The sequence below is a fragment of the Acrocarpospora sp. B8E8 genome (genome assembly GCF_039871605.1).
GTDB classification, from domain to species: domain Bacteria; phylum Actinomycetota; class Actinomycetes; order Streptosporangiales; family Streptosporangiaceae; genus Acrocarpospora; species Acrocarpospora macrocephala.
This window is the reverse complement of record NZ_JBDPLV010000023.1, coordinates 1-115,343: the sequence shown is the minus strand read 5'-3', so window position 1 is coordinate 115,343 and position 115,343 is coordinate 1. Positions and strand designations below refer to the sequence as shown.

18 protein-coding genes (1 of these 18 running past the window's edge) are annotated in these 115,343 nt (G+C 70.6%); 13 read left to right on the top strand and 5 right to left on the bottom strand.

Annotation, left to right across the window (positions count from 1 at the left end; genetic code table 11):
- The 5 genes in view from ABGB08_RS22900 to ABGB08_RS22880 are tightly spaced (at most 40 nt apart) and all read left to right on the top strand, a layout consistent with a single transcriptional unit that may run on beyond the window.
- Positions 1-21,822, top strand: partial view of an SDR family NAD(P)-dependent oxidoreductase gene (locus ABGB08_RS22900; protein WP_347593462.1) — the 3' end only. The gene continues 27,381 nt to the left of window position 1, outside the view; 21,822 of the gene's 49,203 nt are visible here — the last part of the coding sequence; its start codon lies off the left edge, out of view; the stop codon is at positions 21,820-21,822.
- A 40-nt stretch (positions 21,823-21,862) separates the two neighbouring features.
- Entirely contained in the window at positions 21,863-44,893 is a 23,031-nt protein-coding gene (locus ABGB08_RS22895; protein ID WP_347593460.1) for an SDR family NAD(P)-dependent oxidoreductase, read from the top strand.
- 29 nt (positions 44,894-44,922) lie between these two features.
- On the top strand, positions 44,923-55,635 hold the full coding sequence (locus ABGB08_RS22890; RefSeq protein WP_347593458.1) for an SDR family NAD(P)-dependent oxidoreductase: 10,713 nt from the start codon (positions 44,923-44,925) through the stop codon (positions 55,633-55,635).
- A gap of 36 nt (positions 55,636-55,671) precedes the next feature.
- Positions 55,672-64,161 carry a type I polyketide synthase gene (locus ABGB08_RS22885; RefSeq protein WP_347593456.1) on the top strand — a complete coding sequence of 2,830 codons (8,490 nt, stop codon included), beginning with the start codon at positions 55,672-55,674 and terminating at the stop codon, positions 64,159-64,161.
- A gap of 16 nt (positions 64,162-64,177) precedes the next feature.
- On the top strand, positions 64,178-65,206 hold the full coding sequence (locus ABGB08_RS22880; protein WP_347593454.1) for an enoyl-CoA hydratase/isomerase family protein: 1,029 nt from the start codon (positions 64,178-64,180) through the stop codon (positions 65,204-65,206).
- Positions 65,207-65,272: 66 nt separating this feature from the next.
- On the opposite strand, the gene ABGB08_RS22875 is transcribed toward ABGB08_RS22880, so the two are convergent.
- The gene (locus tag ABGB08_RS22875; protein ID WP_347593452.1) at positions 65,273-66,040 is read right to left on the bottom strand and encodes an ABC transporter permease; all 768 of its coding nucleotides are present in this window, start codon (positions 66,038-66,040) and stop codon (positions 65,273-65,275) included.
- A gap of 3 nt (positions 66,041-66,043) precedes the next feature.
- Positions 66,044-67,024, bottom strand: coding sequence for an ATP-binding cassette domain-containing protein (locus ABGB08_RS22870; protein WP_347593450.1), 981 nt, complete (start codon positions 67,022-67,024; stop codon positions 66,044-66,046).
- Between the two features lie 161 nt (positions 67,025-67,185).
- Here ABGB08_RS22870 and ABGB08_RS22865 point away from each other — a divergent pair, with 161 nt between their 5' ends.
- Positions 67,186-67,938: an alpha/beta fold hydrolase gene (locus tag ABGB08_RS22865; RefSeq protein ID WP_347593448.1), complete on the top strand. Its 753-nt coding sequence runs from the start codon at positions 67,186-67,188 to the stop codon at positions 67,936-67,938.
- 137 nt (positions 67,939-68,075) lie between these two features.
- On the opposite strand, the gene ABGB08_RS22860 is transcribed toward ABGB08_RS22865, so the two are convergent.
- On the bottom strand, positions 68,076-69,305 hold the full coding sequence (locus ABGB08_RS22860) for a class I SAM-dependent methyltransferase (RefSeq protein WP_347593446.1): 1,230 nt from the start codon (positions 69,303-69,305) through the stop codon (positions 68,076-68,078).
- A 257-nt stretch (positions 69,306-69,562) separates the two neighbouring features.
- Here ABGB08_RS22860 and rfbB point away from each other — a divergent pair, with 257 nt between their 5' ends.
- On the top strand, positions 69,563-70,543 hold the full coding sequence (gene rfbB, locus ABGB08_RS22855) for a dTDP-glucose 4,6-dehydratase (RefSeq protein WP_347593444.1): 981 nt from the start codon (positions 69,563-69,565) through the stop codon (positions 70,541-70,543).
- Positions 70,544-70,586: 43 nt separating this feature from the next.
- On the opposite strand, the gene ABGB08_RS22850 is transcribed toward rfbB, so the two are convergent.
- Together ABGB08_RS22850 and ABGB08_RS22845 are read right to left on the bottom strand one after the other, a co-directional pair.
- Positions 70,587-71,822, bottom strand: a complete 1,236-nt coding sequence (locus ABGB08_RS22850; protein ID WP_347593442.1) for a glycosyltransferase — start codon at positions 71,820-71,822, stop codon at positions 70,587-70,589.
- A 247-nt stretch (positions 71,823-72,069) separates the two neighbouring features.
- The gene (locus ABGB08_RS22845) at positions 72,070-73,122 is read right to left on the bottom strand and encodes a DegT/DnrJ/EryC1/StrS family aminotransferase (RefSeq protein WP_347593440.1); all 1,053 of its coding nucleotides are present in this window, start codon (positions 73,120-73,122) and stop codon (positions 72,070-72,072) included.
- Between the two features lie 360 nt (positions 73,123-73,482).
- Here ABGB08_RS22845 and ABGB08_RS22840 point away from each other — a divergent pair, with 360 nt between their 5' ends.
- From ABGB08_RS22840 to ABGB08_RS22815, 6 genes are all read left to right on the top strand, one after another.
- Positions 73,483-82,821, top strand: a complete 9,339-nt coding sequence (locus ABGB08_RS22840; protein ID WP_347593438.1) for a type I polyketide synthase — start codon at positions 73,483-73,485, stop codon at positions 82,819-82,821.
- Positions 82,818-110,729, top strand: a complete 27,912-nt coding sequence (locus ABGB08_RS22835; protein WP_347593436.1) for an SDR family NAD(P)-dependent oxidoreductase — start codon at positions 82,818-82,820, stop codon at positions 110,727-110,729. The genes ABGB08_RS22840 and ABGB08_RS22835 overlap by 4 nt, the downstream gene beginning before the upstream one ends.
- 43 nt (positions 110,730-110,772) lie before the next feature.
- Entirely contained in the window at positions 110,773-111,618 is an 846-nt protein-coding gene (locus ABGB08_RS22830; RefSeq protein ID WP_347593434.1) for a metallophosphoesterase, read from the top strand.
- A complete protein-coding gene (locus ABGB08_RS22825; RefSeq protein WP_347593432.1) occupies positions 111,615-112,343 on the top strand; it encodes a 4'-phosphopantetheinyl transferase superfamily protein in 729 nt (242 codons plus the stop codon). Before ABGB08_RS22830 ends, ABGB08_RS22825 begins: the two co-directional genes overlap by 4 nt.
- A gap of 67 nt (positions 112,344-112,410) precedes the next feature.
- Positions 112,411-114,252 carry an asparagine synthase (glutamine-hydrolyzing) gene (gene asnB / locus ABGB08_RS22820; protein ID WP_347593466.1) on the top strand — a complete coding sequence of 614 codons (1,842 nt, stop codon included), beginning with the start codon at positions 112,411-112,413 and terminating at the stop codon, positions 114,250-114,252.
- Positions 114,253-114,417: 165 nt separating this feature from the next.
- On the top strand, positions 114,418-115,179 hold the full coding sequence (locus ABGB08_RS22815) for a DeoR/GlpR family DNA-binding transcription regulator (RefSeq protein ID WP_347593430.1): 762 nt from the start codon (positions 114,418-114,420) through the stop codon (positions 115,177-115,179).
- Positions 115,180-115,343 lie beyond the last annotated feature (164 nt).

Genomic DNA, 115,343 nt, shown 5'->3' with positions numbered 1-115,343 from the left:
GCCGGCATCTTCTACCACGACTACGGGATGAACGCCCAGTTCCCGCCGGAGGTGATGGGCTTCGTCGGCACCGGTACCGCCGCGAGTGTCGCGACTGGCCGTATCTCGTACACGCTGGGTCTTGAGGGCCCGGCGGTGACGGTGGACACCGCGTGCTCGTCGTCGCTGGTGGCGATGCACATGGCGGCGCAGGCGCTGCGCTCGGGCGAATGCGATCTGGCACTGGCCGGTGGCGCGACCGTCATGGCCACCCCGCTGGCGTTCATCGACTTCAGCACCCAAGGAGGCCTGTCGCCCGATGGCCGGAGCAAGTCTTTCGCTGACGCGGCGGACGGCACCAGCTATTCCGAGGGCGTGGGCATGGTGGTGCTGGAGCGGTTGTCGGACGCTCAGCGCAACGGGCATCAGGTGCTGGCGATCGTGCGTGGTTCGGCGGTGAACCAGGACGGTGCGTCCAACGGGTTGACCGCTCCGAACGGTCCGTCGCAGCAGCGGGTGATCCGGCAGGCACTGGCCGGTGCCGGGCTGTCTCCCGCTGGAGTGGACGCGGTGGAGGCGCACGGTACCGGTACGACGCTGGGTGACCCGATCGAGGCGCAGGCGCTGCTGGCGACCTACGGTCAGGACCGGCCGGAGGGCCGGCCGTTGCTGCTGGGTTCGATCAAGTCGAACCTCGGTCACACGCAGGCGGCCGCGGGTGTGGCGGGTGTGATCAAGATGGTCATGGCCATGCGGCACGGTGTCCTGCCCAAGACGCTGCACGTGGACGCGCCGTCCTCGCATGTGGACTGGGCCTCGGGTGCGGTGGAGCTGCTGACCGAGCCGGTGGAGTGGCAGCGGAACGGTCACCCGCGCCGGGCCGGTGTGTCCTCGTTCGGGATCAGCGGCACCAACGCCCACGTGATCTTGGAGCAAGGACCGGAAGGTGTCACGCGGCCGGAGGTGGAAGAGCCTGCCGGTTCGGCCGGTGGTGTGGTGCCGTGGGTGGTGTCCGCGAAGACCGAGGAGTCGTTGCGTGGTCAGGCGCGTCGTCTGGCGGCGCAGGTGGAGGCCGATGACCTGGACCCGGTCGATACGGCGTTCTCGCTGGCGACGACACGGTCGGCGTTCGAGCACCGTGCGGTGGTGGTCGGGCGTGATCGTGGCGCCCTGCTGTCGGGCCTGTCGGCGGTCGGTGCCGGTGAGTCGGCGACGGATGTGGTCCGAGGCGTGGCCGACGTCGTCGGGAAGTCGGTGTGGGTGTTCCCGGGTCAGGGAGCCCAGTGGATAGGTATGGGTGCTGCCCTGCTTGAGGAGTCGCCGGTCTTCGCGGGCCGGATGGCGGAGTGCGCGGCGGCGCTGGAGCCGTTCGTGGCCTGGTCGCTGCTGGACGTGATCCGCCAGGCCGAGGACGCTCCCTCGCTGGATCGGGTGGATGTGGTCCAGCCGGTGTCCTTCGCGGTGATGGTGTCGCTGGCCGCGGTGTGGGAATCGCTCGGCCTGCGCCCGGACGCCGTGGTCGGCCACTCTCAGGGCGAGATCGCGGCTGCGGTGGTCGCGGGTGTCCTGTCGTTGCAGGACGGCGCCCGGGTGGTGGCCCTGCGCAGCCGTCTGATCGCCGACCAGCTGGCCGGGCTCGGCGCGATGGCGTCGGTGGCGTTGCCGGCCGAGCAGGTGCGTGAGCGGCTGTCGTCCTTGGGTGGGCGGGTCTCGGTGGCGGCCATCAACGGCCCTCGCTCCGTGGTGGTGGCCGGTGAACTGCACGCCGTCGATGGGCTGGTGGAGCACCTGACCGAGGACGGGGTGCGGGTCCGGCGTATCGCGGTGGATTATGCGTCGCATTCGGCTCAGGTCGATCTGATCGGTGCGGAACTGGCCCAGGTCCTGGCGGAGGTGGCTCCGCGTCCGGTGCGGGTGCCGATGTTGTCGACGGTGACCGGCCAGTGGCTGGAAGGGCCGGAACTCGACGCGGGGTACTGGTGTGACAACCTGCGCAACACGGTGGCCTTCGCCCCGGCGATCGGGGAACTGCTGGAGCAGCGGTACCGGGCGTTCGTGGAAGTGAGCCCGCATCCGGTGCTGACGATCGGCATCGGCGAATGCGTGGACGAGGCCGCAGCGGATGCGGTGATCACCGGGACGCTGCGCCGCGACGAGGGCGGGCTGGACCGGGTCTTGGTCTCGGCCGCTGAGCTGTTCGTCCGCGGCATCGCGGTGGACTGGAAGAGCGTGCTGCCAGGCGGTCGCCAGGTCGAGCTGCCCACCTACGCCTTCCAGCACCAGCGGTTCTGGCCGAACGCCAAGCAGAGCGGTGATGCCCGTGTGCTGGGCCTGTCCGCGACAAGGCACCCGCTGCTGGGGGCGGCCGTGGGCCTGGCCGATACCGATGGGATGGTGCTGACCGGCCGGTTGTCGGTGAGTACGCAGCCGTGGCTGGCCGATCACGTGGTGGCGGGCTCGGTCGTGGTGCCGGGCAGCGTGTTCGTGGAACTGGCGGTCCGGGCGGGTGACCAGGTCGGCTGCGATGTGGTCGAGGAGCTGACGCTGAATGCGCCGCTGGCTCTCGCCGAGCACGACGCGGTAGTGGTGCAGGTGTCGGTGGGTGCACCACAGGAGGGCCGCCGGAGCCTGAGCGTGCACACGCGCCTGGCGGACGGCGACGACGACGGGCAGTGGGTGCTCCATGCCACGGGCGCTCTCACCACGGGCCTCGCACCTGCCGAGTCGTTCGATGCGGCGGTGTGGCCGCCGGCCGGCGCGACCGCGATCGAGCTGGGCGGGCTGTACGAGGAACTGGCGGAGGAGGGCGTCGCCTACGGTCCGGCGTTCCAGGGTCTGCGGGCGGCCTGGCGGGGTTCCGACGGCGAGGTGTTCGCCGAGCTGAGCCTGCCGGAGCAGGTCAGCGGCGCAGGGGAGTTCGGGTTGCACCCGGCGCTGCTGGACGCGGCGTTGCACGCGGTGCCTTTCGCCGGGCTGGACACGGCGGGAAGCGGCTGGTCGCCGCTCTCCTGGGGCGAGGTGTGCCTGCACGCGGGCGGCGCGTCGATGCTGCGGGTACGGCTGGCCGGGGCGGGCGGCGATGCGGTGTCGCTGAGCGCGGTCGACGCGACGGGTGCGCCGGTGCTGTCGGTCCGGTCGGTCGTGCTGCGGCCGGTCTCCACCGAGCAGCTTGCTCTTGACGGTCGTGGCTCGGGGCGGGACACGTTGTTCCGGGTGGAGTGGGCCGCCATCACCGGTGCGCCGGAAGCCGCTTGGGCCCCGATGTCGGTGGGGCTGCTCGGCCGCGACACGCTGGGTGCTACGGCGGCGTTGCGGAACGACGCGGCCGGAGAGCCGGGCGGACTGCCGGTCCACGAGGATCTCTCGTCCCTGCTGGAGTCGGGTCCGGTCCCGGGCGTGGTGCTGACGGAGCTGGTCTCGGATCCGGCCGCCGGGGTGGTGGAGTCGGCGCATGAGCTGACCACCCGGGTTCTGGATCTGCTGCAGCGGTGGCTGGCCGATGAGCGGTTCGCCGATTCGCGGCTGGTGTTCCTCACCCGGGGCGCGGTCGTGGCCGATGCCGGTGAGGCGGCGCCGGATCCCGTGCTGGCGGCGGCTCACGGTCTCGTCCGGAGTGCTCAGTCGGAGAATCCGGGCCGGTTCGTGCTCGCCGATGTCGATGGTGAGCTGCCTGGCTCGGTGCTGGCCGGGGTGCTGGCGTCGGATGAGCCGCAGGTTGCGGTACGCGGAGGTGAGGTGCGGGTTCCGCGGCTGGCGCGGCTGGCGCCCGCGGAGACGGCGGAGCGGCCGTGGGATCCGGCTGGGACGGTGTTGATCACTGGTGGGACCGGTGGTCTGGGTGCGTTGTTCGCGCGGCATGTGGTGGCCGAGCGTGGCGTACGGCATCTGCTGCTGACCAGTCGCCGGGGCGTGGAGGCTCCAGGCGCGGTGGAGTTGCGGGCCGAGCTGATCGCGCACGGCGTGGAGGTCACGATCGCGGCGTGCGACATGGCCGACCGGGACGCGGTGGCGGCCCTGCTGGCGCGGGTCCCGGCCGGGCATCCGCTGACCGCGGTGATTCACACCGCCGGTGTGCTGGCCGACGGGACGATCCCGTCACAGACGCCCGAGCGGCTGGACAGCGTGCTGCGGCCGAAGGTGGACGCGGCCTGGCACCTGCACGAACTCACGCGGAGCAGCGACCTGGCCGGGTTCGTGGTGTTCTCCTCGATGGCCGGGGTGACGGGCAACGCCGGTCAGGGCAACTACGCGGCGGCGAACGCGTTCCTGGACGCGCTGGCCCAGCTGCGCCGGGCGCAGAGGTTGCCCGGGTTGTCGCTGGCGTGGGGTCTGTGGGCGCAGGAAACCGGGATGACCGGCGCTCTGGGCGCGATCGAGCTGCGCCGGATAGCGCGGGCGGGCATGCCGGCGCTGTCGGCCGAGCAAGGGCTGGCGGCGTTCGACGCGGCCGCCACGTCGGGGCAGCCGGCGGTAGTCGCGGCACGGCTGGATCTCCCGGTCCTGCGGACGCTTGGCCAGGTGCCGCAGCTCATGCGCGGCCTGGTCCGGGTAGGCCGCCGGTCGGCGGTCTCCACCCCGGTGGGCGGGGACGCGGAGCTGGTACGCAGGCTGGCCGGGCTGGGCGAGACCGAGCAGGTCCGGCTGGTGGTGGAGCTGGTGCGCGCTCAGGCCGCAGTGGTTCTGGGCCACCCGTCGCCGGAGACCGTCCAGGTCCGGCGGGAGTTCCGCGAGCTGGGCTTCGACTCCCTCACCGCCGTGGAGTTGCGCAACCGGTTGAATATCGCGACCGGGTTGCGGTTGCCGGCCACGCTGGTGTTCGACTACCCGACGCCAGTCGTGCTGGCGGAGTTCCTGGTGTCGGAGCTGCTGGGCCGGCAGGACCAGGGCGTGGCCTCCGGCGTGGTGGCCGAGCAGAAAGCCGGAGTGGCGGACGATCCGATCGCGATCGTGGGCATGAGCTGCCGATTCCCCGGCGGGGTGAACTCTCCGGAAGAGCTGTGGCGGCTGCTGTCCGAGGGTGCGGACGCGATCTCGCCGGTCCCGTCCGATCGTGGCTGGGACCTGGACATGTTCTCCGGGACGGGCTTGGACATCCAGGGCGGGTTCCTGGCGGATGTGGCCGGCTTCGACGCGGGGTTCTTCGGGATCTCGCCGCGTGAGGCGCTGGCGATGGACCCCCAGCAGCGGCTGCTGCTGGAGGGGGTGTGGGAGGCGATCGAGCGGACCGGGATCGACCCGGTCTCGCTGAAGGGCAGCCCCACCGGGGTGTTCGTGGGCACCAACGGTCAGGACTACATGAGCCTGATGATGAACGCCGAGGCAGACGTGGAAGGCCACGCCATTACCGGTATGTCGGCCAGCGTGCTGTCGGGTCGCCTGTCCTACACCCTTGGGTTGGAGGGCCCGGCGGTGACGGTGGACACCGCGTGTTCGTCGTCGCTGGTGGCGATGCACATGGCGGCGCAGGCGCTGCGCTCGGGCGAGTGCAGTCTGGCGCTGGCCGGGGGCGCCACGGTGATGACCACCCCGATCGGGTTCATCGGGTTCAGCGCGCAGGGTGGGTTGGCGCCTGATGGGCGGTGCAAGGCGTTCTCCGACACCGCCGACGGTACGACCTGGTCTGAGGGCATGGGTGTGCTGGTCCTGGAGCGGCTGTCGGACGCCCGCCGCAACGGGCATGAGGTACTGGCGGTGCTGCGTGGGTCGGCGATCAACCAGGACGGCGCGTCCAACGGTCTGACCGCGCCGAACGGTCCTTCGCAGCAGCGGGTGATCCGCCAGGCGCTGGCCGTTTCGGGGCTGTCGCCGTCCGAGGTGGACGCGGTGGAGGCGCACGGCACCGGAACCACGCTGGGTGACCCGATCGAGGCCCAGGCTCTGCTGGCCACCTACGGAAAGGGCCGGCCGGAGGGCCGGCCGCTGCTGGTGGGCGCGATCAAGTCGAACTTCGGTCACACGCAGGCCGCCGCCGGCGTCGCCGGTGTGATCAAGATGGTGCTGGCGATGCGGCACGGGATGCTGCCCAAGACGCTGCACGTGGACGAGCCTTCCTCGCACGTGGACTGGACCTCCGGCGCGGTGGAACTGCTGACCGAGTCGGCCGAATGGCCGCTGACCGGTCACCCACGCCGAGCGGGTGTCTCCTCCTTCGGGATCAGCGGCACCAACGCCCACGTCATCCTCGAGCAGGGGCCGGCGGCTCCGCAGGTCGAGGCCGGAACGGTGGCGCGGGACGATGCGCCGGCCGCAGGTGCGGGTGTGCTGCCGGTGCTGGTGTCGGCCCGTACCGCAGGGGTGTTGCGGGCGCAGGCCGCGCGGCTGGCTTCGCACGTGGAGGGCCACCGCGAGGTGGCGCTTGCAGACACGGCGTTCTCGATGGCCACGACCCGTCCGGCGTTCGAGTATCGCGCGGTGGTGCTGGCGAGCGACCGCGAGAGTGCGCTGGCCGGGCTGGGCGCGCTGGCCGAGGATCGGCAGGGTGCGGGTGTGGTGCGCGGCGTGGCGGCGGCGGAGCCGCGGCTTGCGGTGCTGTTCACCGGCCAGGGCAGCCAGCGGGCGGGCATGGGCCGCGAGCTGTACGACCGGTTCCCGGTGTTCGCCCAGGCGCTGGACGCGGTGATCGCGGAGCTGGACCCCCTGCTCGACAGGCCGCTGCGCGACGTCATGTTCGCCGAGACAGAGCTGCTGGATCAGACCGGATGGGCGCAGCCGGCGCTGTTCGCGGTGGAGACCGCGCTGTTCCGGCTGGTGTCCTCGTGGGGGATCCGGCCGGAGGTGCTGGCCGGGCACTCGATCGGGGAGATCACCGCCGCTCACGTGGCCGGGGTGCTGTCGCTGGCCGACGCGTGTGCGTTGGTGGCGGCCCGAGCGCGGCTGATGCAGGCCCTTCCCGCAGGTGGGGCGATGGTGGCGGTGCAGACCTCCGAGGAGGAGGTCGCCGAGCTGCTGGCCGGGCGCGAAGACCAGGTGTCGATCGCGGCGGTGAACGGCCCGGCCTCGATGGTGATCTCCGGGGCCGAGCAGCCGGTCCTTGAGGTCGCCGCCGCGCTGGCGAAGCGCGGGGTGCGCACCAAGCGGTTGCGGGTGTCGCACGCGTTCCACTCGCCGCTGATGGACCCGATGCTGGCGGACTTCCGCACGCTGGCGAGCAGGCTCACCTACAACCCGCCGCGAACTCCGATCGTGTCCACCCTGACCGGAGAGCAGGCCACAGCCGAGCAGCTGTGCTCGCCGGGCTACTGGGTGGATCAGGTCCGTGGCGCGGTCCGCTTCGCCGACGGCGTCCGCACGCTGGAGACTCAGGGCGTACGGGCCTATCTGGAGCTGGGCCCCGACGGGGTCCTGACCGCGATGGCCCAGGACACCCTTGCCGCGGAGATCGACAACGTGCTGGTGCCGGTGCTGCGCCGGGACCGGGACGAGCACGAGGTCGTCATCGAGGCGCTGGCTCAGCTGCACGTGCACGGCGTATCGGTGAACTGGCAGGCGGTGCTCCCTCGCGGGCACCGGGTCGACCTGCCGACCTATGCCTTCCAGCACGAACGGTACTGGCCCGGGGCGGCTTCCCGGGTGGGGAATGTGGCTGCGGCGGGGTTGACGGTGACGGATCATCCGCTGCTGGGCGCCGCCGTGGGTCTGGCCGACTCCGACGGGGTGCTGCTGACCGGCCGTCTGTCGCTCTCGTCGCATCCGTGGCTGGCCGATCACGCGGTGGCCGGGACAGTGATCTTCCCGGGCACCGGATTCCTGGAACTGGCGATCCGCGCGGGCGACCAGGTCGGCTGTGACCTGGTGGAGGAGCTGACCCTGACCGCGCCGCTGGTGCTGACCGAGACCGACGCCGTCGCGGTGCAGGTGTGGGTGGGCGCCGCCCAGGAGACCGGCCACCGGAGCGTGAGCGTCTACGCCCGGTCGGCGCAAGCCGCCGCCGATGTGCCGTGGACGCGGCACGCCACCGGCACGCTCGCGACCGGCGTGTCCACTGCCGTACCGTTCGACGCGGCGGTCTGGCCCCCGCAGGGGGCGACCGAGATCGAGCTGGACGGGCTGTACGAGGGACTGGCCGCGGGCGGGTTCGCATACGGCCCGGTGTTCCAGGGGCTGCGGGCGGCCTGGCGCGGTGCCGACGGTGCGGTGTTCGGCGAGGTCGTCCTGCCCGAGCAGGCGCAGTCGAGCGCGGGTTCGTTCGGGGTGCATCCGGCTCTGCTGGACGCGGCGTTGCACGCGGTGACCTTCGCCGGTCTTGACGAGTCCGAAGGCGGCCGGTTGCCGTTCTCGTGGAGTGAGGTGAGCCTGCACGCCACCGGGGCGGCGATGCTGCGCGTGCGGCTGAGCCGGACCGCCGCCGACTCGGCCACGCTGACGGCGGTGGACGCCGCCGGGGAGCCGGTGCTGTCGGCGCGCTCGCTGGTGCTGCGCCCGTTCTCGCCCGGTCAGATCGCCGCTGCGGGTGATGGCCAGGCGGAGCGCGACGGGCTGTTCCGGCTGGAGTGGACCGCGCTTTCCGATGTTCCGGTGGCCGATCCGGTGCCGGTGGCGATCGTCGGCTTCACGGCCTTCGAGCCGGACGCGCTGGGTCTGGCGGGGACGTGGGATTCGGTCGCGGTTCATCATGATCTTCCGGCGCTGGCCGAGGCGGGCTCGGTGCCAGGTGTGGTGCTGGCCGAGGTCGAGACCGCGTCGGGTGCGGACGCGGTGGCCTCGACGCATCAGGTGACCCGTGGGGTGCTGGGCCTGTTGCAGAGCTGGCTGGCCGAGGAGCGGTTCGCCGAGTCGCGACTGGTGTTCCTCACCCGGGGGGCGGTCGCGGCGGGCGACGGCGAGGAGGTCACCGATCTGGCGGCCGCGGCGGTGTGGGGGATGGTGCGCAGCGCGCAGGCGGAGAACCCGGGCCGGTTCGTGCTGGTGGACGTGGATGAGGAGTCGGTGCGGCTCGGTGCGCTGGGCGGGTTGCTGGGTGGGGTGCTGGTTTCCGGCGAGCCGCAGGTGGCGGTGCGTGGCGGTGGAGTGCGGGCGCCGCGGTTGGCATCGCTGGCGTCGGGGGCGGGTCTGCTGCCTCCGTCCGGTACGGCGTGGAAGCTGGGGAGCAGGGCCAAGGGCAGCCTGGACGCGCTGGAGCTCATCAACTACCCGGGGACGGCCGAGCCGTTGGCGGCCGGGCAGGTGCGGGTGGCGGTGCACGCGGCGGGCGTGAACTTCCGTGACCTGCTGGACGCGCTGCACGCGCTGGGCTGGTTCCAGGACAAGGTCGGCCTGATGGGCGGCGAGGCCGCCGGCGTGGTGCTGGAGGTCGGCCCCGAGGTCGACGACCTGCGCCCGGGGGACCGGGTGGTCTGTCTGACCGAAGGCGCGTTCGGCCCGGTGGTCACCAGCTCCCAGGTCCTGTCCAAGATCCCCGACGGGATTTCGTTCGAGCAGGCGGCGACCATCCCGGTGACGTTCCTGACCGCCTATTACGGGCTGATGGATCTGGCCGGGTTGCGGTCGGGCGAGTCGCTCCTGGTGCACGCCGGCACGGGCGGCGTGGGCATGGCGGCGATCCAGCTGGCCCAGCGGCTGGGGGTCGAGGTGTTCGCGACGGCGAGTCCCGCCAAGTGGGACGTCCTCCGCTCGCTGGGCATCCCCGACGATCACATTGCCTCATCGCGGACCCTGGACTTCGAGGAGCAGTTCCGCGCGGTCTGCGGTGAGCGGGGCATCGATGTGGTGCTCAACTCGCTGACCGGGGAGCCCATCGACGCCTCGGCGCGACTGCTCCGTCCGGGCGGCCGGTTCATCGAGATGGGCAAGCTGGACATCCGCGACCAGGCGCAGTTCCCCGGGCTGACGTACCACTGGTTCGACATGCTGGACGCCGGTGCCGAGCGGCTGCAGCAGATCCTGACCGAGTTGATGGAACTGATCTCGGTCGGTGAGTTGCGGCCGTTGCCGTTCACGGCGTGGGATGTGCGCCGGGGCCGTGAGGCGTTCCGGTTCATGAGCCAGGCCCGCCACACCGGCAAGATCGTGCTGACCATGCCGCGCCGGTGGAACCCGGAAGGCACCGTGCTCGTCACCGGCGGCACCAGTGGCCTGGGTGCGGAGGTGGCCCGCCATCTGGTGGCCGCGCACGGGGTGCGGCATCTGCTGCTGGCCAGCCGCCGAGGCCCCGACGCCCCCGGTGTGACAGAGCTTCACCAGGAGCTGAGCGATCAGGGCGCCCGGGTCACCATCAGCGCCTGCGACATGGCCGACCGGGACGCGGTGGCCGGCCTGCTGGCCGGGGTCGACGCCGAGCATCCGCTGACCGCGGTGATTCACGCGGCTGGAATCGTGGATGACGGGACGATCCCCTCGCTGACACCGGAGCGAGTGGACGCGGTGCTGCGGCCGAAGGTCGATGCGGCCTGGCATCTGCACGAGCTGACCCAGGGCCTGGACCTGGCCGAGTTCGTGGTGTTCTCCTCGCTGGCCGGGCTGATAGGCAACGCGGGGCAGGGCAACTACGCGGCGGCCAATGCCTGGCTGGATGGGTTGATGGCGCAGCGCCGGGTACAGGGGCTGCCGGGGCTGTCGCTCACCTGGGGACTGTGGGCGCAGGCCACCGGGATGACCGGGGGCATGTCGCAGGCCAGCGTGCAGCGGATGGCCGCCGCCGGGATTCCACCGATCAGCACCGAGCAGGGGCTGGCGCTGTTCGACGCGGCCATCGGCTCGGATTCACCGCTTGTGGTCCCCGTGCGGCTGAACCTGTCGGCGATGCCCGCTCACCTGGTGCCGCCGTTGCTGCGCGGGCTGGTGCGGGGCACTCGCCGTACGGCCGCCGCGCTGTCGGCGGCCGGAGGCGGTGGCGCGGGCGAGGCGCTGTCCCGGCAGCTGGCCGCTCTGGCCCACCCGCAGCGGATCCAGCTGCTGGTGGACCTGGTCCGGGCGCAGGCCGCCGCCGTCCTCGGACATTCCTCCGTGGAGGGGGTGGATGTCCGGCGTGAGTTCCGTGAGCTGGGCTTCGACTCGCTGACCGCGCTCGAACTGCGCAACCGGCTCAACGACGCCACCGGGCTGCGCCTGCCCTCCACCCTCGTCTTCGACTACCCCACCCCCACCGCACTCGGCGAGTACCTGCTCAGTGAACTGCTCGGCGTGCACGGCGACGCGATTCCGCCGGTGGTCGCCACCGCGGTGGCGGACGACCAGATCGCCATCGTCTCGATGGCCTGCCGCTTCCCCGGCGAGGTGAGCTCTCCGGAGGATCTGTGGCGGCTGGTCGCCGACGGCCGGGACGCCATCTCCCCGGTGCCCAGGGACCGGGGCTGGCAGGTGCAGGGCGAGCTGGGCTTCCAGGGCGGGTTCCTCGCTGACGCGACCGAATTCGATCCGGGGTTCTTCGGTATTTCGCCGCGTGAGGCGCTGGCGATGGATCCGCAGCAGCGGTTGCTGCTGGAGGCGTCCTGGGAGGCGGTCGAGCGGGCGGGGATCGACCCGGTCTCGTTGCGCGGCAGCCGTACCGGTGTGTGGGCCGGGGCGATCTTCCACGACTACGGGATGAGCGCTGAGTTCTCGCCGGATGTGATGACCTTCGTCAGCACCGGTAGCGCCGGGAGCATCCTCACCGGCCGTGTCGCGTACGCGCTGGGTCTTGAGGGTCCGGCGGTGACGGTGGACACCGCGTGTTCTTCGTCGCTGGTGGCGATGCACATGGCCGCGCAGGCGCTGCGCTCGGGCGAGTGCGATCTGGCGCTGGCCGGCGGCGTGAGCGTGATGGCCACGCCGGGCGTGTTCATCGACTTCAGCGCGCAGGGCGGGCTGGCCGGCGATGGGCGGTGCAAGGCGTTCTCCGACACCGCGGACGGCACCGGCTGGTCCGAGGGCGTCGGCCTGGTGATGCTGGAGCGGCTGTCTGACGCCCGCCGCAACGGCCACCATGTGCTCGCGGTCGTGCGTGGCTCCGCCGTCAACCAGGACGGCGCGTCGAACGGGCTGACCGCGCCGAACGGTCCTTCTCAGCAGCGGGTGATCCGCCAGGCGCTGGCCGTCGCGGGATTGTCCGCCGCGGACGTGGACGCGGTCGAGGCGCACGGCACGGGTACGACGCTGGGTGACCCGATCGAGGCGCAGGCGCTGCTGGCGACCTATGGGCAGGATCGGGAGGAGGGCCGGCCGCTGCTGCTGGGTTCGGTGAAGTCGAACCTCGGTCACACGCAGGCGGCTGCGGGTGTGGCCGGTGTGATCAAGATGGTCCTGGCGATGCGGCACGGGGTGCTGCCTCAGACGTTGCACGTGGATGCGCCATCGTCGCACGTGGACTGGGCCTCTGGCGCGGTGGAGCTGCTGACCGAGCCGGTGGAGTGGCAGCAGAACGGTCACCCACGCCGGGCGGGCGTGTCCTCCTTCGGGATCAGCGGCACCAACGCGCACGTGATCTTGGAGCAGGGGCCGGAGGCTCCTGTAACGGAGCCGGTGGAACAGGCGCCGGGTGTCGTGCCGTGGGTGGTCTCGGCGAAGACCGAGGAGTCGTTGCGTGGCCAGGCCCGTCGTCTGGCGGCGCACGTGGAGGCCGGCGATCTGAACCCGGTCGACACGGCGTTCTCGCTGGTGGTGTCGCGGTCGGCGTTCGAGCACCGCGCGGTGGTGGTCGGCCACGACCGCGAGGAACTACTGGCGGGCCTGTCCGTGGTCGAGGCCGGTGAGTCGGCGGCTCGGGTGATCGCGGGAGTGGCCGACGTCGATGGGAAGTCGGTGTGGGTGTTCCCGGGTCAGGGAGCGCAGTGGGTTGGCATGGGCGGGCGGCTGCTTGAGGAGTCGCCGGTTTTCGCGGGCCGGATGGCGGAGTGCGCGGCGGCGTTGGAGCCGTTCGTGGACTGGTCGCTGCTGGACGTGATCCGGCAGGCCGAGGACGCTCCGTCGCTGGATCGGGTGGATGTGGTCCAGCCGGTGTCCTTCGCGGTGATGGTGTCGCTGGCCGCGGTCTGGGAGTCCCTGGGTGTTCGCCCCGACGCCGTGGTCGGCCACTCGCAGGGCGAGATCGCCGCCGCCGTGGTCGCGGGTGGCCTCTCGTTGCAGGACGGTGCCCGGATAGTGGCGTTGCGCAGCCGTCTGATCGCCGACCGGCTGGCGGGGCTTGGCGCGATGGCGTCGGTGGCGTTGCCGGTCGAGCGGGTCCGTGAGCGGCTGGCCGTCTGGGATGGCCGGGTGTCGGTCGCGGCCATCAACGGCCCCAGTTCGGTGGTGGTGGCCGGTGAGGTCGTCGCGGTCGAGGAACTGGTTGAGCGGCTTGCCGCGGATGAGGTGCGGGTCCGGCGTATCGCGGTGGACTATGCCTCGCATTCGGCTCAGGTCGATCTGATCGGTGCGGAACTGGCCCAGGTCCTGGCGGAAGTGGCTCCGCGTCCGGTGCGGGTGCCGATGCTGTCGACGGTGACCGGTCAGTGGCTGGAAGGGCCGGAACTCGACGCGGCGTATTGGTGTGACAACCTGCGCAACACGGTGGCCTTCGCCCCGGCGATCGGGCAGCTGCTGGAGCAGCGATACCGGGCGTTCGTGGAGGTGAGTCCGCACCCGGTGCTGACGATCGGCATCGGGGAGTGCGTGGACGAGGCTGCGGTGGACGCGGTGATCGCCGGGACCTTGCGCCGGGATGAAGGCGGGCTGGACCGTCTCCTGGTCTCGGCGGCCGAGCTGTTCGTGCGCGGCGTGGCGGTGGACTGGCCGGCGGTACTGGCCGGTGGGCGCAGGGTCGATCTGCCGACCTACGCCTTCCAGCACCAGCGGTTCTGGCCGAACGCCAAGCAGAGCGGTGATGCCCGTGTGCTGGGCCTGTCCGCGACAAGGCACCCGCTGCTGGGCGCGGCGATGTCGCTGGCCAACTCCGACGGGGTGGTCCTGACCGGGAGGTTGTCGGTGAGCGCCCAGCCGTGGCTCGCCGATCACATGGTGGCGGGCTCGGTGGTGGTGCCGGGCAGCGTGTTCGTGGAGCTGGCGATCAGGGCGGGTGACCAGGTCGGCTGCGATTTGGTGGAGGAGTTGGCGCTGGTCGCGCCGCTGGCGCTGGGCGAGGGTGCGGCCGTCGCGGTCCAGGTATGGGTCGATGCCACGGAGGAGCAGGGCCGCCGAAGCCTGAGCGTCTACTCCCGGTCGGCGGACGCGGCCGATGATGTGCGGTGGGTGCTGCACGCCACCGGCACGCTCGCGACCGGTGCTCCGGAAGCCGTGCCGTTCGACGCGGCGGTGTGGCCCCCAGCCGGGACGACCGCCATCGACCTGGATGGCCTTTACGATGAGCTGGCCACCCGAGGGCTGGCATACGGTCCGGCGTTCCAGGGTCTGCGGGCGGCCTGGCAGGGTGCTGACGGTGAGATCTTCGCCGAGCTGAGCTTGCCGGAGCACGTCGGCGGAGCGGATTCGTTCGGGTTGCACCCGGCGTTGCTGGACGCGGTCCTGCAGGTGACGCCGATCGCCGATGCCGAGGCTGTCCAGGAACCGTTCTCCTGGGGTGAGGTGTGCCTGCACGCGGGCGGCGCCTCGATGCTGCGGGTACGGCTGGCCGGGGCGGGCGACGACGCTGTGTCGCTGAGCGCGGTCGACGCGTCCGGGTCGCCGGTGGTGACGGCCCGGTCGGTGGTCCTGCGACCGATCTCCACCGAGCAGCTCGCTCTGAATGGTCGTGACGCCGGGCGGGACGCGTTGTTCCGGGTGGAGTGGGCCCCCATGGCCGGTACGCCGGAGGCCGCTGGGGCACCGGCAACGGTGGGCCTGCTCGGCCGGGACACACTGGGCGCCGCAGCGGCGTTGCGGGCAGCCGGCGACAACGCGGCCGAAGAGTCGAGCGGACTTTCGGTCCACGAGGATCTCTCGTCCCTGCTGGAGTCGGGTCCGGTCCCGGGCGTGGTGTTGACGGAGCTGATCACGGATCCGGCCGCCGGAGTGGTGGAGTCGGCGCATGCGCTGACCACCCGCGTTCTGGATCTGGTACAGCGGTGGCTGGCCGATGAGCGGTTGGCCGACTCGCGTCTGGTGTTCCTTACTCGGGCTGCGGTCGCGACCGAGGGCGAAGCGGCGCCGGATCCGGTGGTGGCCGCAGCTCGAGGTCTTGTCCGTAGCGCCCAGTCGGAGAATCCGGGCCGGTTCGCACTGGTCGATGTGGACGATCAGGAGATCTCCGTATCGCTGCTGGCCGGAGTGCTGGCGTCAGACGAGCCGCAGGTGGCGGTGCGCGGGGATGAGGTGCGGGTGGCCCGGCTCGCGCGGGTGGTGCCCGGCCCCCAGGTCGAACGGCCGTGGGATCCGGACGGCACAGTGTTGATCACTGGCGGGACCGGTGGCCTTGGCGCGCTGTTCGCCCGGCATCTGGTGGCCGAGCGCGGGGTGCGGCATCTGCTGCTGACCAGTCGCCGGGGCCTGGAGGCTCCGGGTGCGGTGGAGTTGCAGGCCGAGCTGATCGCGCACGGCGTCGAGGTCACGATCGCGTCCTGCGATGTGTCCGACCGGGACCACGTGGCTGCCCTGCTGGCGCAGGTGCCGGCCGAGCATCCGCTGACCGCGGTCATTCACACGGCGGGTGTGCTGGATGACGGCACGATTCCCGCGCTGACGCCGGAGCGGCTGGACGCGGTGCTGCGTCCCAAGGTGGACGCCGCCTGGCACCTGCACGAGCTCACCAAGGACCTGGACCTCGCGGCGTTCGTGGTCTTCTCCTCCCTCGCGGGGGTGCTGGGCAACGCCGGTCAGGGCAACTACGCGGCGGCCAACGCGTTCCTCGACTCGCTGGCCCAGCTGCGCCGGGCGCAGGGGCTGCCCGGGTTGTCGCTGGCCTGGGGCTTGTGGGCGCAGGAAACCGGGATGACCGGTGGCCTCGGCGCGATCGAGCTGCGCCGGATAGCGCGGGCGGGCATGCCGCCGCTGTCGCCCGAGGAAGGACTCGCGGCGTTCGAGTCGGCTGCCACGTCGGCGCAGCCGGCGGTGGTGCCGGTGCGGCTGGATCTACCGGTCCTGCGCACGTTCCCTGAGGTGCCGCATCTGATGCGGGGCCTGGTGCGGGCAGGCCGCCGATCGGCGGTCTCCACCCCGGTGGCCGGCGACGCGGAGCTGGTACGGCGGCTGGTCGGGCTGGGCGAGAACGAGCAGGTGCGGCTGGTGGTCGAGCTGGTGCGCGCTCAGGCCGCGGTGGTGCTGGGGCACCCGTCGGCGGACGCGGTCCAGCCGCGGCGTGAGTTCCGCGAGCTGGGCTTCGACTCCCTCACCGCCGTGGAGTTGCGTAACCGGTTGAACACGGCGACGGGGCTGCGGCTGCCGGCCACGCTGGTGTTCGACTACCCGACGCCGGCCGTGCTGGCCCGATTCCTGGTGTCGGAGTTGCTGGGTCGCCAGGACCAGGCCGTGGCCTCGGGTGTGGTGGCCGCGCAGAAGGCGGGAGTCGCGGGCGATCCCATCGTGATTGTGGGCATGAGCTGCCGGTTCCCCGGCGAGGTGAACTCGCCGGAAGAGCTGTGGCGGCTGCTGTCCGAAGGCGAGGACGCGATCACCCCCTTCCCCACCGATCGCGGCTGGGACATGGAGATGCTGTTCGGGTCGGCCGGCCGGGGCAGCAGCGCGACCGATCAGGGCGGGTTCCTGCCTGATGTGGCCGGGTTCGACGCCGGGTTCTTCGGGATCTCGCCGCGTGAGGCGCTGGCGATGGACCCGCAGCAGCGGTTGCTGCTGGAAGGGGTGTGGGAGGCCGTCGAGCGGGCCGGGATCGACCCGGTCTCGCTGAAGGGCAGCCAGACCGGCGTGTTCGTCGGCACCAACGGCCAGGACTACTCAAGCTTGATCGTGAGCGCTCAGGCGGATGTCCAAGGCCATGGCGTCACCGGTCTGTCGGCCAGCGTGTTGTCCGGCCGTCTCTCGTACACGCTGGGTCTTGAGGGCCCGGCGGTGACGGTGGACACCGCGTGTTCTTCGTCGCTGGTGGCGATGCACCTCGGGGTGCAGGCGCTGCGCTCGGGCGAGTGCGATCTGGCGCTGACCGGTGGCGCGACGGTGATGGCCTCGCCGCTGGGGATCATCGGTTTCAGCGCCCAGGGCGGGCTGGCGCAGGACGGCCGGTGCAAGGCCTTCGCCGACACGGCGGACGGCACCAGCTATTCCGAGGGCGTGGGCATGCTGGTCCTGGAGCGGCTGTCGGACGCCCGCCGCAACGGGCATCAGGTGCTGGCGATCGTCCGTGGTTCGGCGATCAACCAGGACGGCGCGTCCAACGGCCTGACCGCTCCAAATGGTCCCTCGCAGCAGCGGGTGATCCGGCAGGCGCTGGCCAATGCCGGAGTGTCGCCGTCCGAGGTGGACGCGGTCGAGGCACACGGCACGGGAACCGCGCTGGGCGACCCGATCGAGGCCCAGGCGCTGCTGGCGACCTACGGCAAGGACAGGCAGGAGGACCGCCCGCTGCTGTTGGGCGCGATCAAGTCCAACATCGGTCACACGCAGGCGGCGGCGGGTGTCGCCGGTGTGATCAAGATGGTGCTGGCCCTCCGGCATGGCGTGCTGCCCAAGACGCTGCACGTGGACGAGCCGTCCTCGCACGTGGACTGGACCTCGGGCGCGGTGGAACTGCTGACCGAGCCCGCCGAATGGCCGCGGACCGGCCGTCCGCGCCGGGCGGGTGTCTCCTCCTTCGGGATCAGCGGCACCAACGCCCACGTGATCTTGGAGGAGGGGCCGGAGGTTCCGGCCGGTCCGGATGCGGAGGATCAGGCGCCGCCCGCTGGTGTGGTGCCGGTGCTGGTCTCGGCCAAGACGGATCAGGCGTTGCGGGCGCAGGCCGAGCGGCTGGTCTCGCATGTGCGGGAGCGCGGTGAGGTTGCGCTGGCCGATACGGCGTTCGCGCTGGCCACGACGCGGTCGGCGTTCGAGCATCGTGCGGTGGTGCTGGCCGGAGACCGTGATGGTCTGCTTGCCGGGCTGGGCGCGCTGGCGGAGGACCGGCCGGGTGCGGGTGTGCTGCGCGCGGTGGCCGGGGCGGAGCCGCAGCTGGCGGTGTTGTTCACCGGTCAGGGCAGTCAGCGGGCGGGCATGGGCCGGGAGCTGTATGACCGGTTCCCGGTGTTCGCGCAGGCGCTGGACGAGGTGATCGCCGAGCTGGAGCCTTCGCTTGAGCCGATCGGGCTGGGTCGTTCGTTGCGCGAGGTCCTGTTCGCCGAGCCGGGCACGCCCGAAGCCGATGCGCTGGACCAGACCGGATGGGCGCAGCCGGCGCTGTTCGCGCTGGAGACCGCCCTGTTCCGGCTGGTCGAGTCCTGGGGCGTGGTGCCGGATGTGCTGGCCGGCCATTCGATCGGGGAGATCACCGCCGCGCACGTGGCCGGGGTGCTGTCCCTGAGCGATGCGTGCGCGCTGGTGGCGGCCCGGGCGCGGTTGATGCAGGCGCTGCCCGCGGGTGGGGCGATGGTCGCGGTCCAGGCGTCCGAGGATCAGGTTGCCGATTTGCTGGCCGGGCGTTCGGGTGAGGTGTCGATCGCGGCGGTCAACGGTCCTGCCTCGCTGGTGCTCTCCGGTGCCGAGGAGGCGGTGCTTGAGGTCGCCGCCGCGCTGGAATCCCAGGGCGTCAGGACGCGGCGGTTGCGGGTCTCGCACGCGTTCCACTCGCCGCTGATGGACCCGATGCTGGAAGACTTCCGCACGCTGGCGAGCAGGCTCGCCTACAACCCGCCGCGTATCCCCATCGTGTCGACCCTGACCGGCCAGGCGGCCACGACCGAGCAGGTGTGCTCGCCGGGCTACTGGGTGGACCAGGTCCGTGGCGCGGTCCGCTTCGCCGACGGCGTCCGCACGCTGGAGACTCAGGGCGTACGGGCCTATCTGGAGCTGGGCCCCGACGGGGTCCTGACCGCGATGGCCCAGGACACCCTTGCCGCGGAGATCGACAACGTGCTCGTGCCGGTGCTGCGCAAGGATCGAGACGAGCACACGGCGGTGCTGACGGCGCTGGCCCGGCTGCACGTGCACGGGGTGCCGGTGGACTGGCGGGCGGTGCTCCCGAGGGGAGGCCGGGTCGATCTGCCCACCTACCCCTTCGAGCACCGCAGGTACTGGCCCGACAGCGCCGGTTCCGGCGGAGGGAACGTGGCGGCGGCGGGCCTGGCCGCCGCGGATCACCCGCTGCTGAGCGCGGCGGTCGGGTTGGCCGACTCCGATGGGATGGTGCTGACGGGACGTATCTCGCTGCGAACGCATCCGTGGCTGGCCGATCACGCGGTGGCCGGGACGGTGGTCTTCCCCGGCACCGGGTTCCTTGAGCTGGCGGTCCGGGCGGGTGACCAGGTCGGCTGCGATGTGGTCGAGGAGCTGACGCTGGTCGCGCCGCTGGTGCTGGGCGAGGGCGAGGCGGTCGCGGTGCAGACCGCGGTGGCCGCGCCGGAGGAGTCGGGCCACCGGAGCGTGAACGTCTACGCCCGCTCGGCGCAGGCCGGGGAGGATGTGCCGTGGGTGCGGCACGCCACCGGCACGCTCGCGACCGGTTCTCCGGCAGCAGGGTCGTTCGATGCGGCGGTTTGGCCGCCGACCGGCGCGACCGCCGTCGAACTGGACGGCTTCTACGACGAGCTGGCAGACCAGGGACTGGAATACGGTCCGGTGTTCCAGGGGCTGCGGGCGGCCTGGCAGCGCGATGGTGAGATCTTCGCCGAGGTGGCGCTGCCCGAGCAGGCGCAGTCCGAGGCGGGTGCGTTCGGTTTGCATCCGGCTTTGCTGGACGCCGCGCTGCACGCGGTGATCTTCGCCGGTCTTGACGATTCCGAGGGTGGCCTGGTGCCGTTCTCGTGGGCCGGGGTGTCCCTGGAGGCCGGCGGAGCGTCGGCGTTGCGGGTCCGGCTGGCCCGCACCGCTGACGACTCGGTGGAGCTGGCGGCGGTCGACGCGGCGGGCGCGCCGGTGGTGTCGGCGCGGTCGGTGGGGCTGCGGCCGGTCTCCGCCGGAGAACTGGCCGGGCCGGACCGCGGCATCGGCTGGGAATCGCTGTTCGGGGTCGAGTGGAAGGCCGTGGCGGGCACGCCGGAGACCGGGGAGACCGGCGACGTGGCGGTGTTCGGATTGGACGACTTGGGAGCGGCCACCGCGGATGCGGTACCGCCCGTGGTGGTGCTGGAGGTGGCCTCGGATCCGGCGGGTGGAGCGGTGGAGTCGGCGCACATGCTGACCACCCAGGTGCTGGGGGTCGTGCAGCAGTGGCTGGCCGATGAGCGGTTCGCCGATTCGCGTCTGGTGTTCCTCACCCGGGGTGCGATCGCCGCGGGTGACGGTGAGACGGTCGCGGATCTGCCGGCTTCCGCGGTGTGGGGTCTGGTCCGCAGCGCCCAGTCGGAGAACCCGGACCAGTTCGTGCTGGTCGACGCGGACGAGCACGAGATCTCCGCACCGGTGCTGGCCGGGGTCCTGGCGTCAGGCGAGCCGCAGGTGGCGGTGCGCGAGGGTGAGATGCTGGTGCCGCGGCTGGCGCGGGTACTGCCCGATAGCCCTGACATCTCCGATATCGACTCGGTTGAGGACGGTGCTCGTCCGTGGGCTCCGGACGGCACAGTGTTGATCACTGGCGGGACCGGTGGTCTGGGTGCGCTGTTCGCCCGGCATGTGGTGGTTGAACGCGGTGTTCGGCACCTCTTGCTGGTCAGCCGGAGGGGCCTGGATGCTCCGGGCGCGGTGGACCTGCAGGCTGAGCTGATCGCGTACGGCGCCGAGGTCGAGATCGCCACCTGTGACCTGGCCGACCGGGACCAGGTCGCGGACCTGCTGGCCGGGATCGATGCCGGACATCCGCTGACCGCGATCATTCACACCGCCGGTGTGCTGGCCGATGGGACGATCCCGTCGCTGTCGGCCGAGCGGCTGGACAGTGTGCTGCGGCCGAAGGTGGACGCGGCCTGGCACCTGCACGAGCTCACCCAGGACATGGACCTGGCCGGGTTCGTGGTCTTCTCCGCGCTCGCGGGTGTCGTCGGTGCGCCTGGTCAGGGCAACTACGCGGCGGCGAACGCGTTCCTGGACGCCCTGGCCCAGCTGCGCCGCGCGCGGGGGCTGGCCGGGTTGTCGCTGGCCTGGGGTTCGTGGGCTCAGGACAGCGGCATGACCGGCACGTTGAGCGGCACCGAGCTGCGGCGGGTCACCCGCCCGGGCATGCCGCCGCTGTCGGCCGAGCACGGTCTTGCCGCCTTCGAAGCGGCCGTCGCCTCGGCCCGGGCGATGGTGGTGCCGGTGCGGCTGGACCTGCCGGTGCTGCGAGCGATGGGCGAGGTCCCGCACCTGATGCGCGGCTTGGTCCGCGTCGGCCGCCGCTCCGCGGCCTCCACCTCCGCAGGGGGCGGGGAAGAACTGGTCCGCCGCCTGGCGGAACTGGACGAGGCCGAGCAGGTGCGGCTGGTGACGGAGCTGGTGCGCACGCAGGCGGCACTGGTCCTGGCACACGAGTCGGCAGAGGCGATCCAGCCGGGACGGGAGTTCCGCGAACTGGGCTTCGATTCCCTCACCACGGTGGAGCTGCGCAACCGGCTGAACGCGGTGACGGGACTGCGGCTGCAGGCCACCGTCATCTTCGACTACCCCACCCCCGCGAGCCTCGCCGAACATCTCCTGGCGGAAATCGCGCCCGGGGAGAACAAGGCCACGGAACTGTCCTTGCTGGCCGATCTCAATCGCTTCGAGACGGCGCTTTCCGGCCACGCGCTGAACGAGGTCGCGAGAAACGGCATCGTCACCCGGCTGCGCCACCTGCTGGCGACGGTGAGCGAGACCGGCACGGAGACTAGTGAAATTACCGTCGCCGAAGTGCTCGAATCGGCGAGTACCAAGGACATTCTCGGCTTCATCGAAAGCGAGCTGGGCCGCCTCAAGGATCTGTGATCTTCCGGCTCATGCGCGGATACTCTGGAGGGCTTCGCCCATGTCGGAAGACCTGAAGCTCGTTGACTACCTCAAGTCGATCGCCGCCGATCTGCACGAGACCCGTCGGCGGCTCGAAGAGGTGGAGTCGGGTAAGCGCGAGCCGATCGCCATCGTGTCGATGGCGTGCCGCTTTCCGGCCGGGGTCAGTTCTCCTGAGGGTTTGTGGCGGTTGCTGATCGAGGGTGAGGACGCGATCTCGCCGTCCCCGGCCAATCGGGGCTGGGATCTGGAGGGGACGGCAGGGCTGGGTGGCGCGATCGACCAGGGTGGGTTCCTGGCGGACGCGGCGGAGTTCGACGCGGGGTTCTTCGGCATTTCGCCGCGTGAGGCGCTGGCGATGGATCCGCAGCAGCGGGTGCTGCTGGAGACGTCCTGGGAGGCGATCGAGCGGGCCGGGATCGACCCGGTCGCGCTGAAGGGCAGCCACACCGGCGTGTTCGTGGGCACTAACGGCCAGGACTACATGAGTCTGGTAATGCACGCTCAGGCGGATCTCCAAGGCCATGGTGTCACCGGTCTGGCCGCCAGTGTGTTGTCCGGCCGTCTCTCGTACACGCTGGGGTTGGAGGGCCCGGCGGTGACGGTGGACACCGCCTGCTCGTCGTCCCTGGTCTCGATGCACATGGCGGCGCAGGCGCTGCGGTCGGGCGAGTGCAGCCTGGCGCTGGCCGGTGGTGTGACGGTGATGACGTCGCCCATGGTCTTCATTGGTTTCAGCGCGCAGGGCGGAATGGCGCCCGACGGCCGGTCCAAGGCGTTCTCCGACACCGCGGACGGCACCAGCTGGTCCGAGGGTGTGGGCATGCTGGTGCTGGAGCGGTTGTCGGACGCGCGGCGCAACGGTCACCCGGTATTGGCGGTGATGCGTAGTTCGGCGATTAACCAGGACGGCGCGTCCAACGGGTTGACCGCGCCGAATGGTCCGTCGCAGCAGCGGGTGATCCGGCAGGCGCTGGCCGGTGCCGGGCTCTCGCCGTCCGAGGTGGACGCGGTCGAAGGCCACGGTACGGGGACGACGCTGGGTGACCCGATCGAGGCGCAGGCGCTGCTGGCGACCTATGGCCAGGATCGGGAGGAGGGCCGGCCGCTGCTTCTTGGGTCGATCAAGTCGAATCTCGGCCACACGCAGGCGGCTGCGGGCGTGGCCGGTGTGATCAAGATGGTCCTGGCCCTCCAGCATGGTGTGCTGCCCAAGACGCTTCATGTGACGGAACCGTCTTCGCACGTGGACTGGTCGGCCGGTGCGGTGGAACTGCTGACCGAGCCGGTGGAGTGGCAGCGGAACGGTCATCCGCGCAGGGCGGGTGTGTCCTCGTTCGGGATCAGCGGCACCAACGCGCACATCATCCTCGAACAAGCACCGGAAACACCGGAAGGGGAGAAGACTCCGCAGGACCGGGCGCCGGGTGTGGTGCCGTGGGTGCTGTCCGCGAAGACCGAGGAGTCGTTGCGTGGTCAGGCGCGTCGTCTGGCGGCGCAGGTGGAGGCGGCCGATCTGGACTCGGTCGATACGGCGTTTTCGCTGGTGGTGTCGCGGTCGGTGTTCGAGCACCGTGCGGTGGTGGTCGGCGGGGATCGCGGCGAGCTGGTGGCGGGCTTGGGCGCGGTTGTCGCGGGTGAGCCCGCGGCCGGTGGCGTGGTCTCGGGTGTGGCCGATGTCGTCGGGAAGTCGGTGTGGGTGTTCCCGGGTCAGGGGGCGCAGTGGGTGGGTATGGGCGGGCGGCTGCTTGAGGAGTCGCCGGTCTTCGCGGGTCGGATGGCGGAGTGTGCGGCGGCGTTGGAGCCGTTGGTGGACTGGTCGCTGCTGGATGTGATCCGGCAGGCCGAGGACGCTCCCTCGCTGGATCGGGTGGATGTGGTCCAGCCGGTGTCGTTCGCGGTGATGGTGTCGCTGGCGGCGGTGTGGGAGTCGCTGGGGGTCCGTCCCGGCGCGGTGGTGGGTCATTCGCAGGGTGAGATCGCTGCTGCGGTGGTGGCGGGTGGTCTGTCGTTGGATGACGGCGCCCGGGTGGTGGCGTTGCGCAGCCGTCTGATCGCCGACCGGCTGGCGGGGCTCGGGGCGATGGCGTCGGTGGCGTTGCCGGTCGAGCAGGTCCGTGAGCGGCTGGCCGTCTGGGATGGCCGGGTGTCGGTCGCGGCGATCAACGGCCCTCGCTCCGTGGTGGTGGCCGGTGAAGTGCAGGCCGTTGAAGACTTGGTGGAGCGATGGTCGGGTGAGGAGGTGCGGGTTCGCCGTATCGCGGTGGACTATGCGTCGCATTCGGCTCAGGTTGATCTGATCGGCGCGGAACTGGCCCAGGTCCTGACCGGGGTGGTGCCGCAGCCGGCGCGGGTGCCGATGCTGTCGACCGTGACTGGTCAGTGGCTGAAGGGGCCGGAACTCGACGGCGGGTATTGGTGTGACAACCTGCGCAACACGGTCAACTTCGCCCCGGCGATCAGGGAACTGCTGGAGCAGCGCCACCGCGTGTTCGTCGAGGTGAGCCCGCACCCGGTGCTGACGATCGGCATCGGCGAATGCGTGGACGAGGCCGCAGTGGACGCGGTGATCGCCGGGACTTTGCGCCGAGAGGAGGGCGGGCTGGACCGTGTCCTGGTCTCGGCCGCCGAGCTGTTCGTGCGCGGCGTGCCGGTGGACTGGCGGGCACTGCTGCCGGGCGGTCGCCGGGTCGATCTGCCGACCTATGCCTTCCAGCACCAGCGGTTCTGGCCGAGCGCCCAGCAGAGCGGTGACGCCCGTGTGCTGGGCCTGTCCGCGACCAGGCACCCGCTGCTGGGTGCCGCTGTGAGTCTGGCCGACTCGGACGGCGTGCTGCTGACCGGCCGCCTGTCGGTGAAGTCGCATCCTTGGCTGGCCGATCACCTGGTGGCGGGAATGGTGTTCTTCCCCGGCACCGGATTCCTTGAGCTGGCGGTCCGGGCGGGTGACCAGGTCGGCTGCGATGTGGTCGAGGAGCTGACCCTGGTCGCGCCGCTGGTGCTGGGCGAGAACGACGCGGTCGCGGTCCAGATCGCGGTGGGTGCGCCAGAGGAGACCGGCAGGCGGAGCGTGAACATCTACGCCCGGCCCGCCGACGCGGACGACGAGGTGAAGTGGGTACGGCACGCCACCGGCACGCTGACCACCGGACCCCGGACGACCGCCGTCTCCCCAGCCGTGCCGTTCGATGCGGCGGTGTGGCCGCCAGCCGGCGCGACCGCGATCGAGCTGGACGGCTTCTACCAGCGGATGGCCGAGAGTTCGCTCGTCTACGGCCCGGTGTTCCAGGGGTTGCAGGCGGCCTGGTGGGGCGCTGGCGGTGAGGTGTTCGCCGAGGTCGCACTGCCCGAGCAGGCGCAGTCGGACGCGGGTGCGTTCGGGGTGCATCCGGCTTTGCTGGACGCGGCGTTGCACGCGTCGACCTTCGCCGGGCTGGACGTCGCGGCGGGTACGCGGTTGCCGTTCTCCTGGCAGGAGGTGAGCCTGTACGCCACCGGAGCGGCGCTGTTGCGCGTCCGGCTGGCCAAGATGGGCGAAGACACGGTGTCGCTGAGCGCTGTGGACGCCGCCGGAGAGCCGGTGCTGTCCGTGCGCTCGCTGGTGCTCCGTGCGTTCTCACCTGATCAGGTCGCCGCGGGTGGGGCACCGGCGACGCGGGACGGGCTGTTCCGGTTGGACTGGACTCCGCTGCCGGAGGTCCCCGAAGCCGTTCCGGTGTCGATGGCGGTGGCCGGGTTCGCCGGATCTGAGCCGGACGTGCTGGGTCTTGCGGGGACGTGGGAGTCGGTCGCTCTTCATCGTGATCTGCCGGCGCTGGCCGAGGCGGGTCAGGTGCCGGAAGCGGTGCTGGTCGAGGTCGTCACCGAGCCGATGGCGGACGCGGTGGCGGCGGCGCATGAGGCGACCGCTGAAGTGCTGAGCCTGCTGCAGGGCTGGCTGGCCGAGGAGCGGTTCGGCGATTCGCGGTTGGTGTTCGTGACGCGGAATGCGGTGTCGGCGGGTGCGGGTGAGGCGGTCGCCGATCTGGCGGCCGCGGCGGTGTGGGGTCTTGTCCGCAGTGCGCAGTCGGAGAATCCGGGCCGGTTCGTCCTGGTCGATGTGGATGGTGAGGAGTCCTCGCTCGCGGCTTTGCGCGACGTGCTGCTCGCGGTTCTGTCCTCGGACGAGTCGCAGGCGGTGGTGCGTGCAGGTGAGGCGCGGGTGTCGCGGTTGGCGTCGCTGGTGTCGGGGGCGGGGCTGGTGCCTCCGGCTGGTGGGGTGCCGTGGCGGCTGGGCAGCCAGGCCAAGGGCAGCCTGGACGCGCTGGAACTGCTTCCCTTCCCGAAGGTGGCGGAACCGCTGGGGGCCAGGCAGGTGCGCGTCGCGGTGCACGCCGCGGGAATCAACTTCCGGGACCTGCTGGATGGGTTGAACGCGCTGGGCTGGTTCCAGGACATGGTCAGCCTGATGGGCAGCGAGGCCGCCGGCGTGGTGCTGGAGGTCGGCTCCGAGGTCGAGGACCTGAGCCCGGGAGACCGCGTGATGGGCCTGGCCGAGGGCGCCTTCGGCCCGATGGTCGTCGCCGAGGCCACGGCCTTGGCGAAGGTGCCTGACGGGATCTCCTTCGAGCAGGCGGCGACGATTCCGGTGGCGTTCCTGACGTCCTATTACGGGCTGATGGATCTGGCCGGGTTGCGGCCGGGCGAGACGCTGCTGGTGCACGCGGGTGCCGGAGGCACCGGTATGGCGGCGATTCAGCTGGCTCAGCGCCTGGGGGTCGAGGTCTTCGCCACGGCCAGCCCGGCCAAGTGGGACGCGCTGCGCTCGCTGGGCATCCCGGATGATCACATCGCGTCCTCGCGCACCCTGGAGTTCGAGGAGCGGTTCCGTGACCGGGGGATCGATGTGGTCCTCAACTCGCTGACCGGCGAGTTCATCGACGCTTCCGCGCGGTTGCTGCGCCCGGGCGGCCGGTTCATCGAGCTGGGCAAGCTGGACATCCGCCAGCAGGACCAGTTCCCCGAACTGGTCTATCAGTGGTTCGACGTGACAGACGCCGGACAGGAGCGGTTGCACGAGATCCTGACCGAGCTGGCGGGGTTGTTCGCGGCCGGTGAGCTGCGGCCGTTGCCGGTGACGGCGTGGGATGTGCGGCGGGGTCGTGAGGCGTTCCGGTTCATGAGCCAGGCCCGGCACACCGGCAAGATCGTGCTGACGATGCCCCGGCGCTGGAACCCGGACGGCACCGTGCTGATCACCGGTGGGACCGGCGTTCTGGGTGCGGAACTGGCCCGGCATCTGGTGGCCGAGCACGGCGTACGGCACCTGTTGCTGGTCAGCAGGAGGGGCCTGGAAGCGGCCGGCGCACGCGAGCTGGAGCGGGAACTGACCGCGCAAGGCGCGCAGGTGACCATCGCCGCCTGCGATGTGGCCGACCGGGAAGCGACGGCCGGTCTGCTGGCCGGGATCGGCGCCGAGCATCCGCTGACCGCGGTGATCCATACGGCGGGGGTGCTGGCGGACGGGACCATCACGTCGCTGACGCCGGAGCGGCTGGACGCGGTGCTGCGGCCGAAGGTGGACGCTGCCTGGAACCTGCACGAACTCACCGCAGATCTTGATCTGGCCGACTTCGTCGTGTTCTCCTCACTGGCCGGTGTGATGGGCAACGCCGGTCAGGGCAACTACGCGGCGGCCAACGTGTGGCTGGACGCGCTGATGGCTACCCGCAGGGCCCAAGGACTGCCGGGCCTGTCCCTGGCGTGGGGGCTGTGGGCGGAGGCCACCGGGATGACCGGGGGCATGACGCAGGCAGACGTGCAGCGGATGACCACCACGGGGCTACTGCTGATCACCCCCGAGCAGGGGATGGCGTTGTTCGACACGTCACTGGGGTCGGATTCGCCGCTGGTGCTCCCGGTCCCGATGAATCTGCCGGCGATGCCCGCCCAGCTGGTCCCGCCGCTGCTGCGCGGGCTCGTGCGGAGCACCCGCCGTACGGCGGCGTCGGCGCCCGCCGCCGGAGAAGGGGTGCTGCTGCGGCAGCTGGCCGGTCTGGCGCAGGCCGACCGCGTCCGGTTCGTCGTCGATCTGGTCCGGGCGCAGGCCGCCGCCGTCCTCGGACACTCCGATCCTGCGGCGGTGGACGTCCGTCGTGAGTTCCGCGAGCTGGGCTTCGACTCGCTGACCGCGATCGAGCTGCGCAACCGGCTCAACCTGGCCACTGGCCTGCGCCTGCCTTCCACTCTCGTCTTCGACTACCCCACCCCCGCCGCGCTGGGAGAGCACCTCCTGAGCGAGGTGCTCGGCGCGCACGGCGACGTCATCCTGCCGGTGGCCGCGGTCTCGACCGGGGACGACCCGATCGCCATCGTCTCGATGGCCTGCCGTTATCCCGGCGGGGTGAACTCCCCGGAGGACCTGTGGCGGCTGGTCCTCGAAGGACAGGACGCCATCACGACGATCCCGAGCGACCGCGGCTGGGAGAGCTTCGCCGATCTGGGCCTGAAGGGCGGGTTCATCTTCGACGCGCCCCAGTTCGACGCGGAGTTCTTCCGGATCTCGCCGCGCGAGGCGCTGGCGATGGACCCGCAGCAGCGCCTGCTGCTGGAGACCGCCTGGGAGGCCTTCGAGCGGGCCGGCATCGATCCGCACTCGTTGCGGGGCAGCGACACCGGCGTCTACATCGGTGCCGTCGCCTCAAGCTACATGCTCGGCGAGGAGTCTCTCGGTCACATCATGACCGGCCAGCTGGCCAGTGTGGCCTCCGGCCGGATCTCCTACACCTTCGGTCTTGAGGGCCCGGCGGTGACGGTGGACACCGCGTGTTCGTCGTCGCTGGTGACCATCCACCTGGCGGCGCAGGCCATGCGCAACGGGGAGTGCTCACGCGCACTCGCCGGAGGCGTGACGGTGATGGCCACCCTCGCGGCGTTCGCGGAGTTCGGCGAGCAGGGCGGGCTGGCGCCGGACGCCCGGTGCAAGGCGTTCTCCGACTCGGCGGACGGCATCGGGTGGTCCGAAGGCGTCGGCCTGGTGATGCTGGAGCGGCTGTCGGAGGCTCAGCGCAACGGGCATCAGGTGCTGGCGATCCTCCGTGGTTCCGCGATCAACCAGGACGGCGCGTCCAACGGACTGACGGCGCCGAACGGTCCTTCCCAGCGCCGGGTGATCCGTCAGGCGCTGGCCAACGCCGGAGTGTCGCCGTCGGAGGTGGACGCGGTCGAGGCGCACGGTACGGGTACGGTGCTGGGCGACCCGATCGAGGCGCAGGCCCTGCTGGCGACCTACGGCCAGGACCGGTCGGACGACCGTCCGTTGCTGCTGGGCTCGATCAAGTCGAACATCGGCCACGCGCAGGCGGCGGCGGGTGTGGCCAGTGTGATCAAGATGGTCATGGCCATGCGGCACGGCGTGCTGCCCAAGACGCTGCACGTGGACGCGCCGTCCTCGCACGTGGACTGGGACTCCGGCGCGGTGGAAGTGCTGACCGAGCGGCGGGAGTGGCCGGAGACGGGTCGTCCACGGCGGGTGGGCGTGTCGTCGTTCGGGGTCAGCGGCACCAACGCACACATGATCTTGGAAGCGGGGCCGGAAGCACCGCAGGCCGAGCCGGGCGTGACGGACCCCACGCCGATGGCGGGTGCGGTGCCGTGGGTGGTCTCGGGCAAGACCGGCCAGGCGCTGCACGATCAGGCGGGTCGCCTGAGTGCGTACGTGGCGACGCGCAGCGATCTGCGTCCGGTGGACACGGCGTTCTCGCTGGTGACGTCACGGTCGGTGTTCGAGCACCGTGCGGTGGTGGTCGGGACCGACCATGCGGAGTTGCTGGCGGGCCTTGCCGCAGTCGAGGCCGGCGAGTGGGCGACGGGTGTGATCCGGGGTGTGTCCGATGTGGACGGCCGGATGGTGTGGGTGTTCCCGGGCCAGGGAGCCCAGTGGGCGGGGATGGGTGCTGCCCTGCTTGAGGAGTCACCGGTCTTCGCGGGCCGGATGGCGGAGTGTGCGGCGGCGTTGGAGCCGTTCGTGGACTGGTCGCTGCTGGATGTGATCCGCCAGGCCGAAAACGCCCCGTCGCTGGATCGGGTGGATGTGGTTCAGCCGGTGTCGTTCGCGGTGATGGTGTCGCTGGCCGCGGTCTGGGAGTCGCTGGGGGTCCGTCCCGACGCGGTGGTCGGCCACTCTCAGGGCGAGATCGCGGCCGCGGTGGTCGCGGGTGGTCTGTCGTTGCAGGACGGCGCGCGGATAGTGGCGTTGCGCAGCCGTCTGATCGCCGACCGGCTGGCCGGGCTCGGGGCGATGGCGTCGGTGGCGTTGCCGGTCGAGCAGGTGCGTGAGCGGCTGTCGTCCTGGGATGGCCGGGTGTCGGTGGCGGCGATCAACGGCCCTCGCTCCGTGGTGGTGGCCGGTGAGGTGCAGGCCGTCGAGGAGTTGGTGGAGCGTCTGACCGAGGATGGGGTGCGGGTTCGTCGTATCGCGGTGGATTATGCGTCGCATTCGGTTCAGGTCGATCTGATCGGTGCGGAGCTGGCTCAGGTCCTGGCGGAGGTGGCTCCGCGTGCGGTGCGGGTGCCGATGTTGTCGACGGTGACCGGTCTGTGGCTGGAAGGGCCGGAACTCGACGCGGCGTACTGGTGTGACAACCTGCGCAACACGGTCAATTTCGCCCCGGCGATCGGGGAACTGCTGGAGCAGCGGTACCGGGCGTTTGTCGAGGTGAGCTCGCATCCGGTGCTGACGATCGGCATCGGCGAATGCGTGGACGAGGCCGCAGCAGATGCGGTGATCGCCGGGACGTTGCGTCGTGACGAGGGCGGGCTGGACCGGGTTCTGGTCTCGGCGGCCGAGCTGTTCGTGCGCGGCGTGGTGGTGGACTGGCAGGCCGTACTGACAGGTGGACGCCAGGTGGACCTGCCCACCTACGCCTTCCAGCACCATCGGTACTGGTCCGCTGGTGTCGGTATGGGCGTGGGGAACGTAGCCGCGGCGGGACTGGCGGCGGTCCGCCATCCGCTGCTGGGCGCCACCATGGGCCTGGCCGATTCCGGCGGGGTCGTGCTGGCCGGGCGGTTGTCGCTGTCGTCGCATCCGTGGCTGGCCGACCACAAGGTGGCCGGGATGGTGTTCTTCCCGGGCACCGGATTCCTTGAGCTGGCGATCCAGGCGGGCGACCAGGTCGGCTGCGACCTGGTGGAGGAACTGACGCTGGCGGCTCCACTGGTCCTCAGCGAGGGCGACGCGGTCGCGGTGCAGATCGCGGTGGGCGCCCCGGAGGAGACCGGCCGTCGGACCCTGAGTGTCTTCTCCCGGCCGGCGGAGGCCGGTGACGATGTCCCCTGGGTTCGGCATGCCACCGGCACGCTCGCCACCCAAGCTCGGACCGTCGCACCGTTCGACGCGGCGGTGTGGCCGCCGGTCGGCGCGACCGCGATCGCGCTGGACGGCTTCTACGACCTGCTGGCCGACAGCCCGCTCGGCTACGGCGAGGTGTTCCAGGGCCTGCGGGCGGCCTGGCAGGGCGCCGGCGGTGAGGTCTTCGCCGAGGTCGCTCTGCCGGAGCAGGCGCAGCTGGACGCCGGTGCGTTCGGGGTGCATCCGGCGTTGCTGGACGCTGCCCTGCACGCGGTCGCCTTCGCCGGGCTGGACACCGCGGCGGGTACGCGGCTGCCGTTCTCCTGGCAGGAGGTGAGCCTGTACGCCACCGGAGCGGCGCTGCTGCGGGTGCACCTGGCCAAGGTGGGCGAGGACGCCGTGTCGGTGAGCGTGGTGGATGCCGATGGGCAGCCGGTGCTGTCGGCACGGTCACTGGTGCTGCGGCCGGTCTCGGCCGACCAGCTCGCCGCCGCCGGCAGTGGCCCGGAGACCGGGCGGGACTCCATGTTCGGGCTGGACTGGGTCTCGCTCTCGGAGGCGCCGGTCCCGGCGGCCGACGCGAGTGTGGTCGAGCTGACCGGGGAGCTCGCCTCGCTGGATCCGGCGCCGGACGTGGTCATGGTCACCGTCGGGTCGGCCGACGCCGAGAACGTGGTGGAGTCGACACACGAGCTGGTCGCTCACGTCCTCGGTCTGCTCCAGCAGTGCTTGGTCGATGAGCGGTTCGAGGCTTCGCGGCTGGTGTTCGTCACTCGTGGTGCGGTGGCGGCGGGGGAGGGCGAGGTGGTCGCCGATCTGGCGGCTGCGGCGGTGTGGGGTCTGGTGCGGTCGGCGCAGTGGGAGAACCCGGGCCGGTTTCTGCTGGTCGACACCGATGCGGAACTGTCCTCAGCGTCGCTGGCCGCGGTGCTGGCCTCCGGTGAACCGCAGGCGGCGGTGCGTGAGAGTACGGTGCGGGTCCCGCGCCTGACCCGCATGGCACCGGCGCGGGAGGCGGCGGAACAGCCATGGAATCCGGACGGAACAGTCCTGATCACCGGTGGCACCGGTGGCCTGGGCGGTCATCTGGCCCGGCATCTGGTGGCCGAGCGCGGGGTGCGGCATCTGCTGCTGACCAGTCGCCGGGGTTTGGAGGCTCCGGGTGCGGTGGAGTTGCGGGCCGAGCTGATCGCGCACGGTGTCGAGGCTACGGTCGCGGCGTGTGACATGGCCGACCGGGGTCAGGTGGCGGCTCTGCTGGCCGGTGTGGACGAGGGGCATCCGCTGACCGCGGTGATTCACACCGCTGGTGTGCTGGATGACGGCACGATTCCCTCGCTGACGCCGGAGCGGCTGGAGTCGGTGCTGCGGCCGAAGGTGGACGCCGCCTGGCATCTGCACGAGCTCACCAAGGACCTGGACCTCGCGGCGTTCATCCTGTACTCCTCGCTGTCGGGTGTCCTGGGTTCGCCCGGTCAGGCCAACTACGCGGCCTCGAACACGTTCTTGGACGCACTCGCCCGGTCACGCAGGGCCGAGGGCTTGGCCGCCCTGTCGCTGGTGTGGGGTCCCTGGACTCAGGACACCGGCTTGACCGGCACGCTGAGCGATGTCGACATGCGGAGGATCACCCGTACGGGCATGCCGCCGCTCTCCGTCGAGCAAGGCATGGCGCTGTTCGATGTCGCCACCGCACTCGGGTCCCTTGGGCACGCGGTGCTGATTCCCGTCCGGATGGATCTGCCCGCGATGCGCGCTTTCGGCGAGGTCCCCGCGTTGCTGCGAGGTCTCGTCCGGGCCGGTCGGCGGTCGGCGGCGTCCGGTTCGGTGGTCGCGGCGACGTTGCTGAATCGGCTGGCTCCGCTGGGGGCGGCCGAGCGCGCCGAGGCAATGGTGGACCTGGTGCGCACCGAGGCGGCCATGGTGCTCGGGCACGCCTCGCCGGAGACGGTGGAGGTGCGCCGGGAGTTCCGTGAGCTGGGTTTCGACTCGCTCACCGCGGTGGAGTTGCGTAACCGGTTGAACGCCGCGACCGGGTTGCGGCTGCCGTCCACGCTGGTGTTCGACTATCCGACTCCGGTGGTGCTGGCGGAGTTTCTGCTGAACGAGTTGTTGGGCGAGGGCGCCGATGTGGTGGTGCCCACGGCGATGGTGCCGGTGACGAACGATCCGATCGTGATCGTGGGCATGTCGTGCCGCTTCCCGGGCGAGGTCGACTCTCCGGAGGATCTGTGGCGGCTGGTTTCCGAGGGCGGGGACGGGATCGGTGAGTTCCCGACCACGCGCGGCTGGGATCTGGGAGCGTTGTACAGCCCGGATCCGGATAACCCGGGCACCAGCTATGTGCTTGAGGGCGGCTTCCTGGAGAGCGCCACGCAGTTCGATCCGGGGTTCTTCGGGATCTCGCCCCATGAGGCGCTGGCGATGGACCCGCAGCAGCGACTTCTGCTGGAGGCGTCCTGGGAGGCGGTCGAGCGGGCCGGGATCGACCCGACCTCGCTGAGGGGCAGTCGCACGGGTGTTTTCGCCGGTGTGATGTATCACGACTACGGGATGGCCGCGGAACTCCCGCCGGAGGCGATGGGCTTCATCAGCACCGGTACCGCGGGAAGCGTCGTGACCGGCCGGATCTCGTACACGCTGGGGTTGGAGGGCCCGGCGGTGACGGTGGACACGGCGTGTTCTTCGTCGCTGGTGGCGATGCATCTAGCGGCGCAGGCGCTGCGTGGTGGTGACTGCTCGCTGGCGCTGGCCGGTGGTGTGACCGTAATGGCCACGCCGGGGGTATTCGTCGGTTTCAGCGCGCAGGGCGGGCTGGCCCCCGATGGCCGGAGCAAGTCTTTCGCCGACGGGGCGGACGGAACCAGCTATTCCGAGGGCGTGGGCATGGTGGTGCTGGAGCGGTTGTCGGACGCCCGCCGCAACGGGCATCAGGTGCTGGCGATCGTGCGTGGTTCGGCGGTCAACCAGGACGGCGCGTCGAACGGGTTGACGGCGCCGAATGGTCCTTCTCAGCAGCGGGTGATCCGCCAGGCGCTGGCCATCGCTGGGCTGTCTCCTGCCGAGGTGGACGCGGTCGAGGCGCACGGTACGGGTACGACGCTGGGCGACCCGATCGAGGCGCAGGCGCTGCTGGCGACCTACGGGCAGGATCGGCCGGAGGACCGTCCGCTGCTTCTTGGGTCGATCAAGTCGAACATCGGTCACACGCAGGCGGCCGCTGGGGTCGCCGGTGTGATCAAGATGGTCATGGCTCTCCGGCATGGCGTGCTGCCCAAGACACTGCACGTCGATACGCCGTCCTCGCATGTGGACTGGGCTTCTGGCGCGGTGGAGCTGCTGACCGAGCGGGTGGAGTGGCAGCGGAACGGTCATCCGCGCCGGGCGGGTGTGTCGTCGTTCGGGATCAGTGGCACCAACGCGCACGTGATCTTGGAGCAGGGGCCGGAGACTCCTGCGGTGGAGCCGGAGGAGCAGGCGCCGGGTGTCGTGCCGTGGGTGCTGTCGGCGAAGACAGGTCAGGCGTTGCGGGCACAGGCCGGGCGTCTCGCGTCCTACCTGAACGGTGAGCCCGCTCTGGGGCTGGCCGACACCGCGTTCTCGCTGGCGACGACACGGTCGGCGTTCGAGCACCGTGCGGTGGTGGTCGGGCGTGATCGTGGCGCCCTGCTGTCGGGCCTGTCGGCGGTCGGTGCCGGTGAGTCGGCGACGGATGTGGTCCGAGGCGTGGCCGACGTCGTCGGGAAATCGGTGTGGGTGTTCCCGGGTCAGGGAGCCCAGTGGATAGGTATGGGTGCTGCCCTGCTTGAGGAGTCGCCGGTTTTCGCGGGTCGGATGGCGGAGTGCGCGGCGGCGTTGGAGCCGTTCGTGGACTGGTCGCTGCTGGACGTGATCCGCCAGGCCGAGGACGCTCCGTCGCTGGATCGGGTGGATGTGGTCCAGCCGGTGTCCTTCGCGGTGATGGTGTCGCTGGCCGCACTCTGGGAGTCACTGGGGGTTCGGCCCCACGCCGTGGTCGGCCACTCTCAGGGTGAGATCGCGGCTGCGGTGGTCGCGGGTGTCCTGTCGTTGCAGGACGGCGCCCGGGTGGTGGCCCTGCGCAGCCGCCTGATCGCCGACCGGCTGGCCGGGCTCGGCGCGATGGCGTCGGTGGCGTTGCCGGCCGAGCAGGTGCGTGAGCGGCTGTCGTCCTTGGGTGGGCGGGTCTCGGTGGCGGCCATCAACGGCCCTCGCTCCGTGGTGGTGGCCGGTGAACTGCACGCCGTCGATGGGCTGGTGGAGCACCTGACCGAGGACGGGGTGCGGGTCCGGCGTATCGCGGTGGATTATGCGTCGCATTCGGCTCAGGTCGATCTGATCGGTGCGGAACTGGCCCAGGTCCTGGCGGAGGTGGCTCCGCGTCCGGTGCGGGTGCCGATGTTGTCGACGGTGACCGGCCAGTGGCTGGAAGGGCCGGAACTCGACGCGGGGTACTGGTGTGACAACCTGCGCAACACGGTGGCCTTCGCCCCGGTGATCGGGGAACTGCTGGAGCAGCGGTATCGGGCGTTCGTGGAAGTGAGCCCGCATCCGGTGCTGACGATCGGCATCGGCGAATGCGTGGACGAGGCCGCAGCGGATGCGGTGATCACCGGGACGCTGCGCCGCGACGAGGGCGGGCTGGACCGGGTCTTGGTCTCGGCCGCTGAGCTGTTCGTGCGCGGCGTGGCGGTGGACTGGAAGAGCGTGCTGCCGGGCGGTCGCCAGGTCGAGCTGCCGACCTACGCCTTCCAGCACCAGCGGTTCTGGCCGAACGCCAAGCAGAGCGGTGATGTCCGTGTTCTGGGTCTGGACGCGACGAGGCATCCGCTGCTGGGTGCGGTGATGCCCCGGGCCGATTCCGATGGGGTGGTGCTGACCGGACGCCTGTCGCTCGCTTCGCATCCGTGGCTGGCCGACCACGTGGTGGCCGGGACGGTGATGGTGCCGGGCAGCGTGTTCGTGGAGTTCGCCGTCCTGGCGGGTGACCAGGTCGGCTGCGACGTGGTCGAGGAGCTGACGCTGACCACGCCCCTGGTGCTGGTCGAGGGTGACGCGGTCGCGGTGCAGGTGTGGGTCGAGGCCGCGGAGCAGCCGGGCCGTCGCCCGGTGATCGTCTACGCGCGTTCGGCGGACGCGGCCGAGGACGTGCCGTGGGTGCGGCACGCCACCGGTGTGCTGGCCACCGGTGCTGTGGATGCCGAGTCGTTCGATGCGGCGGTGTGGCCTCCGGCCGGCGCGACCGCGATCGAACTGGACGGGTTCTACGAGGAACTGGCGGAGGAGGGGCTGGCGTACGGTCCGGCGTTCCAGGGCCTGCGGGCGGCCTGGCGGGGGTCTGACGGTGAGATCTTCGCCGAGCTGAGCCTGCCGGAGCACGTCGGCGGAGCGGATTCCTTCGGGCTGCACCCGGCCTTGCTGGACGCGGCCTTGCACACGGTGCCGTTCGCCGGGCTTGACGAGGCCGAGCGAGGCCGGTTGCCGTTCTCGTGGGGGACGGTGCGCCTGCACGCGAGTGGGGCGTCGGTGCTCCGCGTGCGGCTGGCCAGGGCCGATGGTGATTCGGTGGCGCTGATGGCCGTGGACAGGTCGGGCGCGCCGGTGGTGTCGGCGCGGCCGGTGGTGCTGCGGCCGATGTCCGATGAGCGGCTCGCCGTCTCCGACGGCCGTGGGGCCGGGCGGGACGAACTGTTCCGGGTGGACTGGTCCGTGGTCGGCGGTCTGCCGGAAGCCGACCCGGCGCCGATGACGGTGCTTGACCTGGACACGCTGGATCTCTCGCCCCTGGTGGGGTCGGGTGTGGTGCTGACGGAGGTCGCCTCTGACGGTGAGACGGTGGAGGCGGCGCACGCGCTGACCGCGCGCGTTCTCGCTTTGCTGCAGGGGTGGCTGGCTGACGACCGGTTCGCTGATTCGCGTCTGGTGGTGGTCACCAGGGGCGCGGTGGCGACGGGCGACGGTGAGACGGTCACCGATCTGCCGGCCGCGGCGGTGTGGGGCCTGGTGCGGTCGGCCCAGTCGGAGAACCCAGGCCGGTTCGTGCTGGTGGATGTCGATGGTGAGCTGTCTGACTCGGTGCTGGCCGGGGTGCTGGCCTGCGGTGAGCCGCAGGTGGCGGTACGCGGGGACGAGGTGCGGGTTGCCCGCTTGGCGCGGGTGGTGCCCGGTTCTGCCCTCGGCGAGGACGGTGTCCGCGCGTGGGATCCAGAGGGCACGGTGTTGATCACCGGTGGGACCGGTGGTCTGGGTGCGTTGTTCGCGCGGCATGTGGTGGCCGAGCGTGGCGTACGGCGTCTGCTGCTGACCAGCCGCCGGGGGCCGGCGGCTCCTGGCGCGCTGGAGCTGCGGGCGGAGCTGATCGCGCATGGCGCCGAGGTCGAGATCGTCGCCTGTGACGTGGCCGACCGTGATCAGGTCGCGGCGTTGCTGGCCGGGATCGACGCGGGTCATCCCCTGACGGCGGTCGTGCACACCGCTGGTGTGCTGGCCGACGGGACGATTCCGTCGTTGACGGCGGAGGGTCTGGACACGGTCCTGCGGCCGAAGGTGGACGCCGCCTGGCACCTGCACGAGCTGACCGAGGGCCTGGATCTGGCCGCGTTCGTGCTGTTCTCCTCGTTCGCCGGGGTGCTGGGCAACGCCGGTCAGGGCAACTACGCGGCGGCGAACGCGTTTCTGGACGCGCTGGCCGAGTCGCGCCGGGCCCGGGGCTTGGCGGGACTGTCGCTGGCCTGGGGCCTGTGGGCGCAGGAGACCGGGCTGACCGGCGGTCTCGGCGCGATCGAGCTGCGCCGGATGGCGCGGGCGGGCATGCCGGCGTTGTCGGCGGAGCAGGGCCTGGCGGCCTTCGAGACGGCCGCCACGACAGTTCACGCGGCGGTGGTGGCGACGCGGCTGCAACTCGCGGTTTTGCGCAGGTTCCCCGAGGTGCCGCAGCTGCTGCGGGGCCTCGTCCGTACGGGTCGCCGGTCGGCGGTCTCCGTACCGGTGGACGGCGACGGGGAGCTGCTGCGGCGGCTGGCCGGGTTGGCGAAGGCCGAGCAGGTCCGGGTGCTGGCGGAGCTGGTTCGCGCGCAGGCGGCGGTGGTGCTGGGGCACCCGTCGGCGGAGGCGGTCCAGGCGCGGCGGGAGTTCCGTGAGCTGGGCTTCGACTCCCTCACCGCGGTCGAGCTGCGTAACCGGCTGAACATCGCGACCGGGCTGCGGTTGCCGACGACGCTGGTGTTCGACTACCCGACGCCGATCGTGCTGGCGGAGTTTCTGCTGAACGAGTTGTTCGGCGAGGGCGCCGATGTGGTGGTGCCCACGGCGATGGCGCCGGTGACGAACGATCCGATCGTGATCGTGGGGATGAGCTGCCGGTTCCCCGGTGGGGTGGATTCGCCGGAGGGTCTGTGGCGGTTGCTGTCCGAGGGTGCGGACGCGATCTCGCCGGCCCCGGCCGATCGTGGCTGGGACCTGAGCCTGCTCTCCGGGACGGGCCTGGACATCCAGGGCGGATTCCTAGCGGACGCGGCCGGGTTCGACGCCGGGTTCTTCGGGATCTCGCCGCGTGAGGCGCTGGCGATGGACCCGCAGCAGCGGTTGCTGCTGGAAGGGGTGTGGGAGGCCGTCGAGCGGGCCGGGATCGACCCGGTCTCGCTGAAGGGCAGCTCCACCGGGGTCTTCGTCGGCACCAACGGCCAGGACTATGCGAGTTTGGTGATGAACGCCGCACCCGATGTGCAGGGTCATGCCATGACCGGAATGTCGGCCAGCGTGCTGTCCGGCCGTCTCTCGTACACCCTGGGGCTGGAGGGTCCGGCGGTGACGGTGGACACTGCCTGTTCGTCGTCGCTGGTGGCGATGCACATGGCGGCGCAGGCGCTGCGGGCGGGCGAGTGCGGCCTGGCGCTGGCCGGCGGTGTCACGGTGATGACCACCCCGTTCGGGTTCATGGGGTTCAGCGCACAAGGCGTCCTGTCGCCTGACGGGCGGTGCAAGGCGTTCTCCGACGCCGCCGACGGTACGACCTGGTCTGAGGGCGTGGGTGTGGTGGTGCTGGAGCGGTTGTCGGACGCTCGCCGCAACGGGCACGAGGTGCTGGCGGTGGTGCGTGGTTCGGCGATCAACCAGGACGGTGCGTCCAACGGGTTGACCGCGCCGAATGGTCCGTCGCAGCAGCGGGTGATCCGTCAGGCGCTGGCGGTTTCCGGGTTGTCGCCGTCCGAGGTGGACGCGGTGGAGGCGCACGGCACGGGTACGAAGCTGGGTGACCCGATCGAGGCGCAGGCGCTGCTGGCGACCTATGGCAAGGATCGGCCGAGGGATCGGCCGCTGCTGGTGGGCGCGATCAAGTCGAACTTCGGTCACACGCAGGCCGCCGCGGGCGTCGCCGGTGTGATCAAGATGGTGCTGGCGATGCGTCACGGCATGCTGCCCAAGACGCTGCACGTGGACGAGCCGTCCTCGCACGTGGACTGGACCTCGGGCGCGGTGGAACTGCTGACCGAGTCGGCTGAGTGGCCCCGGAACGGTCACCCGCGCAGGGCCGGTGTCTCCTCGTTCGGGATCAGTGGCACCAACGCGCATGTGATTTTGGAGGAAGGACCGCAGGCCGAGCCGGGTGCGGTGGATCGGGAACCGGTCACCGAGGTGGTTCCGGTGCTGGTGTCGGCCCGTACGGCAGAGGTGCTGCGGGCGCAGGCCGACCGGCTGGCCGCGCATGTGGAGGCCCACGACGAGCCGGCCTTGGCCGATGTGGCGTTCGCGCTGGCTGCGACGCGGTCGGCGTTCGAGCATCGTGCGGTGGTGCTGGCGAGTGATCGCGATGGTCTGCTGGCCGGGCTGGGTGCGCTGGCGGAGGACCGGCCGGGCGCGGGTGTGGTGCGCGGCGTGGCCGCGACGGAGCCGAAGCTCGCGGTGTTGTTCACCGGTCAGGGCAGCCAGCGCGCGGGCATGGGCCGGGAGCTGTACGACCGCTTCCCGGTGTTCGCCGAGGCTTTGGACGAGGTGATCGCCGAGCTGGACCCACTGCTCGATGGATCGTTGCGTGATGTGATGTTCACCGAGTCGGAGTCGCTGGATCGGACGGGGTGGGCGCAGCCGGCGTTGTTCGCGCTGGAGACGGCGTTGTTCCGGTTGGTGTCCTCGTGGGGTGTGCGGCCGGATGTGCTGGCGGGTCATTCGATCGGGGAGATCACGGCGGCTCATGTGGCCGGGGTGCTCTCGCTGAGTGATGCGTGTGCGCTGGTGGCGGCCCGGGCGCGGTTGATGCAGGCGTTGCCCGAGGGTGGGGCGATGGTCGCGGTCCAGGCGTCCGAGGATCAGATTGCCGCCCTGCTGGCCGGGCGCGAAAACCAGGTGTCGATCGCGGCGGTGAACGGTCCTGCCTCGCTGGTGCTCTCCGGGGCCGAGGAGGCGGTCCTTGAGGTCGCCGCCACGCTGGGGGAGCGCGGGGTTAAGACGCGGCGGTTGCGGGTGTCGCACGCGTTCCACTCGCCGTTGATGGATCCGATGCTGGCGGACTTCCGCACGGTGGCCGGCAGGCTCGCCTACAACCCGCCGCGTATCCCGATCGTGTCGACATTGACCGGGGAGGCGGCCACGGCCGAGCAGGTGTGCTCGCCGGATTACTGGGTGGATCAGGTCCGTGGCGCGGTCCGCTTCGCCGCTGGCGTCCGCACGCTGCGCGCCCAGGGCGTACGGGCCTATCTGGAGCTGGGCCCTGACGGGGTGCTGGCCGCCATGGCTGCCGGCACCCTCGCGGTGGACGCACACGACGCTGATGTGGCGCTGGTGCCGACGCTGCGTAAGGACCGGGACGAGCACACGGCTGTGCTGACGGCGCTGGCCGAGCTGCACGTGCACGGGGTGGCGGTGGACTGGCAGGCGCTGCTGCCGAGCGGGCGCCGGGTGGACCTGCCGACGTACGCCTTCCAGCATCAGTGGTTCTGGCCCAAGGGGCTGGCGTCTCAGGTGGGGAACGTGGCGGCGGCGGGGCTGGCGGTGGCCGGTCATCCGCTGCTGGGTGCGGCGGTGGGCCTGGCCGACTCCGACGGGGTGCTGCTGACCGGCCGCCTGTCGGTGCGGTCGCATCCGTGGCTGGCCGATCACGTGGTGGCCGGGATGATGATCTTCCCGGGTACCGGGTTCCTGGAGCTGGCGATCCGGGCGGGTGATCAGGTCGGCTGTGACCTGGTGGAGGAGCTGACCCTGACCGCGCCGCTGGTGCTGAGCGCGGACGACGCGGTCGCGGTGCAGGTGTCGGTGAGCGCGCCCGACGAGTCGGGCCGCCGGAGCGTGAACGTCTACGCCCGCTCGGCGGAAGCCGCCGCCGACACCCCGTGGGTACGGCACGCCACCGGCATGCTCGCGACCGGTTCCGCGGAAGCCGGGTCGTTCGACGCCGGGATCTGGCCGCCACGGGGCGCGACCGCGATTGACCTGGACGGGTTGTACGAGGACCTGGTCGCGGATGGGTTCGGCTACGGCCCGGTGTTCCGGGGGCTGCGGGCGGCCTGGCGCGGATCTGACGGTGCGGTCTTCGCCGAGGTGGCGTTGCCCGAGCAGGCGCAGTCGGAGGCGGGGACGTTCGGTTTGCATCCGGCGCTGCTGGACGCGGCGTTGCACGTGGTGGCCTTCGCCGGTCTTGACGATTCCGAGGGTGGCCTGGTGCCGTTCTCCTGGGCCGGGGTGTCCCTGGAGGCCGGCGGAGCGTCGGTGTTGCGGGTCCGGCTGGTCCGCACCGCCGCCGACTCGGTGGAGTTGGTGGCGGTGGACGCGGCGGGCGCGCCGGTGGTGTCGGCGCGGTCGCTGGCGCTGCGTTCGTTCTCGGCGGATCAGCTCGCAACCGCAGCCGGTGGCCAGGCGACGATGGGAGACGGGCTGTTCCGGCTGGAATGGAACGCGCTTTCGGATCTTCCGGTGGCCGATCCGGTGCCGGTGGCGGTGATCGGCCCCGACACGCTGGGTCTTGCCAGGGAGCAGGCCGAGGTTCATCCGGATCTGTCGGCGCTGGCCGAGGCGGATCCGGTGCCGGGTGTGGTGCTGGCCGGGATCGTGACCGATCCGGCTGGGGACGCGGTGGCCTGCGCGCATGAGGTGACCGCTTCGGCGCTGGAACTCTTGCAGGGGTGGCTTGCCGACGAGCGGTTGGAGGGCTCGCGGCTGGTGTTCGTGACGCGCGGCGCGGTCTCGGCCGGTGAGGGCGAGGCGGTCGCCGATCTGGCGGCTGCTGCGGTGTGGGGTCTGGTCCGTAGTGCGCAGTCGGAGAATCCGGGGCGGTTCGTCCTGGTGGATGTCGATGGCGAGCTGTCCGGGCCGGTGCTGGCCGGGGTGCTGGCCAGCGATGAGCCGCAGGTGGCGCTGCGCGCCGGTGGGGTGCGCGTGTCGCGGTTGGCGTCGCTGGTGTCGGGGGCGGGTTTGGTGCCTCCGGCTGGCGGGGTGCCGTGGCGGCTGGGCAGCCAGGCCAAGGGCAGCCTGGACGCGCTGGAACTGCTTCCCTTCCCGAGGGCGGCGGAACCGCTGGGAGCCGGACAGGTGCGCGTCGCGGTGCACGCGACGGGCGTCAACTTCCGGGACCTGCTGGACGGGCTCAACGCGCTGGGCTGGTACCAGGACATGGCCAGTCTGATGGGCAGCGAGGCCGCCGGCGTGGTCCTGGAGGTCGGCCCTGGAGTGGAGGACCTGAGCCCGGGAGACCGCGTGATGGGTCTGGCCGAGGGCGCCTTCGGCCCGGTGGTCGTCGCCGCGGCCACGGCCTTGGCGAAGGTGCCCGACGGGGTCTCCTTCGAGCAGGCGGCGACGATTCCGGTGGCGTTCCTGACGTCCTATTACGGGCTGATGGATCTGGCCGGGTTGCGGCCGGGTGAGTCGCTGCTGGTGCACGCCGGGGCGGGCGGTGTGGGCATGGCGGCGATCCAGCTGGCTCAGCGCCTGGGGGTGGAGGTGTTTGTCACGGCCAGCCCGGCCAAGTGGGACGTGCTGCGCTCGCTGGGCATCCCGGATGATCACATCGCCTCCTCGCGCACCCTGGAGTTCGAGGAGCGGTTCGGCGGGCGGGGGATCGATGTGGTCCTCAACTCGCTGACCGGCGACTTCATCGACGCTTCCGCGCGGTTGCTGCGCCCGGGCGGCCGGTTCATCGAGATGGGCAAGCTGGACATCCGTGACCAGGAGCAGTTCCCCGGGCTGACCTACCACTGGTTCGACATGATGGACGCCGGACCTCAGCGACTGCGGGAGATCCTGACCGAGCTGGCAGGGCTGTTCGCAACCGGCGAGCTGCGACCGCTACCCGTCACGGCGTGGGATGTGCGCCGGGGCCGTGAGGCGTTCCGGTTCATGAGCCAGGCCCGCCACACCGGCAAGATCGTCTTGACCATGCCGCGCCGGTGGAACCCGGAAGGCACCGTGTTGATCACCGGTGGTACGGGTGGTCTGGGTGCGGAGGTGGCCCGGCATCTGGTGGCCGAGCATGGGGTGCGGCACCTGCTGCTGGTCAGCCGAAGAGGTCTGGAAGCGACCGGCGCACGCGAGCTGGAGCGGGAACTGGGCGCGCACGTGACCATCGCCGCCTGCGATGTGGCCGACCGGGACCAGGTGGCGGCGCTGCTGGCGGGGATCGGCGCCGAGCATCCGCTGACCGCGGTGATCCACACCGCGGGTGTGCTCGCGGACGGGACCATCGCGTCGCTGACGCCGGAGCGGTTGGATGTGGTGTTGCGGCCAAAGGTGGACGCCGCCTGGCACCTGCACGAGCTGACCCAGGACATGGACCTGGCCGACTTCATGGTCTTCTCCTCACTGGCCGGTGTGACGGGCAACGCCGGTCAGGGCAACTACGCCGCGGCCAACGTCTGGCTGGACGCGTTGATGGCCACCCGCCGCGCTCAAGGACTGCCGGGCCTGTCCCTGGCCTGGGGATTGTGGGCGCAGACCAGCGGCATGATCGGGAGTTTGTCGCAGGCCGAGGTCCAGCGGATGACCGCCGCCGGACTGCCGCCCATCACCACCGAGCAGGGGCTGGCCCTGTTCGACACGGCCATCGGCTCGGATTCGCCGCTGGTGCTCCCGGTCCCGATGAACCTGCCGCCGATGCCCGCCCAGCTGGTCCCGCCGCTGTTCCGCGGGCTGGTACGCGGCACCCGCCGCACGGCGGCGTCGGGGTCGGGTGGCGACGCGGGCGAGGCGCTGTCCCGGCAGCTGGCCGGTATGGCGAAGGCCGAGCAGATCTGGCTGGTGGTGGAGCTGGTGCGGTCGCAGGCGGCGGCGGTGCTTGGGCACGCGTCGGCGGACGCGATTGAGGAGGGGCGGGAGTTCCGCGAGCTGGGCTTCGACTCGCTCACCACGGTCGAGCTGCGTAACCGGCTGAACGCGGCGACGGGGCTGCGGTTGCCGGTGACGCTCATCTTCGACTACCCCACCCCCGCCGGCCTCGCCGAGCACATCGTGACGGAGATGGCGCCCGAGGCGGACACCGCAGCAGAGCCGACGGTGCTGGGTGATCTCGACAGGGTCGAGGCCGTTCTCTCCGGCAACGCCCTCGACGAGCTCACTCGCAACGGCATCGCGACCCGGCTGCGTCAACTGCTGGCGATGGTGAGCGAGAGCGACACGGACACTAGTGAAATCGCGGTCGCCGACATGCTCGAATCGGCGAGCACCGAGGAAATCCTGAACTTCATCGACAACGAGCTGGGCCGCTCGAAAGATCTGTGACCCCGCGTCTGAATTGGAGGGCCACTCTGATGTCCGAAGATCGGAAGCTCGTTGAGTACCTGAAGTGGGTCACCGCCGATCTCCACGAGACCCGTCGACGGCTTGAAGAGTTGGAGTCGCACCGGCACGATCCGATCGCGATCGTGTCGATGGCATGCCGCTTTCCCGGCGGAGTCGGCTCGCCTGAGGACTTCTGGCGGTTGCTGATCAACGGTGAGGACGCGATCTCCTCCTTCCCGGTCGATCGGGACTGGGATGTGGAGGGCATTTCGGCCATGGGGGTCGGATGCCAGGGCGGGTTCCTGTCCGATGCGGTGGAGTTCGACGCCGGGTTCTTCGGGATCTCACCGCGTGAGGCAGTGGGGATGGATCCGCAGCAGCGGGTGCTGCTGGAGACGTCGTGGGAGGCGATCGAGCGGGCCGGGATCGACCGGGTCTCGCTGAAGGGCAGCTCCACCGGAGTGTTCGTGGGCACCAACGGCCAGGACTACATGAGCCTGGTCCTGGAAGGCGGGCAGGGCGACAGCGTCACCGGAACGGTGGCCAGTGTGCTGTCCGGACGCCTGTCCTACACGCTGGGCCTGGAGGGCCCGGCGATGACGGTGGACACGGCCTGTTCCTCGTCGCTGGTGGCGATTCACCTCGCGGCGCAGGCGCTGCGGTCGGGTGAGTGCTCGCTGGCGCTGGCCTGCGGGGTGACCGTGATGGCGTCGCCGCTGGTGTTCCTCGGGTTCAACGCGCAGGGCGCGATGGCGCCCGACGGCCGGTGCAAGGCGTTCGCCGACACCGCGAACGGCACGGGCTGGTCTGAGGGCGTGGGCGTGCTGGTGCTGGAGCGGTTGTCGGACGCCCGCCGCAACGGGCACGAGATCCTCGCGATCGTACGGGGTTCCGCGGTCAATCAGGATGGCGCGTCCAACGGGTTGACCGCGCCGAACGGTCCTTCGCAGCGGCGGGTGATCCGCAAGGCGCTGGCCGTCGCGGGACTGAGCCCCGCTGACGTGGACGCGGTCGAGGCGCATGGCACCGGGACGACGCTGGGTGACCCGATCGAGGCCCAGGCGTTGCTGGCCACGTACGGCAAGGACCGGCCAGCGGGGCAGCCGCTCCTGCTCGGGGCGGTCAAGTCGAACATCGGTCACACGCAGGCCGCGGCGGGTGTGGCCAGCGTGATCAAGACGATCTTGGCTCTCCGGCATGGGGTGCTGCCCAAGACGTTGCATGTGGACGAGCGATCTTCGCGGGTGGACTGGGACTCGGGCGCGGTCGAACTGCTGACGGAGCCGGTGGAGTGGCCGCAGACGGGCCGTCCGCGCCGGGCGGGTGTGTCGTCGTTCGGGATGAGCGGCACGAATGTGCACATGATCTTGGAGCAGGCGCCGGAGACGCCGCAGGCCGAGCCGGACGTGGCGGACCCGGTGCCGGTGCCGGTGGCGGGTGTGCTGCCGTGCGTGATCTCGGGCAGATCCGATGAGGCGTTGCGGGCGCAGGCCGGCCGTCTGGCCGAGTATGTGGAGGCGGCGGACGATCTGCGGCTGGTCGATGTGGCGTTCTCGCTGGCCACAACGCGGTCGATGTTCGAGCGCCGCGCGGTGGTGGTCGGGCGTGATCGCGAGGAGTTGCTGGCTGGTCTCGGTCCGCTGAGCACGGACGACGCCGGAGCCTCCCGGCGTGGTGGCGTGATCGCAGTGGGGTCGGCGGCTCGTGTGGTCGCGGGTGTGGCCGACGTCGTCGGGAAGTCGGTGTGGGTGTTCCCGGGCCAGGGAGCCCAGTGGGCGGGCATGGGCGCTGCCCTCCTTGAGGAGTCGCCGGTTTTCGCGGGCCGGATGGCGGAGTGCGCGGCGGTGCTGGAGCCGTTCGTGGACTGGTCGCTGCTGGATGTGATCCGCCAGGCCGAGGACGCTCCGTCGCTGGATCGGGTCGATGTGGTCCAACCGGTGTCGTTCGCGGTGATGGTGTCGCTGGCGGCGGTCTGGGAGTCCCTGGGTGTTCGCCCCGACGCCGTGGTCGGCCACTCTCAGGGCGAGATCGCCGCCGCGGTGGTCGCGGGTGGCCTGTCTCTACAAGACGGCGCCCGGGTGGTGGCGCTGCGCAGCCGCCTGATCGCCGACCGGCTGGCGGGGCTCGGGGCGATGGCGTCGGTGGCGTTGCCGGTCGAGCAGGTGCGTGAGCGGCTGTCGTCCTGGGATGGCCGGGTGTCGGTGGCGGCGATCAACGGCCCTCGCTCGGTGGTGGTGGCCGGTGAGGTGCAGGCCGTCGAGGAGTTGGTGGAGCGTCTGACCGAGGATGGGGTGCGGGTTCGTCGTATCGCGGTGGATTATGCCTCGCATTCGGCTCAGGTTGATCTGATCGGTGCGGAACTGGCCCAGGTCCTGGCGGAGGTGGCTCCACAGTCGGTGCGGGTGCCGATGCTGTCGACCGTGACCGGCCGGTGGGTGGAAGGGCCGGAACTCGACGCGGGGTACTGGTGTGACAACCTGCGCAACACGGTCAACTTCGCCCCGGCGATCGGGCAGCTGCTGGAGCAGCGGTACCGGGCGTTTGTCGAGGTGAGCTCGCATCCGGTGCTGACGATCGGCATCGGCGAATGTGTGGATGCGGCCGCGGTGGATGCGGTGATCGCCGGGACGTTGCGCCGTGATGAGGGCGGGCTGGACCGGGTTCTGGTCTCGGCGGCCGAGCTGTTCGTGCGCGGCGTGGCGGTGGACTGGCAGGCCGTGCTGACCGGTGGACGCCGGGTGGACCTGCCGACCTACGCCTTTCAGCACCGCCGGTACTGGCTTGAGAGCGCCGGTGCCGGTGCGGGGGACGTGGCGGCGGCGGGTCTGGCCGCGACGGATCATCCGCTGCTTGGTGCCGCGGTCGGGTTGGCCGATTCCGACGGAGTGGTGCTGACCGGGCGTATCTCGCTGCGAACGCAGCCGTGGTTGGCTGATCATACGGTGGCGGGGATGGTGTTCTTCCCGGGCACCGGATTCTTGGAGCTGGCGGTCCGTGCGGGTGACCAGGTCGGCTGTGGCCTGGTCGAGGAGCTGACCCTGGCCGCGCCGCTGGTGCTGGGTAAGGATGACGCGGTCGCGGTCCAGGTCGCGGTAGGCGCCCCGGAGGAGACCGGCCGCCGGACCCTGAGTGTCTACTCCCGGCCGGCGCAGGCCGGTGACGAGGTGCCGTGGGTGCGGCACGCCACCGGGACGCTCGCCACGGACGCTCAGGCCGCTGCGCACTTCGATACGGCGGTGTGGCCCCCGGCCGGCGCGACCGCGATCGAGCTGGACGGGCTGTACGAAGAGCTGGCAGAGGGAGGGTTGGGGTACGGCCCGGTGTTCCAGGGTCTGCGGGGGGCCTGGCGTGGCACCGGTGGTGAGGTCTTCGCCGAGGTCGCTTTGCCGGAGCAGGCGCAGTCGGATGCCGGTGCGTTCGGGGTGCATCCGGCGTTGCTGGACGCTGCCCTGCACGCGGTCGCGTTCGCCGGGCTGGACACCGCGGCGGGTACGCGGCTGCCGTTCTCCTGGCAGGAGGTGAGCCTGTACGCCACCGGAGCGGCGCTGCTGCGCGTCCGCCTGGCCAAGGTGGGCGACGACGCCGTGTCGGTGAGCGCGGTGGACGCCGCCGGAGAGCCGGTGCTCTCCGCGCGGTCGCTGGTGTCGCGGCCGGTCTCGGCCGACCAGCTCGCCGCCGCCGGCAGCGGTCCGGGGGCGGCGCGGGAGGCGTTGTTCGGGCTGGAATGGGTGCCGGCTCACGCGCCGGTGTCCGATGCCGGGCTGGATGTGGCTGAGCTCACCGAAGAGGTTCTCTCTGACTTGGCGCTGCTGGAGGTGGTGCCGGATGTGCTGACTCTCCGTGTCAGCTCGTCAGAGACGGCCGGCCCAGTGGAGTCGACGCACGAGCTGGTCGCTCAGGTCCTGGGGCTGTTGCGGCGGTGGCTGGCCGATGAGCGGTTCGAGGCTTCGCGGCTGGTGTTCGTCACTCGTGGTGCGGTGGCGGCGGGGGAGGGCGAGGTGGTCGCCGATCTGGCGGCTGCGGCGGTGTGGGGTCTGGTGCGGTCGGCGCAGTGGGAGAACCCGGGCCGGTTTCTGCTGGTCGACACCGATGCGGAACTGTCCTCAGCGTCGCTGGCCGCGGTGCTGGCCTCCGGTGAACCGCAGGCGGCGGTGCGTGAGAGTACGGTGCGGGTCCCGCGCCTGACCCGCATGGCACCGGCGCGGGAGGCGGCGGAACAGCCATGGAATCCGGACGGAACAGTCCTGATCACCGGTGGCACCGGTGGCCTGGGCGGTCATCTGGCCCGGCATCTGGTGGCCGAGCGCGGGGTGCGGCATCTGCTGCTGACCAGTCGCCGGGGTTTGGAGGCTCCGGGTGCGGTGGAGTTGCGGGCCGAGCTGATCGCGCACGGTGTCGAGGCTACGGTCGCGGCGTGTGACATGGCCGACCGGGGTCAGGTGGCGGCTCTGCTGGCCGGTGTGGACGAGGGGCATCCGCTGACCGCGGTGATTCACACCGCTGGTGTGCTGGATGACGGCACGATTCCCTCGCTGACGCCGGAGCGGCTGGAGTCGGTGCTGCGGCCGAAGGTGGACGCCGCCTGGCATCTGCACGAGCTGACCCAGGGCCTGGACCTCGCGGCGTTCGTACTGTTCTCCTCGCTCGCGGGTGTTATGGGCGCGGCTGGGCAGGCCAACTATGCCGCCGCGAACACGTTCTTGGACGCGCTGGCCGAGTCGCGTCGTGCCGAGGGGCTGCCCGCGCTGTCGCTGGTGTGGGGTCCCTGGACTCAGGACACCGGCTTGACCGGCACGCTGAGCGATGTCGACATGCGGCGGATCGCCCGGACGGGCATGCCGCCGCTGTCGGTGGAACAGGGCTTGGCGCTGTTCGACGCGGCCTGCCTGGTGACGCGGCCGGTGGTGATCCCGCTCCGGTTGGAACTGGCGGTGCTGCGCGCCTTCAGCGAGGTCTCTCCGTTGTTCCGGGGGCTGGTGCGGGGCGGTCGGCGGTCGGCGGCGTCCGGTTCGGTGGTGGCGGCGACGTTGCTGAATCGGCTGGCTCCGCTGGGGGCGGCCGAGCGTGCCGAGGTTCTGCTGGATCTGGTGCGCACCGAGGCGGCCATGGTGCTCGGGCACGCCTCGCCGGAGACGGTGGAGGTGCGCCGGGAGTTCCGTGAGCTGGGTTTCGACTCGCTCACCGCGGTGGAGTTGCGTAACCGGTTGAACGCCGCGACCGGGTTGCGGCTGCCGTCCACGCTGGTGTTCGATTACCCGACTCCGGTGGTGCTGGCGGAGTTTCTGCTGAACGAGTTGTTGGGCGAGGGCGCCGATGTGGTGGTGCCCACGGCGATGGTGCCGGTGACGAACGATCCGATCGTGATCGTGGGCATGTCGTGCCGCTTCCCGGGCGAGGTCGACTCTCCGGAGGATCTGTGGCGGCTGGTTTCCGAGGGCGGGGACGGGATCGGTGAGTTCCCGACCACGCGCGGCTGGGATCTCGGGGCGTTGTACAGCCCGGATCCGGATAACCCGGGCACCAGTTACGTACGCGACGGTGGCTTCCTGGAGAGCAGCGAGCAGTTCGATCCTGGCTTCTTCGGGATCTCGCCGCGTGAGGCGCTGGCGATGGACCCGCAGCAGCGGCTGCTGCTGGAGGCGTCCTGGGAGGCTTTCGAGCAGGCGGGTATGGACCCGCTCTCCTTGCGGGGCAGCCGGACGGGTGTTTTCGCCGGTGTGATGTATCACGACTACGCGATGACCGCGGAACTCCCGCTGGAGGCGATGGGCTTCATCAGCACGGGGGCCGCGGGAAGCGTCGCGACCGGCCGGATCTCGTACACGCTGGGGTTGGAGGGTCCGGCGGTGACGGTGGACACGGCGTGTTCTTCGTCGCTGGTAGCGATGCACATGGGGGTGCAGGCGCTGCGGTCGGGGGAGTGCGATCTGGCGCTGGCCGGTGGTGTGACGGTGATGGCCTCGCCGGCGGTGTTCATCGGTTTCAGCGCGCAGGGCGGGCTGGCCCCCGATGGCCGGAGCAAGTCTTTCGCCGACGGGGCGGACGGAACCAGCTATTCCGAGGGCGTGGGCATGGTGGTGCTGGAGCGGTTGTCGGACGCCCGCCGCAACGGGCATCAGGTGCTGGCGATCGTGCGTGGTTCGGCGGTGAACCAGGACGGCGCGTCGAACGGGTTGACCGCGCCGAATGGTCCGTCGCAGCAGCGGGTGATCCGTCAGGCGCTGGCCATCGCTGGGCTGTCTCCTGCCGAGGTGGACGCGGTCGAGGCGCACGGTACGGGTACGACGCTGGGTGATCCGATCGAGGCGCAGGCGCTGCTGGCGACCTACGGGCAGGATCGGGACGAGGACCGGCCGCTGCTTCTTGGATCGATCAAGTCGAACATCGGTCACACGCAGGCCGCCGCCGGTGTGGCCGGTGTGATCAAGATGGTGCTGGCCCTCCGGCATGGCGTGCTGCCTAAGACGCTGCATGTCGATGCCCCCTCCTCGCATGTGGACTGGTCGGCCGGTGCGGTGGAGTTGCTGACCGAGCCGGCCAGGTGGCCGGAGACCGGCCGTCCGCGCCGGGCGGGTGTGTCGTCGTTCGGGATCAGTGGCACCAACGCGCACGTGATCTTGGAGCAGGGGCCGGAGACTCCTGCGGTGGAGCCGGAGGAGCAGGCGCCGGGTGTCGTGCCGTGGGTGATCTCGGCGAAGACTCCGGAGGCGTTGCGCGGTCAGGCCCGTCGTCTGGCGGCGCAGGTGGAGGCCGGCGACCTGGACCCGGTGGATGTCGGGTCCTCGCTGGTGGTGTCGCGGTCGGTGTTCGAGCACCGTGCGGTGGTGGTCGGACGGGATCGTGGCGGGTTGCTGGCGGGTGTGGGTGCGCTGAGCGCAGGTGAGCCGGCGGCTCACGTTGTCTCGGGCGTGGCCGATGTCGCAGGGAAGTCGGCGTGGGTGTTCCCAGGCCAGGGAGCGCAGTGGGCGGGTATGGGCGGGCGGCTGCTTGAGGAGTCGCCGGTCTTCGCGGGTCGGATGGCGGAGTGCGCGGCGGCGTTGGAGCCGTTGGTGGACTGGTCGCTGCTGGATGTGATCCGCCAGGCCGAGGACGCTCCGGGGCTGGATCGGGTGGATGTGGTTCAGCCGGTGTCGTTCGCGGTGATGGTGTCGCTGGCGGCGGTGTGGGAGTCGCTAGGGGTCCGTCCCGGCGCGGTGGTCGGCCACTCTCAGGGTGAGATCGCGGCTGCGGTGGTCGCGGGTGGCCTGTCGCTGCAGGACGGCGCACGGGTGGCGGCCCTGCGCAGCCGCCTGATCGCCGACCGGCTGGCCGGGCTCGGCGCGATGGCATCGGTGGCGTTGCCGGTCGAGCAGGTCCGTGAGCGGCTGGCCGTCTGGGATGGACGGATCTCGGTTGCGGCGATCAACGGCCCGAATTCGGTGGTGGTGGCCGGTGAGGTCGCGGCCATTGAGGAACTGGTCGAGCGACTGGCCGGGGATGGGGTGCGGGTTCGCCGTATCGCGGTGGACTATGCCTCCCATTCGGCTCAAGTTGATCTGATCGGTGCGGAACTGGCCCAGGTCCTGGCGGAGGTGGCTCCGCGTCCGGTGCGGGTGCCGATGCTGTCGACGGTGACCGGCCAGTGGGTGGAAGGGCCGGAACTCGACGCGGGGTACTGGTGTGACAACCTGCGCAATACGGTCAACTTCGCCCCGGCCGTCGGGGAACTGCTGGAGCGGCGCCACCGCGTGTTCGTCGAGGTGAGCCCCCATCCGGTGCTGACGATCGGCATCAGCGAATGCGCGGATGCGGCCGCGGTGGACGCGGTGATCGCCGGGACGCTGCGGCGTGACGAGGGCGGGCTGGACCGGGTGCTGATCTCGGCGGCAGAGCTGTTCGTGCGCGGCGTGGCGGTGGACTGGCAGGCCGTACTGCCCGGCGGTCGCCAGGTCGACCTGCCGACCTACGCCTTCCAGCACCAGCGATTCTGGCCGAACACCAGGCAGAGCGGTGACCCTCGCGTGCTGGGCCTGTCCGCGACGGATCACCCGCTGCTGGGCGCGGCGATCCTGCTGGCCAACTCCGATGGGGTGGTGCTGACCGGGAGGTTGTCGGTGAGCGCCCAGCCGTGGCTCGCCGATCACGTGGTGGCGGGTTCTGTGGTGGTGCCGGGCAGCGTGTTCGTGGAGCTGGCGATCAGGGCGGGTGACCAGGTCGGCTGCGATGTGGTGGAGGAGTTGGCGCTGGCCGCGCCGCTGGCCCTCGTCGAACACGAGGCGGTAGTGGTGCAGGTCTCGGTGGACGCACCACAAGAGGGCCGCCGGAGCCTGAGTGTTCACACACGTTCGGCGGACGCGGCCGATGAGGGGCGGTGGGTGCTGCGCGCCACCGGCACGCTCGCGACCGGTACTCCGGAAGCCGTGCCGTTCGACGCGGCGGTGTGGCCTCCGGTTGGCGCGACCGCGATCGAGCTGGAGGGGCTGTACGAGGAACTGGCGAAGGAGAGCTTCGCCTACGGTCCGGCGTTCCAGGGCCTGCGGGCAGCCTGGTGGGGTACTGACGGCGAAGTGTTCGCCGAGCTGAGCCTGCCGGAGCAGGCAGGAGACGCGGCTTCGTTCGGGTTGCACCCGGCGCTGCTGGACGCGGCGTCGCAGGCGGCGCCGTTCGCCGGTCTTGACGATGCCGAGGGCGTCCAGGCGCCGTCGTCCTGGGGCGAGGTGTGCCTGCACGCGAGCGGCGCGTCGATGCTGCGGGTACGGCTGGCTCGGACAGGGGACGACGCGTACTCCCTGTTCGCGGTGGATGCGGCCGGGGAGCCGGTGGTGTCGGCCCGGTCGGTGGTGATGCGACCGATGGCCACCGAGCACGTGGCCGGCTCCGACCATCGTGGGGCAGGATGGGACTCGCTGTTCGGGGTGGGCTGGTCCGTGGTCGGCGGTCTGCCGGAAGCCGACCCGGTGCCGGTGACGGTGCTTGGCCTGGACACGCTGGATCTCTCGTCTCTGCTGGAGTCGGGTCCGGTCCCGGGCGTGGTGCTGACGGAGATGGTCTCGGATCCGGCCGCCGGGGTGGTGGAGTCGGCGCATGAGCTGACCGCCCGGGTTCTGGATCTGCTGCAGCGGTGGCTGGCCGATGAGCGGTTCGCCGATTCGCGGCTGGTGTTCCTCACCCGGGGCGCGGTCGCGGTGAGCGATGGTGAAGCGGTCACCGATCTGCCGGCCGCGGCGGCGTGGGGCCTGGTCCGCAGTGCTCAGTCGGAGGACCCTGGCCGGTTCCTGCTGGTCGACGTGGATGATCAGGAGTCTTCGCCGCTCGATGTACTGCCCGGGGTGCTGGCCTCCACCGAGCCGCAGGCGGCGATACGCGAGGGGGAGGTGCTGGTTCCCCGCCTCGCCCGGCTGTCACCGGACGAGCACGACGCCCCGGCCTGGAACCCCGAGGGCACGGTGCTGATCACTGGTGGGACCGGTGGTCTGGGCGCGTTGTTCGCGCGGCACGTGGCGGCCGGGCGTGGCGTACGGCATCTGCTGCTGACCAGTCGCCGGGGCCTGGAGGCTTCGGGTGCGGTGGAGTTGCAGGCGGAGCTGATCGCGCACGGCGTCGAGGTCACGATCGCGGCGTGCGACATGGCCGACCGGGACGCGGTGGCGGCGCTGCTGAAGGGGATCCCGGCCGGGCATCCGCTGACCGCGGTGATTCACACCGCCGGTGTGCTGGCCGACGGGACGATCCCGTCGCTGACGCACGAGCGGCTGGACAGTGTGCTGCGGCCGAAGGCGGATGCGGCCTGGCATCTGCACGAGCTGACCCAGGGCCTGGATCTGGCCGGGTTCGTGATGTTCTCCTCGCTGGCCGGGGTGCTGGGCAACGCCGGTCAGGGCAACTACGCGGCGGCCAACGCGTTCCTCGACGCGCTGGTCCAGCTGCGCCGGGCGCAGGGGCTGCCCGGGTCATCGCTGGCCTGGGGCTTGTGGGAGCAGGGGACCGGGATGACCGGGGAGCTCGGGGCGATCAATCTGCAGCGGATGGCGCGGGCGGGCATGCCGGCGCTGTCGGCCGAGCAGGGGCTGGCGGTGTTCGAGGCGGCCACCGCGTCGGCCCGGGCGGCGGTGGTGGCGGCGCGGCTGGATCTGTCGGTGTTGCGCAGGTTCCCTGAGGTGCCGCATCTGATGCGGGGCCTGGTGCGGGCAAGCCGCCGGTCGGCGGTCTCCACCTCGCTGGGCGGGGACGCGGACCTGGTACGGCGGCTGGCGGGATTGGGGGACGCCGAGCGGGTGCGGCTGGTGACGGAGCTGGTGCGGGCTCAGGCGGCGGCGGTGCTCGGGCACGCGTCGGCGGACGCGGTCCAGGCGCGGCGGGAGTTCCGCGAGCTGGGCTTCGACTCCCTCACCGCGGTGGAACTGCGCAACCGGCTCAATGCCGTCACCGGGTTGCGGCTGCCCGCCACCCTCATCTTCGATTGCCCCACCCCCGCGAGCCTCGCTGAATACGTGCTGGCGGAAATCACGCCCGGAGCGAATACCGAGGTGGAGCTGTCACTGCTGGCCGATCTCGACCGGTTCGAAACCGCGTTTTCCGGCAACGCGCTCGACGATCGCGCCCGGAACGGCATCGCGACCCGGCTGCGGCACCTGCTGGCGAAGGTGAGCGAGAGCGGCACGGAAACTAGTGAAACCGCTGTCGCCGGCATGCTCGAATCGGCGAGCACCGAGGAAATCCTCAGTTTCATCGACAACGAACTGGGCCGCTCGAGAGATCTGTGACCCGAGCCCGCGTCTGAATACCGAAGGACCACGCTCATGTCTGAAGACCGGAAGCTCGTCGAGTACCTGAGGTGGGTCACCGCCGATCTGCACGAGACTCGCCGGCGGCTCGAAGAGGTGGAGTCCGGTAGGCATGAGCCGATCGCCATCGTGTCGATGGCGTGCCGCTATCCCGGCGGGGTCGATTCTCCTGAAGATCTGTGGCGGTTGCTGTCCGAGGGTGAGGACGCGATCTCGCCCTTCCCGGCCGATCGGGGCTGGGATGTGGAATTGCTGGCGGCGATGGGCGTCGGGGGCCAGGGCGGGTTCTTGCCTGATGTGGCGGACTTCGACGCCGGGTTCTTCGGGATCTCGCCGCGTGAGGCGCTGGCGATGGATCCGCAGCAGCGGGTGCTGCTGGAGGTGTCGTGGGAGGCGGTCGAGCGGGCCGGGATCGACCCGGACTCGCTGAAGGGCAGCCAGACCGGCGTGTTCGTGGGCACCAACGGCCAGGACTACGCGAATCTGCTCATGAGCACTCAGGCGGATACGCAGGGCCACGGCCTCACCGGTCTGTCGGCCAGCGTGTTGTCCGGCCGTCTCTCGTACACGCTGGGTCTGGAGGGCCCGGCGGTGACGGTGGACACCGCCTGCTCATCGTCGCTGGTGACGTTATCCCTTGCGGCGCAGGCGCTGCGCTCGGGTGAGTGCTCGCTGGCACTGGCCGGCGGTATCACGGTGATGACGTCGCCGTTGGCGTTCGTGGGTTTCGAGGGCGGGCTGGCGCCGGACGGTCGCTGCAAGGCGTTCTCCGACTCGGCGGACGGCACCATTTGGTCTGAAGGCGTCGGCGTGCTCGTGCTGGAGCGGCTGTCGGACGCGCGCCGGAACGGGCATCAGGTGCTGGCGGTCGTGCGCGGGTCCGCGGTCAACCAGGATGGTGCGTCGAACGGGTTGACCGCGCCGAATGGTCCTTCGCAGCGGCGGGTGATCCGGCAGGCGCTGCTCAGCGGCGGTTTGTCGCCGTCCGAGGTGGACGCGGTGGAGGCGCACGGCACCGGAACGGCGCTGGGTGATCCGATCGAGGCGCAGGCGCTGCTGGCCACGTACGGCAAGGACCGGCCGGAGGGTCGTCCGCTGTTGCTGGGGGCGATCAAGTCGAACATCGGTCACACGCAGGCGGCCGCGGGTGTCGCCGGTGTGATCAAGATGGTGCTGGCGATGCGGCACGGGGTGCTGCCCAAGACGTTGCATGTGGCTGCGCCGTCTTCGCATGTGGACTGGTCGGCGGGTGCGGTGGAGTTGCTGACCGAGCCGGCGGAGTGGCCGCGGACCGGTCGTCCGCGCCGGGCGGGTGTGTCGTCGTTCGGGATCAGCGGCACCAACGCGCATGTGATCTTGGAGGAGGGGCCGGAGGTTCCGGCCGAACCGGTCGCGGAGGTTCCGGCATCGGGTGTGGTGCCGGTGCTGGTCTCGGCCAGGACGGGTCAGGCGTTGCGGGCGCAGGCCGAGCGGCTGGTCTCGCATGTGCGGGAGCGCGGTGAGGTTGCGCTGGCCGATACGGCGTTCGCGCTGGCTGCGACGCGGTCGGTGTTCGAGCATCGTGCGGTGGTGCTGGCGAGTGATCGTGATGGTCTGCTGGCCGGGCTGGGTGCGCTGGCGGAGGACCGGCCGGGCGCGGGTGTGGTGCGCGGCGTGGCCGCGACGGAGCCGAAGCTCGCGGTGTTGTTCACCGGTCAGGGCAGCCAGCGCGCGGGCATGGGCCGGGAGCTGTACGACCGCTTCCCGGTGTTCGCCGAGGCTTTGGACGAGGTGATCGCCGAGCTGGACCCACTGCTCGACGGATCGTTGCGTGATGTGATGTTCACCGAGTCGGAGTCGCTGGACCAGACGGGGTGGGCGCAGCCGGCGTTGTTCGCGCTGGAGACGGCGTTGTTCCGGTTGGTGTCCTCGTGGGGTGTGCGGCCGGATGTGCTGGCGGGTCATTCGATCGGGGAGATCACGGCGGCTCATGTGGCCGGGGTGCTCTCGCTGAGTGATGCGTGCGCGCTGGTGGCGGCCCGGGCGCGGTTGATGCAGGCGTTGCCGCCCGGTGGGGCGATGGTCGCGGTGCGGGCGTCGGAGGATCAGATCGCCGATCTGCTGGCCGGGCGTGAAAAGGAGGTGTCGATCGCGGCGGTCAACAGTCCTGCCTCGGTGGTGCTCTCCGGTGTAGAGGAGGCGGTGCTTGAGGTCGCCGCCGCGCTGGAATCCCAGGAGGTCAGGACGCGGCGGCTGCGGGTGTCGCACGCGTTCCACTCGCCGCTGATGGACCCGATGCTGGCGGACTTCCGCACGGTGGCCGGCAGGCTCGCCTACAACCCGCCGCAGATCCCCATCGTCTCCACCCTGACCGGGGAACCGGCCACGACCGAGCGACTGTGCTCGCCGGATTACTGGGTGGATCAGGTCCGTGGCTCGGTCCGCTTCGCCGACGGGATGCGCACCCTTCACGCGCAGGGCGTACGGGCCTATCTGGAGCTGGGCCCCGACGGCGTCTTGACCGCCATGGCCCAGGACACGTTGGCTGACCTGGAATCAGACGTCGCGCTGGTGCCGCTGCTGCGCAGGGACCGGGACGAGCACGAGGCCGCCACCGAGGCGCTGGCTCGCCTGCACGTGTACGGGGTGCCGGTGAACTGGGAGAAGGTGCTCCCGCGCGGCCGCAGGGTCGGCCTGCCCACGTACGCCTTCCAGCGCCAGCGGTTCTGGCCCGAGGCCGCCGCCCCCGCCGCCGGCGCCGCCGTGGCCGATCCGGTGGACGCGGAGTTCTGGGCCACCATCGATCGTGAGGACCTTCAGTCCCTGGCGGCGCGGCTGGATGTGGAGCAGGAGACGCTCGGTGCGGTGTTGCCGGCGTTGACGTCCTGGCGCCGGGCCCAGCGTGAGACGTCCGTCGCGGACTCCTGGCGTTACCGCGTCAGCTGGAAGCCGCTGACCAGCGTCTCGGCCGCTGCCGACCCTGGCAGCTGGCTCGTCGTCGTGCCCGCCGAGCTGGCGGGCGACGTCTGGGTGGAGTCCGTGGTCCAGATGTTCGGCGCGGCGGCCGTACGGCTGGATGTGTCCGGCCAGGACCGGGCCGTGCTCGCGGAGCGACTACGCGAGAGCCTCGATGCGGAACCGGCCGGGGTGGTGTCGCTGCTGGCGCTGCGTGAGACCACGGAGGTCTCAGCGGGTTCGGCGCTGACGGTGACCTTGGTGCAGGCGCTTGGTGATGCCGGTGTCGAGGCGCCGCTGTGGTGTGTCACGAAGGGCGCGGTCGCGATCGGCCGGTCTGACCAGGCGCCGAGCCCGGCTCAGGCGGGCGTGTGGGGCCTTGGCCGGGTGGCCGCGCTGGAGTACTCGCAGCGGTGGGGCGGCCTGATCGACCTTCCCCAGACGCTGGACCAGCGGGTGGTGACCCGGCTCGCGGGCATCCTCACTGCCCCCGATTCCGAGGATCAGGTGGCGATCCGCTCGACCGGCGTGTATGGCCGCAGACTGGCCCATGCCCCCTACCGGGGCACCGACGCCATGCCGCGACCGCACGGCACGGTCTTGATCACCGGTGGCACGGGTGCGCTCGGTGGTCACGTGGCCCGGTGGCTGGCCGCCCAGGGCGCCGAACATCTCTTGCTGACCAGCAGGCGGGGCCTGGCGGCCGACGGCGCAGCCGAGTTGCGCGAGGAGCTGACCGCGCTGGGCGCCCGGGTGAGCATCGTGGCGTGCGACGTGGCCGATGCGGACGACCTCGCGGCCGTGCTGGCCGACGTCCCAGCCGAGTGCCCGCTGACCGGGGTGGTCCATGCCGCCGGTATCAGCCCGGCGAACGGCCTGGACGGGCTTGACGCCGCCGAGCTGGCCGAGGTGATGCGGGCGAAGGTCGTCGGCGCGCTGAACCTCGACGAGTTGCTGGGTGACCTCGAGCTCGACTTCTTCGTGCTGTTCTCCTCGATCGCCGCGGTGTGGGGCAGCGGCGGCCAGGCCGCGTACGCCGCCGCCAACGCCTGTCTTGACGCCCTCGCCGAACAGCGGCGGGCGCGCGCGGCCGTGGCGACCTCGGTCGCGTGGGGCCCCTGGGCCGGGGACGGCATGGCCGCCGGCGCGGCACAGGACTACCTTTCCCGGCGTGGCGTGCGGGTGATGACGCCGGGCGTGGCCGTCACCGCGCTGTGGCGGGCGGTCGCGCACCGCGACGCGGCCGTCGCGGTCGCGGACATCGCCTGGGAGCGGTTCGCCCCGACGTTCACGGCCGTACGGGAGAGCGCTCTGCTCGGCGATCTGCCGGAGGTGCGGAGTCTGGTCGAGGCGGGTCGCGCCATCCGGGAAGGCGAGCGGTCGGCGGCCTCCGCCCTGCGGGCACGACTGCGTGAGCTGGCGGCGGGCGAGCGGTCGCAGGTCCTGCGTGACATGGTCCGCGAGCAGGTCGCCGTGGTGCTGCGGCATTCCGGCGCGGATGCGATCGAGACCGGACGGGCTTTCCAGGACCTTGGGTTCGACTCGCTGACCGCGGTCGAGCTCCGCAACGCGCTCCAGGCCGCGACCGGTTTGAACCTGCCGGCCACGATGGTCTTCGACTACCCGACGCCGGCCGTACTGGCGGACCACCTGCTGGCGGAGCTGCTGGGCGGGCAGGCACAGGTGGCGGCGCCGTCGGCGGTGGTGCCGGTGGCGGACGATCCGATCGTGATCGTGTCGATGGCCTGCCGCTATCCGGGGGGAGTGAGCTCTCCGGAGGATCTGTGGCGGCTGGTCGCCGACGGCCGGGACGCCATCTCCCCGGTGCCCAGGGACCGGGGCTGGCAGGTGCAGGGCGAGCTGGGCTTCCAGGGCGGGTTCCTCATGGACGCGACCGAATTCGATCCGGGGTTCTTCGGTATTTCGCCGCGTGAGGCGCTGGCGATGGATCCGCAGCAGCGGCTGCTGCTGGAGGCGTCCTGGGAGGCGATCGAGCGGGCGGGGATCGACCCGGTCTCGTTGCGCGGCAGCAGTACCGGTGTGTTCGCCGGGCTGATCCACCACGACTACGTGATGAGCCTCGGCCTCCAGCCGGAGGCGATGGCCTTCGCCAGCACCGGTACCGCGGGAAGCGTCGTGACCGGTCGGATCTCGTACACGATGGGTCTTGAGGGCCCGGCGGTGACGGTGGACACCTCGTGTTCTTCGTCGCTGGTGGCGATGCACCTCGCGGCGCAGGCGCTGCGCTCGGGTGAGTGCTCGCTGGCGCTGGCCGGTGGTGTGACCGTGATGGCCACCCCGGGGGTGTTCATCGGCTTCAGCGCGCAGGGCGGGCTGTCGGCGACCGGCCGGTGCAAGGCGTTCGCCGACAGCGCCGACGGCACGACCTGGTCCGAGGGCGTGGGTGTGGTGGTGCTGGAGCGGTTGTCGGACGCTCGGCGCAACGGGCATCAGGTCCTGGCGATCATGCGCGGTTCGGCGATCAATCAGGACGGCGCGTCGAACGGGCTGACCGCGCCGAACGGTCCTTCGCAGCAGCGGGTGATCCGTCAGGCGCTGGCCGGTGCCGGTTTGTCGGCGTCCGAGGTGGACGCGCTGGAGGCGCACGGCACCGGAACCACGCTGGGTGATCCGATCGAGGCGCAGGCGCTGCTGGCCACGTACGGCAAGGACCGGCCGGAGGGTCGTCCGCTGCTGCTGGGGGCGATCAAGTCGAACATCGGTCACACGCAGGCGGCCGCGGGTGTCGCCGGTGTGATCAAGATGGTGCTGGCCATGCGGCATGGGCTGCTGCCCAAGACGCTGCATGTCGATACTCCGTCCTCGCATGTGGACTGGTCGGCGGGTGCGGTGGAACTGCTGACCGAGCCGGTGGAGTGGCCGCGCAACGGTCACCCGCGCCGGGCCGGTGTCTCCTCCTTCGGGATCAGCGGCACCAACGCGCATGTGATCTTGGAGGAGGGGCCGGAGGTTCCGGCCGGTCCGGGTGTGGAGGTTCCGGCGTCGGGTGTGGTGCCGGTGCTGGTTTCGGCCAGGACGGGTCAGGCGTTGCGGGCGCAGGCCGGGCGGCTGGCCTCGCATGTGGATGGCCGTCGTGAGGTGGCGCTGGCCGATACGGCGATCTCGCTGGCTGCGTCGCGGTCGGTGTTCGAGCATCGCGCGGTGGTGCTGGCCGCCGATCACGATGGTGCGCTTGCGGGGCTGGGCGCGCTGGCGGAGGACCTGCCGGGTGCGGGTGTGGTGCGCGGGGTGGCCGGTGCGGAGCCCCGGCTCGCGTTCCTGTTCACCGGCCAGGGGAGTCAGCGGGCGGGGATGGGCCGGGAGTTGTACGACCGTTTCCCGGTGTTCGCGCAGGCGCTGGATGAGGTGATCGCTGAGCTGGACCCGCTGCTCGACAGGCCGTTGCGCGAGGTCCTGTTCGCTGAGGCGGAGTTGCTGGATCGGACGGGGTGGGCGCAGCCGGCGTTGTTCGCGGTGGAGACGGCGTTGTTCCGGCTGGTGTCCTCGTGGGGTGTGCGCCCGGATGTGCTGGCCGGTCATTCGGTCGGGGAGATCACGGCGGCGCATGTGGCCGGGGTGCTTTCGCTGAGTGATGCGTGCGCGCTGGTGGCGGCTCGGGCGCGGTTGATGCAGGCGCTCCCCGCGGGTGGGGCGATGGTGGCGGTGCAGGCTTCCGAGGAGGAGGTCGCCGAGCTGCTGGCCGGACGTGAGAACGAGGTGTCGATCGCCGCCGTCAATTCTCCGGTATCGGTGGTGATCTCCGGAATGGAGGAACCGGTCCTTGAGTTGACGGCCGTGTTGGCGGAGCGCGGGGCACGGACGAAGCGGTTGCGGGTGTCGCACGCGTTCCATTCGCCGCTGATGGACCCGATGCTGGCGGACTTCCGCACGCTGGCGAACAGGCTCACCTACAACCCGTCGCGGATCCCCATCGTGTCCACCCTGACCGGAGAAGCAGCGACGCCCGAGCAACTGTGTTCGCCGGATTACTGGGTGGAGCAGGTGCGTGAAGCGGTCCGGTTCTCCGACGGGATTCGTGCCCTGCGCGCTCAGGGTGTGCGGGCGTATCTGGAGCTGGGCCCCGATGGTGTCCTGACCACCATGGCCCGGGAGAACCTTGCCACGATCGCCGGCTCGGACGCCGACGTGCGCCAGCCGGCCGCGGTGCAGGTGCCGGTGCTGCGCAAGGACCGGGACGAGCACACGGCGGCGATGACGGCGCTGGCCGAGTTGCACGTGCACGGGGTGCCGGTCGACTGGCGGGCGGTGCTGCCGGGCGGGCACCGGGTCGATCTGCCGACCTATGCCTTCCAGCACCAGCGGTACTGGCCTGAGAACGCCGACTCCGGTATGGGGGACGTGGCGGCGCTGGGGCAGGCCGCGACGTACCATCCGCTGCTCGGTGCGGCGACACCCGAGGCCGACCCGGTAGGGGAGCGGTTGCGCGGCCTTGGCGAAGCCCAGCAGGACGAGGTGCTGGAGGAACTGGTGCGGCGTCATGCGGCTGCCGTTCTCGGCCACAGCGACTCGTCGGCCGTCGATCTCGAACGTGATTTTTTCGAGCTGGGCCTCGACTCGTTCACCGCGACCGAATTGCGTAACTCCCTGGTCAAGGCGATTGGTTGGGAATTCCCGCTGATGGCGGTGTTCGAGAACACGAATTCCGCTGGTCTCGGCCGTTGGCTGCGGCATGAGCTCGGCACCCGGATGAATGCCGGCCAGGCGACTGCGGTGGCCCAGGTGGACGACACCGTGGCAGAGTTGTTCCGCGGCGCCTTCCGTTCCGGCAAAGCGCAGGAGGCGTTGGGACTGCTGTATGCCGTGGCGCGGACCCGGCCCATGTACGAAGCACCCGTCGGCCTGCCGGAACTCCCTCAACCGGTGACGCTGGCCAATGGCGCGGCGCGACCTCGCCTGATCTGCGTGAGTTCTTCCACGGTGACCGGCGGCGTTCATCAGTATGCGCGGTTCGCCGCGCACTTCCGGGGGGAAAGGCACGTTTCGGCGCTTCCCCTGCTGGGCTACGCCCTCGGCGAGGGCCTGCCCGCCACGACGGACATCGCCCTCGGGAGCATCGCGGAAAGCATCGCGCAGGCCAGTGCGGGGGAACCGTTCGTGCTCGTCGGTCATTCGGCCGGCGGCGTTCTCGCTTATGGCGCGGCCAGTCTCCTGGAGAAGTCGGGGATCTCCCCTGCGGGGGTGGTGATGCTGGACTCCTTCCATTCCCCGGCAGGTGGCGATGCGCAGCTGCTGTCCGAGCAGATGCTGGGATACATCCTGCAGATGGAGACGGTTTTCGGCGGGTTCAACAGCGCGCGACTGTCCGCCATGGCGCATTGGTCGGCCATTATGCACGACGTCGAACTGGCGGACGTGAGCGCGCCCGTGCTGTTCGTTCAGTGCACGGAGCCGTTCGCTGACGTCGAACCTGAATCGGATTACTGGCGGGCGACGCCGTTCGACCCGTCGCATGCCGTACGGACGATCGACGCGAACCACTTCTCGATGCTCGCCGACAAGGCGGAGGACACGGCCCGTCTGATCGACGGCTGGTTCCGCCTGGAACACTGAGGGAGTTCTCAGACCAATGGATCGTGCGACTCAGTCCAGTAGAGAACAGACGGATCGCCGGCCGGTGGACGGCGGTGCGGCGGGTCTCGAACTGTCCACGTTGCGGCTTGAGCAGTCGGGCCGGGTGCTGACGGCGCGGGTGGACGACCCGCCCTTCAACTACCTGACCACCACGATGCAGCGGGACTTCATCCGGCTCGTCGAGGCGGTGGAGCACGACGATTCGGTGGGCGCGGTCGTCGTCACCGGTGCGCGGCCCGGCCGGTTCATCACGCACGCCGACATCGCCCGCATCTCTGAGCACTCCGATGGCGTGCCGGAGATCTCCCATGCGGTCGCCCAGAACCTGTTCCGGAGTGTGCGGGCCATGACGGGCTGGGCGGGTGAACGTCTGATCGCGCGTTCCTCGCTGAGCGGACTGCTCTCGATAACCCAGTTCCATGACATGGCGCTGCGGCTCATGTACTCCCCGGCGGTGTGGATCGCCGCGGTGAACGGGCCGTGCGGCGGCGGCGGCCTGGAAATGTCGGTCTTCTTCGACCTGCGCGTGTCGGCCGATCGTGATGCCGGTTTCGGCCTGCCAGAACTGTCGCTGGGGTTGAACACCGCCCTGGGCGGGCAACGGCTCGCCCAGCTCGTCGGGCCGTCCCGAGCTTTGGAGATGATGCTCGAAGCGCGCTTCTATTCACCGCAGGAGGCCCTGGAGCTGGGTCTGGTGAACCGGGTGGTGCCGGCCGAGGACCTGCTGGACACGGTCCAGCGGATGGCGGAGCGCTACGCCAGCCGGCCGCGGAAGGTGGTGGCCCGGCAGAAGCGGATCTTCAACGACGCCCAGTCCATCTCGGCTCGGGCCAGTCTTAACCAAGAGGCCACCGCCGCATTGATGAACTTCACGTCACCGACCACGCAGGCCGCCATGCGGCGCTGGGTGCAGATGCAGGAGGGCACTGACGGCGATTCGGTTTTCCTGACCCAGCCCGAACCATGGATCGAGGGCACCGCGCTCGACATGAACGTCACGGTACGGGGACCGGAGCCGTCGTGATCGGCGCCTTTCCCCGCTGAGGTGACCAGTCGGCCGGTCGGTGCTGTCGCATCGGCCGGCCCGAGGTCAAAGGATCTCGCGATTGAAGGTCCGGGTGCCCCACCAGAGTGACATCACGGTTATCGCCACGAGTATGCCGCCGCCGATGACTACCGGCTCAAACGCGTAGTTACCGGTGAAGGTCGCCCTGGTGAGATCGGCGATCCAGGTCAGCGGATTGCACCGCGACAGGATATAGAGCCATTGGGGTGCCAGGTCGGGTGTTATGGGCATCAGAATGCCCGACAGGAGTGTCAGCGGCAGCAGACCCGTGCTGATGATCGCGGTGAAGATCGGTTCGCTCTTCGCCAGCAGTGCCAGGGTGATCGAGCATGCCGTGAGCGTGAAGGTGAGCAGGGCCCCGACGCCCAGGGTCAGCAGCGTGCCGATGAGCGTTAAGGGGAGATCGAAGAGTATCCAGGCCAGCAGGAACACCATAATGCTCTGGATCACTGTCTGGAGCACGGTCATCATGGCGTAGCCGAGCAGGAGCGCCGTGCGGCTGGCCGGAGTGACCCGCATGCGCTCAAGCACTCCGTTGCTCAGGTCCCCCAGGAGTTTGTATCCGGTGAACGCGCTGTTCATGAGCACCAGATAGATCGTGAGGGCGGGTGTCATGACCATCCAGGCGCTCCCGGACGGGGAGCCTGGCGTCTCCTTCATGAGTCCGACCATCAGCGGGGTGAAGAGCACCAGCCAGGTCAGGGGTTGGGCGATCGAAAGCGCCATGGGTGCCCAGGACCGACGCGTCAGGATCAGCTCGCCCCGGAAGATCAGCGCTGCGTCGCGAAACATGGGTCACATCCTGTCGGGGGTTGACGTCTCGGTGTTGGGCTGCTCACGGATGCTCCGACCCGTCAGAAGGAGGAATATGTCGTCAAGGGTCGGCTGTACGACCTGGATCGAGAGAGTGGGGATGTTCGCGAAATCCAGGGCGCGGATCATGTCCGGGATCACGGCGTCTCCCCTCGGTACCTGAAACCGCACGGTGTCTCCTATGACCGAGGGTTTGCTCGCATGGGGGAGACGCTCCGCGATGGCGGCCGCGGTCTGGACCATGTCCATCGGCACCGTGATCTCGACCCGGTGCCCGGCCACTTTCGCCTTGAGGGCCTCGGGAGTACCTTCCGCGATGATTTGCCCGTGGTCGATGATGAGCACCTGGTCGGAGAAGGCATCGGCCTCCTCGAGGTAGTGGGTCGTGACGAACACGGTGGTGCCCAGCTCGGCGCGCAACATGTGGACGCGCTTCCACAGGGCCGCCCTGCTCTGTGGGTCCAGCCCGGCTGTCGGCTCGTCGAGGAACACGACAAGCGGCGAGTGAACAAGCCCGAGAGCGACGTCCAGACGGCGGCGCTGTCCACCTGACAGTGTTTTGACCAGCCGATTCTCCAGACCGTTCAGCTCAAGCTGCTCCACCACCTCCCCGCCGCGGCGCCGTGCCTTGGCCCTCGACAGGCCGTACAGCCGGCCTTGCGTCTCGAGCTCCTCGCGAACCGTGTGCTCGCCGCAGGTGCCACCGTCCTGCGCGACGTAACCGATGAGTCTGCGTACACCCGTCGGATCGGCCAGCAGATCGTGGCCGGCGACGGTGGCGGTGCCGGAGGTCGGCCGGAGTAGCGTCGTGAGCATGCGAAAGGACGTGGTCTTACCCGCTCCGTTAGGGCCCAGCAAAGTGACGCACATACCCGCCGACACGTCGATGTCGACACCCTTGACCGCGTCGATCCGCCGACCGTCCACGTGGAAACTGCGTGCCAGCCCATGAGTCGTGATCATGGAAACCCCTCTTGCCGCACATTGTCAGCAGGACAATAGACGTCGAAAAACCGGGAAATCATCGGAGTTTTCTAGTGCACGGAGAAGTAGTAATTTTGCGAGTCGTTGCCGGGGTTCACTGGTCTGAGCGGAATTCGGCGCGATGAAAGGACTAACAGATCGTGAGTACCGCGGACGACGTCAGCACCGCATGGATCCGTCGCTACCACCCGGCGGCGCAGGCGGGTAGGCGTCTGGTGTGCTTCCCTCATGCGGGCGGATCAGCCAGCTTTTTCCTGCCGACCTCGGTCACGTTCGCACCGGACACCGATGTGGTGGCCATCCAGTACCCCGGCCGGCAGGATCGGCTGCGGGAGCCGTGCATCACGGACATCGGCCTGCTGGCGGATCGGATCGTCGACGAGCTGATCGCGCTGTCGGAGAAGCCGACGGTCTTCTTCGGCCACAGCATGGGGTCGGTGATCGGCTTCGAGGTGGCCTCCCGGCTTGAGCGGAAGGGCGTCAACGCGCCGCACACGTTGATCGCCTCGGGACGCCGCGGGCCGTCCACCCAGCGGGACGAGTCGGTCCACCGGCGCGACGACGACGGCATCATCGCCGAGATCAAGCTGCTGAACGGTACGGACGCCGGAGTGCTCGGCGACGAGGAGATCATCCGAATGTCGCTGCCCGCGCTTCGGGGCGACCATCGGGCGATCGAGACCTACCGCGGCGATCCGGAGCAACGCCTGCGTGGCTCGATCACTGCGCTGACCGGAGACGCCGACCCGAAGACGACGGTCGAGGAGGCGGAGGCCTGGCGTCGGCACACCGAAGGGAGCTTCCGCATCAGGGTGTTCTCTGGCGGACACTTCTTCCTCACCCGGCATCAGCAGGCGGTGAACGAAGAGATCGCTCAGACACTCGGGGCGTAACGAGCGACCGGTCCTGCCGCCGGCGGCCGCATCACGCGTCGAAGCGCCCGGCGGCGACTGTTTCCCGGATTCGGGCGCGGTCACGGACATCGCCTGCCACCAGGCCGAGGTCGGCGTGCCGCGCCACGTCCGTCACATCACCTGATGGACAGCTCCGGGAACGGCACGACGAACGCGCCGCCGGATGCCGTGAACGCCGCAGACCGGGCGCGGATGCTGGACTCGAAGTTCCAGGCGAACAGCACACAGTAGTCGGCCGCGTCCGCGGTCAACCGCTCGGAGCTCACGATGGGGATACCGTCGCCCGGCGTGAACTTGCCCACCTTGCGCGGGTTGTCGTCGACGATCCACGCGATCTGACCGCCCACTCCGGCCTGGGAGAGCAGGGTGACGGCCCGCGCCGACGCGCCGTACCCGCAGATCCGCCCGCCGACTTTCGACAGACCGGCCAGCACGTCGTTGAGGGTCGTGCAGACCCGGTTGACGCGGTCCGCGAAGCCGTCGAGAAAACCGCCGTCGGGCACGCCCGCGTCGACCTCGGCCCGCAAGATCCGGTCGAATTCGGCCGTCGAGGGGCGGGCTTCGTCATCGCGGCCTATCCAGCAGCGCAATGAGCCTCCCTGGGCCGGGATGAGCTCAGCGTCGAACACCGCGAGGCCGTTCGCCGCGGCCGCCTGTGCCAGCACATGCAGGGAGAAGTACGAAAGGTGTTCGTGGTAGACGAACTCGAAGATACCGTGCTGGACCATCGGCAGGACGTGCGCGACCTCGATGACGGCGCGGCCGCCCGGCTTGAGGAGCAGGCGGATCGCGCGGAGGACTCCGTTCACGTCGTTGACATGGGCGAGCACATTGCTGCCCAGCACCGCGTCAACGGGCCCGATTTCACTCAATATCTTCTCGACCGTCTCCACGCCGAAATGCGTGGTCAGCGTCGGCACTCCCCGCTCCTGCGCGTAGGTCCCCAGCTCGACCGCCGGGTCGACACCGAGCACCGTCATGCCGCGCTCGGCGAAGAAGCTCAGTTGCGTGCCGTCGTTCGAGCCGATTTCGAGCACCTTCGCCCCGGCGTCCAGCCCCAGTCGATCCGTGACCCGGGCGGCCAGCGCACGGCAGTGTTCGACGAGGGCGGGAGCGGCGCCCGTGGCGTACCGGTAGTCGGCGAACAGGACCGATCGGGGCACCACGTCCACCAGCTGGACCAGGCCGCACATGGCGCAGCGCACGAGGTCCAACGGGTACCGTTCCTGAGCTCGGGCCGCCTCGGGTGTGGACGCGATGGCGTTGGCGGGCGGAGTCGGGGTGAGCGAGACCACCCCTTCCAGACTGGCGGTCCCGCACACCAGGCACCGGCTGGTGGTGTCCATCAGCGTTCTCTCCCTCCGCCCATCGTGTCCGGCCGCCGTGGCCACCGCGCTCGATCTGGCGGAAGACATTTCGGCAGCTCACGACAAGCCCTTGAGTAACCGGCGGTCGGAGCTTACGTCCGCGAACACTAAGGGAAATACCTGATCGGGCTGAGGCACAATCGCGGGAACGAACCCCCTCGATCTGGGGGAGTCACATTCGCCGACACCGTGTTTCCGTCCTGAGTTGTCCGCCAGGGGCGAGGCAGGTAACGCGGATGAAGGAGTATCACATGCGAATCCTGGTTACTGGCGGAGCTGGGTTCATTGGATCCCATTTCGTACGGTCGATGTTGGACGGTCGGTACCCCGGCCACGAGGACACCCGGATCACCGTTCTGGACAAATTGACCTATGCCGGCCGGAGGGACAACCTGCCCGAGGCACATCGGAAGTTGACCTTCGTGCACGGCGACGTCTGCGACCGGCAGCTGCTGGCTGATCTCCTGCCCGGACACGACGGAGTCGTGCATTTCGCCGCCGAGTCGCACGTCGACAGGGCGGGGGACGACGCGGAACCGTTCGTGTGGGCCAACGTGATGGGAACCCACCGCCTGCTCGAACAGTGCAGGACGAGTGGAGTTCAGCGCGTCGTGCACGTGTCCACCGACGAGGTGTACGGGTCGATCGAGGACGGATCATGGACGGAACAGTTTCCGGTCGAGCCCAACAACATCTACTCGGCGTCGAAGGCGGCCAGCGATTGCCTCGCCCGAGCGCACTGGCGCCTGCACGGCCTGGACTTGTCGATCACCCGATGCTCCAACAACTATGGACCCCGTCAGCATCCTGAGAAGATCATCCCCGGCTTCGTCACCCGCCTGCTCCAGGGGCGTGACCTCCCACTGCACGGCGATGGCAGCGCCATCCGCGAATGGCTGCACGTCGACGACCACTGCCGCGGCGTTTCCCTGGTCTTTGACAAGGGCCGCGCCGGCGAGATCTACAACATCGGCGGCGGAACGGAGCTCACCAACCGTGAGCTGACCGGCCTGCTGCTCGAACTGGCCGGGGCCGACTGGGACCGCGTCCGCAATGTGCCTGACCGGCCGGCTCAGGACCCCCGGTACTCGCTCGACCACAGGAAGATCACCGAGGAGATCGGGTTCGAACCCGTGATCGATTTCAAGGAAGGTCTTGAGGATGTCTTCACCTGGTACCGGGAGAACCGATCCTGGTGGGAATCCATTGACGTGTAGTCAGTGACCAGGGCGCCGGCCGCTTTCTGTGCCGGCGCCACTGCTACCTGGCCACGAATACCTCCTCGATCGCGCGAACCGCCACACCCGTCCCGTCTTCTTCGCGGACCGCGGCGCCGAGCGCCCGAGCGCGGTCGGCCATGCCGCTGTCGGTGAGCAGGCGATCGATCGTGCCTCGCAACCAGCGGGCGTTGAGAGCGTGGTGGTTACGAGACGGAGGTCCGACTCCGAGCTGTGCGATCCTCCTTCCCCAGTGGAGCTGATCACCTTGAAGCCACACGGCCGCCTGCGGGATACCAGCCCGGAAGGCCGCCGCGGCCGTGCCGGGCCCGCCGTGATGGACGACGCACGCGGCGCGGGCGTAGAGCCACCCGTGTGGGACGAAGTCCGCCAGGAATATGTTGGGCGGCAGCTCCTCGGCGCCGAGCCCCGCCCAGCCGGATTGCAGGACGACGCGACGGCCCAGGCCGCGAACCGCCTCGAGTAGCCGCTCGGTGACCGCGTCGGAGTCGAACCCGTTGTTGGAGCCAAAGCCGATCACGACCGGCGGCTCGTCGGCTACGAACGCCGCGAGGTCGTCTGGGGGCACGTACTCCGGTTCGTCGAGGAACCAGTATCCCGTGGTGCGGTAGGTGGGGCCGAAGAGGGGATCGCGCGGGAGGGTGTGCGGGCTGGTGGCGACGAGGTTGAGCAAGGGCGAATGGCTCGCGTCGAAGATGATGTCGCGCCAGGGCGGAAGGCCGGCCGTGGTGACGACGGGGTTGAGGCACCTGTCGGTCGCGTGCCTGACCGCCAAGCCGGTGATCGACCAGGCGAGGGCGTTACCGATGGGCCCGAAATCGATATTGGTCGGGCCGTACCCGCGCGCTCGGCGCAGCGGCCAGGCGTGGTGCACGCTCACGTGGGGCGTGCCGACCGCGCGCGCCGCGGCGACCGCGGCGACGGCCAGCGGCGGATGGATGACGACGTCGGCCTCACCTGCCAGCGCCATCAGCTCCGGCACCGCGGCACGCTGTTCCCGCGCCAGCACGTCAACCGTGATCGTCAGTTGCCGCAGCTTGTCCTTCGTGCCGGCCAGGCGGGTGTAGTACTCCTCGACTTCCGCCTCGTCCACAGTCGGCCGGCCGGAGAAAGGCACGCCGACGGCTTCGGCGTGCGCCGCGTAATTGTCGGAGGCCGAGAACATGACGTCGTGGCCCTCCGCGAGCAGACGCTGTCCGAGGGCGAGGAAAGGCTGGAGATCCCCTTGCGAGCCGACGGTCACTACGAGAGCGCGCATCGTATCCAAGCCGGACGGTCAAGGGCCGGAGCCGCGACGGTCGGAGTTGCTTTCACTCTCGATTGCCTCCCTGGATCGGCTGCCGAATAGGTGTAGGTGGCGGATCCGAGCAGCGATCTTGTTTGCTCGTCCGGCACATCCTGCTGCGACCGGTTCCCGGAAATCATTAGAAGTGAACCGCTGGCGGCCTCGGTCCGGGGTTTCCGGCTGAAGCGGTCACCCGCGTGTGCGCCGCGAGGACTGCCCCCTACAGGGAGAACTCGCGGATCTTGCCGATCACGAAGTCCTGGTCCGACTCGGACAGCCCGGGGTCGGTGGGCAGATAGAGACCGTCGGCCGCGAAGCGGGCGGCGTTCAGCGACGGCCAGTCGGGGTTGAAGTACATCGGCTGGCGGCTCATGGGCTGGAAGAACAGCCGGGTCTCGATCCCCGCGTCCGCGAGGAACTCCCGCAGTTCCTCCCGCCGCTCCGCCCGGATGTCGTACATCCATAGCACGTCGCGGGGCGGCATGAGGGTGAGCCCGGTGATGCCGTCGAGTCCGCTGTCGTAGGTGCTTTCGATCCGTTTGCGGATGGCGAGTATCTCCTCGACCCGCTCCAGCTGGGCCAGGGCGACCGCGGCCTGCATGTTGGTCATGCGGAAGTTGTAGGCCAGCTTCTTATGGATGAAGTTGTGCTCCTTGCTGAAGGCCATGCCGCGCAGGTGGGCCATCTGCCGGGCCAGATGCTCGCTGTTGGTGACGCAGACACCCCCCTCGCCGGCCGTGATGATCTTGTTGGCGAACAGGGAGAAGCACGCCACGTCGCCCACCGGGCGCACCCCCATCGCCTCCGCCGAATCCTCCACCACCCTCAGGTTGTACTCGTACGCCACGTTCATGATCGCGTCCATGTCGCAGCGCCGGCCGTAGACGTGCACCGGCATGATGACCTTGGTACGTGGAGTGATCTTCTCCTCGATCAGCGAGACGTCGATGTTGAGGTCGTCGGCGCAGTCGACGAACACCGGCACCGCGCCCGTGTAGCTGACGGCCCACGCCGTGGCGACCATGGTGAACTCCGGTACCAGGACCTCGTCGCCGGGACCGACCCCCAGCGCGCGCAGCGCGAGGGTGAGCGCGGTCGTGCCCGAGGAGCACGCGACGCCGTGAGCGAAGCCGTTGTACTGGGCGAACTCTTCCTCGAAGCGCCCGACGAAGGGGCCTTGCGAGGATATCCAGCCGGAGTTGACGGCCTCAGTGAGGTACTCCAGTTCCCGTCCGGTGAGGTACGGCTTTGACACCTGATATTTGAACGCCATCGGTTCCCTCACTCATCAGCCGGCCCGGCTCGCCGGCACGGGGCGACAGGAGACGCTCGGAAAGTCCCGTCTTCCCCGCCGCTCCGCGGCACGGGACTCGCCGAAGACACGCCGGGTCACGTACAGAAGAACCCGGACGGCACTCGTGAAAACACTAGGAATCCGTGTAGAACCGCGTCGATCCAGGTCACTGCCGTTACGCATGCGGCACCACAACTAGTGAAACGCGCAGCGGGTGCTCGGCATAGTTTGTCGCGGCTGAGGCGGAAGCCGGGACGCGGCGATTCGAGCGCACCCTTGCCGGGCGGTGAATCCGCGTTTCCACGTGGCGGTACGACGACGGTATGGGGAGAGTGGCGCGTGAATCGATCCGAGTTCATGCCTGGTCGTTGGTCCGGCACGAGTGACGATGCGATCGCGATTGTCGGAGTGTCCTGTCGGCTGCCCGCCGCGCCCGGCCCGGCGGAGTTCTGGCGGCTGCTGAGCGACGGCGTGAGCGCCGTGTCCACCGTGCCGCCCGGCCGTTGGAACGCGGGCCCGGAGCTCGGCCCCAGCGCTTACGGCGCATTTCTGGACGGGATCGACCGGTTCGACGCCGCGTTCTTCGGGATCTCGCCCCGCGAGGCCCGCGCGATGGATCCCCAGCAGCGGTTGACGCTGGAACTCAGCTGGGAGGCCCTGGAGAATGCGCGTATCGCGTCCGCCCGCGTCCGCGGCGCCGACGTCGGCGTTTTCATCGGTGCGACGGCCGACGACTACGCGCTGCTGAGCCGCCAGGCCGGCGCGGCGGGAATCGGCCACCACTCGCTTACCGGCGTCAACCGCAGCCTCCTCGCCAACCGCGTATCGCACTTCCTCGCCCTGACAGGACCGAGCGTGGCGGTGGACACCGGCCAGTCGTCGTCGCTGGTGGCGGTGCACCTGGCCTGCGAGAGCATCCGCAGCGGCGAGTCCAGCATGGCCCTCGCGGGTGGGGTCCAGCTCAACCTGGCCGCGGAGAGCGCCATGGCGGCCGCGGAACTCGGCGCGCTGTCCCCGGACGGCAGGTGCTTCACCTTCGACGCGCGGGCGAACGGTTACGTCCGCGGCGAGGGCGGCGCCATCGTCCTGCTCAAGCCGCTGTCGCGCGCCCTCGCGGACGGCGACCACGTGTACTGCGTCATTGCGGGGAGCGCGGTCAACAACGACGGCCCCGGCGACGCGCTCACCACGCCGAGCGCCCTGGCTCAGGAACGCGTGCTGAGGTCCGCCTGCCGGCGGGCCGGCGTGGACCCGGCGAGCGTCGGGTACGTGGAGTTGCACGGCACCGGCACCCGGGTGGGCGACCCCACCGAAGCCACCGCTCTCGGCGCTGTCTATGGCATGGAGCGTTCTGGTGCCCCCCTGTGGGTGGGATCGGTGAAGACCAACGTCGGCCACCTGGAAGGCGCCGCCGGGATCGTCGGCCTGCTCAAGACCGCATTGGCCGTCGAGCAGCGGCTGCTGCCGCCGAGCCTCAACTTCGAAAGCCCGAATCCCGCGATCCGATTCGACGAGTGGAACCTGCGAGTGGTGCGGTCGGCGATGCCGTGGCCGGCTGGCGACAGGGAAGATGCCCCGATTGTCGCGGGTGTCTCGTCCTTCGGACTGGGCGGCACCAACTGCCACGTCGTACTGACCTCCGCCCCGGTGCGCGTCTCCCCGGATACCGGGAGCGTCCAGGAGCGGCCCGAGACGCCGTCACCGGTGTACTGGACGCTGTCCGGCCACACCGAGGGCGCGCTGCGGGCCCAGGCAGCCCGGCTGGCCCGCCACGTCAGGGAACATGCGGACCTTTCGATCGCCGACGTGGCTTTCTCGCTGGCAACGACCCGGGCCGGCCTGCGCCATCGAGCGGTCGTCGTCGGTGACGGAGGAGAAGAGTTGCTCCGCGGGCTGGACGCGCTGTCGGAAGGGCGGTCCGCGCCTGGGCTGGTGCGCGGCGTCGATTCCGGTTCCAACCGCGTGCTCGCCGACCAGGTGGAACGCCTCGACAAGATGCGGCTGGTCTTCGGGCTCGGCCAGCACACGACGCCGCCGGCGCTCGGCTGGCAACGCCCTGGCCATCAGGTGTTCGTCTTCCCCGGCCACGGGTCGCAGTGGGCCGGGATGGGGGTGGAGCTGCTCGACTCGGCATCGGTGTTCGCCGCCGCCATGGCGGAATGCGAGGCGGCGCTGGCACCCTTCGTCGACTGGTCGCTGATGAGCGTCGTCCGGGAGGAACCCGGCAGCCCGCCCAGGGATCGCGCGGACGTGATCCAGCCGGTGCTGTGGGCGATCATGGTCTCGCTGGCGGCACTGTGGCGGTCGTACGGCGTTGAACCGGCCGCCGTCGTGGGCCACTCGCTGGGCGAGGTCGCCGCCGCGTGCGTCGCGGGCGCGCTGTCGCTCGAGGACGGCGCCCGGATCGTAACCGCCAGGTCGAAGCTGGTCAGCGAGGTCCTCTCTGGCCGCGGCGGCATGGTTTCGGTAGGACTGCCACCGGATGTCCTGAACGAGAGGCTGGCCCGCTGGGAAGGCCGCCTGTCCGTCGCCGTCATCAACGATCCGTCCTCCGTGGCGGTGTCCGGGGACGACGACGCGCTGGCCGAGATGATGGCCGAACTGGCGGATACGGCGCGGATGCGCCGGATCAGTATCGACTACGCCTCGCACTGCGCCATGGTCGAGCTGATCGAGAAACAGCTGGCGCCGATGCTGACGTCGATCCGGCCCCGCAGCTCGGCGATCCCCTTCTACTCGACGGTGACCGGCACCCCCCTGGACACCGCGGAACTCGACGGTGACTACTGGTACCGCAACCTGCGCCGACCGGTCGACTTCCATGGCACGGTCGGGCGGATGCTGGCTGACGGGCTCGGCGCTTTCATCGAGGTGAGCCCGCACCCGGTGCTGATCGGGAGCATCCACGAAGGCGCGCGGGCCGCCGGCCGCCCAGCGGTGGCCGTCTGCACCATCAGGAGGAACAACGCCGGGGTCCCCCGTATGGTCACCTCGGTCGCCGACCTCCACGCCAACGGGGTGGAGGTCGGCTGGGAGAGGTTCATCCCCGCCGCGTCCCGGGTCGAGTTGCCGACGTACGCGTTCCAGCGTGACCGATACTGGCTCGAAGAGGCCGAGCCACGAGAATCCGGCCCGCAGGGCGGGCGGAACGAAACGGTCTCGGCCGGTCCCGCCGTCGATCGCGGGGCCGGTCCTGACGATGTTCAGGGGCCCGCCGACCTGCTCGACGTGGTCCGTGACGCGTGCGCGGCGATCCTCGGAACTGACGATCCGGATCGGGTCGAGCTCGGTCTGCCCTTCAAGGAGCTCGGTTTCGACTCCGCGATGCTCGTCGAGCTCACGGTCCAGCTCAGTTCGGCCGCCGGGCTGCCGTTGACCGCGAACACTCTTAACGCGAACACTCTTTTCGACCACCCCACGCCGGCGAGGCTCGCCGCCTTTCTGACGTCCACAGCCGCCACCGGTTCCGGGAACCCCCCGCCCCTGGAACCGGTGGCTTCCACCCTCCTGGCCGACGAGCCCATCGCGATCATCGGGATGGCCTGCCGCTACCCGGGCGGGATCGACTCCCCGGAAAGCCTGTGGCGGCTGGTCGACGCCGGTGCGGACGCCGTGTCGGCGATGCCCGCCGACCGTGGCTGGCGGATGGGGGCCGCCCCTGGGGATCTTCTCGGCGGCTTCCTCTACGACGCGGGCGACTTCGACGCCGCGTTCTTCGGAATCTCGCCGCGGGAGGCGCTGGCGATGGAGCCGCAGCAGCGGCTGGCGCTGGAGGTGGCCTGGGAGGCGGTGGAGCGGGCTGGGATCCCGCCCTCGTCGCTGCAGGGCACCCGGACCGGTGTCTATCTGGGCGCGATGGCGCAGGACTACGGCGCCCGGATGCACGAGGTGTCCGGCGACGCCGAAGGGTACACGCTGACGGGTACCTCGCCCAGCGTTCTGTCCGGCCGGGTCGCGTACACCCTGGGTCTGGAAGGTCCCGCGATCACGGTGGACACCGCGTGTTCGTCGTCGCTGGTCGGCCTGCACCTGGCCGCGCAGGGGCTGCGGTCGGGGGAGTGCTCGCTGGCGCTGGCGGGCGGCGTCACCGTCATGTCGACGCCGGGCATCTTCCTGGAGTTCGCCAAGCAGGGTGGTCTGTCCCCGGACGGACGATGCAAGGCATTCTCCGACGCCGCCGACGGCACGGGCTGGGCCGAGGGCGTCGGCGTGCTGGTCCTGGAACGACTGTCGGACGCCCGCCGCAACGGTCACCACGTGCTCGCCGTGCTCCGCGGCTCCGCCGTCAACTCCGACGGCGCCTCCAACGGCCTGACCGCCCCCAGCGGCGCCTCCCAGCAGCGGGTGATCCGGCAGGCGCTGCACAGCGCCGCCCTCTCCCCTGCGGATGTGGACGTGGTTGAGGCGCACGGCACCGGCACCAGCCTGGGCGACCCGATCGAGGCCCAGGCTCTGCTCGCGACGTACGGGCAGGACCGGGACCGGCCCCTGCTGCTGGGGTCCATCAAGTCGAACATCGGTCACAGCCAGGCGGCCGCGGGGGTCGCGGGCGTGATCAAGATGGTGCAGGCCATGCGGCGGGGGATCGTGCCGCGGACGTTGCACGTCGATGCTCGCACGTCCCGGGTCGACTGGTCGGCCGGCGCGGTGGAGCCGGTGACCGAACCGGTGGAGTGGCCGCGGACCGACCACCCGCGCAGGGCTGCGGTGTCGTCGTTCGGGATCAGCGGCACCAACGCCCACGTGATCATCGAGCAGGCTCAGGACCCCGAGTCCGAGCCGCCCTCCTCCTCGGCTCCCGCCGTGGTGCCCTGGGTGGTCACCGGCAAGAGCGAGGCGGCGCTCGGCGCCCAGATCGACCGGCTGACGTCGTTCCTGGCCGAGAGCGGAGCCGATCCGGCGGACGTCGGCTACTCGCTGGTGACGGCACGCTCGGAATTCGCCCACCGGGCGGTGCTCCTGGCCACCGCTGACGGTGTGGCCGAGGCGGCACGCGGTGTCGCCGGCCGGCCAGGGGCACTGGCGGTGCTGTTCGCGGGACAGGGCGCGCAGCGGATCGGGATGGGCCGCGAGCTCGCCGCCCGGTTCCCGGTGTTCGCCCGCGCACTCGACGATGTTCTCGCGCGGCTGGCCGGCGAGCTGGAGCGGCCGCCGCGCGAGGTGATGTTCGGTACGGATCCGGAGCCGCTGGACCGCACCGAGTTCGCCCAGCCGGCGCTCTTCGCCATCGAGGTCGCTCTGTTCCGTCTGCTGGAGTCCTGGGGCGTGACGCCGGACCTGCTGGTGGGGCACTCGATCGGCGAGATCGCCGCCGCCCACGTGGCCGGTGTGCTCTCCCTGGACGACGCCTGCACGCTGGTCGCGGCCCGGGGCCGCCTGATGCAGCGCCTGCCCGAGGGCGGGGCCATGGTGTCGGTCCTGGCCAGTGAGGCGGAGGTGGAGCCGCTGCTGGCGGACGGAGCCGTCATCGCCGCGGTGAACGGGCCGTCCTCCGTCGTGATCGCCGGGGACGGCGACGCCGTCCTGCGCACCGCCGCGCACTTCGGCAAGGCCACCCGCCTGCGGGTGAGCCACGCGTTCCACTCGCCGCTGATGGAGCCGATGCTGGCGGAGTTCCGGAAGGTCGTCGGGGGGCTGACCTGCCACGAGCCGAGCCTGCCGATCATCTCCACCGTGACTGGCGAGCCGGTGGACGCCGCGTACCTGTGCTCGCCTGAGTACTGGGTGGACCACGTCGTGCGTCCGGTGCGTTTCGCCGCTGCGGTGCGCGCCGCCGCCTCGGCGGGGGCCAGGACGTTCCTGGAACTCGGCCCGGACGGCGGGTTGTCGGCACTCGTCCACCAGAACCTCTCGGTTGACCATGATTCCGGCGAGCCGCCGGGCCCGGCCGCCTTCCCCATCCTGCGCAAGGACCGCGGCGAGGAAGCCGCGGCGCTCGCCGCCGCCGCCCGGCTGTACGTGCACGGCATGCCGGTGCGATGGCCGCGGCTGTTCCCGGCCGCTCGCCGCGTGGACCTGCCGACCTACGCGTTCCAGCGGCGGCGCTACTGGCTGGAGCCCGGCGGCGCGGTGGACGCGCACCCCTTCCTCGGCGATCCCGTGCCGTCCGCCGCCACCGGCGAGACCCTGTTCACCGGCACGCTCTCGCGCCGGGCCCACCCCTGGCTGGCCGACCACGTGGTGGGCGGCGTGGCGCTGCTGCCGGGCGCCGCCCTGCTGGAGTCGGCCCTGTACGCGGGCGGCCGGCTCGGCTGCCCGCGCGTGGCCGAGCTCACCCTGGAGGCGCCCCTTCCGCTCCCCGGCGACGGCGAACCGGCGATCCAGCTTGCCGTGGGCCCGGCCGACGCCGACGGCCGGCGGCGCATCGCCTGCTATGCCAGGCACGGCCAGGACGCCCCATGGATCAGGCACGCCACCGGGACGCTCGCCCCGGCCGAGCCCTCCGCCCAGGAGCGGCAGGTCGCGCCCGAGCCGGCGTCCGGGATCGACGCGGCGGAGGCGTACCGCAGGCTCGCCGCGCGCGGCTACGACTACGGCCCGGCCTTTCGCGGCCTGCGCGCCGTCACCCTCGACGGCGGGACCGCGCACGCCGAGGCGGCGCTGCCCACCGGTCTGGGCGGGTCCGGGTTCGGCCTGCACCCGGCCCTGCTGGACGCCGCGCTGCACGCGGCGGTCCTCGCCACCGGGGATTCGGGGGACCCCGTGGTGCCCTTCGCCTTCGAGGACGTGTCGCTGCACCGCGCGGACGCGCGCGAGTTGCGCGTCGAGGTCACGCCCGCGGGCGCCGGGTCCGTCTCGGTCGTGCTGGCCGACGGGCAGGGACACCCGGTCGCGGTGATCGGCTCGCTGGTGCTGCGCCCCGCCGCGCCGGTCGGCGTGCCCGCCGACTCGAGGTTCGCCGACTCGAGGTTCGCCGACTCGAGGTTCGCCGACTCGAGGTTCGCCGACTCGAGGTTCGCCGACTCGAGGTTCGCCGACTCGAGGTTCGCCGACTCGATGTTCACCGTGGAGTGGCCTGAGCTGCCGTTGGCCCCCGGCGAGGCGCCCGCGCCCCGGATCGTGCGCCTGTCCACCGGCGAGTCCACCGACGAGGACGAGCCGACGGCCGCGTCCGTGCGCGAGATCGTGCACCGGGGCCTGGCTCTCGTCCGCGACGCCGTGGAAGGCGCTGATGAGCGGCCCCTGGTCCTGGTGACCGGCGGCGCCGTCGCCGTGGACGACCGCGAGCACGCGGCCGATCCCGCGGCGGCGGCCGTGTGGGGCCTGGCGCGCTCGGCCCAGACCGAGCACCCGGGCAGGATCGTCCTGGTGGACAGCGACGGCCACGAGGCGTCCGAGCACGCGCTCGCCGCCGCCGTGGCGACCGGGGAACCCCAGCTCGCGCTGCGCGCGGGGACGGCACGCGTGCCCAGGCTCGCCCGTCCCTCCCGCCACCTGCTCCCGCCCGGCGGGGCCGCGCACTGGCGGCTCGCCTCGGACGGGGGTGGCACCCTGGACGGCCTGGCCCTCGTCGCAGATCCCGGCGCGCCGCTCGCCCCCGGCCAGGTGCGCGTGGACGTTCGCGCGGCCGGGGTCAACTTCCGCGACGTGATGCTCACGCTCGGCCTCTACCCCGGCGGCGGCGGAGGCGCCCTGGGCCTGGAAGCGGCGGGCGTGGTAGCCGAGACCGGCCCCGGTGTGACCGCGTACGCCCCTGGCGACCGGGTAATGGGAGTGTTCTCCCGCGCCTTCGCCACTACAGCGGTGGCCGACGAGTGCGCGCTCGCCCCCATCCCGGACGGATGGTCGTACGCCCTGGCCGCCACCACGCCCATCGCCTTCCTCACCGCCTACCACGCGCTGGTGGAACTGGCCGGGCTGCGCGCGGGGGAGACCGTGCTGATCCACTCGGCGGCGGGCGGCGTCGGCATGGCCGCGGTCCAGCTCGCCCGGCACCTCGGCGCGGACGTGCTCGCCACCGCGAGCCTCGGCAAGTGGGACCAGGTGCGCGCCCTGGGCGTGCCCGGCTCGAACCTGGCCTCCTCGCGCACCGCCGAGTTCGAGCGCCACTTCGGCGGCCGGGACGTGGACGTGGTGCTCAACTCCCTCGCCGGTGAACTGGTGGACGCCTCGCTACGGCTGCTGCGCCCCGGCGGCCGGTTCGTGGAAATGGGCAAGACCGACATCCGCGACCCCCACCGGTACCCGCACCTGCGCTACCAGGCGTTCGACCTGCTGGACCTGGACCCCGGCCACCTCGGCCGCCTGCTGCGCGAGGTGCTGGCGTTGTTCGAGCGTGGCGAGCTGGCCCCGCTGCCCGTGGCCACCTGGGACCTGCGCCGCGCCCCCGACGCGTTCCGGCACCTGAGCCAGGCCCGGCACGTGGGCAAGGTCGCGCTCACCATGCCCGTCCGGCCCGGCCCCCGCGACACAGTCCTGATCACCGGCGGCACCGGCGCGCTCGGCCGCGCGCTCGCCCGGCACCTGATCGACCGCCACGACGTGGGCCGGGTGGTGCTGGCTGGGCGCGGCGGCCGGGAGATATCCGGCCTAGGCCCGAGGATCACCGTCGCGGCCTGCGATGTCGCCGACGCTGGCGCCGTCGAGGCGCTCCTGGCCGAGCACCGGCCGGCCGTCGTCGTCCACGCCGCCGCCGTGCTGGACGACGCCACCGTCACCGGGCTCACCGCCGAGCGCCTGGACGCTGTGCTCCGCCCCAAGGTGGACGGCGCGCTCAACCTGCATCGCGCCACGCGCGACGCGGGCGCGCCCGCCCTCGTGCTGTACTCCTCGGTGATGGCCACGCTCGGCGGCGCGGGCCAGGCCGCGTACGCGGCGGCCAACGCCTTCCTGGAGGCCCTGGCCCGGCACCGGCGCGCGCATGGGCTGCCCGCGACCGCCCTGGCCTGGGGATCGTGGACCGAGGGCATGACTACCGCGCTAGGCGGCGCCGACCGCTCCCGGATGGCCCGCGCGGGCCTGTCGCCGCTGTCCGTCCCAGCCGGGCTCGCCCTGTTCGACCGGGCCCTGGCCCTGGACGAGCCGGTGGCCGTGCCCGCCCGCCTCGACCTCGCCGCCGTGCGCGCCGCGGGGCCGGACGCGGCGCCGATCCTGCGCGGCCTGGTACCCCCGGTCCCCGCTCGGCCGCCGTCGCCCGGCCGCGCCGCCGGCGTGCCGCTCGCCGAGCGGCTGGCCGCGCTCGACCCCGGCGCCCGCACCCGCACGGTGCTGGAGCTGATCAGCGCCCGGTCCGCGGCCGTGCTCGGGCACGACGCCGCGGGCGCCGTCGAGGCGGACGCGTCGTTCAAGGACCTGGGCTTCGACTCGCTCACCTCGGTCGAGCTGCGCAATCAGCTCTGCGCCGCCACCGGCCTGCGCCTGCCCGCCGCTCTGCTGTTCAACCACCCGACGCCCGCGGCCCTGGCCCGGCACCTGATCGCCGAGCTGACGCCCGGCGCGCCCGAGCCCGGCGGGGGCGTCCTGGCCGACCTGGACCGCCTCGCCGCCGCCCTGGCCGCCGCGCCGGCCGACGGCGTACTTCGCGTCGGCGTCGCCGCCCGCCTGAAGCTCCTGTCGGACCAGGTGGCGGCCTGGGCCGCGCCGCCACCGCCGGCCAACGGCGACGGCGAGGTCACCGGGCGGCTCCAGACGGCCTCGGTGGCCGAACTGCTCAGCTTTATCGACGAGGAACTCGGATGACTGAGGACGCGCGGATGACGGACAACGAGCAGGTCGTCGAATACCTGAGGCGGGTGACCGTCGAGCTGCACGAGACGCGCAAGCGCCTGCGCGACCTGGAGGAACGCGACCGGGAGCCCATCGCCGTCGTCGGCATGGCCTGCCGGTTCCCCGGCGGGGTGACCTCGCCGGAGGACCTGTGGGAACTGGTGGCCGGCGAGCGCGACGCGATCGGCGAGTTCCCGGCCGATCGGGGCTGGGACGTGGACAGCCTGTACGACCCCGACCCGGATCGGACCGGGAAGAGCTACATACGGGTGGGCGGGTTCCTGGCGGACGTGGCGGGGTTCGACGCGGGGTTCTTCGGGATCTCGCCGCGTGAGGCTTTGGCGATGGATCCGCAGCAGCGGTTGTTGCTGGAGACGTCGTGGGAGGCGGTGGAGCGGGCCGGGATCGACCCGCGCTCCCTGCGCGGCAGCCGTACCGGTGTGTTCGTCGGAGCGATCGCGCAGGACTACGCCGCGCCGCTCCACGCCGCCCCCGAGGGATTCGAGGGGCACCTGCTGACCGGCACCACCGCCAGCGTCGTGTCCGGGCGGGTGGCTTACGCCCTGGGCCTGGAGGGGCCCGCGGTCACCGTGGACACCGCGTGTTCCTCGTCCCTGGTCGCATTGCACCAGGCGGCCCGTGCCCTGCTGGCCGGGGAGTGCTCCCTGGCCCTGGCCGGCGGCGTCACGGTGATGGCCAACCCCGGCATGTTCGTGGAGTTCAGCAGGCAGCGGGGCCTGGCGCCGGACGGCCGGTGCAAGTCGTTCGCGGCGGCGGCTGACGGCACCGTCTGGGCGGAGGGCGCCGGCGTCCTGGTGATGGAGCGGCTGTCGGACGCGCGGCGGCTGGGCCACCGGGTACTCGCGGTGATGCGGGGCAGCGCGGTCAACCAGGATGGTGCCTCCAATGGCCTGACGGCGCCCAATGGTCCGTCGCAGGAGCGGGTGATCCGGCAGGCGCTGGCCGGCGCGGGGTTGTCCTACGCGGATGTCGACGTGGTCGAGGCGCACGGTACCGGGACGACGCTGGGTGACCCGATCGAGGCGCAGTCCCTGCTGGCCACCTACGGGCAGGACCGGCCGGAGGACCGGCCCGTGCTGCTGGGTTCGATCAAGTCGAACATCGGTCATTCCCAGGCCGCTGCGGGTGTGGCGGGCGTGATCAAGATGATCATGGCGATGCGCGAGGGTGTGGTGCCGCGCACGTTGCATGTGGATGCGCCGTCCTCGCATGTGGACTGGAGTGAGGGTGCGGTTGAGCTGGTGACCGAGGCGGTGGGGTGGCCGCGGACCGACCGCCCGCGCAGGGCCGCCGTGTCGTCGTTCGGGATCAGCGGCACCAACGCCCATGTGATCATCGAGCAGAGTGCGATCGAGCAAGGCGCGGAGGCCGCGGATGTGGTGTCCGAGCGCCCGGCGCCCGTGGTGGACGGCGGGTCGTCGGTGCCGTTGCTGGTCTCGGGCCGGACCGATCAGGCGTTGCGCGCGCAGGCCGAGCGGCTGGTTTCGTACCTGGACGGTGTGCCTGATGACGGGCTGGCCGACACGGCGTTCTCGCTGGCTGTGACGCGGTCGGCTTTTGAGCATCGTGCGGTGGTGGTTGCCGGGGATCGCGAGGGCGCGCTGGCCGGGTTGCGGGCCGTTGCCGAGGACCGTCCGGGTGCCGGTGTGGTGCGTGGGGTGGCCGGGGCGGAGCCGAGGCTTGGGGTGTTGTTCACCGGTCAGGGGAGCCAGCGGGCCGGGATGGGCCGGGAGCTCTACGACCGTTTCCCGGTGTTCGCTCAGGCGCTGGATGAGGTGATCGCTGAGCTTGATCCGTTGCTCGATGGTTCGCTGCGCGCGGTGCTGTTCGCGGAGCCGGGTACGGCCGAGGCGGATGCGCTGGATCGGACGGGGTGGGCGCAGCCGGCGTTGTTCGCGGTGGAGACGGCGTTGTTCCGGTTGGTGGAGTCGTGGGGTGTGCGGCCGGATGTGCTGGCGGGTCATTCGATTGGGGAGATCACGGCGGCGCATGTGGCTGGGGTGTTGTCGCTGGGTGATGCGTGTGCGTTGGTGGCGGCTCGGGCGCGGTTGATGCAGGCGTTGCCGTCCGGTGGGGCGATGGTGGCGGTGCGGGCGTCCGAGGATGCGGTCGCCGGGCTGCTGGCCGGGCGTGAGGACGAGGTGTCGGTCGCGGCGGTGAACGGTCCTGCCTCGGTGGTGGTCTCCGGGGTGGAGTCGGCCGTCCTTGAGGTGGCGGCCGCGCTGGAATCCCAGGGGGTCAGGACACGGCGGTTGCGGGTGTCGCATGCGTTCCATTCGCCGTTGATGGAGCCGATGCTGGCGGACTTCCGTGCCCTGGCCGGGACGCTCGGCTACAACCCGCCGCGGATCCCGGTGGTGTCCACCCTGACCGGGGAGCAGGCCACGGCCGAGCAGTTGTGCTCGCCGGACTACTGGGTGAACCAGGTGCGTGGGTCCGTACGCTTCGCCGACGGCATTGGGACGCTGCATCGCCAGGGTGTGCGGGCGTATCTGGAGCTCGGCCCCGATGGCGTCCTGAGCACCATGGCCCAGGAAACCCTTGCCACGATCGTCGACTCGGACGCCGGTGTGCGCGAGTCGGACCTGGTGCTGGTGCCGGTGTTGCGCGGGGATCGGGGTGAGCAGAGTGCGGTGATGTCGGCGCTGGCCGAGCTGCACGTGCATGGGGTGCGGCTCGATTGGCGGGCCATGTTCCCCGGTGCCCGCCAGGTGGAGCTGCCCACATACGCCTTCCAGCGTCGGCGTTTCTGGCTTGATGGCGCGGGCTCGCGAGCGGGAGACGTGACGATGGCGGGGCTGACGGCCGCCCAGCACCCGCTTCTTGGGGCGGCTGTCGAGCTGGCCGGTTTGGATGGGGTGCTGCTGACCGGTCGTATCTCGCTGAGGTCGCATCCATGGCTGGCCGATCACGTGGTGGGTGGGGCGGTGATGTTCCCGGGCACCGGGTTCCTGGAGTTGGCGATCCAGGTAGGTGATCAGGTCGGCTGTGATGTGGTCGAGGAGCTGACCTTGACCGCGCCGCTGGTGCTGGGTGAGCGGGACGCGGTGGCCGTGCAGGTGTGGGTGGCGGCACCGGATGAGTCGGGTCGGCGTGAACTGGGCGTCTACGCCCGGCAGGCGGAGGCTGGGGCCGAGGAGCCGTGGGTACGGCATGCGATCGGTGTGCTGGCGGCCGGTGGCCAGACCTGGGAGCGGTTCGACGCCGATGTGTGGCCGCCGCGGGGTGCGTCGGTGATTGAGCTGGGTGGGTTGTATGACCGGCTGGCCGTGGGTGGGTTGGGTTATGGGCCGGTGTTTCAGGGGTTGCGTGCGGCGTGGCGGGGTGTGGGTGGGGAGGTGTTCGCGGAGGTCGTGTTGCCGGAGGGGGTGGTTGATGGGGGGTTGTTCGGGGTGCATCCGGCGTTGCTGGATGCGGCGTTGCATGTGGTGCCGTTTGCCGGGTTGGGGGGTTGGGGGCTGGGTGGTTCCGAGGGTGTGTTGTTGCCGTTCTCGTGGGGTGGGGTGTCCTTGCACGCGGGTGGGGCGTCGTTGTTGCGGGTCCGGCTGGTCAGGACGGGTGATGATTCGGTTTCGGTGACCGCGGTGGATGCCGCCGGGGAGATGGTGTTGTCGGCGGGGTCGCTGGTGTTGCGGCCGTGGTCTGCTGGTGATCTGCCGGTCGCTGGTGGTCGGGCGCTGGAGCGGGATGCGCTGTTCGGGGTGGAGTGGACGGCGCTGCCGGAGCGTGCGGTGGCGGGTGGGGATTCGGTTCCGTTTCATAGGGATCTGCCGTCGCTGCTGGAGGCGGGGCCGGTACCCGAGGTGGTGCTGACGGAGGTCGTCTCCGACCCGGCCGATGGGGTGGTGGAGTCGTCGCATGCGCTGACTGCCAGGGTGCTGGATGCGGTTCAGGGGTGGCTGGCCGATGACCGGTTCGCTGATTCGCGTCTGGTGGTGGTGACTCGGGGTGCGGTCGCGGTGGGTGCGGGTGAGGTGGTCACCGATCTGGCGGCTGCGGCCGTGTGGGGTCTTGTCCGTAGTGCGCAGTCGGAGAATCCGGGCCGGTTCGTGCTGGTGGATGTCGATGGTGAGCTGTCTGACTCGGTGCTGGCCGGGGTGCTGGCCTGCGGTGAGCCGCAGGTGGCGGTACGCGGGGATGCCGTGCGGGTGCCGCGTCTGGCGCCGCTGGCATCGGGTGCGGGGCTGGTGCCCCCGGCCGGGGTGCCGTGGCGGCTGGGCAGCCGGGCCAAGGGCAGCTTGGACGCGTTGGCGTTGCTCGAGTTCCCCCAGGCGGCCGGGCCACTTGCGGCCGGTCAGGTCCGGGTGGCGGTGCAGTCGGCCGGGGTGAACTTCCGGGACCTGCTGGACGGGCTCAACGCGCTGGGCTGGTACCAGGACAAGGTCGGCCTGATGGGCGGCGAGGCCGCCGGAGTGGTCCTGGAGGTCGGCCCCGGAGTCGATGACCTGAGCCAGGGAGACCGGGTGGTCGGCCTGGTCGAAGGCGGCTTCGGGCCGGTGACGGTGGCCCGTGCCCAACTCCTGGCCAAGATCCCGGATGGGATTTCGTTCGAGCAGGCGGCGACGATTCCGGTGGTGTTCCTGACGGCCTGGTACGGGCTGATGGACCTGGCCGGGCTCCGCGCGGGTGAGTCGTTGCTGGTGCACGCCGGTACCGGCGGTGTGGGCATGGCGGCGATCCAGTTGGCTCAGCGGCTGGGCGTGGAGGTGTTCGCCACGGCCAGCCCGGCCAAGTGGGAGGTGCTCCGCTCGCTGGGCGTCCCGGATGATCACATCGCCTCTTCGCGGACGCTGGAGTTTGAGGAGCGGTTCCGGCAGGTGCGCGGGGATCGAGGGATCGATGTGGTCCTGAACTCGCTGACGGGGGACTTCATCGACGCCTCGGCGCGGCTGCTGCGCCACGGCGGCCGGTTCATTGAGATCGGCAAGCTGGACATCCGCGACGAAGAACAGTTCCCGGGGCTGGTCTATCGCTGGTTCGACCTGATGGACGCCGGATTCGAGCGGTTGCGAGAAATGCTGGCCGACCTGATGGAACTGTTCGCGGCGGGTGAGTTGCGGCCGTTGGCGGTGACGGCGTGGGACGTGCGGCGCGGCCGTGAGGCGTTCCGGTTCATGAGCCAGGCCCGCCACACCGGCAAGATCGTCCTGACCATGCCCCGGCGGTGGGACCCGGAGGGCACGGTGCTGGTCACCGGCGGCACCGGCGGCCTGGGCGCCGAACTGGCCCGGCACCTGGTGGCCGGGCACGGCGTGCGGCACCTGCTGCTGGCCAGCCGCAGAGGCCTGGAAGCGGCCGGGGCGCGTGAACTTGAGCAGGAACTGGCCGCGCAGGGCGCGCGGGTGACCATCGCCTCCTGCGACGTGGCCGACCGGGATCACGTGGCGGCACTCCTGGCGCAGGTGGACGCCGGCCATCCGCTGACCGCCGTAATCCACACGGCCGGAGTCCTCGATGACGGGATCATCGCCTCGCTGACGCCGGAGCGGCTGGATGTGGTGCTGCGTCCGAAGGTGGACGCCGCCTGGCACCTGCACGAGCTGACCCAGGACATGGATCTGGCCGGGTTCGTGGTGTTCTCCTCGCTGTCCGGGCTCATGGGCGGTACGGGTCAGGGCAATTACGCGGCGGCCAACACCTGGCTGGACGCGCTGATGGCGCACCGCCGGAGCCAAGGGCTGCCCGGGTTGTCGCTGGCGTGGGGTCTGTGGGAGCAGGCCACCGGGATGACCGGCGGCATGTCGCGGGCCGATGTGCAGCGAATGGCCGCCGCGGGGTTGCCGCCCATGACCACTGAGCAGGGACTCGCCCTGTTCGACACGGCGATCGGCTCGGACTCACCGCTGGTGGTCCCGGCGCGGCTGAACCCGCCGACGATGCCCGCCCAGTTGATCCCGTCGCTGCTGCGCGGGCTGGTCCGCGGCGCCCGCCGTACGGCGTCGGCGCATGTGGCCGGTGAAGGAAAGCTGGTACGGCAGCTGACCGGCCTGACAGAGACCGAGCGGACCAGGTTCGTGGTCGACCTGGTCCGGGCGCAAACCGCCGCCGTCCTCGCATACTCCGACCCCGCGGCGGTGGACGTCCGGCGGGAGTTCCGCGAGCTGGGCTTCGACAGCCTCACCGCGATCGAATTACGCAACCGGCTCAACACCGTCACCGGCCTCCGCCTGCCCTCCACCCTCATCTTCGACTACCCGACCCCGACCGTGCTGGCCAGGCATCTGCTCGACGAGTTGATGGGGACACGGGAGGAAGTCCTGGACCTGGCGCCGCAGGCGCTGTCGCCGGTGGCCGACGACCCGGTCGTGATCGTGTCCATGGCGTGTCGTTTTCCGGGCGGGGTCGCCTCGCCGGAGGATCTGTGGCGTCTGGTGGCCGAGGGCGGGGACGGGATCGGCGAGTTCCCGACCACGCGGGGCTGGGATCTGGCGGCGTTCTACGACCCGGATCGGGAGAGGCGCGGGACCAGCTACGTCCGCGAAGGTGGCTTCCTGCATGGGGCGGGGGAGTTCGATCCGGGGTTCTTCGGTATTTCGCCGCGTGAGGCGCTGGCGATGGATCCGCAGCAGCGGTTGCTGCTGGAGACGTCCTGGGAGGCGGTCGAGCGGGCGGGGATCGAGCCGGGTTCGCTGCGCGGCAGCCGTACCGGCGTGTTCGCCGGAGTGATCTACCACGACTACGGTCCGAGTGTTGAGTTCCCGCTGGATGCGCGGAGTTTCGTCAGCACCGGCACCGCCGGGAGCATCGCGACCGGGCGCATCGCGTACACCTTCGGGCTGGAGGGTCCGGCGGTGACGGTGGATACCGCCTGCTCGTCGTCGCTGGTGGCGTTGCATCTGGCGGCGCAGGCGCTGCGGTCGGGTGAGTGCTCGCTGGCGCTGGCCGGTGGCGTGACAGTGATGGCCACGCCAAGCTCCTTCATTGATTTCAGCGCCCAGGGCGGTCTCGCGGCCGATGGCCGGTGTAAGGCGTTCGCCGACGCGGCCGACGGCACGAACTGGTCCGAGGGCGTCGGCATGGTGGTGCTGGAGCGGTTGTCGGATGCCCGCCGTAACGGCCATGAGGTGCTGGCGGTGGTACGTGGCTCGGCGATCAACCAGGACGGTGCGTCGAACGGGTTGACCGCGCCGAACGGTCCCTCGCAGCAGTGGGTGATCCGCCAGGCGCTGGCCGACGCCGGTCTGTCCCCGTCCGAGGTGGACGCGGTCGAGGCACACGGCACCGGCACCCGGCTGGGCGACCCGATCGAGGCCCAGGCCCTGCTGGCCACCTACGGGCAGAACCGTGACGCTGATCGGCCGCTGTTGCTGGGTTCGATCAAGTCGAATATCGGTCACACGCAGGCGGCCGCGGGTGTGGCGGGTGTGATCAAGATGGTCATGGCGATGCGGTACGGGATGCTGCCCAAGACGCTGTATGTGGATGCGCCGTCCTCGCATGTGGACTGGGGCAGGGGTGTGGTTGAGCTGCTGACCGAGCCGGTGGAGTGGGTGCGAAACGGCCATCCGCGCCGGGCGGGTGTGTCGTCGTTCGGGTTCAGCGGCACCAACGCTCACCTGATCCTCGAACAAGGCCCGGAAGCATCGGAAGGAGAAGACCGTTCGCAGGGTCGGGTACCTGCCGCTGGTGCGGTGCCGGTGCTGGTCTCGGGCCGCACCGATCAGGCGTTGCGGGCGCAGGCTGAGCGTCTGGCGTCTTATCTGGACGGCGAGCCTGACCTGAGTCTCGACGATGTGGCGTTCTCGCTGGCCACGACGCGGTCGGCGTTCGAGCATCGGGCGGTGCTGCTGGCGGGCGACCGTGCTGCTGCGCTGGCCGGGCTGCGGAGCATGACCGAGGATCTGTCGGGTGCGGTGCGCGGCGTGGCCATGGCCGAGCCGAAGCTTGCGGTGTTGTTCACCGGTCAGGGCAGCCAGCGGGCCGGTATGGGCCGCGAGCTGTACGACCGTTTCCCGGTGTTCGCCGAAGCCTTGGACGAGGTGATCGCCGAGCTGGATCCCTTGATGGAGCCGGAGCAGGACGGTCGGGTGGGTCGTTCGCTGCGCGCGGTGCTGTTCGCGGAGCCGGGTACGGCCGAGGCGGATGCGCTGGATCGGACGGGGTGGGCGCAGCCGGCGTTGTTCGCGGTGGAGACGGCGTTGTTCCGGTTGGTGGAGTCGTGGGGTGTGCGGCCGGATGTGCTGGCGGGGCATTCGATCGGGGAGATCGCGGCTGCGCATGTGGCCGGGGTGTTGTCGCTGGGTGATGCGTGTGCGTTGGTGGCGGCGCGGGCGCGGTTGATGCAGGCGTTGCCGTCCGGTGGGGCGATGGTGGCGGTGCAGGCGTCCGAGGATGCGGTCGCCGGGCTGCTGGCCGGGCGTTCGGGTGAGGTGTCGGTCGCGGCGGTGAACGGTCCTGCCTCGGTGGTGATCTCCGGGGTGGCGGAGCCGGTTCTTGAGGTGGCGGCGGCGCTGGAGTCTCAGGGGGTCAGGACGCGGCGGTTGCGGGTGTCGCATGCGTTCCATTCGCCGTTGATGGATCCGATGCTGGCGGACTTCCGTGCCCTGGCCCAGACGCTTACCTACAACTCGCCGCGCTTTGCGATCGTGTCGACTTTGACCGGGGAGCTGGTCACGGCTGAGCGGTTGTGCTCGGCGGATTATTGGGTGGAGCAGGTGCGTGGCGCGGTCCGCTTCGCCGACGGTGTCCGTGTGTTGCATGCGCAGGGTGTGCGGGCGTATCTGGAGCTGGGTCCCGACGGGGTGTTGACCGCCATGGCTCAGGAGACCCTTGCCACGATCGCCGATTCGGACGTCGACGCGGGCGAGTCGGACCTGGTGCTGGTGCCGGTGTTGCGCGGGGATCGGGATGAGCAGAGTGCGGTGATGTCGGCGCTGGCCGAGTTGCATGTGCATGGGGTGCCGCTCGATTGGCGGGCGATGTTCCCGGGCGCGCGCCAGGTGGAGTTGCCCACATACGCCTTCCAACGTCGGTGGTACTGGCCGAACCCCGCTTCGGCTGGGGATGCCCGGGGGCTGGGGCAGACCGCTGCGAGCCATCCGCTGCTGGGTGCGGCGGTGGGCCTGGCCGATTCCGACGGGGTGCTGCTGACCGGGCGCCTGTCGGTGCGGTCGCATCCGTGGCTGGCCGATCATGTGGTGTCCGGCACGGTGATCTTCCCGGGCACCGGGTTCCTGGAGCTGGCGATCAGAGCGGGTGACCAGGTCGGCTGTGATGTGGTTGAGGAGCTGACCTTGACCGCTCCGCTGGTGCTGGGCGAGGGCGAGGCGGTCGCGGTCCAGGTCGCGGTGGGTGCGCCGGAGGAGTCGGGTCGCCGGAGCGTGAACGTCTATGCCCGATTGGCGGAGGCCGGCGAGGATGTGCCGTGGGTGCGGCACGCGACCGGGACGCTCGCGAGCGGTGCTTCGGAAGCCGGGTCGTTCGATGCCGAGGTCTGGCCGCCGCGGGGCGCGACCGCGATCGAGCTGGACGGGCTGTATGAGGACCTGGCCGCGGGCGGGTACGGCTACGGTCCGGTGTTCCAGGGGTTGCGGGGGGCCTGGCGGGGCGCGGGTGGTGAGGTGTTCGCCGAGGTGGCGTTGCCTGAGCAGGCGGAGTCGGAGGCGGGTGCGTTCGGGTTGCATCCGGCGTTGCTGGATGCGGCCTTGCACGCGGTGCCGTTTGCCGGGCTGGGTGACTCCGAGGGCGTGTTGTTGCCGTACTCGTGGGGTGGGGTGTCCTTGCACGCCGTTGGTGCGTCGTTGTTGCGGGTGCGGCTGGTCAGGACGGGTGATGATTCGGTTTCGGTGACCGCGGTGGATGCCGCTGGGGAGATGGTGTTGTCGGCGGGGTCGCTGGTGCTGCGGTCGTTGTCGGCTGGTGATCTGCCGGTCGCTGGTGGTCGGGCGCTGGAGCGGGATGCGCTGTTCCGCGTGGAATGGACGGCGGTGCCGAAGAGCGCGGCAGCAGGTGGGGTGGCCGATGGGATGCCGCCGGCGGTGCTGGGTTTCGGGGCGTTGGGTGTCATCGCGGCGTGGCGGCCGGGTGGGGATTCGGTTCCGTTCCATAGGGATCTGCCGTCGCTGCTGGAGGCAGGGCCGGTACCCGGGGTGGTGCTGACGCAGGCGGTCACGGATCCGGACGGGGACGTGGTGGGGTCGGTTCACGAGTTGACCGCACAGATGCTGGGGTTGGTGCAGGCGTGGCTGGCTGACGCCCGGTGTCATGGTTCCCGTTTGGTGTTCGTGACCACGGGTGCGGTGGCGGCCGATGACGGCGAGGGCGCGGCTGATCTCGCGGCGGCAGCGGTGTGGGGTCTGGTGCGGAGCGCGCAGTCCGAGCATCCCGGCCGGTTCGTGCTGGTGGATGTGGATGACAGATCCTCGCTGTCGGCGTTGCCGGGAATGTTGCCCGAAGCGATGGGTGAGGTGTTGGCGTCAGGCGAGTCACAGGCGGCGATCCGCGGCGGTGAGGTGTGGGTGCCTCGGCTGGCGCGGGTGACCACCACCTCTGACCGTGGCGGCGACCTGGGTGGAGCGCGTCGTGCCCCTGGTGGCGCTGGTGGTGATGTCGTACGCTCCTGGGATCCGGAGGGGACGGTGCTGATCACCGGTGGCACCGGTGGTCTGGGTGCGTTGTTCGCGCGGCATGTGGTGGCCGGGCGTGGGGTTCGGCGTCTGCTGCTGGCCAGCCGCCGGGGGGCGGACGCTCCTGGTGCGGTGGAGTTGCAGGCGGAGCTGATCGCGCATGGCGTGGAGGTTTCGATCGCCGCGTGTGATGTGGCAGACCGGGATCAGGTCGCGGCGTTGCTGGCTCAGGTCCCGGCCGGGCATCCGCTCACTGCCGTGATTCACACCGCTGGTGTGCTGGATGACGGGACGATCTCGTCGTTGTCGGCGGAGCGTGTGGATGCGGTGCTGCGGCCGAAGGTGGATGCGGCCTGGTATTTGCACGAGCTGACCCGGGATCTGGATCTGGCGGAGTTCGTTGTGTTCTCGTCGGTGGCGGGGGTGTTCGGTGGGGCGGGTCAGGGCAACTACGCGGCGGCGAACGCGTTCTTGGATGCGCTGGCTGAGTATCGGCGTGCCCTGGGTTTGGCGGGGTTGTCGCTTGCGTGGGGTCCGTGGGCGCAAGACGCGGGGATGACGGGCACACTGGGCCAGGCCGATATGCACAGGATGGCGCGGGCGGGGATTTCGGCCTTGACGGCCGAGCAAGGCTTGGGGTTGTTCGACGCGGCTGTTGCGGTGGGTCGTGCGGCGGTGGTGACGGCGCGGTTGGACGTGTCCGCCGTGGCGCGGGCAGGCGGTGAGGCGCCGCATCTGTTGCGGGGATTGGTGCGGGGAGTTCGCCGGTCGGCGGCGGCGGCAGGCGATGGGTCGCTGGCTGGACGGTTGGCCGGTTTGGGGGAGGCTGACGGGGTTCGGTTGGTGGTTGAGCTCGTCCGCAGCCAAGTAGCCGCAGTGCTGGGGCATGCCTCGCCGGATGGGGTGGAGGTGCGGCTCGAGTTCCGTGAGCTGGGTTTTGACTCGCTCACCGCGGTGGAGTTGCGTAACCGGCTGGGTGTGGTGACGGGGTTGCGGTTGCCGGCGACGTTGGTGTTCGACTATCCGACTCCGGTTGTGCTGGCGGAGTTCCTGTTGGGCGAGTTGCTGGGTGAGCAGGCCGGTTCGGCTGTGCTGTCGCCTGTGGTGCGTTCGGTGGCGGATGACCCGGTGGTGATCGTGGGGATGGCGTGCCGGTATCCGGGTGGGGTCGCATCTCCGGAGGATTTGTGGCGTCTGGTGGTTGAGGAGACCGACGCGATCACCGGTTTCCCGACGAATCGAGGGTGGGATCTGAGGGCGTTGTACAGCCCGGATCGGGAGAGCCGGGGCACCAGCTACGTGCGTGAGGGTGGTTTCCTGCATGAGGCAGGGGAGTTCGACCCCGGCTTCTTCGGCATCTCGCCGCGTGAGGCGCTGGCGATGGACCCGCAGCAGCGCCTGCTCCTGGAGACCACCTGGGAGGCGATCGAGCGGGCCGGGATCGACCCGACCTCGTTACGCGGCAGCCATACCGGTGTCTTCGCCGGCGTGATGTACCACGACTACGCGACCAGTGTGTCGCTCCCGCCGGACGTGATGACTTTCTCCAGCATCGGTAGCGCCGGTAGCGTCGTGAGCGGCCGCTTGTCCTACACCCTCGGCCTGGAGGGTCCGGCGGTGACGGTGGACACGGCGTGTTCGTCGTCGCTGGTGGCGTTGCATCTGGCGGCGCAGGCGCTGCGCTCGGGTGAGTGCTCGCTGGCGCTGGCCGGTGGCGTGACAGTGATGGCCACGCCAAGCTCCTTCATTGATTTCAGCGCCCAGGGCGGGCTGGCAGCCGACGGCAGGTGCAAGGCGTTCTCCGACAGCGCCGACGGGGTGGGCTGGTCGGAGGGCGTGGGTGTGCTGGTGCTGGAGCGGTTGTCGGACGCGCGCCGAAACGGGCACGAGATCCTCGCGATCGTGCGGGGGTCTGCGGTCAATCAGGATGGTGCGTCGAACGGGTTGACGGCGCCGAATGGTCCTTCGCAGCGTCGGGTGATTCGCCAGGCGCTGGCTGGTGCGGGGCTGGCTTCCGCTGATGTGGACGTGGTGGAAGGTCACGGCACGGGTACGACGCTGGGTGACCCGATCGAGGCGCAGTCCCTGCTGGCCACCTATGGGCAGGACCGGCCGGAGGACCGGCCGCTGCTTCTTGGGTCGATCAAGTCGAACATCGGTCACACGCAGGCCGCCGCGGGTGTTGCCGGTGTGATCAAGATGGTGCTGGCGATGCGGCACGGCCTGCTGCCGAAGACGTTGCATGTGGATGCGCCGTCCTCGCATGTGGACTGGAGTGAGGGTGCGGTTGAGCTGGTGACCGAGGCGGTGGGGTGGCCGCGGACCGACCGCCCGCGCAGGGCTGCGGTGTCGTCGTTCGGGATCAGCGGCACCAACGCCCATGTGATCATCGAGCAGAGTGCGATCGAGCAAGGCGCGGAGGCCGCGGATGTGGTGTCCGAGCGCCCGGCGCCCGTGGTGGACGGCGGGTTGTCGGTGCCGTTGCTGGTCTCGGGCCGGACCGATCAGGCGTTGCGGGCGCAGGCGGAGCGGCTGGCGTCGCACCTGGACGGTGTGCCAGGTGTCGGGCTGGCCGATGTGGCGTTCTCGCTGGCGACGACGCGGTCGGTGTTTGAGCATCGGGCGGTGGTGCTGGCGAGCGGTCGTGAGGGTGTGCTGGCCGGTCTGGGCGCGGTGGCCGAGGGCCGTCCCGGTGTGGGTGTGGTGCGTGGGGTGGCCGGGGCGGAGCCGAGGCTTGGGGTGTTGTTCACCGGTCAGGGTAGCCAGCGGGCGGGCATGGGCCGGGAGCTGTACGAGCGTTTCCCGGTGTTCGCTCAGGCGCTGGATGAGGTGATCGCTGAGCTGGACCCGCTGCTGGACGGGCCGCTGCGCGACGTCATGTTCGCCGAGGCGGAACTGCTGGATCAGACGGGGTGGGCGCAGCCGGCGTTGTTCGCGGTGGAGACGGCGTTGTTCCGGCTGGTGTCCTCGTGGGGTGTGCGGCCGGATGTGCTGGCCGGGCACTCGATCGGGGAGATCACCGCCGCTCACGTGGCCGGGGTGCTGTCCCTGAGCGATGCGTGTGCGCTGGTGGCGGCTCGGGCGCGGTTGATGCAGGCGTTGCCGTCCGGTGGGGCGATGGTGGCGGTGCAGGCAGCCGAAGAGGACGTGGCCAGCCTGCTGGCCGGGTGTTCGGGTGAGGTGTCGATCGCCGCTGTCAACGGTCCTGCCTCGGTGGTGATTTCCGGGGCCGAGGCGGTGCTTGAGGTGGCCGCTGCGCTGGAGTCCCTGGGGGTCAGGACGCGGCGGTTGCGGGTGTCGCACGCGTTCCATTCGCCGTTGATGGATCCGATGCTGGCGGATTTCCGCGCCTTGGCCGGGACGCTCGGCTATAACCCGCCGCGGATTCCGGTGGTGTCCACTCTGACCGGACAGACGGCCACGGCCGAGCAGTTGTGCTCGCCGGATTACTGGGTGGATCAGGTGCGCCAGGCCGTGCGGTTCTCCGAGGGCGTCCGTACGTTGCATGCGCAGGGTGTGCGGGCGTATCTGGAGCTGGGTCCCGACGGGGTACTGACCGCCATGGCTCAGGAAACCCTTGCCACGATCGTCGACTCGGACGTCGACGCGCGAGAGTCGGACCTGGTGCTGGTGCCGGTGTTGCGCGGGGATCGGGATGAGCAGAGTGCGGTGATGTCGGCGCTGGCCGAGTTGCATGTGCATGGGGTGCCGCTCGATTGGCGGGCGATGTTCCCGGGCGCGCGCCAGGTGGAGTTGCCCACATACGCCTTCCAACGTCGGTGGTACTGGCCGAACCCCGCTTCGGCTGGGGATGCCCGGGGGCTGGGGCAGACCGCTGCGAGCCATCCGCTGCTGGGTGCGGCGGTGGGCCTGGCCGATTCCGATGAGGCGCTGCTGACCGGGAGGTTGTCACTGGGGTCGCATCCATGGCTGGCCGATCACATGGTGGACGGGATGGTGGTGTTCCCGGGCACCGGGTTCCTGGAGCTGGCGATCAGAGCGGGTGATCAGGTCGGGTGTGACGTGGTCGAGGAGCTGACCTTGACCGCGCCGCTGGTGCTGGGTGGGGACGAGGCCGTAACGGTTCAGGTACGGGTGGGACCTGCTGACGGGTCGGGTCGCCAGGAACTGAGCATTCATGCTCGGCCTGCCGAGACGAACGATCGTGATACGTGGGTACGGCACGCCGGTGGTGTGCTGACGAGCAGTGATCACAGCGCTGGAACGGACGTTCGGAGCGATCGGCGGCAGGTCGTCGGGGCCGGTGGTGCGGCTGGCACGCTCCTTGACACGGCGGTGTTCGACACGGCGGTGTGGCCGCCGCGGGGTGCGTCGGTGATTGAGCTGGGTGGGTTGTATGACCGGCTGGCCGTGGGTGGGTTGGGTTATGGGCCGGTGTTTCAGGGGTTGCGTGCGGCGTGGCGGGGTGTGGGTGGGGAGGTGTTCGCGGAGGTCGTGTTGCCGGAGGGGGTGGTTGATGGGGGGTTGTTCGGGGTGCATCCGGCGTTGCTGGATGCGGCGTTGCATGTGGTGCCGTTTGCCGGGTTGGGGGGTTGGGGGCTGGGTGGTTCCGAGGGTGTGTTGTTGCCGTTCTCGTGGGGTGGGGTGTCCTTGCACGCGGGTGGGGCGTCGTTGTTGCGGGTCCGGCTGGTCAGGACGGGTGATGATTCGGTTTCGGTGACCGCGGTGGATGCCGCCGGGGAGATGGTGTTGTCGGCGGGGTCGCTGGTGTTGCGGCCGGTCTCAGCTGATCGGTTCGCCCTCGCTTCCAGTGATCGCACGATGGGGCGGGATGCGCTGTTCGGGGTGGAGTGGACGCCGCTGACGGAGCTTGCGGTGCCGGTGGCGGTGCTCGGTTCGGACGTGCTCGGCGCAGTGCTGGCGGGCCCGAGCGGCGATCGCGATGGGCTGGTGCTGCCGGCTCACGCGGACCTGTCGGTCCTGGAGGGGCCGGTGCCTGGTGTGGTGCTGACCGAGGTCGTCTCCGACCCGGCCGATGGGGTGGTGGAGTCGTCGCATGCGCTGACTGCCAGGGTGCTGGATGCGGTTCAGGGGTGGCTGGCCGATGACCGGTTCGCTGATTCGCGTCTGGTGGTGGTGACTCGGGGTGCGGTCGCGGTGGGTGCGGGTGAGGTGGTCACCGATCTGGCGGCTGCGGCCGTGTGGGGTCTTGTCCGTAGTGCGCAGTCGGAGAATCCGGGCCGGTTCGTGCTGGTGGATGTCGATGGTGAGCTGTCTGACTCGGTGCTGGCCGGGGTGCTGGCGTCGGATGAGCCGCAGGTGGCGGTACGCGGGGACGAGGTGCGGGTTGCCCGCTTGGCGCGGGTGGTGCCCGGTTCTGCCCTCGGCGAGGACGGTGTCCGCGCGTGGGATCCAGAGGGCACGGTGTTGATCACCGGTGGGACCGGTGGTCTGGGTGCGTTGTTCGCGCGGCATGTGGTGGCCGGGCGTGGGGTTCGGCGTCTGCTGCTGGCCAGCCGCCGGGGGGCCGATGCCCCGGGTGCGCTGGAGTTGCGGGCCGAGCTGATCGCGCACGGCGCCGAGGTGGAGATCGTCGCGTCTGATGGGGCGGATCGTGAGCAGGTGGCGGCTCTGCTGGCCGGGGTGGATCCCGCTCATCCGCTGACGGCGGTCATTCACACCGCTGGTGTGCTGGATGACGGGACGATCTCGTCGTTGTCGGCGGAGCGTGTGGATGCGGTGCTGCGGCCGAAGGTGGATGCGGCCTGGTATTTGCACGAGCTGACCCGGGATCTGGATCTGGCGGAGTTCGTTGTGTTCTCGTCGGTGGCGGGGGTGTTCGGTGGGGCGGGTCAGGGCAACTACGCGGCGGCGAACGCGTTCTTGGATGCGCTGGCTGAGTATCGGCGTGCCCTGGGTTTGGCGGGGTTGTCGCTTGCGTGGGGTCCGTGGGCGCAAGACGCGGGGATGACGGGAGGATTGGCTGAGGTTGATCTTCGGCGGATGACGCGGGCGGGGATCTCGGCCTTGGCGGTCGAGCAGGGGTTGGCGTTGTTCGACGCGGCGGGTGTGGTGGGTCGTGCGGCAGTGGTGGCGGCACGCTTGGATGCGGCGGCCGTGGCACGGGCGGGTGGTGAGGTGCCGCATCTGTTGCGGGGGTTGGCTCGGGGGGTTCGCCGGTCGGCGGTGTCGGCATCGGCGTTGGTGCCGGTGACAGGTGATGGGTCGCTGGGTGGGCGGCTGGCCGGCATGGGACAGGCCGATCGGGTGCGGTTTGTGCTGGATTTGGTGCGTGCGCAGGTCGCGGCGGTGCTGGGGCACGCGTCGGCGGACGCCGTCCAAGCGCGGCATGAGTTCCGTGAGCTGGGTTTTGACTCGCTCACCGCGGTGGAGTTGCGTAACCGGCTGGGTGTGGTGACGGGGTTGCGGTTGCCGGCGACGTTGGTGTTCGACTATCCGACTCCGGTTGTGCTGGCGGAGTTCCTGTTGGGCGAGTTGCTGGGTGAGCAGGCCGGTTCGGCTGTGCTGTCGCCTGTGGTGCGTTCGGTGGCGGATGACCCGGTGGTGATCGTGGGGATGGCGTGCCGGTATCCGGGTGGGGTCGCATCTCCGGAGGATTTGTGGCGTCTGGTGGTTGAGGAGACCGACGCGATCACGGGTTTCCCGACGAATCGGGGGTGGGATCTGGATGGCATCTATGATCCGGATCCTGGCCGGGTGGGGGCGTCGTACACGCGGCATGGCGGGTTCCTGCATGACGCCGACGAGTTCGACGCGGGGTTTTTCGGGATCTCGCCGCGTGAGGCGCTGGCGGTTGATCCGCAGCAGCGGTTGCTGCTGGAGGTGTCGTGGGAGGCGGTCGAGCGGGCGGGGATCGAGCCGGGGTCGTTGCGGGGCAGCCAGACCGGTGTGTTCACCGGGGTGATGTACAACGATTACGGCCTGACCCTGGGCAACGCCGCCGGCCGGGTGCATCAGGCCGCGGTTGGCGAGGGGCTTGGCGGGCGCGACGCGGTCGAGGGTTATGAAGGGACCGGGACCGCGCCGAGCGTCGCTTCCGGCCGGGTGTCGTACACCCTGGGTTTGGAGGGTCCGGCGGTGACGGTGGACACGGCGTGTTCGTCGTCGCTGGTGGCGTTGCATCTGGCGGCGCAGGCGCTGCGCTCGGGAGATTGCTCGCTGGCGCTGGCGGGCGGGGCCACGGTGATGTCGACTCCGAACACCTTTATCGGGTTCGCCCGGCAGCGTGGTCTGTCGGTTGATGGGCGGTGCAAGGCGTTCTCCGACAGCGCCGACGGGGTGGGCTGGTCGGAGGGCGTGGGTGTGCTGGTGCTGGAGCGGTTGTCGGACGCGCGCCGAAACGGGCACGAGATCCTCGCGATCGTGCGGGGTTCGGCGGTCAATCAGGATGGTGCGTCGAACGGGTTGACGGCGCCGAATGGTCCTTCGCAGCGTCGGGTGATCCGGCAGGCGCTGGCCGGTGCCGGTTTGTCGGCGTCCGAGGTGGACGCGGTGGAAGGCCACGGTACGGGTACGACGCTGGGTGACCCGATCGAGGCGCAGGCGCTGCTGGCGACCTACGGGCAGGACCGGGACGAGGATCGTCCGTTACTGCTGGGTTCGATCAAGTCGAACATCGGTCACACGCAGGCGGCTGCGGGTGTGGCGGGCGTGATCAAGATGATCATGGCGATGCGCGAGGGTGTGGTGCCGCGCACGTTGCATGTGGATGCGCCGTCCTCGCATGTGGACTGGAGTGAGGGTGCGGTTGAGCTGGTGACCGAGGCGGTGGGGTGGCCGCGGGCCGACCGTCCGCGCAGGGCTGCGGTGTCGTCGTTCGGGATCAGCGGCACCAACGCCCACGTGATCATCGAGCAAGGGTCGGAGGTTCCGGAAAGTCGGACCGGGGCGGTGGATCCGGGGCTGGTTCCGGTGGTGGTGTCGGGTCGGTCGGCTGGGGCGTTGCGGGCGCAGGCCGGGCGGCTGGTCGCCCGTCTGGAGGGTGCTGCTGGTCTGGGTCTGGCCGATGTGGGGTTCTCGCTGGCTGCGACGCGGTCGGCGTTCGAGCATCGTGCGGTGGTGCTGGCCGGGGACCGTGACGGTCTGCTGGCCGGGCTGGGCGCGCTGGCGGAGGACCTGCCGGGTGCGGGTGTGGTGCGCGGGGTGGCCGGTGCGGAGCCCCGGCTCGCGTTCCTGTTCACCGGCCAGGGGAGTCAGCGGGCGGGGATGGGCCGGGAGTTGTACGACCGTTTCCCGGTGTTCGCGCAGGCGCTGGATGAGGTGATCGCTGAGCTGGACCCGCTGCTCGACAGGCCGTTGCGCGAGGTCCTGTTCGCTGAGGCGGAGTTGCTGGATCGGACGGGGTGGGCGCAGCCGGCGTTGTTCGCGGTGGAGACGGCGTTGTTCCGGCTGGTGTCCTCGTGGGGTGTGCGGCCGGATGTGCTGGCCGGTCATTCGGTCGGGGAGATCACGGCGGCGCATGTGGCCGGGGTGCTTTCGCTGAGTGATGCGTGCGCGCTGGTGGCGGCTCGGGCGCGGTTGATGCAGGCGCTGCCCGTGGGTGGGGCGATGGTGGCGGTGCGGGCTGCTGAGGACCAGGTCGCGAGCCTGCTGGCCGGGCGTGCGCATGAGGTGTCGATCGCCGCCGTCAACGGGCCTGCCTCGCTGGTGGTCTCCGGGGTCGAGGAGGCGGTGTTTGAGGTGGCCGCTGCGCTGGAGTCCCTGGGGGTCAGGACGCGGCGGTTGCGGGTGTCGCACGCGTTCCATTCGCCGTTGATGGATCCGATGCTGGCGGACTTCCGCACGCTGGCGAGCAGGCTCGTCTACAACCCGCCGCAGATCCCCATTGTGTCCACCCTGACCGGCCAGGCGGCTACGGCCGAGCAGGTGTGCTCGCCGGGTTACTGGGTGGAGCAGGTCCGTGGCGCGGTCCGCTTCGCCGCTGGCGTCCGCACGCTGCACGCCCAGGGCGTACGGGCCTATCTGGAGCTGGGCCCTGACGGCGTCCTGACCGCGATGGCGCAGGACACCCTTGCGGCGGAGATCGAGGCGAACGCGGTCGCGGGTGCCGATGGGCTGGCGGGCTTGGTGCGCGATGCTGAGGCGGGGGCGGCGGAGCTGGGTGCGGTGCTGGTGCCGGTGCTGCGCAGGGATCGGGACGAGCAGAGCGCGGTGATGTCGGCGCTGGCCGAGTTGCACGTGCATGGAGTGCCGCTCGATTGGCGGGCCATGTTCCCGGGCGCGCGCCAGGTGGAGCTGCCCACATACGCCTTCCAACGTCGGCGGTACTGGCCGAGGCCGTCGCTCGCTGGTGCCGGGGATGTCACCGCCGCCGGGCTCGGAGTGCCGGATCACCCCTTGCTGGGAGCGGCCGTTGAGCTGGCCGGCGGCGACGAGGTGCTCTTCACCGGCCGGTTGTCGACGCGGTCGCATCCGTGGCTGGCCGATCACGTGGTGTCGGGCCGGGTGGTGGTGCCGGCGACGGCGTTCCTTGAGCTGGCGATCCGGGCCGGTGACGAGGTCGGCTGCGCCCAGGTGGACGAGCTGACCCTTGCCACGCCGTTGACGCTGCCCGAACACGGCGGCGTCCAGGTACAGGTGCGGCTGGGCGGCCCCGACGAAAGGGGACGCCGGCCGGTGAGCGTGTACGCGCGGCCGGAAGACGAGCAAGAGCGGCCTTGGACACGGCATGCCGGCGGCCATCTGGCGGTCGAGGCGCCGGCCCCCGATGCCCCGTTCGACACGACGGTGTGGCCGCCGGCCGGTGCGGAGCCGGTCTCGTTGGAAGGCTTCTACGAGGGGCGGGCGGCGGACGGTTTCGACTACGGGCCGGCGTTCCGTGGCTTGACCGCGGTGTGGCGATGCGGCTCGGACATGTACGCCGAGATCGGCCTCCCTGAGCAGGACGCGGCTGAGGCAGGGGCGTTCGGCATGCATCCGGCGCTGCTGGACGCGGTGCTGCAGCTGTGCCTGTTCCTCGACCAGAGCCAGGAGGCCAGGCGCAAGGTGCCCTTCGCATGGGAGGGCGTGTCCTTGCATGCGGCGGGGGCCTCAGCGGTGCGGGTGCGGATGTCCTGGGCCGGACCGGATGCGATGTCGATCGTGATCGCCGGCGCGGGAGGTCCCGCGGCCTCGATCACGTCGGTGGCTCTGCGCGTCCAGTCGGACGAGCTGGCCGCGGGCTCGCGCGCGATCGGAAGGGACAGCCTGTTCCGGCTGGACTGGGTCGCGGTCTCGCCGGTGCCTGCGGTCGCGCCGGGCACTCTGGCGGTGGTGGGTCCGGACGAGTGGGGGCTCGCCGAGGCTCTTGCCGAGGTCATGGGTGGTCCCGTCAGGACAGGTGCCGATCTGCGGTCGCTGGGAGAGGCCTGCGAGGGCGGTGCTCCCGTGCCGCGCACGGTGCTGGTCCCCGTGGCCGCAGGCGGGGGCGGTGAGGTACCGGTGGCCGCGCACAGGGTGGCGTCGTCCGTGCTGGACCTGGTGCGATCCTGGCTCGCCGATGAGCGGTTCGCGGATTCGCGGCTGGCGTTTCTCACCCAGGGCGCGGTGGACGGCGATGACGTGGCGGCGGCGACGGCGTGGGGGCTCGTACGCGCCGCCGAGGCCGAGCACCCGGGCCGGTTCGTGCTGGTCGACCTCGACGACCTCAACCAGAGCGGCGACCGTGACCGAGAAGCCGGCCCTGACCGCGTGGGCCCGTCGACAGCGTCGATCGCCGCGCTGCCGCAGGCCCTGGCCGCCGCCGAGCCGCAACTGGTGATCAGGGATGGTGCCGTGTCGGCCGGTCGGCTGGCCCGGGTCTTCCCGCCCGCCGAGCTACCGGCCCTGGCCTGGGACCCGGCCGGTACGGTGCTGATCACGGGCGGCACCGGCGGCCTGGGCGGCATACTGGCCCGCCACCTGGTGACCGTACATGGCATCGGGCACGTGCTGCTGGCGAGCCGTCGCGGTGCGCGGGCGGAGGGCGCGGGTGAGCTGGTGGCGGAGCTGACCGGGCTCGGCGCTCACGTGACCGTCGTGGCATGCGACCTGGCGGACCGCGATGCCGTCGCCGGCCTGCTGTCCGGGATACCCGCCGAGCATCCGCTGACCGCGGTGGTGCACGCGGCAGGCGTGCTGGACGACGGTCTGATCGGCACCTTGACGCCGCAGAGCCTGGAGAAGGTGTTCCGGCCCAAAATCAGCGCGGCCTGGCATCTGCACGAGCTGACCAGAAACCAGAACCTGTCCGCATTCGTGCTGTTCTCCTCGGCGGCGGGGACGTTCGGGACGGTCGGGCAGGCCAACTACGCGGCGGCGAACACCTTCCTGGACGCGCTCGCCCGGCGCCGCCGAGCCGAAGGCCTGCCAGGGCTGTCACTGGGATGGGGCCCATGGGCCCAGGACGGCGGCATGACCCGCGCGCTGAGCCAGGCCGACATGGGCAGGCTCGCCAGGCGCGGCATGCTCCCGCTATCTTCAGATCACGGTCTGGCACTGTTCGACGCGACCGTCACGGGCGACGAACCGGCCGTGCTGCCCGCGCGCCTGAACCTGACGGCATTCCGCGCAGGTCAGGACATCCCGCCCCTGCTCCGAGGGCTGATCCGGCCGTCGGCCCGGCAGCAGGCGACGGCCGCGGCGGCGACCCTCCTCGCTGATCGCCTCGCGCCACTCGGGGCAGACGCCCGAAGGGCCGCCTTGCTGGAACTGGTCCGCGACCAGATCGCCTTGGTGCTGGGCCATGCGGACGGCAACGAGATCGAGCCGTTGAACAGCTTCCAGAGCATGGGCTTCGACTCGCTGACCGCGGTTGAGGTGCGCAACCGGCTGTCCGGGGCCACCGGGCTGCGCCTGCCGGTCACCCTGGTGTTCGACTACCCGAACGTCACGGCGCTGACGGAGTTCCTCCTGGCGGAGTTGCTGGGCGAACACGGCGGCGCGGCGTCCGCGCGGGCAACGGCGCGAACGGTCACCCCGGCCGATGACGATCCCGTGGTGATCGTGTCGATGGCGTGCCGCTACCCGGGCGGTGTGACCTCCCCCGAGGATCTGTGGCGGCTGGTCGTGGCAGGCGGGGACGCGATCTCGGCGTTCCCGGCCTCTCGTGGCTGGGATCTGGAGTCGCTGTACGATCCCGACCGCGAGCGCACGGGCACCAGCTATGTGCGCGAAGGCGGGTTCCTGCACGAGGCGGGCGAGTTCGACCCCGGCTTCTTCGGCATCTCGCCCCGTGAGGCGCTGGCGATGGATCCGCAGCAGCGGCTGCTGCTGGAGGCGTCCTGGGAGGCGATCGAGCGGGCCGGAATCGACCCGCTCTCGCTGCGCGGCAGCCTCACGGGCGTATTCGCCGGGGTGATGTACCACGACTACGCGACAAGCGCGGAGTTCCCGCCCGACGTGGTGAGCTTCATGGGCACCGGTACGGCAGGCAGCGTCATGTCCGGACGACTGTCCTACACTCTCGGCCTGGAAGGCCCGGCCGTGACGGTGGACACCGCCTGCTCCTCCTCACTGGTGACATTGCACCTGGCGGCCCAGGCACTGCGCGGCGGCGAATGCTCGCTGGCCCTGGCCGGCGGAGTGACCGTGATGGCCACCCCGGCCGCGTTCATCGACTTCAGCGCCCAGGGCGGGCTTGCGGGGGACGGCCGATGCAAGTCCTTCGCCGAGGCCGCCGACGGTGTCGGCTGGTCCGAGGGCGTCGGGATGCTGGTGCTGGAACGCCTGTCCGACGCGCGCCGCAACGGCCACCAGGTGCTGGCCGTCGTACGCGGGTCGGCGGTGAACCAGGACGGCGCCTCCAACGGGTTGACGGCACCGAACGGGCTGTCACAGCAGCGCGTGATCCGCCAGGCTCTGACCGGCGCCGGGCTGGCCGCCGCGGACGTGGACGCGGTGGAAGGCCACGGGACCGGGACCAGGCTGGGCGACCCGATCGAGGCGCGGGCGCTGCTGGCGACCTACGGCCAGAACCGGCCGGATGACCGCCCGCTGCTGCTGGGCTCGATCAAGTCGAGCATCGGCCACACCCAGGCGGCCGCGGGTGTCGCCGGTGTGATCAAGATGGTCATGGCCATGCGCCACGGAGTGCTGCCCAGAACAGTGCACGTGGACGCGCCCTCTTCGCACGTCGACTGGAACCAGGGCGCGGTGGAGCTGCTCATCGAGAACCGCCCGTGGCCAGAGGCGGGTCGTCCGCGCCGGGCCGGTGTGTCCTCGTTCGGCATCAGCGGAACCAACGCACACGTGATCCTTGAGCAGGCACCGCCAACCGTGGCCGCCGAAACCGGTGCTGCCCCGGGCCCCGTGCCGGTGCTGGTCTCGGGGAAGACGAATGACGCGTTGCGCGCCCAGGCGGCACGTCTGCTGCCACGGATCGCCGACGACCTCTCCCTCGCGGACGTCGGCTTCGCACTGGCGATCACCCGCTCGGCGTTCGAGCATCGAGCGGCGGTGGTGGCCGGTGACCTGGACGAGCTCCGGGCGAGCCTGGCGGCCGTGGCGGAGGGGCGTTCGGCGCCTGGAGTGGTCCACGGGCGTGGCGCGCGGCCGGGCCGGCTCGCGGTGCTGTTCACCGGGCAGGGCGCTCAACGGGCCGGAATGGGCCGCGGGCTGTACGAGCGGTTCCCGGTGTTCGCCGACGCTTTCGACGCCGTGCTCGCCCACCTCGATCCCGAGCTGCGCGAGGTGATGTCCGGCGACACCGAACTGCTGAACCAGACCGGATACACCCAGCCGGCGCTGTTCGCGCTGGAGGTGGCGCTGTTCCGGCTGGTGGAGTCCTGGGGCCTCAAGCCGGACTTCCTGTCCGGGCATTCGATCGGCGAGATCACGGCGGCGCATGTGGCCGGCGTGCTGCCGCTGGAGGACGCGTGCCGGCTGGTGGCGGCGCGTGCCCGGCTCATGCAGGCGCTGCCGCCGGGCGGGGCGATGGCCGCCGTACAGGCCGCGGAGCAGGAGGTGCTGCAGTGCATCGCCGGGCACGAGGGCGAGGTCTCCATAGCCGCGGTGAACGGTCCGGCCTCGGTGGTGATCGCGGGTGCCGAGGAACCGATCGCCCGGATCACCTCCAGGCTGGAGGCCGATGGACGCAAAACGACGCGGCTGAAGGTGAGCCACGCGTTCCATTCGCCGCTGATGGAGCCGATGCTGGCGGATTTCCGCGCCCTGGCCGGGACGCTCAGCTACCATCCGCCGCAGATCCCTGTGGTCTCAACCGTGACCGGCGGGCCGGCGTCGGCCGACGAGCTGTGCTCGCCCGACTACTGGGTGGAACAGGTACGCCACGCGGTCAGATTCGCCGACAGCGTGGCCACGCTGCACCGTCAGGGGGTCACCGCGTACCTCGAACTGGGACCCGACGGCGTGCTGACCGCGCTGGCCGAGGACGCCATCCCGGCTGAAGGGGCAGGGCCGGTGCTGGTCCCGGCGCTGCGCGGAGACCGCGACGAGCAGACCGCCATCATGACGGCGGTGGCGATGTTGCACGCGCACGGTGCCACGGTGGACTGGCCGGCCGTGTTCGGCGCCGCCTTCCCGGGCGCCCGCCGGGTGGACCTGCCGACGTACGCCTTCCAGCACCAGTGGTTCTGGCCGAGCGGACGGCGCGTGGGCGACGCCAGAGATCTCGGGCTCGCGGCGGCCGCGCACCCGCTGCTGGGGGCTGCGGTGATGCTGGCCGGGTCGGACGGTGTCGTGCTCACCGGCCGCCTCTCGCTGCGGTCGCACCCGTGGCTCGCCGACCACGTCGTCGGCGGGACGGTGGTCTTCCCCGGCACGGGACTGCTGGAACTCGCCATCCGGGCCGGAGACCAGACCGGGTGCGATCGGGTGGAGGAGCTCACCATGGCCACCCCGCTCGTGCTCGGCGAGCGGGACGCGATGGCCGTTCAGGTGTCGGTGGGCGCACCCGACGCGTCGGGTCGCCGAGAGCTCGCCGTCTACGCGCGGCCCGCCGACGCGGCCGACGACGAGCCATGGATACGGCATGCGACTGGCGTTCTCTCCGGCGACGGCGACGGCGACGGCGCGACCGCGGGCGGGGTCGCGGCGTTCGACACCGAGGTGTGGCCGCCGCGGGGAGCGTCCGCCGTCGAGCTGGACGGCCTCTACGACCGGCTCGCCGAAGGCGGGTTCGGCTACGGACCGGTGTTCCAGGGGCTGCGCGCGGTCTGGCGGCGCGACGACGAGGTGTTCGCGGAGATCGCCCTGCCGGACCAGGTCGGCGACGCCGGCTCCTACGGCGTGCACCCGGCGCTGCTGGACGCCGCCCTGCACGCGGTGCCGTTCCTGGAGGCGGCCAGGCCCGAGGCGGGGCGCGTGCCGTTCGCGTGGGGCGGCGTGCACCTGAACGCCGGCGGCGCGACGATGCTGCGCGTGCGCGTGACCAGGACCGGCGAGGACACGGTGTCGGTGACCGCCGTGGACATGGCGGGAGCGACCGTGCTCACCGCCGAGTCACTGGTGGCGCGTCCGGCCTCGCCCGGCGCGCTGGTCCCTGACCGCCGGACGCCACGGGACGCGCTGTTCCGGCTGGAGTGGACGCCGCTGCCCGAGGAGCCGGCCGCTGTCGCGGAGCCCGGCGTGGCGGTGCTGACCGGGGACCTCGCCATGCTGGACGGCCGCGCCCTGCCGACGGACGCGCCACGCGCCGTGGCGGTGACCGTGTTCCCCGCCGAGGGCTCCGCCGACGCGGTCGTCGCCGCGACGCGCGAGTCCACCGCCCGCGTTCTGGGCCTCCTGCAGCGCTGGCTCGCGGAAGACCGGTTCGGCGACATCCCCCTCATCGTGGTGACGAATGGCGCGGTCGCGGTCCAGGACGACGTGCGCGACCTGCCGGGGGCCGCCGTGTGGGGCCTGGTCCGCGCCGCGCAGGCGGAGAACCCGGGCAGGTTCGTGCTCCTCGATCTCGATGTGCCGCGAGAGCCGTCCACGGCGCTGCTCTCGGCCGTGCTGGCCTGTGGCGAGCCGCAGCTCGCGGTGCGTGACGGGGTGCTGAGAGCGGCACGCCTGACGCCGGTGGCGCCGGGTGAGGACACCGTACGGCGGTGGGACCCGGCGGGCACGGTGCTGATCACCGGTGGCACGGGCGGTCTCGGCGTCGAGGTGGCGCGGCATCTGGTGAAGGAGCACGAGGTACGCCATCTGGTGCTGGCCGGTCGTCGCGGGCCGGCGGCGCCGGGCGCGGAGGAGTTGCGGGCCGAGCTGGTCGCGTACGGCGCCGAGGTCACCATCGCCGCGTGCGACGTGTCCGACCGGGACGCGCTCGCCGCCCTGCTGGCCGCCGTACCCGCCGAGCATCCGCTGACCGCGGTCGTCCACGCGGCGGGGGTGCTGGATGACGCGACGATTCCCGCGCTCCGGCCCGAGCGGCTGGACGCCGTGCTGTGGCCCAAGGCGGCGGCCGCCTGGCACCTGCACGAGCTCACCCAGGGCATGGATCTCGCCGCGTTCGTGCTCTTCTCGTCGGTGGCCGGCCTGGCCGGCGGCGCGGGGCAGGGGAACTACGCCGCGGCCAACGCCTTCCTCGACGGCCTGGCCCACCACCGGCGGGCCGCCGGGCTGCCCGCGCTGTCCTTGGCCTGGGGGCCCTGGGCGCGGGACACCGGGATGACCGCCGGGCTTGACGACGCCGATCGGCGGCGGATGGCACGAGCGGGCATTCGCCCGCTGACGGTGGAGCAAGGGCTGGCGCTGTTCGACGTCGCCCGCGCCGTGGACCGTCCGGTGCTGGCGCCGGTCCGGCTCGATCTGTCGGCGCGTGCGGACGTTCCACCGTTGCTGAGAGGCATGGTGTCCGCCAGGCGCCGTACGGCCACCGGCAGGCAGGAGGAACCGGACACCCTGCTGCGCAGGCTGACCGCTCTCGGCGCGGCCGAGCGTGCCGAGGCGCTCGTCACTCTCGTACGGGCCGAGGTGGCGGGCGTGCTCGGACATGCCGGAGCCGGCTCCGTCGAGTCGGACCGCGCCTTCAAGGAACTGGGCTTCGACTCCCTCACCGCCGTCGAACTCCGCAACCGGCTGACCGGCGCCACCGGGCTGCGGCTTCCGGTCACCCTGGCGTTCGACCACCCCACGCCGCTCGCGCTCGCGGACCACCTGCTCGACCGGCTTGGCCTGAGCGAGCAGACCGGGTCGGCCGCGCTGCTGGCCGAGCTCGCGAAACTGGAGAAGGCTTTCACCGAGATGACCGTCGACATCGACGTGCACAAGCAGGTCGCGGCGCGTCTGGACATTCTGAGGACCAAATGGGCGGCACTGGCGCACGATTCCGGCGACGCGGAGTTCGACCTCGATTCGGCCACGGACAACGAGATGTTCGACATCCTCGACAACGAGCTCGGCTTGTCGTGAGTCCGTCACCATTCCGGATCGTACGGGGGGAACCGACCACATCATGAAGGCGCGAAATCTGCTCGCGGTAAGCGACCTGCACGTCGCCTACGCCGAGAATCGACGCTTCGTCGAAGAGTTCCGGCCTGAGTCCGAGGCGGACTGGCTGATCGTCGCCGGTGACGTCGGCGAGTTCGCCGCGGACATCGAATGGGCGCTCACCCTGCTGGCCCGCCGCTTCGCCCAGGTCATCTGGGCGCCGGGCAACCATGAACTGTGGACGCCGAAGGACGACCCGATCCAGCTTCGCGGCGAGCACCGGTACCGGTATCTCGTGGATATGTGCCGTCGCCTGGGAATTCGCACGCCCGAGGATCCGTACCCGATCTGGGACGGGCCCGGGGGGCCGGTCACCATCGCGCCCCTTTTCCTCTTGTACGACTATTCGTTCCGCGTCCACGGCATGGCCACGAAGGAGCAGTCGCTGGCAATGGCGTACGAGACGGGTGTGGTGTGCACGGACGAGATGCTGCTGCATCCCGACCCCTATCCGAGCCGCGAGGAATGGTGCTGGGCCCGAGTGGAATCGACCGAGCGCCGGCTGGCGGCGTGCGATCCCGACTACCCGCTTGTTCTCGTCAATCACTATCCGCTGGTACGTCAGCCCACCCGCGTCCTGCGTTATCCGGAGTTCGCCCAGTGGTGCGGGACCGAGCGGACCGCCGACTGGCACCTTAAATACCGGGCGGCCGTGGTCGTGTACGGCCACCTGCACATCCCACGCACGACCTGGTACGACGGAGTTCGCTTCGAGGAGGTTTCGCTGGGATATCCGCGGGAGTGGCGGCGACGGGGCGCGATCCCCCGTCCGGCGCGGTCGATCCTGCTGGCCCGCGAACTCACGCCATGATCGAGGACCTGCTGCCCGGCGCGATCATGTCGTCGGAGGCGTACGACGACTCGCAGCCATGCGCCTTGTTCCCCGCCGAGCAGGCCGTGATCAGCGGGGCGGTGGAGAAGCGCCGCCGCGAGTTCACCACGGCGCGCTGGTGCGCCCGCAACGCGCTCGGCCGCCTGGGTTACCCGCGGGTGCCCGTGGTGCCGGGCGCCAAGGGCGCGCCTGTCTGGCCGGCCGATGTCGTCGGCAGCATCACCCACTGCACCGGATACCGTGCCGCCGCCGTCGCCCGGTCGAGTGACATCACGACCCTGGGGATCGACGCCGAGCCGAACAAGCCGCTGCCCGCCGGCATCCTGGAGGCCATCGCGGTCGAGGAGGAACTGCGCTGGGTGACGGATTTCCTGCGGCGCGATCCGTCGGCGCGATGGGACCGGCTGCTGTTCAGCGCCAAGGAGTCCGTCTACAAGGCGTGGTTCCCGCTGGCCCCGCTGCGGGAGCCGCGCCTCGACTTCAGCGAGGCGTCGATCACCTTCGACCCGGTCGGGGGCGGTTTCCTGGCCCGGCTGCTGGCCGAGGGACCGAGGCTGCGCGACGGCAGCGAGTTGCGGGAGTTCTCTGGCCGCTGGCTGGTACGCCGAGGTCTCGTGATCACGGCCATCGCGGTCATCGCCACCCCTCAGGACGCCCGGAACACCCCGGGAACCTCGGACGACCTCAGGCTCACCCAGCACTAGGAATTTTCCTAGCCGATTGTCTTTAGGCTCGGGTTTCGGTCGATTTCCGCGGCTGAGAGGACCGGTTATGTGTGGGATCACGGGTTGGGTGTCATATGACGCGGATCTGACCGAACAGCGAGCCACGGTCGACGCGATGACCGCCACCATGGCGCTGCGCGGACCCGACGCCTCCGGAACCTGGATCGAACGGCACGCCGCGCTCGGTCACCGAAGGCTGGCGGTTATCGACCTGGACGGTGGCGTGCAACCGATGGAGTTCGCCACCCCGAACGGCCCGGTGGTCCTGGTCTACAGCGGCGAGGCCTACAACTTCATCGAACTGCGCAAGGAACTGCAGGCGCGAGGGCACCGGTTCCGTACGTCGAGTGACACCGAGGTCGTATTGCACGGTTATCTCGAATGGGGGGAAAGCGTAACCGAGCACCTCAACGGGATGTACGCGTTCGCCATCTGGGATGCCCGTGATCAGAAGCTCGTCCTGATCCGCGACCGGCTGGGGGTGAAGCCGCTCTATTACTACCCGACCGGCGACGGCCTCCTGTTCGGATCCGAACCAAAGGCGATTCTGGCCAACCCGCTCGCTCGCAAGGCAGTCGACATCAACGGAATACGCTCGGCGGTGTTGGCCGCCGGGGGCCAGTCGATCTGGAAAGGGATGCAGGAGGTCGAGCCGGGCACGGTCGTCACCGTCAAGTCGAGTGGAATTCACGCCAGAACGTACTGGAAGCTCAGAACGGCACCGCACACCGATGACCAGAAGAGCACGGTCGAACGAATCCGGGAGTTGCTCGACGACACCGTCAACCGGCAGTTGATCTCGGATGTGCCCCAGTGCGTTCTGCTGTCCGGTGGGCTGGATTCCAGCGCGATCGCCAGCCTCGCATCGCGCAAGCTGACCGCGAAGGGTGATCGGGTACGCACATTCTCGGTCGACTTCGTGGATCACGTCGATCGCTTCAGACCGGATGCGTTTCGGACCACCCCGGACGCGCCATTCGTCAAGGACATGGTCAACATGATCGGGCCGGTCCACCAGCAGGTGGTGCTGAGCGCGGAGAATCTGTCCGATCCGGCCGTTCGCCGTGCCGTGATCACGGCTCGGGACACACCGAGTGGTCTTGGCGAATCGGATATCTCGATGTATCTGCTCTTTCAAGCGATACGCGGCGAATCGACGGTTGCGCTCTCCGGCGAGGCCGCGGACGAGAACTTCGGCGGCTACCAATGGTTCCACAACAACATCCGCGAACTCCCCATCTTTCCCTGGATGGCGGCGCTACTCAGCGCGCAGGGCGGCAACCCCGCCCTCATGCCTTTCACAGCGGAAGCGCTGGCGGCCATGAAATTGGAAACCTACCTGGGGGACCAGTACCGGACGGCCGTGGCGGCTGTCGATCACCTCGACAACGCGTCGCGTATCGAGCGTCAGATGCGCGTCATGTTCCACATGCACCTGACCCGCTTCCTGCGGATGCTGCTGGACCGTAAGGACCGCCTGTCGATGGCGGCCGGTCTCGAAGTGCGGGTTCCGTTCTGTGATCACCGTCTCGTCGAGTACGTCTACAACACGCCGTGGCAGCTCAAGTCGTTCGACGGCAGGGAGAAGAGCCTGCTGAGACACGCTGTGAAGGACCTGCTTCCGCCGTCGGTACTCAATCGGAAGAAGAGCGGCTACCCGACGATGATGCATGACAGCCGCTTCTCGAACGCCCTGCTGCTTGAGGCCAAAGAGGTGCTGGCGGAACCCCACAACCCGCTGTTCACGCTGTTCAACCGGAAATGGGTGCAGTCGGTGGTCGAGACGGACTCCTCGAAGATCGCGCACGGCGAGAAGCTCCTGCTCGACAAGATGATCGACATGTACTACTGGATCGACATCTACTCACCCGAGTTCGCCCTGTCCTGACCGCCCCGCCCTGCCACGGGTCATGCTTCGCCACGCCGCCACGCTCGACTTCCTCGGCCACCGCAGATGTGGGTTCGTTCATTTCGTGATGTCCGGAAACCTTGACGGCCCACAGATACGGATGTAAACACATACGAAACACCATTGAAACGGCGGTGAAACAACATGTACGCCGAGGAACGACAGCAGGAGATCTTGCACGCGGCCCGGACCGCCGGGCGGGTGGACGTGGTCACACTCGCGGAGCAGTTCGGTGTCACGACGGAGACGATCCGCAGGGACCTGACGGTTCTCGAGCGCGCGGGCGTGCTGCGGCGGGTGCACGGCGGGGCGATCCCGGTCGAGAGGCTCGGCTTCGAGCCCGCTCTCGCGGCGAGGGACGAGGTCATGACGGCGGAGAAGGAGCGCATCGCCAAGGCGGCGCTGGCCGAGTTGCCGCAGGACGGCGCCATCATCATCGACGCCGGTTCGACCATGAGCCGCCTGGTCCAGGCGCTGCCCACGGACCGTGAGCTCACCGTCATCGTCAACTCGCCGCCGCTCGCCGCCGTGCTGGCCACCCGTCCCGCCCTGACGGTCCTGATGCTGGGCGGCAGGGTCCGGGGCCGCACGCTCGCCACGGTCGAGGACTGGGCGCTCGAGCAGCTCTCGCACCTGCACGTGGACGTGGCCTTCATGGCGACGAACGGCTGCTCGGCGACCGGAGGGCTGACCACGCCCGACCCGGCCGAGGCGGCGATCAAGCGGGCGATGATCGGCTGCGCCCAGCGAGCCGTGCTGCTGGCCGACCACACGAAGTTCACCGGGAGCTACCTGGCCCGCTTCGCCACCCTGGCGGAGATCGACATGATCATCACGGATACCGAGCTCGACTCCAAGCTGGCCGCCGGTCTGGCTGCCGAGGGACCCGAGATCGTCCGGGCGTGACACCCACCCTCGACCGCACTGTCGACGCCGGCTCCATGGCCCTGCCGCTCATGCCCGGGGGATGAGCGGCGCATTCCCCCCACCAGGCAGCCCCCGCAAGGGCTGCCCACCCCGAAGGAGTACATCAGTTGGCCACCCCATATACCCCCACGGTTCAGGGAACC

Excerpts from the sequence above, each read along its gene's own strand:
- ABGB08_RS22885 (WP_347593456.1), top strand. The coding sequence starts at position 55,672 with ATGTCTGAAGACCGGAAGCTCGTCGAGTACCTGAGGTGGGTCACCGCC.
- ABGB08_RS22835 (WP_347593436.1), top strand. The coding sequence starts at position 82,818 with ATGACTGAGGACGCGCGGATGACGGACAACGAGCAGGTCGTCGAATAC.
- ABGB08_RS22850 (WP_347593442.1), bottom strand. The coding sequence starts at position 71,822 with ATGCGCGCTCTCGTAGTGACCGTCGGCTCGCAAGGGGATCTCCAGCCT.
- ABGB08_RS22890 (WP_347593458.1), top strand. The coding sequence starts at position 44,923 with ATGTCCGAAGATCGGAAGCTCGTTGAGTACCTGAAGTGGGTCACCGCC.
- ABGB08_RS22875 (WP_347593452.1), bottom strand. The coding sequence starts at position 66,040 with ATGTTTCGCGACGCAGCGCTGATCTTCCGGGGCGAGCTGATCCTGACG.
- asnB (WP_347593466.1), top strand. The coding sequence starts at position 112,411 with ATGTGTGGGATCACGGGTTGGGTGTCATATGACGCGGATCTGACCGAA.
- ABGB08_RS22825 (WP_347593432.1), top strand. The coding sequence starts at position 111,615 with ATGATCGAGGACCTGCTGCCCGGCGCGATCATGTCGTCGGAGGCGTAC.
- ABGB08_RS22870 (WP_347593450.1), bottom strand. The coding sequence starts at position 67,024 with ATGATCACGACTCATGGGCTGGCACGCAGTTTCCACGTGGACGGTCGG.
- ABGB08_RS22815 (WP_347593430.1), top strand. The coding sequence starts at position 114,418 with ATGTACGCCGAGGAACGACAGCAGGAGATCTTGCACGCGGCCCGGACC.
- rfbB (WP_347593444.1), top strand. The coding sequence starts at position 69,563 with ATGAAGGAGTATCACATGCGAATCCTGGTTACTGGCGGAGCTGGGTTC.
- ABGB08_RS22830 (WP_347593434.1), top strand. The coding sequence starts at position 110,773 with ATGAAGGCGCGAAATCTGCTCGCGGTAAGCGACCTGCACGTCGCCTAC.
- ABGB08_RS22880 (WP_347593454.1), top strand. The coding sequence starts at position 64,178 with ATGGATCGTGCGACTCAGTCCAGTAGAGAACAGACGGATCGCCGGCCG.
- ABGB08_RS22845 (WP_347593440.1), bottom strand. The coding sequence starts at position 73,122 with ATGGCGTTCAAATATCAGGTGTCAAAGCCGTACCTCACCGGACGGGAA.
- ABGB08_RS22860 (WP_347593446.1), bottom strand. The coding sequence starts at position 69,305 with ATGGACACCACCAGCCGGTGCCTGGTGTGCGGGACCGCCAGTCTGGAA.
- ABGB08_RS22895 (WP_347593460.1), top strand. The coding sequence starts at position 21,863 with ATGTCGGAAGACCTGAAGCTCGTTGACTACCTCAAGTCGATCGCCGCC.